The sequence below is a fragment of the Ignatzschineria sp. 22MB058224 genome, assembly GCF_058188435.1.
The window spans coordinates 1,867,672-1,983,014 of the sequence record NZ_CP187366.1; the positions used below are offsets into that span (position 1 = coordinate 1,867,672).

Consider the following 115,343-nt stretch of genomic DNA (forward strand, 5'->3'; position numbering starts at 1 on the left):
TGGCAGGATCATTATAAGCCGATTAAATTTGGTGAAAACTTATGGATCTGTCCAACACATTTACCTTCTCCTGAGCCGGAAATTGCCACTGTGCGTTTAGATCCAGGTTTAGCATTTGGTACAGGAACTCATCCGACTACGGCGCTTTGTCTTGAGTGGCTTTCAGAACATTATGCTCAATTCTTTGATCAAACAATTGTTGATTACGGTTGTGGATCAGGAATTTTAGGTGTTGCTGGAATGTTATTAGGGGCGAAAGAGTGCTTTAGTACTGATATTGATCCCCAGGCAATTTATGCGACTGAGCAAAATGCGGCACGTAATAATGTGTCGATCAATGTTTCTTTACCGGAAAACTTCAAACCAACTTGCAAAGCACGTGTTGTGCTTTCGAATATTCTTTCAGGCCCATTAGTCGAATTAGCACCTATCCTCTCAAATCTTGTAGAACCCGGTGGTCATCTTGTCTTAGCTGGGTTACTAGATCATGATTCGGAATTTGTAAAAGCTGCTTATCGAGAACAGTTTGATTTTCAAGCAGATAAGAGTTTGGATGGTTGGACACGGCTTTACGGGATAAAAAAACAGTAAGTAATGAAAATCGGAGAATATCAACTATCATCGCCCTACGTGCTTGCACCGATGGCGGGGGTAACAGACCTTCCTTTCCGTAAGATTTGTCGGGATATGGGCGCTGGCCTCGCTGTTTGTGAGATGATTAATGCCAATTCAGATCTTTGGGAAACCGAAAAATCACAACTTCGTTTAACCTACGAAGGTGAGGTTGCGCCAGTTAGCGCTCAAATTGTAGGATATGATCCACAAATGATGGCAGAAGCGGCGCAGTTTAGTGTCGCATCGGGTGCGGAAATAGTTGATATTAATATGGGTTGTCCTGCTAAAAAGGTTTGTAAGAAGGCCGCAGGTTCTGCATTATTGCAAGATCTTCCATTAGTTATTGATATTTTGGAAACGGTTGTTAATGCAGTAGATGTGCCTGTGACGCTTAAAATTCGAACGGGTTGGAATCGTGAGAATAAAAATGCGGTAACCGTAGCAAAATATGCCCAGGCTATTGGTATTAAAGCGCTTGCGATTCACGGGCGTACTCGTGAAGATCGATTTTTAGGTGAGGCAGAATATGAGACGATCGCCGCAGTCAAAGAAGCAGTATCTATTCCTGTTTTAGCAAATGGAGATATTGATACGATTGAAAAAGCAGAAAAAGTCTTAAAACAGACTCGGGCAGATGCAATTATGATTGGTCGTGGTGCACTTGGGAATCCTTGGTTATTTCGCTCTTTAGTGGAAAAAAAAGAGTATATCCCAACAGCAGAAGAGCGTATTAGCGTGATTTTACAACATGTAGTTGCACTGCATGATTTTTATGGAATTGAAAAAGGTGTTCGGGTCGCCCGTAAACATCTTTTATGGTATTTGGGAGAGCAGACGATTGATCCTCAATGGCGTAGTGCTATGTTAAGGGAGAAGATTCCTGAAAAACAGATTGAGTGGATTAAACGAATTTTCGCACCTAAATAGAATATTCAATAAGGCAATAGCTTTAAATTAATACATTATTTATCGCTTTATATATTAATAATTAGAACTAGGAGTACAACATATGATTTCTCGTGAGCGTCTTAAAGATCACATCCCACTGCGTGAGTCGGTGAAGGAAGCATTAGATGAAATTTCCAATATGCTCGATGGTAAATACCCACCAAATCTTTATCGCTTAGTGATTAATGAAGTGGAGCGCCCGCTTTTTGAGAAAGTTTTAGAATATACTGATGGTAATCAATCAAAAGCCTCTGAAATTTTAGGAATTACTCGTTCAACATTAAAGAAACGTTTAGATTACTTTGATATTGATCCGCGTGAGCATAAGTCATAATATTGGTTAATGATTAACCTCTAATCGTATTGGGATATTTAGGAGAACAAGATGAAAAAAGCAAATGAAGTGAAACGTGGTGATGTAATTCATTACAATAATCTCTATTACTTAGTTCGAGAAGTAGAGAAATCAGCACCGACTGCGCGTGGTGGAAATACCACTTTTAGAATTCAGATGTTCTCCATTCCCGATAGTCATAAAATTGATCTTTCACTTCGGGCAGATGATGAGCTTGAAGATGTTCAATTAAGTAAGCGCGAAGCAACATTCTCCTATAAAGATGGTGATAACTTCGTGTTTATGGATAGCGAAGATTATAGCCAATATTATTTGAGTGAGAAAATTGTCGGTGATGATGCAGGGTTTATTATTGAAGGTATTGAAGGTTACTATGTATCTTTGATTGATGATGCTCCTGTTGCGCTTGGATTACCACAGACGGTTGTTTTAGAGGTTGTGGACACAGCACCTGAATTAAAAGGTGCAAGCGCGACAAAACGGAATAAACCGGCGACACTCTCAACAGGAATTGTAGTGTCTGTGCCAGAATATATTGTTAATGGTACAAAAATTATTGTGAATACGGATACTCGTGAATATACAAGCCGTGCATAGATAAAATCAATGATATATTCATTAGAATACGAAAGGTGGAATGATCCACCTTTTTTATTTTCTATGAAACATTGAAATTACTTTTGTAAAGCACCATATTTTATCTATCGGCATTATTTAGATGATGTAATAGATTAAAATTGCACTAGATAATGATAAGCCCTACAAATTATTTTTAGGAGATAAGATGAAAAAATTGATGTTAGCAAGTGTTTTAACAGCAGGAATGTTTTCAGGATTAAGTTTAGCTCAAGAAGTACCTCTTTATGTAGAGATGGATACAACGGAAGGAAATATCGTTTTAGAGCTGAATGAAGAGAAAGCGCCGATCACTGTCGATAACTTTAAAAACTATGTTGATGATGGTTTTTTCGATGGTCTTATTTTCCACAGAGTAATTGATGGATTTATGATTCAAGGGGGTGGATTTGATGTGGATATGCAGCAGAAGAAAACAAATCCACCGATTAAAATTGAATCAGATAATGGTTTGAAAAATGAGCGTGGAACGATTGCCATGGCACGTACTATGGATCCAAACTCTGCAACAAGTCAGTTTTTTATCAATACACAAAACAACACCTTTTTAGATTACCCTGGGCAAGATGGCTATGGCTATACTGTTTTTGGTAAAGTGATTGAAGGGATGGATGTTGTTGATAAAATTGAGAAAGCTAAAACGGGTGCGAAATCAGGACATCAAGATGTGCCAGTTAAGCCAATCGTTATTGAACGCGTAAAATTTATTGAAAAACCCACTAAATAGATTTCACTAATTTATTAAGTATATTTATGCTTTTGAAGGACATTTAAAATGAAAAAATTATGGATTGTGTTAGGCACAGCACTACTTCTTACCGCATGTAATGATAAAGAAGTAACTCCAGCTGTTATTGATGAGAGTACAACAGTACAATTTGATAAAGAGCATTCAGCACAAAATGTTCTTGATTATGCTGGTGTTTATAAAGGTCAATATCCATGTGCAGATTGTAGTGGTATCGATATTGAGCTTACACTCGATTACAATGGTAATTATGATTTAAAACAGACCTATATCGATGTTAAAGGTAAAAATGAAACCTTTAATGAAGCAGGACGTTTCACGTGGAACAAAGCGGGACAAGTTATCACATTAGAAGGAACTTCTGGTGGTCCGGATGGTGAAGATCGTTATTTTGTAGGTGAAAATATTCTTTTCCCTGCGGATAAAGATGGCAAACCTATAGAGAATGATGGCCCATTTGATTATACCCTTCATAAAGTTTTACCTGAATAACAAACGACAGTATTAACAACGTGGGAGGAAATTGATTCCTCCTACATTATTTTAGAGAAAGAAGGATTTAGAATTATGCTTAAGTTTCACACAACAATGGGTGATGTAACGATTAAATTGAATCATGAAAAGGCGCCAATTACAGCGGCAAACTTTTTACAGTATGCAAAAGATGGATATTACAATGGTACACTTTTTCACCGTATTATTCCGGGATTCATGGTTCAGGGTGGTGGTTTAGAAGCAGGGATGGTTGATAAAGGTGAAGGACATCGTGAACCAATCCAAAATGAGGCTGATAATGGTTTGAAAAATGTCCGTGGTTCCGTGGCAATGGCGAGAACAATGGATCCGCATTCTGCAACATCACAATTTTTCGTCAATCTTGTGGATAATAGTTTCTTGGATCATAAATCACAAACCCCTCAAGGATGGGGATATGCTGTGTTTGGTGAGGTAACCGAAGGTATGGATGTGATTGATAAGATGGCTCAAGTTCAAACAACTTCACGCCGTGGTCATGGTGATGTCCCAGTGGAAGATATTGTTATTGAAAGTGTCGAAGTGATTGGTGAGTAATCACTAATGGCAGAAAAAATGCCAATATCACTTTTTGTGAGTGATATTCATCTCAGCGAAAGCCGGAACGATCTCGTGACGGCTTTTACCACTTTTATCGATAAGATCGCATCAAAAGCGGATAATCTCTATATCTTAGGGGATCTTTTTGATTTTTGGGCAGGCGATGATATTCAAACGCCGTTAACACTTAAAATATCGTCATATCTCTATAAACTCCATCAACAAGGAGTAAATATCTACTTTGTGCCGGGGAATCGAGATTTTGCACTTGGAAAACGGTATGCTCAAGCTTCGGGAATGACGCTTGCCGGTGAAGAGGTCTTAATCGATGGACATATTTTATTAATTCACGGTGATGAGCTCTGCATTGATGATAAAACATATCAGCGTTATAAAAAATGGATTCGTCATCCATTAATTTTAACCATTTTAAAATATCTCCCTAAATCGTATCGCCTGCGATTAGCCAATAAAATTCGTGAAAAGAGTAAAAATGCTGGTAAAAAAAGAATTATTGATGTAACAGAAAGTTTTGTTGAAAAATTTTTCCAAGAAAAAAATATTAAAACCATTATTCATGGACATACCCATAGACCCAACCAACACAATTACCCACAAGGATATACTCGCTATGTGTTGAGTGATTGGGATCAGCAGGGTGATTATTTAAAACTTGAAAATGGGCTGATCAGTCGACATTCATTTTCCATTGAAGCGATGAATACGGGAAACGTTGAGTAATCACTGTTCTGTATCATTTTTTTTTAAAATAGCGTAAGATAACCGATGGTTGTGTGGTAGGAGATGCCACTTCGATAAGTCAGAAATAATAAGAAATAAGAGTAACGATATGAATTCAATTATGCCTTTTATCCAGCAAAACTGGATGTTTGTGGCAGCGTTTGTCGTTGTTGTCATCCTTTTGATTGCAAATGAGATTAACTCAGCGCGTGGTAAAAAATATCGCATTAGTATTACCGATGCGCTAAGAGCTTATAACGATGATGAAGCTGTTTTTATTGATTTACGATCTAAAAAAGATTTTAAGAAATTACATATTCCAAATGCGATAAATGTTCCGACAGCGGAGCTTGAGAAGAAGCTTGAAAATGTCGCGCAGTTTGGTGCAAAGCAGATTATTGTTTATAGCGATACGGATCCTAGAGCTAACGAAGCTTGTATTAAATTGCGAAAAATGCACCCAAGTGCACCGCTTCATGTTCTCGTTGGTGGTATTGTTGGTTGGCAAGAGGCCAATTTACCTCTTTCTAAAGACTAAAGGAGTAAGAGATGAAAAAAGTCGAAGTTTATTTTAAAACAACATGTGGTTATTGTCGCCGTGCGTTTGAAATTTTAGCACGCCATGGTGTTGAACCTGTGAAGATCGATGTTGATAGTGATCCTAAACTTTGGGAAGAGTGTCAAAGTCGTTCAGGAAGAAACACTGTTCCACAAATTTTTATCGGTGATTATCATGTTGGTGGTTGTGATGACCTTATGATGCTTGATAAAAAAGGCGAATTAGATGATTACCTCGAAGGTAAACGTCCGTAGTTTCCATATTATTTAGTTTTAAAAGGTCAAAAGATGAGTGAAGAAAACCAAGCAGTATTTAACATTTTACGTATCTATACTAAGAATGTCTCCTTAGAATCCCCGAATACACCAGAAGTATTCAAGGCTCAAACAGCACCTGAAATTAATGTGCAGTTGAGTAATGAAGAGCGAAAAGTGGAAGATGGGATTTATGAAGTTGCGTTAAAAGTTACAGTGACTGCAACGCTTGAAGAGAAACCAATGTTTATTGCTGAAGTTGAGCAAGCGGGTCTTTTCCAATTAGAAAACTTCCCAGAAGCACAATTAAACGCAATTCGTGGTGGTTATTGCCCAAATATTCTTTACCCCTATATTCGTCAAACGATTGATAATTTAGTATCGGGTGCGGGATTCCCTCCAGTGATTTTATCACCGATCAACTTTGAAGCGGTATATGCAGAGCGTCAAGCACAAGCAGAAGCAGCAAATGAAGCGGATGCATAATAATTGATGCCTTTACTACGAATAACTTCTAGAATATTTGTGGTCTGATGCGATTATTAAAAAGGTTACAGTTTTTGACTGTAACCTTTTTTGTGGAGATTTATCTGAACTAAGCGTGTTTTTTAATCTCTTTAGAATGTGGAGTAACCTTAGATTAAGGTTTATAGGTTTGGATACGATTGCGCCAACCTGCTAGCCAACGAGACTCATCTTTCCCTTTTGGTGCATTGGTAACTCTACGTGTAAGAACCATATCTGCAGCATTACGAAAGCTCGCTAATGTGGCAGTATCACGCTCTCTTTTGTTATTCCCCGCATGTGTTAGATCCATATTTTCTAGTACTTGCATTAATCCCCATCCTTCGCCCTTATAGCGCTCATTGGGATTTACTCCCTCTCCTTTGAAGTTCACGTAATCAATTAAGGCATAGAGCCCATTTTGGGCATTTGCAACTTCATAGAACTTCATTTCGATAAAGTCTGGAAACTCAGAGACAGCCTTCATTTTTTGTAGGGCATCTTGAAGGCGATAGAAGATAAATAGTGTTTGCTCTGGTTTTGTATTATTCAGAAAATGAATAAGTTCGCTCAGTTGGCCATTAGCTTTCGCTTGATTAAATTGCTCTCTTGTTTTCCACGGCGCAGTTTGGTTCTGCTTTAAAATGGTTGGTAGCGTTTTCCCTTGGGTTTGTAGGAATTGTACTAATGCTGGGAATGTTTCTTCATATTGAGCAGACTCTCCAGCTTTATACCAGATGAAGTGGCCTATCCCTAAAGATGGAAAGTTTTCGCCTTGATTCCAAGAAGCAAGATTTTCTAATTTACCGCCAGTTTCATTTTTATAAATTTGTTCCCCAACGCGAGTCAGCTCTGCTTGTGATAAGGCTATTTGTGGAGCGGCATCTGCCAAGAATGGTAAAGTCATAATACTCACCACTAATGAGATTATTAAACTTTTCGATATATTCCGATAGTAATATGACTTTGTACTTCTCAGTATGTTTTTTAACATTGTAGCCCCTTGAATTTGAATTTTCCTCATTGTCCTTTTTTTACTTTAAAAGTTCAAGAAGTCTGCAAATTTCATGTTTTCGTTATTCTATTTTGATAAATATATTAAACGATAAGGGTGTTTTTATCTTTAATTGTTTTACATACTAAACTTTATATGGAAGAATAGATAGAAATGTTTAGTTAAGGAAATATTTTATGAATGTAGAGCATATCCGAAAAGTGATGAAAGATCGTGGTTTAACATTACAAGTTGTTGCAGATAACTGTGATATGACTAAAGGTTATTTGAGTCAATTACTGAATCAAAAAATTCAAAACCCAAGTGCTGCAAAACTGAATGCGCTTTATGAGTTTCTTAATATCAATCCTACAAAAGATGTTCGCAGGAAAGTTGGGTTAATTTTTGGAGCTTTCTACCCACTTCATACAGGACATATCTATTTGATTCAACGAGCAATTAGTCAGTTGGATGAACTTCATATTATTTTACGTTATAACGCAGAGCGGGATTTGCAAACATTTAAAGATAGTGCAATGAGCCGGCAACCAACTTTGAAAGATCGTTTACGTTGGTTATTGCAGACATTTAAATATCAAGAAAATATCCATATTCACTATATTGATGAAGAGAATCTAACAAATAGCCAAAAAGATCAGGAAGAGTGGGCGAAGAAGGTGGATTTTTTCTTAAAGTCACATGATATTCAACCTACGATTATTTATAGTAGTGAAATTAGTGATGCAGAATTTTATAAAAAGCATCTCAACTTACCAACAAAAATTATCGATCCTGAACGTACATTTATGGACATTCATGGCGAAGATATTCGCCGAGCACCGCTGGCGCATTGGGAATATATTCCTACCGAAGTCCGACCTTTTTTTGTAAAAACAATTGCGATCCTTGGTGGTGAATCGAGTGGTAAAAGTACAATGGTTAATAAACTTGCCAATATGTTTAATACAACAAGTGCTTGGGAGTATGGTCGGGAATATGTCTTTGAAAAGCTCGGTGGTGATGAGCGTGCATTGCAATATTCCGATTATGATCAAATTGCACTTGGGCATGCAAAATACATCGACTTTGCAGTGAAGCATGCTAATAAAATCGCCTTTATCGATACCGATTTTCTGACCACGCAAGCTTTTTGTATAAAGTATGAAGGTAAACCTCATCCATTTGTGCAAGCAATGATTGATAGCTACCGCTTTGACCTTGTGATTTTACTTGATAATAATACGCCTTGGGTAGCTGATGGCTTACGTCATTTAGGATCCAATCAAGTTCGTAAAGAGTTCCAAAGCTTATTGAAAAAGTTACTCGATGATAATGGTATCGATTATGTCGAGATTAATTCAGACCAATATGATGAACGTTATCTTCAATGTATAACGCTTGTTGAAGATTTACTTAAAAATGCGCGTTAAGGAGTATATATGAATCAGTTTGTATTATCAGTTGGCCGTCACAGACTCTACCCTTATATCTGTTTTATATTAGTGATTGCGGCGTATCTCTATACCGATCCATTATCAAATTTTGATCTTCGTTATGGGATCTCTTTTTTTGGAGCAATTACGGGACTGATCTGCGTTATTTTGATGACACGTCGTAGTCAAATTGCGAACTATTTTGGGCTTCTTTCAACCTTCGGTGAGAGCATCGGTAATTTTCTCGGTGGCAATATTGGTGCTGGAATGCCGCATATTTACAATTTTAGTACCCATGTTTATGGGATTTTTAATTGGCGTAAAAACCATGATGATGAAGATAAAGTCATTACACGATCCTTAACAGTGAAGCAATATATTGTGGTGATTATCTCGATTATAGCGTTATTTGGATTAAATGTTTTAGTGACCCATCTTTTAGGGGTGGAAAATGTTATGTGGCAATTGGTACTCAATGGTCTTATTTTTGGGCTTGCGATTCCGGCGCAAACCTTATTGATGATGCGTTACTATTACAGTTGGTATCTTTGGATTGTGATGAATGTCTTTATGGTTATTCTAAACTTTTTGGGCCCTGAGCCTAATCCCGTGATTGGGGCACAATATTGTGTTTATCTTTTTAACTCATTGTATGGATTGTGTGAATGGCGAACCTTTGCAAATACGCAAAAAACGCGTTCTCTCAAAATGGTTAATGAGTGCTAATCTTCATATTAAAGATTGATATATAAAAGACACTAAAATAAAAAATCCCGCTTGAGCGTCGATTCAATCGCTAAGCGGGATTTTTGTAATTGATCATTGATGATTACAGTCGCAATCCTCGTTTTTTCCAATAGAGAATCAAGAGAAAGCCTGCTGCTGCACCACCTAAATGAGCAAAGTGTGCAATCGGATTCCAGGATAAATTGAGTAAGCCTAATACGACCTCAAGGACAATAATCCCTGGGATAAAGTATTTTGCCTTAATAGGGTAAGGAATAAAGAAGAGTACAAGCTGTGCATTAGGAAAGAAGAAGCCAAAGGCAATTAATACGCCGTAAATAGCTCCAGAAGCGCCCATCATTGGTCGTAAATATTCACCAATTAAGGCTGATAATTGTGGGACGCGGTTGATGATCTCACTGCCGGTAGCATTACCAAATTTATCCATCTGAATACTATCAATTACTTGCTGGAAGATAGGCTGCGGGAAGCCTAAATTGAGAACTTGATTTTTAAGGTCAGCGATCGAAAAGTAACTTTGGAAGTTAAAAAGTAGGAAGGATCCCATGCCGGCTGCGAAATAGAGGATTAAGAAACGCTTTGTACCGAGGATATTTTCAATTGCACCACCAAACATAAAGAGAGCGAGCATATTGAAAATCAGGTGGGCAACACCGGCATGCACAAAGAGATGAGTAAATGGTTGCCAAAATCGAAATGCTGGTGACTCAGGATAATAGCTCCCAAGAATATACTGTAAATCTGCGACTTCTAGCATTGATAAAATCAATGTTAGAAGAAAAACTGCCACATTGATAATAATGAGCGATCGTGTTGCGATAGGAAGCTCTTTAAGCATTGTTATGAATCCTGTAGAGAGAAAACTGCGGATTATTTTATCATAAGTTGCGCATTTCAAGCTGTAAGTTCGAGTTGATTGCAGACTTAAATCGGGTATTACTATTTTTCCGTGGTCGTTATTTGTTACACTGTTTATTTCGTAATTGGTCTAAAAGTAGATATCTTTTAGAATCATAGGTATGGCTTTTTGTCTTTAAGGGTTTATAAAAATGGTTGATACTACAAAATCAGAAATAGAGGCACTTCCTTGGATTCGTTATGATCAAAATCCTTATCGTATTCCACTACTCGATCTACGCCCGATTACATTTCAATTAGGAAGCGATTTAGATGATATCGCCCTTAAAAACCTTGATAGTTATAGTCTTGAAGATGGCGCATCTTTTTCTGGCTTATCACCAGATCCTTTGACAGACTCAGCAAGGATTATCGAGTGTGAGTTAAATTATAAAACTGATGGAAAACTCTATCCTGGTTCGCTGTTTGTACCCCAGGCACCGGAAGATCGTTGGGCAATATTTTTTGATGGCGAATACCTTTATTTTGTACGAAGCTGGTCGAAAAAATTAGTAGCCAAAGCAACGGTTTTTCAACACGATAATGTTTTGACTATCAATCAGATAGAAGGGAATTTACTCGATGACGTGATTGAGACTGACAACCAAACAATTGCTCTGGCAAACTTTTTAATGCTGAGCCATGTCTTAAATGAAACCGCGCCAGTTCCGCTCCTTAATGAGTTGGAATTTGATCCTAGCCGCGCAGCTGTATGGGCTTTTTCGCTCTTTGGGCACCGTGCCAAAGTGGGGGTTTTTGATGAAAATGCATTATTTCCTACAAATAGAATTATACGTTCGATAACTGCATATCATATTGCCATTGCGAATAATGATTTAGAAACCGTTCGATTGATTCTTGCACAGCAATTGGTTGATAAGAATTTACTTGCACAAGATGGCTTCACTCCAATTCATTGGGCACTTTATACTGATCATTTTGAGATGCTAGAATTATTGGTTGAGAAAGAAGTTGATATCAATGCTTTGTCTCTTTCAGGAACAACACCATTAATGGATGCGGTAGAACTTAAGACAGAAAAAGGGGTTGCAGCGCTTTTAGCGTTTGGTGCAGATCTCAATATTGTCGATTTTTCAGGTTATACAGCACTTCATCGAGCGGCTTTAATAGGTGATTTTACGATCGCTAAAACGTTATTGATGAATGGTGCTGATTCAGAAATACAAAGTCATCGAGGAGAGTTGCCACTTGATTTAGCCAAATTGAAAGGTCATCAATCGATCGTGAATCTTCTTACTACAAAAGCTTGATAATAAATTATTTTTTTAAAATAGTGAATTAACTAAAAATATAGTGGTTTACTAGCATGTTTTATGTATTTTTTTGTAAAAAAATCTTGAATTCAATAAAGTCATCCCCATTTTATAAGACATAAGGGAGATGATTTAATATCTAAGAAAGTTAGTAGAATAATAAAAGAGAGTTAAATCCTTTGATCCCAGCTACGATTCATACATTTAGGGAGATTTTGGGATGAACCAAGATAAATTTACACAAGCATTTTTAAATGCATTAAGTGGCGCACAAACCTTAGCGCTCACTAACGATAATCAATATATTGAACCAGAGCATATATTAAGCACAATGCTTAATCAGCGTGAAGGCTCGATATTACCGCTATTTCGCCAATGCCGGGCGAATATTGCCCTCATTAATCAAAAGGTCAATGAAGCGATAGAAAAATTTCCGAAAGTTGCCGGTAGCAATGATATTCACATTAGTCAGAACTTACAGCGCGTATTAGTTGCGTCTGAAAAAGAGATGCATAAACGTGGTGATGGTTATCTATCTTCAGAAGCCTTTATTTTAGGAATTTTAGATGAGAATAAAAATCTTGCACAAATTCTTAAAGATTCGGGTGTAACAAAAGAAGCACTGAATCGTGCGATTGATTCAATTCGTGGAGGTGAAAGCGTGCAAGATCCAAATGCAGAAGAGAAACGTGAAGCATTGAATAAATATACCGTTGATTTAACCGAGAGAGCGGAACTTGGTAAGCTTGATCCGGTGATCGGTCGTGATGATGAAATTCGACGTGCAATTCAGGTCTTATCGCGCCGTACCAAAAATAACCCGGTATTAATCGGGGAACCTGGTGTGGGTAAAACGGCGATTGTTGAGGGGCTCGCGCAGCGTATTGTCAATGGTGAAGTACCAGAAGGATTGAAAGGTAAACGCGTTTTATCCTTAGATCTTGGTGCATTAATTGCCGGTGCTAAGTTCCGTGGTGAATTTGAAGAGCGTCTCAAAGCAGTTTTAGGCGAGCTTGAGAAAGCAGAAGGTCAAGTGATTCTCTTTATCGATGAGATTCATATGATGGTGGGTGCCGGAAAAACAGATGGTGCGATGGATGCTGGTAACTTGCTTAAGCCTGCACTTTCTCGTGGAGAACTTCACTGTATTGGGGCAACAACGCTCGATGAATATCGCGAATATATTGAGAAAGATGCGGCTCTTGAACGTCGTTTCCAACAGGTATTAGTGGAAGAGCCAACGGTAGAAGATACGATTGCGATTTTGCGTGGATTAAAAGAGCGTTATGAGATCCATCACGGGGTGGAAATTACTGACCCAGCGATTGTTGCTGCGGCAACCTTATCGCACCGTTATATTACTGATCGACAATTGCCTGATAAAGCAATCGACCTGATTGATGAAGCGGGAAGCCAAATTCGGATGGAGATCGACTCAAAACCGGAAGCGATGGATAAACTTGATCGCCGTATTATTCAATTAAAAATTGAACGAGAAGCGATTAAAAAAGAGACCGATGATGCATCGAAAAAGCGTCTAGAGACATTGGAGGCTGAGCTCTCAAAACTTGAGAAAGAGTATGCTGATCTTGAAGAAGTATGGAAAATTGAAAAAAGCCTTATGCAGGGAGCAACCTCTTTGAAGGAAGATCTTGATCAGACGCGTATTGAGCTTGAAGCTGCGAAACGTAGTGGCGATTTAGCAAAGATGAGTGAACTCCAATATGGTAAAATTCCAGAGCTTGAACGTCAATTGAAAGAGTCTCAAGAAGCTGAAAACCATGAAGAGCGGGAGCATAAACTTGTCCGTACAAAAGTAACAGCGAATGAGATTGCGGATGTGGTTTCAAAGTGGACGGGAATTCCTGTTAATCGCATGATGGAGGGAGAGCGCGAAAAACTTCTTCGTATGGAAGAAGTGCTGGGTGAGAATGTGATTGGTCAAAAAGAAGCCATTAAAGCAGTCTCTGATGCGGTTCGTCGTTCTCGTGCGGGATTGTCAGATCCAAATCGTCCAATTGGTTCCTTCCTCTTCTTAGGTCCAACGGGTGTTGGTAAAACAGAATTGACGAAAACATTGGCAACATTCCTCTTTGATGATGAAAATGCAATGCTTCGTTTAGATATGTCTGAATTTATGGAGAAACATTCTGTTGCACGCCTTATTGGAGCGCCTCCAGGATATGTAGGGTATGAAGAGGGCGGTTACTTAACGGAAGCTGTTCGCCGCCGCCCCTATTCAGTGATTTTGCTCGATGAGGTAGAGAAAGCCCATCCTGATGTCTTTAATATCTTATTACAAGTATTAGATGATGGACGCTTAACCGATGGTCAAGGCCGTACAGTAGACTTCAAAAATACGGTCATTATTATGACTTCAAACTTAGGTTCACACTTGATTCAAGAACAGGCAGCTCGATTGAGTGATTTAAGTGAGAAGGATCAATATTTGGCTATGCGTGAATCAGTGATGGAGGTCGTTGGTCAACATTTCCGCCCAGAGTTTATCAATCGTATTGATGATATTGTTGTCTTCCATCCACTTGGTAAAGAGCACATTCGTCAAATTGCGAAATTACAGGTACAACGTGTTGTTAAGCGCCTTCTTGAGCATGATGTAATGCTCACTGTAACCGCGGAAGGGCTCGATAAGTTGGGTGAAATTGGCTACGATCCTGTGTTTGGCGCAAGACCTTTGAAACGGGCAATTCAAACACACCTTGAAAATCCATTAGCGAAAGCCTTCTTAAAAGGAGACTTTACAGCAGGAGACACCGTGATTATTGATGGTGAACTCAATATGGACATTATCAAGGGTGATGAAACAAAATAATAGATCGCTCATCTTCTACAAGTAGTGCTATAACTTCGCAAAGATCCTCAATATTTAACGATATTGAGGATTTTTTATAGATATTAGAGGTTGCGGATGGGATTTATCTTGTATTCAAGATAATAATCCCTTTTTTAAAATGATATTAATATTCAATATGTTATTGTATTTAATAAACATTTAAATTAAAATTTATAGATATAGATATTTTTTTATTTATGGCAATTATTATTAAAGTTATTCATAATAATGTTCCAAGATGTTACGGATTTAGGAGTATTTATGATAAAGCGTCGGAGTCAGGTTACACATCGTGCCAAATCAATCATTAAAGAAGGTTGTCAAGTTGAGGTAATGGCACGTCATCACAAATTATTAATTGATGAACCTGCTCCCCTAGGTCAAGATACTGGTATGATGCCTGTGGAACTTCTACTTGGGGCATTAGCAAGCTGTAAGAGTATTGTTTTTGAGATGACTGCAAAAAACTTAGAAATTCCTTATACCTATTTTGAGATAGAAGTTGAAGGAGATTTCGACTCTGCTGGTTTTATGGGAGATCCGACAGTTCCTATTGGTTTTAGTGCACTGAGAACATTCTATTATATTGATACGCTCGCACCAAAGGAAGATATTGAAACATTGATTACCTATGTGGAAAGCCACTGTCCTGTCGCTGCAACAATAGAAAATAAGCCATCGTCAGAAACGATCTTAAATTACAATGTAGCAAAAATTGCTAGGAATGAATGATTGTTGCTTTAATAGAAGTTACAAAACCTCAAATCTCATTTGATTTGAGGTTTTTTGTTTTAGTAGCTGAATAGAAAGTGGTAATTGAAATGGATTTACAATTATTTATTTACTATTAAAGAGATTATCGATATCGACTAGTAAATATTGATGATGAGAACAATGATATTGATATTAAAGAAGGTGAAAAACTTTATTTTAGTTGGCCGAATAAAGAATATATTTATAGGAAAACTAACTTGAAAAAGGACTAATTTATGAAAAAACTATATTTAGTAATGGCAGTATCTTTGTTTATCACTGCTTGCAGTGAAACAGATGAATATAAAGATCTAAGAAAATTAACAGTACAGGATTACTTAAATAATAAAGAATTAATGGGAGAAGTCCTGGACAAGTGCGGTAATGCTGAAATTAAAGATAAAGAAATTTGTGATGTTGCTAAAAAAGCAGTTCATCGAAATTTTGATTGGAAATAAATTATTTGGGAATCTCACGTTATATCATAGGGATAAGGATAGAACTATGAATGTTTTCTCAGCTTTTTTAGACGGAATAAATGATTTGTTATGGTCTTATCTGTTAGTGGGAGCCTTTGTTATTTTAGGCGGCTATTTCAGTATTAAGACAGGTTTTTTACAAGTCCGATTTTTGAGAGAGGTGGTGAGGCTCCTTCTAGAGCGACCGAAAAATGGGATTGGCATCTCTGCATTTCGTTCATTTAATTTAAGTCTTGCAAGTCGAGTCGGCGCAAGTAATATTTTAGGAACGGCGACAGCTATTGGTATTGGTGGTCCAGGAGCTGTTTTTTGGATGTGGCTGATTGCCTTTTTGGGTATTGGTATATCTTTTGTAGAAAACACGTTGGGTCAGGTTTATAAAGAACAAGATGAGGATCTTTACCGCGGTGGGCCTGCGCACTATTTGAAGAAAGGATTAGGCGCTCCTAAATTCGCTATGACTTACGTACTAGTTTTTTTATTCAGCTTTGGAATTATCTTCAACCTCGTCCAGGGAAATATTGTTTCGGAATCAATTCGTTCAGTCTACTCAATTAATGCGCATTGGGCGGAATTTTTATTAATTATTCCCGTAGCTTTTGTGATATTTGGAGGCTTACGTAGAATTGTTTATACTGCTGATATTATGGTTCCTGTGATGATTGTGACTTATCTTGGTGCTTGTTTCTACATTATAGGCTCTAATCTTGATAAGATTCCTGAGATTTTACTATTAATTTGTAACAAAGCTTTTGGCGTCGATGAAGTAATTGGTGCTGGCATAGGCGTGGCTCTAGTTCAGGGGACAAGTCGAAGTTTTTTCTCGAATGAAACAGGCCTAGGTTCTGTTGCAATCGCTGCTGCGACTGTTAATACATCACATCCTGCTAAGCAGGGAATTGTACAATCATTTGGTATCTTGGTTGATACGATGCTTATCTGTACATCTACTGCCATAGTGATTCTTTTAGCTGGCCTTTATGGACATGGAGAAGTCACAAATGGCATTCTTTTAACGCAAGCATCAATGAGCATGCATATTGGTGAATTGGCACCATATTTTGTCTCATTTACCTTAATCTTTTTTGCATTTACATCAATTATTAGTAATTACTATTATGGTGAAGTAAATATCCGTTATCTTTCGAAAAAACGCGTTACTCTACAATCATATCGTTTTTTTGTATTGTTAATGCTTATGATTGGTCCCTTTTTGAATATCACGAATTTATGGCGATGGGCAAATTTAGGGATCGGCTTATTAACGATTCTTAACCTTATTGGTTTATTCTTTTTAGGAAAAATTGCGTTGAAGGTTTATGAAAACTATTTGATTCAGCGAAGAGCTGGTAAAAATCCTATTTTCTATGCCGAAGATATTCCGGAAATTGGGGATGTAGCGTGTTGGAAAAAACCTGAACATCTTCGTGAAAATCATATTAATGATGCGTATTTTAAAGCAATGCCAAAAGAATAAAATATGAAAAGGCTTATACTTTGATATATCAGCACATTAATTAAAAAACTGATCATTATCAGGGTTAAATGTACTTAATTTTAATCGAAGTCTTCGACCTATCAACATATTTAATTTTTTAGCAAGGTGCCTAATATTTAAATATTTTTAATGATTCGTTTTTCTTGAATAATGATTTTATGGGCTTTATAGAGTCCACCAATTGCTCGTTTAAATGCGGATTTACTCACGCCGAGGATTTTAAAAATTTCATCTGGAGAACTCTTGTCACCAATTGGCAGTGTACCTCCATATTCACTGATTTTGCGTAGAATTTTATCTTCAAGAGAATCACGAGCTTCGGGAGTATTGATAATTGGGCGTTCAATAATATCAAGTTTTCCATCTTCACGGACATGCTTTATAAATCCTGGAATCTCATCACCAATGGCAAGATCACTGTGGACATCGTTGTGATAAATCAGTCCCCAATATGCGTTATCCACGATCACTTTTAATCCAAGATCTGTCTCTTCAACAACGAGTAATTCTACTTCATCACCATCGTTATAGTGATGGATGCCTTTATCAAGAAATTGTTCAAGCTTCATACTTGCAGTGATACGCCCTGATTTTTCATCAATATAGGTATAAACAATCGCAAAATCACCGGCCTGTAATTCACCGACTTCTTCACTAAAAGGGAGTAAAAGATCTTTTGATAATCCCCAATCGAGGAAAATCCCAAAATCATTGATTTCAGCAACTTGTAGATCGGCAAAGCGCCCAACTTGAGTATAAGGTTGCTTCGTTGTTGCAATGAGTTGATGGTGTTGACCTTCATAGATAAAAACATCGATCCAGTCACCGACTTTGAAGGATTTCTTAGGAGAAAGTTCTGAATGGGGAAGAAGAATATCACCGTCGAGGATGAATCCCATTTTATTTGCTTGAGTAATCGTAAGCCGATTGATTTTTCCGAGTTTTGACTCGTTATAATTGTTGTAAGACATAAGTCCTTTGAAGATAGAAACGCTAAAATAAAATCGCTAAGTGAATTTTTTAATTCATCTATTGACTCTATTATAAGCATTCGCTTAAAAATCGATAGTAAATAAAATGAATTGTTCTGTATTGATACACGGGGTTACTGGGTTTCTTTTTCAAGGATCGCTCGTGCTGCACATTGTGCCGATGACCAAGCCCACTGAAAATTATATCCACCCAGCCATCCAACGACATCTACCACCTCACCGATAAAATAGAGATTTTCAGTCAGCAAACTTTCCATTGAACGAGGATTTATTTCTTTCGTATTTACACCACCACGTGTTGCTTCAGCAGTTTTATGTCCATCGGTACCACTTGGGATAATTGTCCATTCTGTAAGGAGTTGGCTTATTTTTTCGAAAATTTTATGGGGAATCTCTGGAAGTGGCATTGAGAGATAAGGATGAAATTCAGGCTCATGATTGAGCCAAAATTGAATAAGTCGGCGCGGCATTTCTGGCACAAGCTCATGTAAAGCATTTTCTAATGTGATTTTTCGCTGAGATTTGAGTGCAATTAGAGCCTCAAAGAGATTTAGATCGGGTGCAAAATTAATCGTAATTGTTTGCCCAGCTTTCCAATAGCTCGAAATTTGTAGAATTGCCGGACCCGATAGACCTTTATGGCGAAAGAGCAGATCTTCCTGAAAACTTACGCGATCTTTCGGTTTTTTACCGGGATTGGTCGTGACTTCAACGGGGAGAGAAACGCCGGCGAGCGACGGAAAATTATTTTGTTCCCAAAAATCAAAATGAAGGGGGACTAATGCGGGACGTGGATCGATAATTGAGTGCCCAAACTGCTTTGCAATTCGATACCCAAAATCTGTTGCGCCAATTTTCGGGATTGCTAAACCGCCCGTTGCGATGATTAATCGTGTTGCTTGGAAATGATTTTTTGATGTTGTTAAGTGAAATCCTTCAGTCGTCTGTTCGATTGTTTCAACATTGATACCCGTTTGAAGGTCTACGTTACCTTTTCGACATTCTGAAAGAAGTAACTCAATAATATTTTTAGAAGAGGCACCTTGTTCTCGATCACAGAAGAGTTGACCGCGATGTTTTTCGGTATAAGGGATCCGGTAGCGTTCAACAAGCGCGATAAAATCCTGGGCGGTAAAGTTAGAGAGAGCATAGCGCACAAACTTAGGATTTTCAGAAACATAATAAGGTGCGGCATCAAATCCATCGATATGGGTATTGGTAAAGTTACAAAAACCGCCGCCAGCAATACGAATTTTCTCCCCAATTTTCGTTGCATGATCGAGTAGAACTACCGGTTTCCCTTGTTGTCCAAGGACACTAGCAGCCATTAATCCCGCAGCTCCGGCACCGATAATTGCTACATCAAATATTTGTTGATTTTTATGCATATTACGAACGATCTCTATTTAGAATTTATGGCTAATTATAAAGATTTTTAGTGAGTATGCGAACGATTCTACCTATTGGGTTAAGAAATAAAGTCACACGGAGTGATGTTTTGCTAAACTGCACAAAAAGGGTAATAAATTCACCAAAGAAAAAGGAATCGAAGTGTCAGGAGAGATTATAGCTATATTAGTGGGAGTTGCAGTCGTTGCTGGATTTATTGATGCCATCGCTGGCGGCGGCGGTCTCATTACATTGCCTGCATTGCTGCTCGCTGGATTAACACCGGTGCAAGCTCTTGCAACAAATAAACTGCAATCTTCTGCAGGTTCTTTTTCTGCAACGGTGGCATTTTTCCGTAAGGGTTTGATTCATTGGAAGAGATCAAAATGGATCTTTTTTATGGCTCTGACCGGAGGCATGATTGGGGCGCTTTTAGCCACGAAATTGCCGGCAACCTTTTTGCAGATAATTGTCCCAATTCTGCTTTTATGTGTTGCAATATACTTCATGTTTTCTCCCTCATTAGATGGTAAGGAGCGTAGAGCGAAGATCTCTCGAACGCTTTTTCTCTTAACATTTGTTCCATTAATTGGGTTTTATGATGGGATATTCGGTCCCGGCACGGGCTCATTCTTTATGGTCGCATTTGTGTTAATGCTCGGAAGTACGTTAGTAAATGCAATTGCAGAGACAAAACTAGCCAATTTTGCATCGAATATTGGTTCCCTAGTAATCTTTGCTTTTTCTGGGGAAATGCAGGTATTAATCGGAGTATTAATGGCACTTGGCGCATTTTTAGGTGCGCAGTTAGGGGCTATTTTCGCTGTTAAATATGGTGGAAAAGTTATTCGCCCATTGCTGATTGCGATGAGTGTTGCGATGGCGATTAAACTTTTGTTAGAGCCGTCAAATCCGCTTTCACATTGGTTTATGAAATTATTGGGTTAAAATAATCTTTTAGCAAAAAAAGAGAGTAGCCCAGTGATGGGGAGCTACTCTGTAAAATATATCAATCCTGTATATTTGGAGACATGAATTGATAGTATAAATAGATAAATTTTCTATTCTTGTCGACATTATAAGCAAATTTTCTTTTAAAATGTAAAAAAACTTCCATATTTTTGCGCTATTTATTCCCATAATTCAAATGGATTGTGTAAAAGTAGCATGGAAGTGCTATTTCTCAGAACTATTGGTAAAATCATCGGTGTCGATCCATAAAATACTCAAAGAGATACATAATGAAGAAAGAACTGATCGTTTTAGGTAGTAGTAATGTTGATTATATTCTAAAAGTTCCGCGCTTTTTAATGCCGGGAGAAACATTATCTGGTGAGCAGTATCAAGTTGCACTCGGTGGAAAAGGCGCAAATCAAGCCGTAGCGGCAGGTCGAGCGGGTGCTAATATCCATTTTATCTCTGCTGTCGGTGATGATGATATTGGACAGCGTGCTATTGACCAGTTTTTAAAAGATGGGATCAATACAGATTTAATGAAAATTATTCCGGATGAAAAAACAGGTGTCGCACTTATTTTTGTCAATCAAGATGCAGAAAATATGATCGGCATTTATGCCGGTGCAAATGCGCATGTAGATACAAATTTCATTAAACCATATCTTGATAAAATCACTCAAGCTGATGCGCTTTTAATGCAACTTGAAACGCCGATTGATGGATTAGAGCTTGCTGCGCATCACGCTAAAAAAGCTGGTGTAAAAGTAGTGTTAAATCCCGCACCGGCGAAGCCTCTTTCTGATCACTTTTTGGCAAATATAGATCTTATTACTCCCAATGAAACGGAAGCAAAAATTCTAACAGGTATTGATGTTGAAACAGAGGAAGATGCCCAAAAGGCTTCTCATGTTTTACATGAAAAAGGGATTGAAACTGTCATTATTACACTTGGAAAACGTGGTGCTTGGGTAAGTACAAAAGGCAACGGTGAACTTATTTCAGGGTTTGGTGTGAAAGCAGTTGATACCATTGGTGCAGGTGATACCTTTAATGGTGTATTAGTGACAGCACTTTTAGAAGGAAAGTCCTTAAAAGATGCCGTTTTAATGGGACATGCCGCTGGAGCTTTAGCTGTGACAAAAGAGGGGGCTCAGCCAGCAATTCCATGGCGTAACGCGATTGATCAGTTTTTAGAAAAGGTAAAATAATTCTTTTTTTGCAAAAATAGTTTGCTTTTAATAATGAGCTATGGCTATTATAAAAAACGCTGTTAAAGGCGAATATTTATCAAGAGTGGTGGAGGGATAGGCCCTGTGAAACCCGGCAACCTGGATACGAAAAAGGTATTTAAGGTGCTAACTCCTACAGCGATACAGAGATATTGAGGAATACAAATCCCCAATGAGTATCGACTGAGAGATAAAAGCGATTGGATTCTAGCCAACACTGCTTGATAAGAAAAAGAGTGTTGGTTTTTTTATGCCCGCTCAGAAATGACCATAAAAAATTAAAATTTACAGGAGATAATCGATGGCTGTTGCACATATTTTAGGATTCCCTCGCGTTGGCGCAAAACGTGAATTAAAGTTTGCACTAGAGAAGTATTGGCAGAAAAAGATTTCACAACGAGCATTACTTGATATTGCTCAACAAGTGGAAGAAGCAGGGTGGCAGTCGCAAGCGGATTTAGACCTTTTAACTGTTGGTGACTTTACCCTTTATGACCATATTTTGGATACTTCAGTATTACTTGGGGTGGTTCCTGCTCGTTTTAATCATCCGGAAAAGGATGCTGTGTCTCTTGATACTTATTTCCGTATCGCACGTGGCCGTGCGCCCACAGGGGAAGATGCTCCGGCATCAGAGATGACAAAATGGTTTGATACTAATTATCATTACATCGTTCCTGAGATCACAAAAGGACAACAATTCCGCCTTTCGAGTTCACAGTTGTTCGATACAGTAGAGAGAGCAAAATCGTTTACCGATAAAAAAGTAAAAGCGGTATTGGTAGGACCATTAACATGGCTACGTTTAGCGGCGATTAAAGGGGAAGACTTCTCAAAGCTTGAGCTTCTCCCAGCGCTTTTATCTGCTTATGATGAAATTATTACGAAACTAATTGAGAGCGGGGCCGATTGGATTCAGATTGATGAGCCAATTTTGGCTTTAGATCTGTGTCATAAATGGCGAACGGCTTTCAAAACGACATACGATATTTTAAGTCAAGTGAGTAACCGTTTGATTCTTACAACCTACTTTGATGAAATTGCCGATAACCTTGAAACAGTTGCCTCATTACCTGTTGCTGGGGTTCATATTGATGCGGTTCGAGGGGATCTTCTTGAAGTTGCAAAAGTGTGGTCTAAAGATAAAATTCTCTCTGTTGGGATTGTAGATGGGCGTAATGTTTGGGTGAACAATCTTTCTAAAAGTTTAGCAACGCTAGAGCCTTTAGCGAAAGAGCGGGGCGAAAAACTATGGATAGGCTCATCATGTTCTCTGCTTCATTCGCCTGTGGATCTTCGTTCAGAAGAGAAATTAGATAGTGAAATTCGTTCATGGTTAGCGTTTGGTATTCAAAAAATTGAAGAGATTACCATTCTTGCCCGTGGCATTAATAATGGCCGTGAGGCGATATCTCAACAGCTGACACACTCTGATCGTATAAATGATTCACGTGAAACATCAAAGCGAATTCATAATCCAGAAGTCACCGCTCGAGTAGCTAAAATTCGTGATGAAGATGCAAAACGGCCAAAAGAATTCCGAGAGCGTAGTAAAATTCAAGCGGATAAATTTAAGCTCCCGCTTTTCCCAACAACAACGATTGGTTCTTTTCCGCAAACACCGGAGATTCGTCAATTACGATTACAATACCGTCTTGGTGATATTGATGAGAGAGAGTATAAAGAGGGGATTTTTGAGCAGATTCGTTATGCAATTGAGGCTCAAGAACGCTTAGGCTTGGATGTTTTAGTTCATGGTGAAGCAGAGCGTAATGACATGGTTGAATACTTTGGTGAGCATTTTGATGGCTTTACCTTTACTCAATTTGGCTGGGTCCAAAGTTACGGTTCACGTTGTGTGAAACCACCGATAATTTACGGAGACGTCTCAAGACCGAAGGCAATTACAGTTGAGTGGATCAAGTATGCTCAAAGCTTGACTGACAAGCCGGTGAAAGGCATGCTGACAGGTCCTGTTACGATTCTTTCATGGTCATTCCCGCGTGATGATGAATCAGATGAAACGACAGCTTACCAAATTGCTCTAGCGCTTCGTGATGAAGTCACAGATTTGGAAAAAGCAGGTGTGACGATTATCCAGATTGATGAACCCGCAATTCGTGAGTTGTTACCGCTTCGTAAAGATCGACAAGCGGCATATCTTGCATGGGCCGAAAAAGCATTTCGCTTGAGTAGCTCTGGAGTTGCTGATGACACGCAGATTCATACGCACATGTGCTATTCCAACTTTAACGAAATTATCCACTCCATTGCAAACTTAGATGCCGATGTGATTACGATTGAAACATCTCGTTCAGATATGAAGTTACTCGATGTCTTTAGAGAGTTTAAATATCCTAATGATATTGGCCCAGGTGTTTACGATATTCATTCTCCACGGATTCCAACCATTGGTGAGATTGAAGCATTAATTGAAAAAGCAACGGAATATTTACCAAAGGAGCGGATCTGGATTAACCCTGACTGTGGACTCAAAACACGTGGTTGGGATGAAGTTTATGATGCGCTTGAAAACCTTGTTGCGGCAACGCATTCTCTTCGTGCTCGATATCAGGAAGTATAAATTTGAGCTAAAAAGTATTGGGATTTTTAGATCCCAATACTGTAATGATGTTTATATTTTTAAAAAATGTTGTGTGACTTTACCCTATCTTGTTGTGATTACTCACTCGGGATAGGGCTTTTTTATAACGTTGTAAAAATGTTATAAAAAAGATTGAATAGAAAAAGATATAAAAATAATGTTATTTTTCTAAGGAGCGCAGCCATGCGATCTCATCTTTCCAAATTTCAGGTTCGATTGTTTCGAGAATTAATGGCATATTGCGGAAACGATCATCTTGCATAATATAACGGAAAGGTGTTTCACCAATCTCGCCTTTTCCTAAACTATGATGGCGATCGACGCGACTATCAAAAGCACCTTTTGAATCATTGAGATGCATTGCACGGAGATAATCAAAGCCTACAATCTTATCAAACTCGGTAAAAGTTTGGTCGCAACCCTCTTCCGTACGAAGTTCATAACCAGCGGCAAAAGCATGGCAAGTGTCGATACAGACCCCGACACGGCTCTTATCTTCAATATCTTCGATAATACGTGCAATATGCTCGAAATCGAAGCCTAGGTTAGAGCCTTGTCCAGCCGTATTTTCAATAACGGCAGTTACCCCTTTTGTTTGTGAGAGGATAATATTAATGGACTCAGCAATGGTTGCTAAGCATTCATTTACTGGCATCTTATTAAGATGACTACCGGGATGGAAGTTAATCAGTTCGATCCCTAATTGTTCGCACCGCTGAAATTCATCGAGCAACGCATCCCGCGATTTTGCTAGTTGCTCTGCATCATGATGGCCAGGATTAATCAAATAACTTGCATGGGGCAAGATATGCTTAGGTGAATAGCTATAAACTTCTAAAAAACGTTTATAGCTCTCAATATCTGCTTGTTTTAATGGTGGTCCTTCCCAGCGACGATTGTTTTTGGTGAAGAGTGCAAATGCATTGGCATCGATCTCTTTCGCATTTTTTACACTATTTTGAACGCCGCCAGCAGCGCTTACATGAGCACCAATATAGTATGTCATTCTATTTCCTCATTGCTATTTTGCTCTATTGTACGCAAAAATCATCTAAAAGTGGCAAGGAGATTGATTTAATTCCGTAATCGAACAGATCTAGTCATTTTATAATGATGATATTTTATTGTTTAGCTTCAACCATTAGTAACTCAGGCTGTCCCGTATGTTTGTCGATCTGTTCTTGTTGAATGATAAAGCCATGGTGTTGATAAAAATCAACCGCCCGCTGATTCGCTTTATAAACAGTTAATGAGAGTGTGTGATTTATGCTTTTGGCATGTTCGAGTAAGATCGAACCAATGCCTTCTCCTTGTTTGTCAGGTGAAACAAAAAGAGCCGCGATACTATTTTTATAGATTGCATAAAATCCAACAACTTGCCCATTGATCACTGCCATATAGATATCAGATGCCGGTAGATAGATATTGCACATATCGGCCACCTTTGATTGCCAATATTCTGCGGCAATAAAATTATGGGCTTTAATCGATGCATTAAGCCAAATATCGATGATTGTTTGAAAATCTTCAGGGCGGCTTAATGGGCGGATAAGAATCTCTTGTTGTTGAATCATCATAAGGCTCCAAATAAGAAAAAGCACCTCTTGCGAAGTGCTTTTATGCAGATCGTAAGAATCGATTATCGTATCTTACGCATTAGTATAAAGATTGCCAAGATGGATCTTATTGGTCAGTCTTTTTATTAAAGTCAGGGTGGTTTACTTGACGATATTGCTGAATAGCTTCGGCAATTCCTTCACCGCCGACTTGTGAGCGTACATATTGTCCTGAGAAGAGCGCCTGCTCTGCTTGAGCTTCTTCTGATTTATCGGTTAATGAGAAAATCATCGTGACGATAAAGGCAATCGGAATTGAGAAGAGTGCAGGGTTGTTATAGGGCAAAATCCCTTCGCCGTTGCCGAGGACTTTCCCCCAAACTTCAGGGCCGAGGATAATCATAATAACTGCAGAAGCAAGACCCGCAGCCCCACCAATCACAGCTCCTCTCGTCGAGAGTTTTTTCCAATACATCGAAAGGAACAGTAACGGGAAGTTTGCTGATGCACCAATAGAGAAGGCTAATCCTACGACAAAGGCAACGTTCTGATTCTCAAATAGCATCCCGAGAAGAATAGCAATAACTCCTAATGCAATTGTGGTGTAGCGCGATATTTTAAGCTCAGTCTTCATGTTTGGTTTCCCTTTCATGATGACATTTGCATAGATATCATGACTAATTGCTGAAGCACCAGAGAGTGTTAATCCTGCGACAACTGCCACTAAGGTTGCAAATGTGACCGCCGACATAAATCCTAAGAAAAGATTTCCACCAACGGCATGCGCAAGATGAATCGCTGCCATATTGGTGCCACCGATTAATGTTTCACCGCTCATATACTCTGGAACGCCCATTACATAAACGATTGCTCCAAATCCGATAATGAACATCAAAAGGTAGAAATAACCGATAAAGGTCGTGGCATAAAGTACTGATTTACGGGCCTCTTTCGCATCCTTAACCGTAAAGAAACGCATTAAGATATGGGGTAATCCTGCCGTTCCAAACATTAAGCCAATACCAAGTGAGATTGCATCAATAGGATTTGGAAATTGAAGACCGGGCTTCATAATATCTAGTCCTTTCGGGCTTTTAGCAACAGCATCAGAGAAGAGTGTTTCTAAGCTAAAGCCTGACCATGCAAGCACAACAACAGACATGACGGTTGCACCAAAAAGGATTAATACTGCCTTGATCATTTGCACCCATGTTGTGGCTAACATCCCACCAAAGAGGACATATAGAACCATCATGACACCAACGATCATAACGGCAAAGCCGTAGTTAATACCAAAGAGAAGCTCGATTAATTTCCCTGCACCAACCATCTGTGCAATTAAGTAGAGCAACACAATCGCCATTGTCGAGAATGCTGCTAAAATGCGAATGGGACGTTGTTTTAAACGGTATGCAGTCACGTCAGCAAAGGTAAAACGACCAAGATTCCGGAAGCGTTCAGCCATTAAAAATAGAATTACGGGCCATCCAATAAAGAAGCCAAATGAGTAGATCAATCCATCGTAACCCGATGTAAAGACCATTGCCGATATTCCTAAGAATGACGCGGAGGAGAGAAAATCTCCAGAGATTGCTAATCCATTTTGAAAGCCTGAAAGACCACCGCCTGCGGTATAGAAATCAGATGCAGATTTGGTCTTATTTGCGGCCCAAAATGTAATATAGATTGTGGCTATAACAAAGACAAAGAACATTGCAATTGCAGTCCAGTTTTTGTCGCCAGTAGCATGTTGCGCAAAGGCAGATGTTAAGAGCGGAGAGAGAGCAAGCATCGCTCCAATAGTGATCTTATTTAAGCGATTCATTAGCGGCCTCCTTCAATAGTGTTTCATTCATCGGATCGTAGACTCTGTTTGTACGGTTGATATAGAACCCCGTTAAAATCGTGGTCCAGATAATCAGAAAAAATCCTGCAGGTATTCCCCAAGTGGTTACAGATCCTTTAGAAATGGGCATTCCTACTAAGTTCGGTGCAAATGCAACGGCTAACATTAATAACACATATAAGCCGAGAGTGAGCGCTAGCAGAATAAGACTAAATCGCTGCTTCTTCTTTACGACTTCATAAAATTTCGGATTTTTAGCAATCGATTCGATCATTTGATCGTAATCGCGATTGTAATGCTCCTTCGTTGATTGGGACATAATATCCTCCTCATATTGATAGTAATGGTTGTTGTTATTCTTATCGTGATTTATTAAATATTTAGTATTTTAGGATGAATAAGCTTGGTCGTTCTCCTCGAGATGATTGGTCTCAAGCTTTTATATCCGATTGTTTTTATTAGTTTGTTCGCACAGAGAACTCTTGTTCTTATAATGGTTAACTCAAAACTAACATAGCTTTTTTTTTATAGCAATAAATGGGTGATCAAAAAAAGAGCCTCAATGGATTTTGATCAATACTAAGATTTGGAATTTACATGATTTTAGGGAGATTGGTTAGCCGATTTAATGAAAAGATAATTAATTGATTTGAATCTTAACGTATCTTTTATGCAGTTTTTCTTTTATAAATTAAGTGAAATATAAATCATGAAAAATAAGTTTTGGATAAATTCATCGCAAAATAAAAAGGATCTTAGATATCCACTAAGATCCTCTGCATCTATATCGAATTTATTGATAGTAAGTATTTTAGGATTAGTTTGATGTTTTAACTAAATCACGCGTGAGAAACGACTATCATTTTTTTGTAAATAGGCATCAAAAACCATGCCAATATTACGAATAAGTAGACGGCCTGCATCCTGTACGTAATATTTGTCATTTTCAATAACGATCAAGCCATCATCTTGCATTGCATCGAGTTCAGGAAGATCATTCTTAAAATATTCTCGAGCATCGATATTAAAATCTTTGCTCACTTGGTCGAGATCAAGTTTCAGGTTACACATGATTTCAGTAATAACATGGCGACGGAGTACATCATCTTTCGTTAGTTTAACGCCACGCATAATGGCTAAATTATCACTATCAATCAACGCTTCATATTGTGGCATTGCTTTTGCATTTTGAGAGTAAATATCGCCAATTTGGGAGATCGATGAAATGCCCATTCCTACAACATCGCAATCGGCGTGCGTGCTGTATCCTTGGAAGTTTCGATAAAGGAGTCCTTCTTTTTGCGCGATGGCTAATTGATCCGTCGGTTTTGCAAAATGATCCATTCCAATATAGATATAGCCCGCTGCGGTGAGGCGCTCAATAACAAGTTTAAGAATGAGTAACTTCTCTTCAGGTGATGGCATATCTTCAGCATTCATCTGTCTTTGCGTTTTAAAGAGATGGGGCATATGTGCATAGTTAAATACGGACAAACGATCCGGTGAGAGTTCAATAACTTCATCGAGCGTTCGATCAAACGTTTCAACGGTTTGAAATGGTAAACCATAGATAAGATCAAGTGAAATTGATTTAAAACCTGAGTCTCGAGCTGCATGAAGCGTTTCAAGCGTAATCTCTTTAGGCTGAATTCGATTAACGGCTACTTGAACTTTATCATCAAAATCTTGAACACCCATACTTAAGCGATTAAAACCGATGGAACGAAGAAAACGAACCGTATCGCCATTCGCTTCTCGCGGGTCAACTTCAATAGAGATCTCAGCTTCATCATCAGGTAAAAGATTGAACTGCTCCCGGGTTTTATCCATGAGCGCTCTCATCTCATCTTGCGATAAGAATGTCGGCGTGCCGCCTCCCCAGTGAAGCTGCTTTGCAGGGGCTCGGTTACTAAAGAGTTTACCTTGCATCTCCATTTCGCGAAAGAGTCGCTCAAGATAAGGTTGTGCGCGTTTGCGATTTTTCGTAATAATTTTGTTGCAACCACAATAGAAACAGATTGTGTCACAAAAAGGAATGTGGAAATAGAGTGAAAGAGGATTATTTCGTGCATTCGATGCTTCTGCCGCTTCCGTATACTCTTTGCTACCAAACTCCTCGGTAAATTGTACCGCTGTTGGATAGGAAGTGTAGCGAGGTCCTGCTTTATCATATTTCGCGATGAGTGCTTCATTAAATATTTTATTTGTCATATTACTTAGATACTCTAATGAATAAGCTTCTGCTCGAAGATATTTTTATATTGATGGGGTGTTTTAAACACACAATGTAAGAATCCGTTTTTACATGTTTATAAATTATAACGGAAATAGTCTTATTGTGACTGTTTTATCGCTATTTGTTAAGCTAAGTTTTTAAATTAACGGTATACTTTGAAAAGAAGAACTTTTCGATTTTTGTTTCATTCTTTCGAATAGCAGAGGAGTAAAAAGATGCGTAGAACTAAAATTGTCGCAACATTAGGGCCAGCAACAGATAAACCTGGAGCACTTGAAGGAATTATTAAGGCAGGCGTCAACATCGTACGCTTGAACTTCTCTCATGGGGAACATGCAGAACATAAAGCGCGTGCGGAAGCTGTTCGTGAAATTGCCCAAAAGCTAGGTGTGCGAGTGGGAATTTTATCAGATCTGCAAGGCCCTAAAATTCGAATAGAGAATTTTATCGATGGCAAAGTAGAACTTGAAGAGGGGCAAAGTTTCACGCTCGATAGCGAATTAGATGAAAATGCTGGAACAAAAGAGCGCGTTGGGATTGCTTATAAAGAGTTAGTCAATGATGTTAAAGTGGGCGATACACTCTTGTTAGATGATGGTAATATCGTAGTGGAAGTTACAGGTGTTACTGCAACTGAAATTCAAACAAAAGTAGTAACGGCAGGACCACTATCTAATCGTAAAGGTTTAAATCTCAAAGGGGGAGGGCTGTCAGCAGCAGCATTAACAGAGAAAGATAAAGAAGATCTTATCTGTGCAGCGAGCTTCAATACCGACTTTATCGCGGTCTCATTTCCAAAAACAGCAGCAGATATTGAAGAAGCTCGTGAGCTTCTCGTAAAAGCAGGATCGAATGCCGGCATTGTTGCAAAAATTGAGCGAACAGAAGCGCTGGATAATATTGATGAAATTATTGAAGCATCAGATGCAATCATGATTGCCCGTGGTGACTTGGGTGTTGAAATCGGGGATGCAAAACTTGTTGGGGTGCAAAAACGTTTTATTAAACGTGCCCGCCAATTAGACAAAGCGGTAATTACTGCAACGCAGATGATGGAGTCGATGATTGAGCATCAATCGCCAACTCGTGCAGAAGTAATGGATGTTGCAAACTCGGTACTCGATGGCACTGATGCGGTAATGCTTTCGGCAGAAACAGCCGTCGGTAAATATCCTGTTAAAACAGTACAAGCGATGTCTTCAATTTGCCAAGGTGCTGAGAGTGAAATTGATTATTCATTAAGCTCAAATGGTGGCTATTCACTACGAGAAGAACCTTTTAAGTTTGAACGAACGGATGAAGCAATTGCAATGTCTTCCATTGTCCTTGCAAATCACTTTGATATTAAAGCCGTTGCATGTTTAACAGAAACAGGAACAACCGCATTATTGATGAGTCGTATCACAACAGACCTTCCAATTTACGGAATTACACGTAATGAAGCAACATGTGGGCGGTTAACAGTTTGTCGAGGTGTACAACCAATTTTATTCGATTTTAAACCTGCGCATGATGATGATATTGTGGCGCAAGTTGTGGGTGTATTGAAAGATCATAAAGCGGTTGAGTCGGGTGACCGAATTCTCGTCACTTTTGGTGCATTTAACTTTCAACAAGGTGGTACAAACTGCTTAAGAATCGTGACTATTGACTAAATAGCGATCAAAACGTAAGAATCGTGAAAAAATAGTTGCAGCGCCTAATTTTTTCACTATAATAACACTTCTTACATGGAGGCGTGGCCGAGTGGTTGAAGGCACCGGTCTTGAAAACCGGCAACGGGTTAAACCGTTCGTGAGTTCGAATCCCACCGCCTCCGCCATATTAGAAACCCTTAGCATTTGCTAGGGGTTTTTTTGTTTCAGAACGGATAATAAGACGATTGTGTAAATCGATGCATCGGAATGCAATCAAAAGGTCAAGAAGCCTATTGGTATAACAATATTGAAGGGTTTACTAGCGTTATTCATCATGGCTTTATTAGTAAACTAAAAAGTTCATTTGTTTTATGATTGGTAAAACATAATTATCGAAGGCTTATTGTGAGATATATCTTAGTCATATTATTTTTTGAATGTTGTATTTTCTCATACTGATTTTTTTGGATTAAAGGTTCTAGCTTAAGACAGGTTACATGGATGCCTAAGGGGGTTAGAGAAGACCTTCTATTATGAAGGCGGAGCGGTAGAATATGAAAGTGAGGATAGATTGACTCCAGTTAGCTGCAGAATAATGTCGTAGCAATGCTCGATATGCTTCTGCGGGTAGCTATTTAAATGAGATTGGAGTAGAGAAAAGTAAAGGAGAAGGAATTAAGTTGCAGAATTTAGCGGCTGGGGAAAGAGATGTAAGTACTCAATGGCAGTTGGATAACGCCTATTATCATGGGAATGGAGTAGTAAAAGGTAGACTCATAATTACATTAAGGCATCTCCAAAGATTATTTTAAATTCTATTTAAAAACACGCAAATAGCGTTTTAACAACTTTGGCTATGGAATCAGCTAAAGCAGTTAAAACACCTCGTTAGAGAATTTAAAAGGTAGTTAATTAGGAGAGCCCCAAAAATATTATCGAGGCAATGGTTCCTGAGCTTCAATAGCTGCGCGTACTTTAGCAACCTCATTAACTGTAATGCGAGTTCCTTTATTTCCCCAACTATTTCTCAAATATGTGACGATTGCAGCAACTTGTTCATCTGTTAAATTCCAGCTAAAGCCCGGCATTGAAGCACCTGTAAAATTATATTGGGTAATTGGAGATTGGGAACCTTCTAAAATAACGCGAATAATACTTTCGACGTTGTCAGACTGCAGGTGTGTATTATGTGCAAACCCGGGTGTCATTTCTGAAATACCTTCCCCCTCAAGCCCATGGCATGAAGTACAATCTTGATGATATAACGCTTTTCCAAGTAGTATGTCAGGATCAGTAGCAGAAAGTGCAGCGGTGGTGGTTTGATGGTCACTTTCGCGAGTATCATGAAGATATTGATACATCGCTTTCAGATCTTCATCATTAAAATACTGTGTTGAGTGGCTTACCGCCTCTCCCATAGGTCCACTCGCGGCTGCATATTGATTCACACCTGTTTTGAGATACTCAACAAAATCAGCCTCTTCCCAATGCCCTATACCCGTAGATTTATTCGGGGTAATATCGGGAGCAAACCATCCTTGTAAGCTCAATCCCATATAAGCTTGATCACCTTTATCTGCACCAAAGATATTTTTAGGTGTATGGCACGTTCCACAATGCGCTAATCCCTCTACAAGGTAAGCACCTCGATTCCATTGTTCTGATTTCTGTTCATTAGGTGTAAAACCATCTTTATCCAAAAATAATGTATTCCACCCTAAAACTAATGGTCTAAAGCTGAAAGGGAATTTGAGATCATTCGCTGTATTTTTTCGTTTAACAGCAGGAATGGTTTTGAGGTAATCATGAATAAGCTGAATATCTTCATCGCTAGCTTTAGCGTACGCTGGGTAAGGCATTGCAGGATAGAGGAATTGATGATCCTTTCCAATGCCATATTTTACAGCCTGAATAAATTCATCATCGCTCCAATTTCCAATGCCTGTTTCTTTATCGGGCGTGATATTGCTCGCATAGATTGTACCAAAAGGCGTATCGAGTCCGACACCTCCGGCAAACTCAGCTTCACCAGGGATTGTATGACAAGCAACACAATCTCCCACTTGTGCTAAATAACGGCCTCTTTCGAGATTAGATTGAGCGATTTCTCCTAGTGAGGGTGGTGCAATTGCCGGTTTGGCAGGGCGTAAGTTGACGTAGCCTACATAGGCAATTCCTGCTACTACTATGGCAATAAGAGATAATCCAATTTTTTTCTTTCTGCTCATGATATGTCTCCTATTTTGTAACTAATGGGCCAGGATTTTTTAAATATTGTTTGATAATTGCACGTGCAGTCCAAAGTGATAAGGCTGCAACAGTTCCTGTTGGGTTATATCCTGCATTATTCGGAAATGAGGAAGCGCCTGATACAAAGACATTATGAACATCCCAACTCTGTTGATATTTATTTAAAACACTTGTGCGAGGGTCTGTTCCCATCACTGCACCCCCAATGGTATGGTCACTTGCAGTATCGTAGGGTGTAAAATTACCTCGAGCTGAATTTGTACCAATTATATGTTTGACATTCATAGCACGGCCAATTTCTAAACTTTTCTCTTCGATGAACTGAGCCGATTTTCGGTCATTATCATTGTAATTAAAAGTCATACGAAGTAGCGGTAGGCCATAATCATCAGTGTAGGTAGGATCTAAATCGAGGTAGTAATCCTCATGAGAATAGCTTGTACCTTGTCCAAATAGAACCGTACCATTTTGGAAAGCGTGTTTATAAGCTTTTTTCCATTCAGATCCCCAGCGAGGAGTATTTTCTGGAAGAAAATCGGTATTTCCTATGGGGCGTGATCCTCTTGTAACGACTAAAATACCGGCACCTCCAATAAAGTCGAGGTTAGAGTGATCAAAAATATCGCCGTTAAAATCATCAATTTGTGCAGATAGCGCGCCAGCACCGGCAAATTGATTGAGATATTCATCTTCAAAGAAGATACTTGCCCCTGAAACCGTTTGAAAGCTATAGGCGCGACCGACAGTACCTTCTTTCGTAACAGGGTTATAAGGTTGTCCAATTTTAGAAAGTAGTAATAAACGGACATTATGCAATTGGAATGCACTGAGCACCACGATATCAGCTTCTTGAGTAAATTCTTGGCCACTTTGTTTATCTATATAAGTGACGCCTGTGGCGGTTTTACCATCGCTTGCAAGATTGACTTTAGTAACAGTTGAATCTGCGATTACGGTAAAATTTTTCCGTTGCATTAATGCAGGAATAACACAGTTATTGGGTGTGCCTTTAGACCAATTACCACAACCATAATAGAGGCAGTAGCCACAGTAAGTACAAGGTCCCATGTTGATGCCTAAAGGATTTTTATAAGCCTCTGAAGTTTGGGCTGCCGGTACCATAAATGGATGATAATCCAAATCGGTTGTCGCTTCGGTAAATAGATCTGTTAAGCGTGTTGTTTTAAGAGGAGGAAGAGGATAATCTCGAGATCTTGGCTCTTCAAAAGGATTACCTCCAGGAATAATGGAACCGTTGATATTTCCAGCTTTACCTGATACGCCAGCAATATATTCATAGCGATCATAGAAAGGTTCTAATTCATCATAGGTAACCCCCCAATCTTGCAGAATTAAACCGTCGGCTAATTTCTTATCGCCATAGCGTTCTTTAATTGTAGTATAAGGAGCAAGGTCATAAGCGGTAAAACGCCAGGCCATGCCTGCCCAATGTGTGCCTGCACCGCCGACATTATAGCCCATATCGAATGTACTAAATTCTCGAACAGGAAGAGCAACTTGCCCTCTATGGTTACGAGTTGTCAGTGTTTCTACTGAAGGTGGAAGAATTAGATCACGCCGAGCATCCCACCTTAATTCATCAGCATCCACCGCAGGAGGATGATCGATAGATGTTTCTAGCCAAGGGCCTCTTTCGATAGCAACAACATCTAATCCTGCTCTTGTGAGTTCTTCTGCTATGAGTGATCCAGCCCAACCTAAGCCAACGATAACAACATCAGCTTTTGCTCTTTTATTTGCCATGAGGATAATCCTTTATCTACTGTATAAACAATTTTTGTTATTTTTTATAATTCTGAGGGTTAGGTAGGTTAGTTATCGATTTTTAGTCAGAATACTGCGAGGTTCAATATGAAGGTTTTGTCCTTTTAGATCCATAACATCCCGATACTCGTAACGCGCTCCAGGGAATCCGAGCATTTTCCAACTAGCCATACCTCTATTTCCTCCGTAGATTGGATCAGCAAGATAGCCTTCACGAATATTTTTAAGTAATATTTCAAAAAGAACTTTCGGTGGAATTTTACCTTCTAGGGACAGCGAACCTTTTTCCATGGTAGTTAAAATGGCGTTTTGCGTTTGTAAGGGAAGTAGGGGAAATATTTGACCATATTGCTGTTGGCAATAATTATTCAAAGATGCTAAGCCTAATCGATAGATATCTCTTGGGTTATAGGAGTATTGAGGGCCTTGTTCTTCTATGCCTTTAACAAAGGGTCCTCTCTGATAACGGTTTAAACCTTCTCCATATTTTCCTGCTAATTGATGATCGATAAAAACAGCGCACCCGGCTTCTTTTCCACCAATACTGAGTTCATCTGCCGGAATAAAACAATCTGCGATTGCCTCTATGGTTTGCATTTCAGTATCTGTTAGGAAGACATTGACGCCTTCTACGATATTGGGATAAAAGTTAGTTTTTGTCGCATCCTTCGACCATGGCAATCTACTGTTGATAACAGTAGCATAACCTACATTGATCAGAGTACCTGCAACAAGAAATCCTGATGTAATACTTAAAAATTTACGGCGGTCCATATCTACCTCGTTAAGTAAAATCTAGACTCCAATCGAGCCTATAAAAATAAGAAGGGGTTGTATTAATTCGCTATCATTAAATAGATGCAGTTTAATTGTTTGTAGTATAAGAAATTCGATCTTTCTGCATCATTGCCATAGCCATAGCTTCAAGAATTAAGAAAACCGTATCCGATTGTAGTGAAGGTCCATAATGAATCGTATGCCAAACAGACGAAATGCCATCCACAGTAGAATCTTGAGGTATTGGTAGAGGAGTAATGCAATTTTCAAGCTGTAAAGCATTTAATTGATGGGGGAAAGATGGTTGACTCATAATACTGACCGTAAATCACTAGTATCTATCATGGTCGTCTATTGCTTATTTAACTATAAACACGCATTTGCGAGTAGCTGAGGAGATAGATAAAAATCAATAAAGCGGTAATGAATAGATCTATATCAAAAGGTTAATCGTTTCTTCATGCTATCGCTGAGGATGTCAAAATAAGTTGTTTTTTGTAAAGAAATATATTTTTATAGATTGTTGTAATTCTTAATTTTCACTTAAATAAAAGATAGATATAGACACTATATTCAAGTATAGTTTTTATACAAAAAGTCCTATTGAATGAGATGTTTATATGAAATTTCAAACGAAATTAAAAGAAAGAGATGTAACTAGTGAAGAAATCTTCAAAGATCGCCGTAATATTTTAAAAGGGCTTGGATTTGTAGGAGCATCTTTACTACTTTCTCAGGTGCCTGCAAAGGCAAGCTCTCTTGAACTTACACCAGAAAATAAAATTACAGGTTACAATAATTTTTATGAGTTTGGCTGGGATAAGTCAGATCCTGCTAGATATCAAAATCGTTTTAAATCGGATCCTTGGCAAGTTGTGATTGATGGAGACGTTAATCAGCCAATAATACTTGACCTTGACGCTATTAATAAAATCGCGCAAGAAGAACGAATTTATCGTTTTCGTTGCGTCGAAGCATGGTCTATGGTGATTCCTTGGTTAGGTTTTCCGCTGAGTGAGCTATTAAAATTAGCTGACCCTAAAAGTGAGGCACGTTATGTTGCTTTTGAAACACTGTATGATCCAAAGCAGTTTCCCAATCAAGGACGAGGCTCTTTTGGCGGATTTAGTTTCCCGTATGTTGAGGGTCTAACTATCGAAGAGGCAATGCACCCATTGACATTTATTAGTGTGGGGCTTTATGGGAAAAAATTACTTCCTCAAAATGGTGCTCCTATAAGATTAGTTGTACCTTGGAAATATGGATTTAAGAGTATTAAATCTATTGTAAAAATAACTCTTACTAAACATCAACCCCGAACGACCTGGAATATGAGTGCGGCTCATGAATATGGTTTTTATGCGAATGTCAATCCTAACGTAAGTCATCCTAGATGGTCTCAAGCAAGTGAGAGAATTATCGGAACAGAAGGACTGTTTGGTGCAAAACGTAGGGATACAGAATTATTCAATGGATATTCTGAGGTTGCGAGTTTGTATACTGGTCTTGATCTTCAAAAGAATTACTAATGAGTAAGCTTCTTACGTTAAAAATCATATGTTGGGTGGGAGTTATTCTTCCTCTTATTTGGCTGATTTTTAAACTCTTTAATGGTGAGCTAAGCGCAGATCCAGCGAAAGATATCCAACATTTTACGGGACAAATTGCGTTACGAGTTTTATTTATTACCTTAATTTTATCCCCTCTTGTTTATTTGTTTAAGTGGAATCTATTTAATCGAGTAAAACGCTTATTGGGACTTGCTGCGTTCTTTTGGGCAAGCGCACATATGATGAGCTATCTAGTTTTTGAACTCGGATTAGATTTTTCTTTATTTATCAGTGAAATCTTAGAGCGGGGATATTTGCAGATTGGTGCGGCGGCATGGTTTGGGCTGTTTATGCTTGCAATCACTTCTTTCAAAGCTGCAATGAAGTGTCTAAAGAAGCATTGGAAGCGTATTCATAATATGATTTATCTTATTACGGCTTTAGTCATTGTGCATTATTATCTCTCTTTAAAACTCAAGCAGGTAGAACCGCTGATTTATGGTTTTATACTTCTTTTGCTATGGGGTTTTCATATCTATCGAAGAGTCAAAAAACAGCAAAGATAACCGCTGTTTTTTAAGAGTATTTAGCCTTGTGTATCGATCAATAATTGGCGAGAGCAGGAGTAGTGTGATGCAATATTTAAACGCTTTTCTCAATAAACTCAGCATTAATTTATCTTCTCGTTTTTTTAAATACTATGACATCTTCAACAAAATTATTATCAATCCTACGATACTAACGAGTAGAAGGATCATTCGTTAATAAGGATTAAGTTGAGATCGAATATTGTCGTCTTGTATATCTTGAATCTGTTTCATTAATATCTATTTTGATAAATAAAATCAAAAAGTTATATCTGCATTCATAATTGCAATATTTACAAATAAAAATAAAAATTGATAACTATTTTCTGTTCTGATAAATTCACAAACAGGAATGATTCTTATTAAAATTCAGGACAGAGTATGCCACTTCAATATTACAAAATTAGATTTTTTGTCGTTACAAGCCTTGCTATGGGGTTTTCTTATGCACAACCTACGGTCGTTAGTCAGAGTGATAATTCAACCCCGACGATAGATCTATCAACTATCATTGTTAAAGGCAACGTAGAAACAAGTCATCCTTTTAGGTCGCAAAAGTCAGCGAGTGAGCTTCGCAAGAACCTTGTACATGATGAACGGGATCTATTTCGTAATGATTTAAGTATTGGGGTGAATGAGAGTGGTCGTGCGGGGAGTAATGGTTTTGCCATTCGAGGTGTGGATAAAGATCGTGTTGCGGTGATTGTTGATGGGCTACCACAAGCTGAAACCTTTATGCCATCTATCTATAAAGGTTATGGATATTTTAACGGTAGTATTAATAGTACTGAGTACGAAAATATTAGTAGTGTTATGGTCAATAAGGGGGCGAACTCTGTTAGTGATGGGAGCGGTGCTGTCGGGGGATCTGTCTATTTTACGACAAAAACCGTGGATGACTTTGTCAAATCTGGCGAGGTATTTGGGGGCTATTGGAAAACTGGTTACTCTTCTAAAAATCGAGAATGGCGACAAGTAATCGGTGCAGGTTTTAAGACAGAGCAGTTGTTTGGCTTTGCACAATTTACAAAACGCCGAGGACATGAAACCATCAATAGCGGCGATGGTGAAAATATCTATGGGCCGGCGCGAGGATTGCCTGATCCACAGATGAAACAGGGTTCTTCTTGGTTGACTAAATTAGGCATTAATATTACGGATGAACAGACATTGACGGCTTTTTATGAAAATCGCCGACAGAAAAATCGGACTGAAGAGAAGAGTTTTGATAGTTGGGGAACGTATCGTTTTGCAGCAGATACAGCGCCTTATCGTCGTTTTGGATTAGAATATTCATACATCCCGAGTACATCAATGTATCTTGATACGCTCAATATTGTCTACGCGGATCAAAAAATTAATATGCGTTCTGATACCTATAATGTTCAGCAGAAAAATCCCAGTATTGTGAGTCAACAATATTTTAGAGAGTTTGAACAACGCCAGAAGCTTCTACAAACTCAATTATTCTCCTTGCCGATAACTGTGGGGGAACAGGAACATCTGTTGCAAACTAAATTGGAGGCGCGTCGTGGAAGTTTAAAGAATAATAATCGCGATATTCTCTATCTAAGTGATGGTGCTCATCCTTCAAGTTATAGCATTATGACACCTGTAAAATCATCGGTAATCGCTTTTTCCTTACAAGATGAAATGCAATTATCTTCACAATTTAAGATGATACTTGGTGCGCGTTATGATCATTACCAATATTCGCCACAAATGGATGGTTCGAATAAGTTTCCTGTGAGTTTTGATGGGACAAAAAAACGTTTTGCAAAATTATCGTGGCAATTAGGGGTAAACTATCAAGTAACGCCTGAGCACCAGATTGGCTATCGAGTGAGTACAGGATTTCGAGCTCCAAAAATTGAAGAACTCTTCTTTGAATTTGGTAAAGGAGGGATGAATCACTTTATGCCAAATCCGGAATTAAAGCCGGAAACGGCCTTAAATCATGAGATTACTTACCAATTTCAAAATGAATTTGCCAATATCGGTGTGGGGGCTTTTTACAGTAAATATCGTAATTTTATTGATGAGCGTGTCTCTGAAGGCCGAGCGCCGAATCCTTGGTATGATCCAAACAGCTACTGGGGTGGTGAGGCGTTCTTGTCAATTAACCAAATTCAATTTGTGAATGTAGCACATGCTCATATTTCTGGGCTTGAACTCAATGCTGTAATCAATGGTTCGCTCGTAGGATTTTCGGATAATTGGAAATTTCATCTAAAAGGACAATATAGTAAAGGGAAAAATCAAGATGGTGATCCGTTGAAATCGATTCAGCCTTGGAGTGCATTGATGACAATCGAATATCAAGCACCTTCTAAACGCTGGAGTGCAGCACTAACGGGGCGATATAGTGCAGCTAAAAAAAGTCGTGATACTAAAGAGACCCAATACTCATGGCGTGGGCAAGAGGAGAAAGAATGGCCATGGTTAAGTCCTTCATATTTTGTGGTAGATTTAACGAGCCAAATTGAACTTGACCGCGATATTACATTAAATGTGGGAATCTTTAACCTTTTTGATCGCCGTTATTCAACGTGGGATAGCCTCCGAGATCTTCCAACCTTTGGCACTACCAACCGTATTGACCGTGACGGAAAAGGCTTAGAACGTTTTACTGCACCAAGACGAAATTTTGGTATTTCCATTGAGGGACGATTCTAGTCGAGGTACCCATAAATTATCCAAGCCTTTAGCGTTTGTGAAAAAATTTTTATTTATCAGAAAATGCAAAGGGGAGTATTAATTTTCTTTTTATTAAGATTAAAAATGTAAATGGTATTATTAAAGATAATAATCATTATTTTAGAGAGGAAATTTAATGGAGTTAATCAAAGCGGTCTTTTTAGGAACGGTCTTACTACTTCCCTTAGCAAATCCATTGACAGCGGTTGCGATGTTTTTAGGATTAGCCGGCGATATGCCAAAGGCTGAGCGCGATAAAACAGCCTATCAAAGTGCGCTATATACCTTTATTATTTTGATGACGACGTGGTATATCGGTAATTATATTATGCATGCTTTTGGAATCTCGATTGCAGGACTCCGTATTTCTGGCGGCATGATCGTTGCATTTATTGGTTTCACGATGCTGTTCCCAACGCCGAAAGCATCGACACCATCGCCAGATCTTGCTCCAAGGACGAGTTCGAGTATTAGTTTTGTACCATTAGCAATGCCAGCAACAGCAGGGCCAGGAACTATTGCATTGGTGGTGAGTACGGCCTCCACATTACATACAGATCCTCGAGTATCGGAATTAACCTTCTTGTTAGCCCCACCTTTAGTGGCTGTTATTATTGCTGTGGCATTATGGTTAAGTCTCTATTTTTCCAATGGTATTATGCGTTTTCTTGGTCAAAAAGGGATTAACGCAATTTCTCGTTTGATGGGTTTTTTACTCGTTTGTATTGGTGTGCAATTTGTAATTAATGGTATTTTAGAAATTATTCAACAGTATCCTACGGTTTCTTAGATTGTATTGGTGAATTTCATTTATTTTTTTTATAAAAGCAATCTCATTTCATTGCGGGCGTATACTTTTAAGAGTATGAAAATAAAAGATTTTATTCTTTGGAGAGCGCCAAATGTTTAAAGTAAAGATTACAAAAAACGGACCTTATGTTGTAACTGGGCTTAAAAATCTTGTCCAAGAAACGTATACACCAAATGCAGACGGTATACTGACGAATATTACAGTTCAGCGTTTTCCAGAACAAAAAGAGTACCATCTCTGCCGTTGCGGGCAATCGAAAAATACCCCTTTTTGTGATGGTTCTCATGAAAAAGTTGGATTTGATGGCACTGAAACTGCTGATCAAACCCCATATATTGATCGAAGTGAAACGTTTAAAGGCTCGCGAGTTGCAATGCTTGATGATGAACGTTGTGCATTTGCTCGATTTTGTCATAGGGAGCGAGGAGAAGTTTGGACGTTGACAGAGCAATCAGAGGATCCTGAAAATGCTCGTGAGGCAGTAGAAGGTGCTTCAAGCTGCCCTTCAGGCCGTTTAACTTCCGTTATTGATGGTCAATTAGTGGAGGCTGAATACGAAGATACAATCGGCATTGCAGAAGACCCAGCAAATGGTGTTAGTGCGAGTTTAAATGCTCGAGGCGATTTTGAACTAGAAGGAAGTGATGGTGAGATTTATGAGAAACGTAATCGGCTTTCATTATGTCGTTGTGGAAAATCTCGCAATAAACCTTTTTGCGATGCAAGCCATGTAACGATGGGATTTGATGATCATATCTCATAAAATAGAGTAGATAGAGTGAGTTGTTCATTGATAATATAAAGGAAAGGGGCGTGTAGCCTCTTTTTCAATAATTTATGTCATGAAAATTGAGCATCTCGAAGGATTGAATAGCACATTTTTGCCTTATATTTCCGATCATGGAGAGTCATTAGTATAGAAGCAGTCCTATCCCTGAGGTGTTTGTAGGCGATTATACCTGCTGGGTTTATAGAACAAATATTATAATTTTTTTACAAACCTCTCCGCTTTTATTTATTATAAATAAACTAAGGTTTCTAACCTTATGAGCTAAAAGGGAAATTAGTGAATTTTTCTTGCTCAATAAAGCTGTGTTTTAAGGGGAAATTATGCAGAAGAAGAATATTGTGGTTTTAGGGGGAGGCGTTGCCGGTTTAGAATTTATTTATCGATTAGCGAAACAGAATTGCTCAAAACAATTTAATTTAACGTTGATTGATCGAAATGCACTTCATATTTGGAAGCCAATGCTTCATACCTTTGCCGCGGGTAGTCAATCGCCGGATGAGCAGAGTGTTCTATTCCTTGCCCAGGCAAAACGACATGGGTTTATCTATCAGCCAGGAACCGTTTCTTCTATTAATCGGGAAACTCGCGAAATCATCTTAGCACCTTATTTTGACGAGACAAATGAAGAGGTCTTGCCGGAACGGACAATTTCCTATGATTATCTGATTATTGCTATGGGAAGTCAGAGTAATGATTTTGGTATTAAGGGGGTAAAGGAGTACGCAAGCAAAGTGGATGATCTCCAGAGTGCTTTAGAGTTTCGTCGAGTTTTTTCTGATCAATTAATTCGATCCGCTCTTTTGAAACAGAAGTATCATCTTGTTATTGTAGGTGCGGGTGCAACAGGCGTTGAGCTCAGTGGAGAACTGATTGACCAACTTAAAATTAGCTCGAATTATAGTAACGATAACCTTATGCAATATATGGATATTACAGTGATTCAAGCAGATAATCGGGTTTTACCAACATTTAAGCCTACGATCAGCGAATCGGTGCGGAAATCGATGGAAAAAATCGGGGTGAAAGTTCTCTTATCAACGGCAGTTTCAGAGGTTTTTGATGATCATGTAGTGCTCAAAGATGGTGAATCCCTTCCGGCAGATCATGTGGTTTGGACCGCAGGAATTAAAGCACCAGATGTTCTTAAAACAATTGGAGATGTTGAATTAACAAAAATTTCGCAGTTGGTTGTAGATCCTTATTTTAAATTACTGAATGATGATCGTATCTTTGCTATTGGCGATTGTTCTTTTGTAAAAGATTCTCCGCTTGCACCAACGGCACAATCGGCATCCCAGCAAGCGCTCTATCTGAGTAAATATTTCCAAAAGATTATTGCCGGTGATTATTCAATGCCTGTGTTTAAATATGTCGATCGAGGATCATTGGTTAGTATCGGGCAATATGCCTCTTTTGGGATGTTTGGTCGTAATACTGTTTTTAAAGGGCTTGAGTTTCGTGGGGTATCTGCAAAAGTGGCACATATTACCCTTTACCGGCGCCACCAAATGCGAATTTTAGGCATTTGGAGCGGGATTTGTGCGTGGTGTGCCGACCAGTTTCGACGATGGGCTAAAACTCGTTAACGATATTTTGTTTTGAAATAAAAAAGACCCAATTAGCAATTGCTAATTGGGTTAAATTCAAGCGTTTAAAAGGAGGCATAAACGCCATACCTTTAATATGGGGACGATTATTCTTTTTCAAAGAGGGGAGTTGAAAGATATTTCTCACCACTATCAGGGAGAATAACCACAATATTTTTATCTGCATTGCCTGGACGTTTTGCAACTTCAACCGCTGCTTTAATGGCCGCACTTGAGGATATCCCGATTAATAATCCTTCCGTTCCCGCAACAATTGGTGCCATCTCAAAGGCATCGATATCTGAAACAGTGACAACTTCATCATATACACTCGTATCTAAGGTATCAGGAATAAAACCTGCACCAATACCTTGAATTTTATGTGGCCCCGCTGTTCCTTTAGAGAGAACAGGGGACGATTCTGGTTCAATAGCAATAATCTGGATTTTAGGATTTTTGGATTTAAGGAATTCCCCAATACCGGTAATGGTGCCGCCGGTACCAATCCCTGCAAGGACAATATCGACTTGCCCATCGGTATCTTCCCAAATTTCAGGCCCCGTTGTTTCACGGTGTACTTTTGGATTTGCGGGATTGACAAATTGTCCGAGGATAACTGCATTGGGAATCTCTTTTGAGAGTTCATCCGCTCGAGCTATCGCACCTTTCATTCCTTTTGTACCATCTGTTAGTACAAGTTCGGCACCATAAGCCTTAAGAAGATTACGACGCTCAATACTCATTGTTTCTGGCATAGTTAAGATAATTCGATATCCTTTTGCTGCCGCCACAGATGCAAGGCCGATGCCGGTATTACCGCTCGTTGGTTCAATAATGACGGATCCTTTTTTCAGTAAGCCCGCTTTTTCAGCGGTATCAATCATAGCAAAAGCAATACGATCTTTCACGCTACCGGCAGGATTAAGGTATTCAAGCTTTGCAAGTAACGGTTTTTTGAGATTTTGTTCGTTTGAAAAACGGTTGAGTTTTAAGAGAGGGGTGTTGCCAATCAATTCCGTTAAGCTTTCATAAATCTTTGTCATTGTGACGTTCCTTCCTGTTGGGTCGATAAATGCATTGACGATTATTAATCATACATTTATTATATGTTTAATGTTATTTGCATAACATTAGCAGGAGTGGGAAATAGTTGTCAATTAAATATTCAATGAGGTCATTATGAAATTATCAGCAAAATCACGTTATGCATTAGCATCTTTGACAAAAATGGCGTTAGTGTATGAAGCACAACAGACTGTTACTGTTTTGGAAATTGCGGATGACTTAGGGATCTCAAAAATTTATTTAGAACGAATTTTTTCTGAACTTCGTCGTGGTGGCGTTGTGGGCTCAATTAAAGGGGCGCAAGGGGGCTATTATCTTGCTAAAACTCCCGATGAAACGACGCTTTATGAAATTCTATATAGCGTTGAGTCAACGCTTTTTGCAGAAAATGAAGCAACTGTTTTTGAAAATGCTCCGAAAATTGAAAAAGCGCTTATTACAATGGTCTATTCGCCTATTGCGACAGGATTAGAAAAAATCCTTAAAAATATCTCGCTTGCTGACATCGCTCTCAAAGCACAGGGTGAAGAGGGTAACTATATGTATTATCTCTAATAAGAGTCCCCTCTCTTGTAAGCACCTCGAAGATACATTGAGGTGTTTGAGTTGTTTTGTAGGTTGGATATTTATCCAATAATCGCATGGGGATAGAAACGGGACAGATCTTGAGTAATTTTTGAATGATCTTCCCTAACCGAGAGCCCACAAGCAGTATCATTGACGACCCAACTCCCAATGACAACATGGCTGCCGTCAAAAACAGGGAGCGGTATATATTCTTGAATAATAGATCCTTCAATCCCGTAAGGGCCATCGGCACTTTCAAGAATTTCGCCATTTTGCACAATTTCCACATTTGCGCCTTCCCTCGAAAAGAACGGTTTTTTCACATATGACGTTAAATTTTTTGCTTTTGGATCGTTCGAAAAATAGGACGGAAGTAGGTATTTATGATTTGGGAACATCTCCCATAAAAGTGGTAAAAGTGCTTTATTAGAGAGAATTGCCTTCCAACCGGGTTCTAACCAAAGGGTTTTCCCCATATCGAGATAGCTAGCGAAATCCTCGCCGAGCATAAATTCCCATGGATAGAGTTTAAAGATTGCCTGAATAGGCTCATCTTCAAGATTGGTATATTCGAGTTCGCTATTAATACCAATCTCTTCAATGTAGAGAAATTTTGTCTCGAGCCCAGCATCTTGCGCGCAATCTTCAAGATATTGAACTGTTCCACGATCTTCTTCGGAATCTTCACAGCAACTGAAATGAAGTAACTCCACATTGTAAAAAGCACGCAGATCATCAAATCGGGAGATGAGCTTTTCTTGAATACTATTGAACTGATCAGCAATCATTGGGAGATTTTTTGCTTCGATCTGATCTTCAAGCCAGAGCCATTGGAAAAATGCACTTTCATACAAAGATGTCGGGGTATCGGCATTATATTCGAGCATTTTAAGCTCACCTTCACCGTTGTATGCGAAATCAAAACGGCCATAGAGAGAAGGTTCTTCCCGCTCCCATGAGTCGCGAATAAAACGCCAATTTTGTGGCGGAATCTGAAACTTTTCAAGTAAGCGCTCACTCTTAACAACACGATCTACCACTTGAAGAGCCATTTGATGGAGCTCTTCAGTGGCATCTTCAATTAACTCAATCTCTTTAAGTCCAAATTGATAGTAGAAATCTTCACACCAATAACGTTCGCCATACATTGTGTGAAAATTAAAGCCAAACTCCTCTGCGAGCACTTGCCAGTTAGGGCGCTCTTTAATCGCAATACGCTTCATGAATGCTTAACCACCAAATGAACGAACAGGTGTTGATCGACTAGATGAGCGAGTATTAGACGTGGCCGATTTACTTGCCATACTCTGTTTTGAGACCATCTGCCCAAATCCTCCACGACGAAGTGTTTGGCCAGGTTTTCCTGGCTTAAGATCTGATGGATTAACTTTAACTTTACTCCCGGGTGTTACATTCCCAAAACTTTTACCACTTGCATCATACATTGAACCTTTACCGGCTCCCGCTTGTGGGGAATAGAGCGGCTTATGTGCGTTGAACCCATTCATCATGCGTCCAAAAAGAAAACCTGCCATGAGCGGCATCCACATGCTACCGCCAGATTGTTGTGCTGTTGCATGCTCTTGATTAACGGGTGCAATTTGGCAATTTGCTTCCCCAAATTCAGCAACACAATCTTCACGTGAGGTAAAACGTGGAGCAGTCTCCATCGCTTCTTGTTGTGCTTGCGCAAACGTTGTTTCACATAATGCTTTTTCGCTAGGATTGTAGCGAACACATTCTTCAACATTACGGTACATCGAGACTTCTTCTGCTTTATCATTACCGCCGCATGCAGCAAGAATAAACGCTGATGCAACAATCGCCGCTAAAGGCTTTAGTCGGAATGATTTTGGCTTTTTACGAAAGCCTTCGATATTAAATTGTGATGTGCGTTTACGCATTTAAAAAATCTCCATAATTTCAACGAGTAAAAATAGAATTAATAGGCATTATAGTGGAGTTCAAGATGGAGTAAAAGGTAATTTCGTGGCTTTACAAGTACTCGTGATAAAATGTCTTTCAAGCAAAAGTTATCTACAATCTCTTTTAGAACAGACTGATTTTCTTATTTATCACAAAGGAGTGGCAATGCCACACGGTGAACGCTTTAATACCTATTCACATCTTTTCGGTACATTATTAGCCATCGGTGGTATGGCATTTTTAATGGTCTATTCAAGTCTTTATGATGATGCTTGGAAGATCGTTAGTGCAGCGATTTATGGTAGCGCTCTGATTATTCTTTATCTCATCTCTACGATCTATCATCTATTAAGACCAGGAAACGGTAAGAATATTTTTCAGGTACTCGATCATTGCGCAATCTATATTCTTATCGCTGCTAGTTATACGCCTTATACATTGGTCACTCTTCGCGGCCCTTGGGGTTGGTCACTCTTCGGTATTTCGTGGGGGCTCTGTTTAATCGGTATTATTCAAGAGATTTGGATTGGCAGACGGACGCAGATTTTCTCGATGATAATCTACCTTGTTATGGGGTGGTTAATTGTCATTGCAGCAAAACCGCTCTCCATAGCGCTCTCTTCAGAAGGTATTTTTTGGCTTGTGCTCGGTGGAATTGTTTATACCATCGGTGTCATCTTTTTCTTACTTGATGAACGTATGAAGCACGCCCACGGTATTTGGCATCTTTTTGTGCTCGGTGGCAGCATTTGTCAATACTTTAGTATTCTGTTTTATGTGAATTAAAAGGATGTTTAGATGGGAGCCTTTTCAATCTGACAGTGACCAATCTTTATTGGTATTTTTCGCATCGACTTTTATTGTAGCGGGAATATTACTTGACTCCCGCTGATCTTAATGGGAGTAGTTCGAATGAATGGGATGTTAAACATCGCCTTTTGCAGCATTCGTGTCATGAGGAATTCGGTATTTTGTGACAACTGAACGAATGGGGCCTCGTGGAATCCAGTTTGGTTTAGAGTTTTTAAGAATAAAGCGAAGATTTTCACTATCAATTCCTGAAATGTAATCGGCCATGTAATAGCCAAGATAGGTACCTTTTACGACGCCCGAACCATTACAGCCTGCAACGACAAATACATTTTTGCGTGGAGATTCAAATTGTGGATTTTGATTACGAGTGAGAGAAATTAGTCCGCCCCATGTGTATTGAAAATTCATCTCTTTTAGGAAAGGGAATCGAGCTATAAATGATTGATTGTGTATTTTCCACGCAGTTTCTCGATGTGGTCCACTTGCCCGTAATGATGAGCAATAATCGAAGCTGTTACGAATAAAGATGCGCCGGTCATGGGTGAGTCGAACGGTTGTTCCAGCATAATGCGCGGGTGTTGTGCCCCAAGGTTTTATACCATTAAAGTACTCATGATAAATGGTGTCAGAAAGTGGCGCGGTTAAGCTTGCATACGTAAAAACAGGTAATGTTTTATTGCCGGCAATACCAAAGGCATTGAGGTAACCATTTGTTGTTAAGACAACTTTTGAGGTGTGAATTTGTCCGCCAACAAAATGGACTTTTTGAGTTTTTTCGGCGAAATCAATACCAACAACAGGGCTGTTTTCAAAGAGAGTAATTGATTCGGGTAAGGCTTGGCTTACACCGCGGATCAGCGTGGCTGGATTTGCTAAAACATTGCCTTTTGTATAGACAGAAGCCCGGTAGTAATCTGTGCCAAATCGTTGGGTAAGAGCCTCGCCTTCTACCCATTCGTACTCAATATTTGCTTTTTGAAGTGATTGCACGAAATTTTGAAGTTCTTTAACGCTATTTTCTTCTCGTGCAGAGAGGTATTTACCAGCATCATCCCACGTAGGGATATTAAATTGATCTTTGTAAGATCGTAAACGATCAAGTGCAAATAGGCTTAATTGAGTTGATTGCTCGACTTCATCAATAGAAAATTTATTAAAGTCAAAATGGTGAGGAATATCGGAGAGAAAACCTGCATTTCTCCCTGACGTCCCTTGCCCAATTCTTAGAGCATCGACTAATGCTATTGAGAGTGAAGGGTCGATCTCTGCTAAGCGTATAGCAGTTGAGATACCGGTAAACCCAGCTCCGATAATAACAATATCGAATTGATAATTACCTTTGAGTGGCTCGGATAAGATTATGTTACGATTGGTGGAGGTTTCAAACCAACCATTTTCGCCATCCAACGCGGGCGTTTCGTAGATCTTTTTTTTCATAAATATAACGATTAAAGTATATACGTGAGAGAGATTAATACTTGTAGAAGCATTAATCTCTTAGAAAAATGATAAATTATTTGGGGTCTTCTTCCCATGATAAGGGAAGATTGTAGCCAGGGAAACGTTCTGCAGTAAATGTTTTAAATTCAGTAGAGTTAAGAGTCTCTTCGAGAAATTTTGCCCACTTGGTACCTCTATTTTTCTCATTGATTACGACCCAGTTTACAAAATACTTACTGGGTTCAATGAAAAGAGCTTGGGTAAAGGGAATACCCGCTTCGTGTGCAAAATTACCATTAATAATAGCGAAATCAACATCTTGACGAACTCTTGGGATCTGTGCTGCATCCACTTCTTTAATATTAAGATGATAGGGATTTTCAAGAATATCTGTTTTACGGAGCGCAAACCGATCAGCATCTTTACGGAGTTTGATCCAGTCTAAAGCCTCTAATATCCATAAACCACGAGAATAGTTTGTAACATTTGAAGGAATAGCAATGGTCGCGCCGTTATGAATATCTGTCAAGGCTTTTGATTTTCCTGCATAAATACCGTAAGGTGCCGTAGGAATTTGTACCAAGGCGTAAAGTTTGCCGTTATTATTGGCGTTATATTCATCCATATAAGGTTTGTGTTGGAAAATATTAAAGTCTAACGTCCCTTCATCAACACTGATGTTGGGAATCACAATATCGTTGATTTCTGTTAGATCAACATGGTAGCCAATCTCTTTCATTGCTGGAATTAAAAATTCGCGAACAAGATCGCCAAAGTCTCCAGAGGATGTCCCTACTTTTAACCAGGTTTTCTCCTTATCATCTTTGGTGGATGAAGTGGACTGTGCATGTACAGATGTTATAAAAAAAGTGAAAATTGTCATTAGTACAATGAGCAAGTAATAAGCTGTTTTTTTAAAAGTAATCATAATATTAATCCCTTTAACTATATGATGTGCTGATGTATAAATATATATTTATATTGCCAAAATAGGCGCAAAGTTCGGTGGTTGAAATTAATAGGTATTGCTGTTTTAGATTAAGTCTTCAATGCGAATATCTTGATAGAAGTTTTTGGCAACATCAGGGTGAGAGCGCAAACGGCCCTTGAGAAAGTTTTTACCAATTTGCGTAAATAGAGGGTTCTTAGGGTCTTGAGTAACAGAGAAGGATTTCCTTTGTAGCGTTTTAGGAAGCTCTAGAAGCGGTACGGTCGCATCTAGTTGCGATGTTAAAAAGTAAGCAATAGAAAAACGATCATTACCAATAGGTGATGGGGCTACGCGATGCAGCGTTGCTTTGAGATATCCTTGAGATGCGATCTCTAAGAGTTCTCCAATATTGACAACAAAGGTTCCTTCAATTGGCTCAGCAACAACCCATTTATCATCTTTTAGTACCTCTAAGCCGGCAGTATCTTCTTGTTGAACAAAAGTAATATAGCCAGAATCTTTATGAGGACCGACACCTTGCTCCCCGCCGACACCCGGATAGTGAATCACTTTTGAAAGTACAGAGGGTTTATGAGCGTAAGTGTGGGCAAATACATTCTCATCTTGCCCGAGCGCTAAAGCGAAAGCTGTTAGCATCGACTTGGCAAGATCAGTTTGATCTGCTTGAAGTCTTTGAAAAACTTCTCTAAAACGTGGGATTTCTGTGGGCCATTGATTAGGCCCTTGTAGGCGCAACCAAGGTTGGTCTTTAGGGATTTCCTCAAGTGGAATTGCCTCATACTCTGGCATGTAATCAAATTGCTCACGGCTGTCAGGGCGTTCTCGAGTAATTTCATCATGGATATTGGTATATCCTCTAAAATGTGGTGAGTTGGCCATGTGAATCGTTTGTTTAGCTTCTAAAGGAAGTGCAAAGAACTTTTTAGACAGCGTCTGTGCTTCTTTAATTAATTCTTGGGAAACCCCATGGTTTTTGAGATAAAAAAAACCGATTTCATGGGCAGCATACCGAAGATTTTCTAAAAATTCTTCACGCTCATTACCTCCTGCGATAAATTGTGCGTAATCGAGAATGGGTAAGTTAGGGTTGATATCGAGGGCCATTGAATCTCTCCTTTCGCAAAAGCCGTAATAAAATCTGCCGGCTTGCTCTCCAAAAGTGTTGCACCACAGGAAAAAGGAGAATCTCGTATAGAGATGGACGCTTTAGCTGTTATGCCCGCAAGCTGTTATCAAATCGGCATTGCATATATGTATAGCCTGTTTTAAGTATTACGTCAATTTTTAATGCGGGAAAATGAGCGAAAAAGCGGTTGCAATATTAAACTATTTGGTCATTTTTTCATTGTCACCTTCGGTATTCAGCAGTATAGTTAAAATGAATTTAGGTCTGAATGATGAAACTTTTTTTGAATTAATTTCGTATATTCAGTGAGATAAAGTTTGTTTTTTGGTAGAAAAATAATTATGACAACGATTACCAACATTGAAGATTTACGTCTTATCGCAAAACGACGCGTTCCAAAGATGTTTTATGATTATGTTGATTCAGGATCTTGGACCGAGTCGACTTATCATGCAAATGAGTCTGATTTTCAGAAAATTAAGTTTATTCAGAAAGTTGCGCGCAACATGGAAAATCGTAATCTTAAACGCGAAATGTTAGGAATTGAGATGTCGATGCCTCTTTCAATCTCGCCGACAGGTTTAGTCGGTATGGTTCATCCCGATGGTGAGATATTAGCAGCCCGAGCAGCATCTGATTTTGGCATTCGTTATACCCTTTCAACCATGAGTATTGCCTCTTTGGAAGATATAAAAAAGGAGGTTAATAAGCCCTTTTGGTTCCAACTTTATGTGATGCGTGATCGTAATTTTATGCGAAGTTTAATCGAGAGAGCGAAGGAAGCAGGATGTGATGCATTGGTTATTACATTAGATCTTCAAATGATCGGACAGCGGCATAAAGACCTTAAAAATGGTCTTTCCGTCCCACCTAAACCGACTCTACGTAATTGGTTGAATCTTTTGATGAAGCAGCGTTGGTGTTGGAATATGCTCAAAACAAAGCGCCGACAATTTGGCAATATTGTCGGGTATGTTGATGGTATTGATGATCCAAGTTCGCTCTCATCATGGACATCGCAACAGTTTGATCCAACACTTAATTGGAATGATATTGAATGGATCAAAGAGGTTTGGGGAGGAAAGATTATTCTCAAAGGCGTTTTAGATGCAGAAGATGCAAAACTGGCCAATAGTGTTGGTGCTGATGCGATTGTTGTGAGTAATCACGGTGGTCGCCAGCTTGATGGTGCTCTCTCTTCAATTTCAGTTCTTCCCTCGATTGTTGAGGCATTACAAAATACTGATACGGAAGTCTTTATTGATAGCGGTATTCGTTCGGGGCAAGATGTGCTGAAAGCTGTTGCACTAGGGGCCAAAGGAGCTATGATTGGCCGCGCTTATCTCTATGGTCTAGGGGCGTATGGAGAGAAAGGAGTGACAAAAGCATTAGAGATTATTCGCAATGAATTCGATGTGAGTATGGCTTTTTGTGGAGAGACAGATGTGAATAATGTTGGTCGCCATATTATTGTGCCGTCAACAATCCCTAATCCTTTTAAAATTTAATCAAGGGATAATCTTTATTACAAGCATCGATTAAAAAATGGGGCATATGAATAGAAAAGCGTTAATCAGTTACATTCAAAAAGAGTACGATGTTGAACCAGAATATCTATGGGAAAAATATCCTAATTATAGTGTGTTTCGGCATTCTATTGGTGGTAAATGGTTTGCTCTGATTATGGATGTGGCAGGCAATAAACTGCAAGATGATGAAGATGAAACTGTGATAGATGTGATCGACTTAAAAGTTGATCCTGAGGTACTCGGCTCTTTACGCTGTAAAAAAGATATTTTCCCTGCTTATCATATGAATAAAGAGCATTGGATTAGTGTTAAATTAGAGGGAGATGTCAGTGATGCTGAATTGAGATCTCTTATTGAAGAGAGTTATCAATTAACGATTAAATAATTGCAGATTTATTCTAAAATTAAAAGAGATAAGTTCCTGTTATGGCATTATCTCTTTTTTACGCAGCTTATGGTTGTAACCCTTGTGGTCTTAATCCTAATGTATGGCAGATGGCATAAGTGAGTTCTGATCGATTGAGTGTGTAGAAATGAAAATCTTTAACGCCCTCTTTTCGTAATACTCGAACCATATCGATCGCGATACTAGCGCCGACAAGGTTACGAGTTTCTGGGTCTTTTTCTAAGCCTTCATAACGTTTATGTAGCCAAGAAGGAATTTTTACATTAAGCGGATCGGCAAATTTTATTAATGAAGTATAATTTGAAACAGGTAAGATTCCTGGGACAATTTCCGCCTCAATGCCAACAGCAACACAGCGATCCCTGAAGCGAAGAAACGCATCGATATCGAAGAAAAATTGGCTAATTGCAAGGTTTGCTCCCGCATCGACTTTTCGCTTCAGATGTAATAGATCTGCCTGGGCACTCTTTGCCTCGGGATGTACCTCAGGGTAAGCTGCAACAGAGATATCAAAGTTATGAGTTTCTTTCAGAATTTTAATAAGATGATCCGCATAGATTTCAGGGTTCTCAGCGCCTTTAGGGAGATCTCCACGTAGTGCTAATATATGTCGGATACCTAAATCCCAATAATTGTTAGCAATATCGATAAGCTCTTCTTTTGAGGTATCAATACATGTCAGATGAGGGACTGCCGTTAGATCTGTCTTCTCTACAATATCCTGGATGACTTTATGAGTACGATCGCGCGTTGAAGCATTTGCGCCATAGGTCACTGAGACAAATTCGGGTTTTAAACTTTTTAATCGCTCAATAGAGTTCCACAATGTTGTGACCATCTGTTCACTATTGGGTGGAAAGAATTCAAATGATACATTCACATCTGCCGGGAATTCCGCCAAACTTTGATTTAGTAACTCTACATATTGTGCACTCATGCCGTAATCCTTTATCGTTATTTATTATTAAGTATTTGAAAATAATTCTGGCATTAAAAAAGCCAGCACTTTTCTCATCAAGTGTTGGCTTTACACAACTTATCTTTCATAGTTACACAAATTTGTGCAGTGAACTATGAAGGAATTAGCACCTTAATTTTCATCAGGTTGCCGGGCATCATAGGGCCTTTCCCTCCGCCGCTCTTGATAAGAGTATTCTTTAAAAATGTTTAAAGAAGTTACAGTTTTTTCAATATAGATTAGAAAGGAGGTTGATTGCAAGAGAATTTTCAAAAAAAATCTTCATAAAGAGAGATTTCCACATTTGAAAATTTGGAGTAGTATAGTAATTGTAAATTAATATCATTAAGTTGTTGGATTAATTGGTGCTTTATGAACAGGTGAACAATAAATATATCTATTTGATGTGTAATTCAATCTGTTGATAAGCACGCGGCTTATAAATAAGTAGTTCTTTTAATGGAAATATACAAAAGCGAGGGAATTATGAAAAAAACATTATTACTTACAGCAATAACAGCGTTTTTTTTAGCTGGATGTCAAACAACAAGTGCAGTGAATGGCGTTAAATTTTCTCCACAGCTCAACAAAGCCGTTAAAGAATACACGAAGAGCGATGTGAATTTTAAAGCCGCTTATGCGGATTTAAATAAAGATGGTATAGATGATAGCGTTGTATTGCTAGAAGGTGCTGAGTGGTGTGGTTCTGGTGGTTGTACGATGTTAGTTTTTGAAGGTTTACCAAATGGTGACTATAAACTTGCATCAAAATCAACCGTTACAAATGCGCCGATCTATATCTTAGAAGCAACCACAAATGGTTGGTCAGATCTCTCTGTATATAGTGATGGAAAAGGTCAAGTTGTCATGAAATGGGGTGGTTCAGGTTATCCTTCGAATCCTTCACTTCAACCAACATTGATTATCGATAGTAAGTCGGTAAAACCAGCAATTGCTCCGATTAATATCCCGTAAAATGTGGCTAATGCAATCTAGATAAACAATTGCTATTTACTCATTCAAAAAACTAATGGTCAGTTTCATAAAAGAGATTGCCATTAGTTTTTTTATGTAAAAAAATGATAGACATTCATGCAAGCTTGCATAAAGATAACTGTCGGATATTACAAAATAAATAAGATCAATGAGAGTATTTGGGGGAAATAATGGTTGATTTACAAGCGCTTGAGAATTTAGCAAAACAACGTATTTTGATTCTTGATGGTGCCATGGGCACAATGATTCAAAAACTTCATTTAGAAGAGGCTGATTTTCGTGGTGAACGTTTCGCCGATTGGCCCCAAGATCTTAAGGGGAATAATGATCTTTTAGTCTTAACGCAACCCGATATTATTTTGGCGATTCATGAGGCCTATCTTGCGGCGGGCGCTGATCTTATTGAGACCAACACCTTCAATGCTACTCAAATGTCGATGGCCGATTATGGGATGGAGCCTTATGTTTATGAGATCAATTATGAGGCAGCGCAATTAGCTAAGCGTGCGTGTCAGCGTTATAGCACAACGGAAAAGCCTCGATTTGTGGTGGGGGTTTTAGGCCCTACGAGTAAGACGGCCTCGATCTCCCCTGATGTGAATGATCCTGGTTTTAGAAACACCTCTTTTGATCAATTAGTTGAAGGGTATTTGGAAGCCATTTCTGGCTTGGTGGACGGCGGTGCCGATATCTTAATGGTCGAGACTATCTTCGATACGCTCAATGCGAAAGCGGCGATTTTTGCGATCGAGACCTTTTTTGAAGAGAGAGGGATTCGATTGCCGGTGATGATCTCCGGTACTATTACAGATGCTTCAGGGCGGACGCTTTCAGGGCAGACGACCGAAGCTTTCTACAATTCGTTACGCCATGTTCGCCCCTTTTCGATCGGCCTTAATTGTGCGTTAGGACCCGATCTTCTGCGAAATTATGTTGCAGAGCTCTCTCGTATTTCAGAATTTTATCTCTCTGCTCATGCTAATGCGGGCCTTCCCAATGCGTTTGGTGAGTATGATCTTGGCGCTGATGAGATGGCGTTAGAGATGGCCGAATGGGCAGAATCAGGCTTTCTTAATATCGTGGGGGGATGTTGTGGAACAACGCCGGAACATATTGCGAAAATTGCTGAAAAGGTTGCATTGATCGCTCCTCGTATTCCGGAGGAGAAGCCTAAATCCTTGCGCCTTTCAGGCTTAGAGGCGTGTAACTTAACGATTGGTGAATCGCTCTTTGCCAATGTGGGTGAGCGAACCAATATCACCGGCTCTCTCCGTTTTAAGCGCCTGATTAAAGAGAAGAATTATGCCGAAGCCTTGGAAGTCGCGCGTGATCAAGTGGAAAATGGCGCGCAGATTATCGATATTAATATGGATGAGGGGATGCTCGATTCGAAAGCGGAGATGGTCACCTTCCTCAATCTTATTGCTTCAGAGCCCGATATCTCTAAAGTGCCCATTATGATCGACTCCTCAAAGTGGGAGATCTTAGAAGCGGGGCTTAAGTGCATTCAAGGGAAAGGGATTGTTAATTCAATCTCGATGAAAGAGGGGGTTGCGCAATTTATTGCGCAGGCAAAACTGGCGAAAAAATATGGCGCAGCCATTGTGGTGATGGCATTTGATGAGGCAGGGCAGGCGGATAATTTAGAACGCCGGATTGAGATCTGCTCAAAAGCGTATGATATTTTGGTCAATGAGGTCAACTTTCCGGCAGAGGATATTATCTTCGACCCGAATGTCTTTGCGATTGCAACGGGCATTTCAGAACATAATCGTTATGGGCTAGATTTTTTGGAAGCGACGCAATGGATTCGGAAAAATCTCCCCTATGTCCATATCTCAGGGGGGATCTCCAATGTCTCCTTCTCTTTTAGAGGGAACAATCTAGTGCGTGAAGCGATTCATGCGGTCTTTCTCTATCATGCAATCGCGCGGGGATTATCGATGGGGATTGTCAATGCCGGTCAGCTTGCGATCTATGAGGATATCCCCGAAGAGTTACGGGAGGGGATTGAAGATGTGCTATTTGATCGAGATCCTGAAGCGAGCGAACGCCTTTTAGAGCTAGCACAGAAATATCAAGGGGCGGGCGCTACTCGTAAAGAGGAGAATCTCGAATGGCGAGCGCTTCCTGTTGCTGAGCGATTAACCTATGCCTTAGTCAATGGCGTTGATAGCTATATTGAAGAGGATACTGAACTTGCACGACAAAGTTTTTCACGGCCGATTGAGGTGATTGAAGGCCCCTTAATGACCGGTATGAATGTGGTGGGAGATCTTTTTGGTGAAGGGAAGATGTTCCTGCCCCAAGTGGTCAAATCAGCGCGAGTGATGAAGCGTGCGGTAGCTTATTTGATCCCCTTTATTGAGGAGGAGAAGAGAAAGTTTGGCGATATGAGTCAGTCAAATGGCAAGATTTTGATGGCGACAGTAAAGGGTGATGTTCACGATATTGGGAAGAATATTGTCGGTGTTGTATTGCAATGTAATAACTTTGAGGTGATCGATATGGGGGTGATGGTCCCCACGCCGGCAATTATTGAGAAGGCGCTCGAAGAGCAGGTGGATGTGATCGGTCTTTCCGGTTTAATTACGCCATCGCTTGAGGAGATGGTTGGCTTTGCTAAAGAGATGGAGCGCCGAGGTCTCGATATTCCTATTATGATTGGTGGAGCGACAACCTCGCTTGCGCATACTGCTGTTCGTATTGCCCCACAATATCGTCATACAGTGGTTCATGTGCGTGATGCTTCCCGCTCTGTTGGGGTGGCGCAATCTTTGATTAGTCCAGAGCTTCGTGATGAGTTTAAAAAGAACTTGAAGGAAGACTACGAAAAGCGCCGTACAGCGTATCTCGAAAGACAGCGCGATATTAAGCTAATCCCCTTTCAAGAGGCGGTTAATAACCGTTTAAAATTAAGATTTGATCATATTGTAAAACCGGAGAAGATGGGGATTCATGAGTTTGAAGTGCCGCTCGAGGATCTTGTGGCGACGATCGATTGGACCCCCTTTTTCGCTTCCTGGCAATTGCGTGGGAAGTTCCCAAAATTATTAGAAGATGAGATTATTGGGGAAGAAGCGACAAAAGTCTATCAAGACGCAGAGAAGATGTTGGCACAAATTATCGAGGATAAGTGGTTAACCGCAAAGGCGGTCATAGGGCTCTTTCCGGCAACAAATGCAGGTGAAAGTACAGTTTTATTTACAGATGATACTCGTACAGAAGAACTTGCACGTTTGCATCATCTGCGTCAACAGACAGAGCGTCCCAATGAGATGCCAAATCGCTCTCTTGCTGATTTTATTGGTGAAGAGGATTATATCGGCGCATTTGCCTGTACGGCAGGTATCGGCATTGAACCCTATATTGAGGCATTTGAAGCTGATCATGATGATTACAGTGCGATTATGCTCAAAGCGCTTGCCGATCGTCTTGCCGAAAGCTTAGCGGAGTATCTCCATAAACGGGTGCGTAAAGAGTATTGGGGATATGCGAAAGATGAAATGCTTGATAATGAAGCCTTGATTCGAGAAGAGTATCGCGGCATTCGCCCGGCGCCGGGATATCCAGCCTGTCCAGAACATACGGAGAAAGCTACACTCTGGCGCCTTCTCAATCCTGATCAGCGAATTGGTCTAGCAATTACTGATAGTTTTGCGATGTATCCACAAGCGGCAGTTTCCGGCTGGTACTTTGCTCATCCTGAAGCCCACTACTTTGGGGTTGGCAAAATTGGTCGTGATCAGGTTGAAGATTATGCTACGCGTAAAGGTTGGGATCTGAAAGAAGCAGAAAAATGGCTCGCACCGAATTTGGGATATGAGCCTGAAGAGTAAAATAATGAAAAATTGAAGAAGCCTCTCTAAAATGAACTGAACCCCAAAAGTGGGTTCAGTTCATTTATTGCTATTTTCGTTTTTAATGGGAAGCGTAATCGAAAATTTAAATAAAAATTGTTTTAATTTATTCACTACAAGATAAATTGTTTGGGGGGTGGATTGAAGCGAATTTTCCACTAAGAGCGTTAAATTTCTAATAATAAAATCACTATTTTTGTATAAATATTTATCATATCGTGTAGTGACATACTTTTTACAAGCATTTCTCTTCCTTATAAAACACAAATTATCATTTTTTTGATAAAAAATGTTATAGGTTTTGAGAAATATTTCAAATCCCGTCGTAACTCTACTATTGGGGTAATCATTAACCTGATAAATTGAGCTTTTAACATAATTTCCTTTACAATAATCGAGTTTTATATCTAATTAAAAATTTAAATTAAAATTTCTTTCTTTAAAGGAAATATTAATTACAAATAGAAATCGAGCCTCGCTATCCTATTTGTAATCAATTATTTACTAGTTTTAGACAATTTTATTGATGATATCAGGGGCTTTGTTAGGGTTTGCGACTGATATTTCCAGTAGATAGATATTTTAATGGACTTCCCTAATGAGGAAGCAATTCCTTAGAAGCAATTCGAGGGTTCATCGAATTTATCTATCTTGAAAGGAGATTTAATGACAAACACAAAAGAACATCAACCATTGGAGTTGAGTGATATTACGATCGTAAAAGGTGACCAATTCAAAAAAGCAATTACCGCAGCTGCGCTTGGTAATGCCATTGAGTGGTTTGACTTTGGGGTCTATGGATTTTTAGCTTATGTACTTGGGAAAGTGTTTTTTCCAGAGGCATCACCAGGCGTGCAGCTTGTAGCTTCATTAGCCACATTCTCTGTTCCATTTCTTGTAAGACCCATCGGAGGGATCTTTTTTGGAATTTTAGGAGACAAGTTTGGACGGAAAAAAATATTAGCAGTTACCATTGTTATTATGTCTGTTAGTACTTTTGCAATTGGTCTTATTCCATCATATGCATCTATTGGAATTTGGGCGCCAATTTTGCTTCTTGTCGCAAAATTGGCACAAGGTTTCTCTGTTGGTGGAGAATATACTGGAGCTGCAATATTTGTTGCAGAATATGCACCGGATAGTCGTCGCGGGTTTTTAAGTAGTTGGTTGGATTTTGGTTCAATCGCGGGATTTGTACTCGGTGCAGGCGTTGTTGTATTAATTACTGCTCTATTGGGTGATGCACGCTTTGAATCTTGGGGGTGGAGAATTCCATTTTTTATTGCTGGCCCGCTCGGAATTTTAGGGATGTATCTGCGCCATGCACTCGATGAGACGCCAACGTATCAAAAGCATGCTGATACTATCGAAGGACAACCTGCGGAGAAAGAGTCACTGATTACGATTATCCGCAATAATACGAAGAGTGTTTTTCTCTGCATCGGAATCGTTATCTTAACGAATGTTACTTATTATATGCTCTTAACCTATATGCCAAGTTATTTATCGCATAGTCTAGGATATAGCGCGGATCATGGCGTATTAATTATTATTGCTATTATGATTGGTATTTTATTTGTTCAGCCCGTTGTAGGTCTGCTTAGTGACAGATTTGGGCGTAAACTTTTTATTAAGATTGGTAGTATTGGGATGCTTATTGGGGCAATTCCAGCTTTTTATCTCATTAATACCGGTAATGTTGCCTTGATCTTCTTAGGGCTCGTCTTCTTAGCTTTGATGTTAAGTTGCTTTACCGGTGTGATGGCTTCAATCCTACCGGCGATCTTTCCAACGAAGGTGCGTTATAGCGCGATGGCAACAGCATTTAATATTTCAATTTTAATTGCGGGTTTCACGCCAACGGTAACGGCATGGTTGATTGAGTTAACAGGCAACCTCTACGTGCCGGCTTTCTACCTAATGGTAACGGCGGGTGTTGGAATCTTCTTAACTTTTAATATGAAAGAGACAGCGAACAGACCACTTCGAGGTGAAACACCTATTGCGTCTGACCGCAGTGAAGCGAAAGAGATTTTACAAGCTCATTATGACCGCATCGAGAGTCGTATTGAGAATATTGATGAGGAGATTGAGCGTCTACAAAAACGTCGGGAGCAATTGATTGCTCAACATCCTGAGATTGAGGAATAACAAAAATTGATTTTTTTGTAGAATTGACGTATTGAAAAGCCCCAATAGTCGCATACCTATTGGGGCTTTTTTATAAGACTTTAATCAAAACTTCCTAATAAAGATCGGATGAGTCGTAAATTATTTTTATCACTAACGAAGAATGATGCCTTGTTTTAGCCAAATGTTCTAAAACGTTGCTCTGTTGGCATAAAATCCTTGGCTTCTGCAGGTGACTCAATTGATCCAAAAGGCATTTGAGCTCTTATTGACCAGTCAGCAGGAATATTCCAACGTTTTCTGACCTCTTCTTCAATTAACTCATTATAATGCTGCACTGTTGCGCCAATATTTACTTCAGCAAGAGCCATCCAAATGCCATAAAGAGTAATACCATGAGCATGCTCAGACCAACGTGGGAAATTTGCTGCATATGCAGGAAATTGTTCTTGGAGTTTTTTAACGACAGATTCATCTTCGAAGTAGATGACAGAACCGAAACCTGCACGGAATGAATCTATTTTTGTTTTAGTTGGTTCAAAGTTCTCAGCGGGAACAACTTTACGAAGTGCGTTTTCAACAATATCCCAAAGCGCATTATGTTCATCACCAAAGAGAACAACAACACGGGAGCTTTGTGAGTTAAAGGCCGATGGCGCTTGTTTCGAAATTTCACGGATAATTTCAGTAATTTCTTCTTTTGATTGTTTAACATCGTTACCGATATGGTATATAGAGCGACGTTTTGTCGCTAATGATAATAATGAGTTCATAAGAGTTCCTTTTGTTTTTGTTGATAGACTTTTGTAAGTTCAATACGTTGAATCAATGATGTATTGAATAAAAATCTTAATGACGTGTCTTATATTAGTGATTTTTTTTAACTTCTACTATATAGTCTTAGAAAATCTTTAATGCCTTCAAGGCATAAATAAGGGATAAAAGATGCAGATAAATGATGAGATGGATTTAAATGATATACAGATATTTTGCAAAGCGGCAGAAAATCGAAATTTCACGGAAACATCAATATTTCTTGGAGTAACACCATCGGCGGTAAGTAAGGCAATATCGAGGTTAGAAAAAAAATTAAATATAAAATTATTTCATCGTTCTACGCGATCGATGCGCCTTACAGAAGAGGGGAAATGTTATTATTCTGTCTGTAAAGAAGCCGTTGAAAATATCCGTAATATTGAGAGACAAATTAGTAATAATAGTGATCCTCGCGGTGTTTTAAGGATTAGTATGCCTGATAGTTACGGTATTAAACGTTGTTTACCTCTGATTAATGATTTTTTGGAAAAGTATAGTGAGCAAATTCATTTGGAGATATCGTTAAGTAATTCCTACGTGAATTTCAATAAAGATGAATTTGATCTTGCTATTCGAATTGGTGATGTCAAGGATGAGCGACTCGTGGCCAAAAAGTTTGATGCTGTTCAACCAAGATTGGTCGCATCACCAGCTTATTTAAAGAAGTATGGCGCGCCCAAAGAGATAAGTGATTTGCATCATCATAAATGTATTGGTCTTCGTTTTTTAAACGCAGGACAATTAATCCCATGGGAATTCTCGGAGGAAATAGATCCTTTCCATCTTGTGCCATGTATGCTGCATAGCAATTCTCTAGGCGCTCTTGAAACTGTTGTTAATGGTTTTGGAATTATGCAATTTTTTGATTATGCTGTTGATTCTGCAATCGCGAATAATCAGCTCGTTGAGTTATTTCAACAATATCGTCCAGAGAAAAAGCCTGTCTACCTTGTTTATCCAAGTGGGCGTTATATTTCAGCAAAAGTTCGTCTTTTTATGGACTATCTCTTAAGCTGTTTTAGAAATTGATCGTCGTATAAATTTTCAATTTATTAAAATTTCGGTTTTGTTTTGTATATTTAGTAGACAGATACAACGAGGTATAACTACAATTATAGTTTAATTTTGTTATTATCGGTGAATATATGAGTGCTGTAAATATTACCCCAGCAGAGTGGGAAGTTATGAGAGTTTTGTGGGCTAATGGTGAGGTTGGTAGCGCAGATATTGTGAAAATTTTGCAAAAAAAACGAAGTTGGAAACCGACAACAACAAAAACGCTCTTGGCACGTTTAGTTGCAAAATATGCAGTAGAGACACGAGAAGTTGGAAATAAGTATCTGTATCGACCAGGGATTGAAGAAGATAAAGCATGGCGTGACGCCGCAAGAGAACTCTTCGGATTTGTTTGTGCTAAAGATAGAGGTGCGAAGATCGCCCAATTAATTGAGACGCGGGCATTGACAGGTGAAGATATCTTATTGATTCAAGAGAGCCTAGCCCAAGCGACAAAGCGGAGTGTTGCCAAAGTTGATTGTGACTGTTTTAAAGGGCAATGCTCATGTAATGTTATAAAATAAAAGGAAGAAGACATGCACGAAGCAAGAGATTCAGGAACAAATAGCGAACGTCAATTTGCTCGCTTGGCAATTACAGGGATGACTTGTGCAAACTGCTCAGGTCGTATTGAGCGTGTATTGGGTAAAAAATCAGGAATCTATCGTGCAAATGTTAACCTTGCTAGTAAAAAAGGTATTTTTGAATATAATCCTCAAGAAATAGATGTAACAACAATTATCGCCCATATTGAAAAAACAGGATTCGGTGCAATTGTAGATGATGAAGCGCATCAGTCAGAGTTGCTAGAAAGAGAGGAACTGTCCACTCGCAAAATGCGTATTCAGCTTGTAATTAGTGTGTTACTGAGCACTCCTATGCTGCTGGGAATGATAGCAATGATGCTCGGTTTTCATGATGGTTGGGTTGCTTTTGTCCATGAACCTTGGGTCCAGCTATTGCTTACAACGCCAATTCAGTTTGGTATCGGTTATCGCTTTTATAAAGCAGGGTGGGCATCACTGAGAGCAAAAGCACCAAGTATGGATGTGCTTGTTGCATTAGGGACGACAGCTGCTTATTTTTTGAGTATCTATAATGGTTTTTGGGGTGGCGATCGAACACACCTTTATTTTGAAAGTAGCGCTGTGATTATCACCTTGATTCTTTTGGGGAAATATTTCGAAGAACGTGCTAAAAATCGTACGGGTGATGCAATTCGCAGCTTAATGTCATTACAGGCTAAAACAGCTTTTCGTATCGATAATGGTAGCGAGAATAATCAGACTTACCGAGAAGTTCCGATTGATACAGTTTTACCAGGTGATCACTTATTAGTCCATCCTGGTCAGAGTATTCCCGTAGATGGATTTGTTATCTCAGGAAATTCAACGATTGATGAAAGTATGTTGACAGGGGAGAGTATTCCTGTCGATAAATCTGAAAATGATCGTGTATATAGTGGCACAATCAACCAAGCAGGCGCACTCGTTATGGAAGCGACCAAAAGTGAAGATGAGAGTACGTTATCGAAAATTATTCATCTGGTAAACGATGCTCAAGGTAGCAAAGCCCCGATTCAAAAGATTGCAGATAGAGTCTCTGCCATCTTTGTTCCATCTGTGATTGTAATTGCCCTTTTAACGCTTCTTGTTACATGGTTAATTGTCGGCAGCTGGGGAGATGCGATTATGCATAGTGTTGCAGTTCTTGTTATCGCTTGCCCTTGCGCGCTAGGATTAGCAACGCCAACGGCTATTATGGTAGGAACAGGGGTTGGTGCAAGACAGGGGATTTTAATTAAAAATGGCGAATCTTTAGAACGAGTAGCCAAGATTAATACTGTTGTTCTTGATAAAACGGGAACGATCACTGCTGGAAAACCTACTGTGCAACGATTTTTTATTAATGAATTAGAGTTTCTAGGAAAAAGAGAAGAGCTATTAAGTCATTTAGTTGCTCTTGAGTCACATTCTGAACACCCTTTAGCAAAAGCCGTTGTGCAGTATGGTAAAGAGCATTCAATACCATCTGTTGCTGTTACTAATTTTCAAGCCTTAATTGGAGCAGGATTAGAAGGATCCATTGCAGGTCATCAGTATTTCATCGGCTCTCCGCGATTGATGGTTGAAAAAGGGATTCAAATCGATTACTTCAGTACGTTAATTGAAAAGCATGAGTCAATGGGGGAAACCGTTGTTTTGATGGGGAAAGAGACGGTTGCTGTGGCGATGGTAACCATTGCTGATCGTGTGAAAGAGAGTTCTTTGGTAGCAATTCAAACGCTAAAAGCTCGAGGCATTACTGTATTGATGTTAACCGGAGACAATCGGCGTACTGCTCAAAAAATTGGTGAGGAAGTAGAGTTGAGTGAAGAAGAGGTAATTGCAGAGCTTAAACCTGAAGATAAAGCCGCCGTTATCCAAAAATTACAGGTAGAAGGAAAGATTGTGGCAATGGTTGGTGATGGTATGAATGATGCCCCTGCTCTAGCTCTTGCTAATATAGGGATTGCTATGGGAACAGGAACTGATATTGCTATGGAATCGAGTGATGTAACGATTATGAATGGTGATCTTATGAGTTTACCAAAGATGATTACTTTGTCTGAAAAAACGATGCGGAAGATTCGCCAGAATCTATTTTGGGCATTTATCTACAATATTATTGGTATCCCTTTTGCCGCTTTCGGTTTTTTAAGTCCAATTCTTGCGGGTGGTGCAATGGCTTTTAGCTCTGTCAGTGTACTTTTGAATTCATTGAGTCTTAATCGTACAAAGCTTGATTAATGATCTATTGAGGGAATAAAAAAAGGCGCAAGATTAGCGCCTTTTTTATCTCTCTTTTTTTATGTAAAAGAGAATACAAAAATCAGCAGAATTAATGCAGGAATGACAAATTTAATGTGATAGAAGAGGATAGGCGCGAGTTTTTTGTTCACATGTCCATCATTGGTAATTTCTCGAATAGCGACATCTTTTTTTAGAACAAAGCCGATAAAAATTGCAGAGAGTAGGCTTGTGGTAATAAAGAGAATATTGGCGCTGATATAATCAAAAGCATCAAAAATTGTCATACCAAATATATGTATGTTACTCCAAATACTATCCGATAAAATACTGGGGACATTTCCAAAAATAAAAATAGTACCGAGCGTAATGAAAGTTGCAATAGGGCGTTTCATTTTGCATTTCTCAATTAATGTTGTAATGGTTACTTCATAAATTGTGAGTGATGTCGTGAGCGCCGCAAGTAGAAGAAGGATAAAGAAGAGGGCTGCAAAAAAACCACCAAAGGGAATCGTTGAGAAAACCGCGGGTAATACTTGGAATACAAGAGAAGGGCCAGATGACGGAGCGATACCCGCAGAAAAGAGCGCAGGAAAGATAATAAAGCCAATTGCTAGAGGGATTAATGTATTGATAACGCCAGCACTGATACTAATCCCTACAATATTCTCTTTTTTATTGAGATATGAAGAGAGTGTTACCATTACTCCAAAACCGATGCTTAGGGCAAAAAATACTTGTCCAAGGGCTAATAGAATGACTTTTGAATTAATTTTACTAAAATCAGGGATGATATAAAATTTCACGCCTTCCATTGCTCCAGGTAGAAAAAGAGCGCGAATCATCAACGCTAATACGAGAATTAAAAAGAGTGGCATTACCCAGCGGATTACTTTTTCAATACCATCAATAATCCCTTTGACGAGAATGTAGTAGTTAATCGCGACAAAGATAAAGGTATAGAGAATCATCTTCCAAGGATTATGTGTGGAATTATCAAAAAAGTTTTTGGCGATATCAGCTGTGATAGGAGAAGAGAGGTCGATTTCACCAAAGGAAATTCCACCGATATAACTCATCACCCAACCGCCGAGAACCATATAGTAAGCAAGAATACCAAATGCTCCAAGAATGGCAATAATTCCAACGCCTTTCCATAATTTTGAGATTGGATGATTAAGCCCTTTATTACTAAATGAATCGATTACATTGGTGTGGAGTCTGCGTCCAATTAAATGTTCTGCTACAAGCATAGGAATACCTAGAATCAACATCGCAATAAAAAAAACTACTAGGTACGCACCCCCACCATTTTCACCAACTAAGTAGGGAAAACGCCAAGTTGCACCGAAGCCGATGGTAGCACCTGCAACGGTTGAAATATAGATGAGCTTACTACTCCAATTTTCGCGAGCCATAAATTACTCCTTTGATAATCATCTCTTGTCCACATGATACTTATTAACTGTTTGTATTAGTAGAATACATGCTGTTTTTTTAGGCTCAAAACAGTGGTAGAGACTTATGTTAGTATGAATAAACTCTATTAGTATCATAAATTTTTCTTAAAGGAAGAATTAGTTATTTTAGGTAAATAATTTAGGTATTCTTGATACGAAAAAACGCAGACATTTCTGCCCGCGTTTTCGGTTTTATAAAATAATGGTTTTACTTATCGAGTATCATTGTGCCATTTTTTGCAAGATTAATATGCCAAGAGAATGCTTCATCTAAAAGATGGGGAGTATTGCCACCGCGCTCTTTTTTTGCACGTTCGAAGTAATCTTTTGCTTGTGCCTTATATTTTGGATGCATGCAGTTTTCAATGATTTTTTCAGCAGCATCTTTCGGGCATAAGCCACGGATATCCGCATATCCTTGTTCTGTAACAATCACGTCAACCTCGTGATTTGTATGATCTACGTGAGTTACAAAAGGAACAATTGCTGAAACATTGCCATCTTTTGCGGTTGACTGTGTAACAAAAATGGTAATACGGGCATTACGTGCAAAGTCGGCAGATCCGCCTATTCCATTCATTACATGCGTTCCGCTAACATGCGTTGAATTGACGTTACCGTAGATATCGACCTCTAGTGCTGTATTAAAGGCAATAACGCCGAGACGACGGACAACCTCTGGGTGATTGGTGATTTCTTGCGGGCGAAATAGTATCTTATCTTTATATTTTTCAAGGTCTGATGCTAAGTTATCAACCCGTTTTTTGGATAATGAGAATGCTGTTGCCACAGCAAAATCTACAACACCAGCATCAATCAGATCAAAGATACCATCTTGTAAAACCTCTGAGGAGACTGTGAGATTTTTAAAACGATCAGATTTTGCCATACCACTTAGAACCGCATTTGCAACTGATCCAACTCCTGATTGAAGTGGCGCAAGATTAGGACCTAAACGACCATCTTCAACCTCTTTTGCAAGGAAGTCTAAAAGATTATCTGCGATTGCTTGTGTTTCGGCATTAGGTTCAAAGAGTGGCGATGGGATATCTGGACGATCAGAAAGAATAACGCCTTTAACTTTAGCGGGATCAACCTTAATACCAATGGTCCCAATACGCTTACTTAGATCATCATACACTGGAATTGCTTCTCGGTTATCACCTTGATCTTTAGGGATATAAATATCATGAATCCCTTCATAACTATCCGGTGTACTAGTATTCAACTCAATAATTACGTGCTTTGCACGTTCAACAAAAATAGGAGAATTCCCAACAGAACCTGTTGGAATAATAAGCCCATCTTCAGTAATTGCAGCAGCTTCGATAATCGCATAGTCGATCTCTCCAAGATTACCTTGTCGTAATGTTTCTGCTGTGTGAGAGAGATGCTGGTCGATATATTTTATCTCGCCAGCATTAATTTTTTTACGCATTACCGCATTGCTTTGATAGGGAACGCGCAGATTAATGATATCAGCCTCTGCCATTGCTTGATCTGCATCTGGTCCAAGTGAAGCACCGGTATAGAGGTTTACTTTAAAGTTTTCTTTTTTGCCACGTTCTGCCAGGGCTGTTGGAAATACTTTGGGTTCCCCAAAAAGAGTAAAACCACTCATTCCGAGCGTCATACCATCCTCAATCCACGAAACAGCTTCCTCCACCGGTACGATTTTATTACGGAAATCGTTATGGCGAATTTTTTTGCTTAAGTCTGCTTTCATAAGTATCCATCCTTTTTTGCTTAATGGTTAGTAATTTAAAGAAATCATTTGGTTATAATCCCTGATTAACTCAATCTTTAGGCTGTTTATTTTTATATTCAGGATTAAAATAGTTTATCCTTTAATATAGACAGATAATTCTGAATACTTCAAGTTATAAACGTTTTTACTCGAGAAAACGTAGAATGTAAAAAATAAATAATGCGATTCATTTTTGCTATTATTAGACATTTACACAGGTTATTTGGTTGATTTCACTAAATATTTTCTTATAATTTTAGTTTTCTTTTGTTAATATATGTTAATTGAGAACTATTTTTAGTATACTCTTTTTCCTTAACTGAAATTAGATAGTCAATATTGCGAAATGACGGAATAATCATTTGTAATTGTCCATTAATCAGAGTTTATGCAATTGCAAATTCTTTATTTAGAGAGAGTCTATGTCAAAATTTTATGTAACTTGTGCCCAAGGGCTAAATTCTTATGTTAGAGAAGAGCTTCTCGCATTAGGAATTGATGCAACTGAAAAGGGAACAGGTGTGGCGTTTGCCGGTGACTTTAAAGATGCTTATCGTGCATGTTTATGGTCACGTTGCGGTTCACGCGTATTATTGGAATTAAGAGAAGGAAATTTCCGTTCGCTAGATCAAATGTATGAGGAGTTATCGCTGTTTTCATGGTCATCACATATGCGAGAAACAGATACTTTCTCCATAAAGGTGACAGCGCGAAAAGCAGGGAATATTCATACACATTTTGCAGCACTACGCGTCAAGGATGCGATTGTTGATTATTTTACTGAATTAATGGGCACTCGCCCTAACGTAGATATTGAAGACCCAGATCTACGCTTTTATGTACATATTGATGAGAAAAAATATACACTTTACCTTGATTTAACAGGGGAGCCTCTACATAAGCGAGGATTTAGAAGTGAACAAGGTGCTGCACCAATTAAAGAGAATCTAGCAGCGGCGCTTCTTTATCGTTCAAATTGGCCGGCAAAAGCAGCAAATCATGAAAATTTTATTGATCCGCTTTGTGGAGCGGGTACGATATTAATAGAGGCGGCTCTAATGGCGCGAGATATTGCACCAGGTCTATATCGCAATAATTTTGGTTTTATGCGCTGGCGCCATTACAAAGAGGCAGAATGGAATGAGTGTTATCAGGAGGCAAAAAGACGCGCACAAGAGGGTGAAGCGCGATTCCAAGGGCAGCTTGTTGGTATTGAACGTAGTTCAATGATGATCGGCATCACGAAAGCAAATGCTGATAGAGCGCGTGTTTTAAAGAATATGACTTTTAAGCACATGAGTTTTCAAGATTATCAGCATGATTTCTCTATGGATAAAGGTTTAATTGTTACAAATCCCCCTTATGGCGAGCGACTCGGTGAGAAAGATTATCTAATCGATACATACCGTGATTTAGGCGACTTCCTCAGGCAATATGAGGGCTTTGAAGCGGGTGTTATCACTTCTGATTCCGATTTAGGGCGAGTGATGGGGATTCGAGCAAAGAAAATTAATAAATTTTGGAATGGTGCCTTAGATTGTATCTATCTTCAGTTTAAGATTGAACAATCTTTTTTTGTGAATCGGGAAAAAGCTGATAATCATGATCGTCGAATTGCATTAGAAGAGATTATCGCAGATGGTGGCGATGCGTTTCTTAATCGTTTAACAAAAAACTATAAACACCTTTCACGTTGGGCTCAGAAGCAAGAGATAGAAGCTTATCGAGTATATGATGCTGATTTACCAGAATTTAATGTTGCCATTGATCTTTATAAAAATCACATTGTTGTTTATGAATATGAGGCTCCGTCTACAATCAAGCGTGATATTGCTGAGTCTCGCTTTAATAAAGTGATGCAAATTATTCAGCATCTATTTGATGATATTCCTGTTGCGAATATACATGTTAAACAACGCTCGCGTAAGAAAGGAAAATCACAATATGAACGACTTTCACAAGAAGCTGGTGATTTTTTTGAGATACGCGAAGGTAATGCAAAACTTTTGGTGAATTTAACTGATTATCTTGATACAGGTATTTTTTTAGACCATCGAAATGTACGGTTTATGATTGGTGAAAAAGCACAACGTAAGCGCTTTTTGAATCTTTTTTGTTATACAGGAACGGCATCAGTTCATGCAGCAAATGGGAGTGCGACATCGACTTTGTCGGTGGATCTCTCTAGAACATATCTTGCCTGGGCAGATCGAAATCTAGCGCTAAATGGTCATTTCTCGGGTCATGAACTAGTTCAGGCTGATGTGCTTGAATGGCTAAAGTCGGAGGCTGAAAGTTTAAAATCATTACCTCTTTTGAAGCGTAATGATAAAAAATTTGATTTGATTTTTATGGATCCCCCAACATTTTCTAATTCTAAGCGAATGAGTGGTGTTTTAGATATACAGCGGGATCATGAAATGCTTCTTAAAGATGCAATGCGATTATTGATGCATGATGGAGAGTTATTATTTTCAACAAATTTAAGAGGATTTAAAATGAGTTCTGAGTTGTTAGAAATATTTGATATTACGGATATTTCTAGCAAAACATTACCGGAAGATTTCAAACGAAATCCGAAAATAAGACAGTGTTTTTTAATAAAACATAAAATAAACATTTAAGATTATTAATATAATTTATATAATGGGTGTAACCGGAAACGGTTTAGATAATAATAGCAAGTATAAATTATAAAAATAGTCATTTTAGTGAACGGAGACATGTAAGTGATGAAGAATTTAAATTTAGATGGTTTAAGCATTGATAAGATGGAGACGCTTATTAGTGAATTAAGTCAGGAGATTGAGAGCCGTCGAGCTGCGGAAGCTGAACAGGTTCGTAAAGAGATTGAGAAGTTGCTAGATCATTCAGGACTTTCATTTCACGATGTATTTAGAGATAAAGTTGGTCGTAAAGGACGTAAGGTTCCTATGAAATATGGTAATCCTGATAATCCAGAACAACTATGGAGTGGTCGTGGTAAAATGCCGCTGTGGATGAAAGAAAAAGTTGAAGCAGGCGCTAAGAAAGAAGACTTTTTATTGGATTCAGAATAAGTGTATTTGCCCTGTTATATTATATTATTAATAACTATTATTAAAATATAATATAATTGTTCTATGTATTATTAGTCATCTAGTGAAATGATCCAAGAGAGCTCGAATGGCTTTAATGTTATAAAGCCTTCTTGTATAGCCGTTGTTTTTATTAATAGCATATCTTTTAATTGGTTAGGAAGATAGAGAGCGAACGAGTTTTTGATTTCTTCATTTTTCGTAGTGAGCGTTGAGAGACATAACGTACCACCAGAAAGATCACCTGTGATTTTGTTATGAAATGGATGAAGGGTTAATGAGTCAAGGCCTTGTATACCGCGTCCATCGGCCTTTAAATACGCTTCTTTAGCGGACCAAAGGAGAAAAAAGCGGGTCATTTCATCATTTTTTAAAGTCATTATAGTATCAGATGGATATTTGGGGAGCATGGCTGATTTACCCAGTATCCATTTTTTTTCATCATCTTTGAAAACTTTGGTCATTAAACCAGCGAAATTTTTACGAGGTTGAATTTTTTCTACATCTGTACCAAGTTTCAGATCTCCTTTACCAATAATAAGTGCAATAAAATTATCAGAATGAGAGAGGTTAAATGTAATATCCCGGCTCTTAAAATAGGGTTTGTTATGTTTAGTAGTCGTTATTTCTGGGATATTTATAATGCCAAAATAATTTTTCAGGGCGAGCGATAAGAGTGCTCGACTTAGTAGAAAGGATGTTTGTCGCTTTGTTGCTAATTGAGGGTTCCAAAATTGTGGAAAATGTGTTTTTGCCCAATAAATATTGGTCTCTGTAATTTCACAAAGAAGAAGGTATATGGGCTCTAATCGATTTTGGGATTCCAAAATACTTCCTTAGTATCTGTAAGTTTAGCGATCGTTCGCGCGGTCACAAAGAAATAGTCTGAAAGACGGTTGAGAAATTTCAGTGAATCACTATTGACCTTATCGGGTTCCTCGCTATTGAGAGCCCAAAGTGAACGTTCTACTTTGCGACTAATGGCGCGAATATAGTGTGCTTGTGCTACAAGGGCTGAACCTCCGGGTAGGATAAATTCTTCAAGAGGCGGAAGTTGGTCATTATATGTTGTCAGCCAAACTTCTAGGGTTTCCACTAAGTCATTTGTCACGAGTACTGTTCCGGGCATTGAAAGCTCACCACCAAGATTAAATAGCGCATGTTGAATCACATTCCATTCCTCAATAATTTTGAGTAGAGCTCTGCAATTAATAGAATTATCGAGGTCTTCTTTTTCGGTTGTGAGATTCGCAATAGTGATTCCAATTAACGAATTTAATTCATCAATTAAGCCAATTGTTTCGATACGAGGATGATGCTTTGCAAGACGGACATTTCCTGCAATACCAGTTGTACCGGAATCTCCTGTTTTAGTAACAATTTTCGAAAGACGGTTGCCCATGGAATCTTCTCCTAATATGTAATGTGTGTGATCTCTTAGCACCATTTCACTATACTATGGTTTTCATGAAGGGAGATAGTTTAAAAATAATCCAATGAAAAGTATCATGCCTACCCAGTTGTTGTGTAAAAAAGCTGAAAAACAGCTAAGTTTATTATGATCTTTAATGAGTTTAATTTGATAATAAAATAGGCTAATGACAACGAGTAAGCTTAGCAAAAAGTAATTATTTAACGACTCTCTCAGCGCAATTATGAAAAATAATAAAATCATCATGATTTGTAGTACGATGATGATGTAATAATCCTTTTTCCCTAACCATGATTCAAAGAGTAATGCAGAGGATTTTATGTTGAGGGCTTTATCTTCTTCACGATCACTCATTGCATATTCAGTATCATAGATCAGTGTCCAACAGATATTAGCGAAAAAAAGCAGTAAAGCCGTTATTGATAATGATCCTCGAATCTCCATAAATGCCATTAAAATCCCAAAAGCAAATGCAACACCAAGATGAGCTTGTGGCAGAGAGTGAAAGCGTTTCATAAAGGGGTAGGAGAGTGCAATGAGTAGCGCTGGGATTGAGAGAAGAATAGTTTTCCATGATAAAAAGAGCGCTAATATAGCAGCAATGATGACAAGCAGAGCCAAAAGCGACATCGCCTCCTTTAAAAAGATTTTCCCAGCGGTTAGTGGACGATTTTGTGTGCGCTCAACATATTTATCAATATCACGATCAGCAATATCATTAATCACGCATCCTGCAGATCGCATGATAAAAACACCCAGTAGAAAAATGATCAGTACCTTTGCAGAAGGTAAACCCTCACTCGCGATCCAGATGCCCCAAAGTGTTGGCCACATTAATAGATAGCTACCAATCGGCTTTTCAACGCGCATCAGTTGAAGATAGTAGGGAATATTTTGGATTTTTAACATAACTCTGCCTGCGACATGGTTTAAATATCCCTATTATATAAAAACTCCCTCTTTTATGTGGAATTCCCGCTGTTTATTTTCTTCTTAAAGAGTCTTTTATGAAAGAATTTGAACTATGATAGAGTAATAGAATTCCTGTTAGTGAATTTGCGTTGGATTAAATATGATTGAAATTGCCCATCTAAATAGCACCGCCTCTTATGAACCTTTTGTGATTAATAGTGCAACTTTCGCGCGCTTAGCAGAGCATAGTTACTTGTCGTTAGAAGGCGATTTTCTTCTTCTTGGTATTCGGGCGGCTAGATTAGTTGATGGCGAATATGGTCGTTGGTTTGATTCGGTGACGATTGCTGAAAATAGTGTTGATGGTGAACATCTTCGTTGTCTTCTAGGAATTTGGGATCGAAAACATCACAAAGTTGTATTTTTCCCTGCATCAACTATTCCGAATAGGGTATGGCAACAAAAGCAGATTAATGCGCCGGAACAGGCAATTGCCAATGTATTAGGCGTCGGGCTTTATAATTATATTGTTGGAGCGCATGAGCCTGATGGTGAAGGCCGATTACCGGAAGAAGGGGCTTTTCGTCTTAGTCGCTTACAGCCGGTGCTCGCTTGGCGTTTTTATCAATCTAATCATCAATTTTGCGCCCAATTTGCAACGCCTTCGCTCTCGGTTGTTAATGATCATATTCATAGTGCTCAAACGACAGCTAAGCTCGATGGAGCTTCTTTTTCCTCAGCTGGTTGTCAAGTGATTGAAGGGAATCATCAGCCGCCGAATATACCGACAGGTTACTATCAGGTCTTTAGAGTATTAGCAGGTCAATCAGCGCAGCCATCTCCTTTAGAAGTTGGTATTCGATATCAATATCTCCTTAGTCATGTGCGTCATTTAGAGCAAATTGTACATGGCGGAGGTGAGCTGTGTTTGCTGCAAGGTTCGCGGGGAATGCTCGTTCGACAATTGCAAGAAGCTTTGATAGCACAAAAATTTTTAGAAGAAGATAATATTGATAAAGGTGATTTTAATGGATATACCGCTTTGGCTCTTTATCAATACCAAAAAAGGATGGGATTAGTGGCAAATGGAATCGCGACGGCAGCTATTTTAAAGCGTCTAAAAATATCCTTACTTTATTAGCGCTTATGTAAGACTAAGTCTTAAATTTATAGATATCCTCTAAATGTTCTTTGCATCATAAAATATGATTTAGAGGATTTGTCCCTGCGGTAAATTATCTACTAACAGCATGGAGAGCTTCAAGCTCACTATCAATGTATATTTGTCCATCTTCGACTAATACACGGTAGGTTCGAAGTGGTTTTCGGCAGGGTGGAGCAGTTGCTTCGCCGGTGATGATATTGAACTCCCCCCAGTGACGAGGGCAGCTAACCGTATCATCAAAATAGTCACCTTCTGAAAGGGATGCTGTTCCATGAGTGCATTTATCATCGGTGACAAAAAATGCGCCATCTCGATTAAAGATTAAGAGCTCTCCTATATCGGTCTCGATTTTTTTCATCTTGCCCGGTATAACTTCATCGTGGTTACAGATAAATATTTTAGCCATAATTAGAATGATCCTTTTGCAGAGCTTGTTTGTGTTATATTTTGAGAGATTATAAAGGGAATTATATCCGCATATTGCTTATGCAAGATAAATTGAATATAAGAATATATGAGGTGGTATAAACCAAAAAACCTACTGATAGTAAAATCAGTAGGTTTAAATTTGGCGTCCCTACGGGGATTCGAACCCCGGTTGCCGCCGTGAAAGGGCAGTGTCCTAACCACTAGACGATAGGGACGTATCGCTGTTTTCAGAGGTGTTCCTCGTGAACAGGAGGCTATAATAGTATGAAGCTTCATTAGTGTCAAATATAAGATTGTTTTTTTGTGCGCTATTTTTAGGCATTGCTGTTTGGGGTGCAATTTCTTTGGGGAGTTTATTGATTTAGCAGTTAAAATTGGCAGGTAAATAAAAAACGCCATTCCAATGTGAAATGACGTTTTGATTGATAAGGGGAAAGTAATAAGTTACTTACTTACGATTCATCATATGAATTGCGCTTTTATGGATACCGTGTGCCGCTTCCATTACACCTTCTGCAAGTGTCGGATGGGCATGCATCGTACTCGCAATATCTTCTGAGGTACCACCGAATTCAAGAACGATTACGGCTTCATGGATAAGTTCAGATGCATTTGCGCCGACGATATGTACGCCAAGAAGTTTATCAGTTTTAGCATCAGCGATGATTTTGATTAAGCCTTCCGTTGCTCCCATCGCTTTTGCGCGACCTGATGCTGCAAATGGGAATGAGCTCGTAATTATTTCAATCCCTTCAGCTTTGCATTGTTCTTCAGTTTTACCAGCCCATGCAATCTCAGGATGCGTATAGATCACCCAAGGAACAGCATCATAATTAACACGGCCATACTGACCCGCAATCCACTGTGCGACAGCAATGCCTTCAGCAGAACCTTTATGCGCGAGCATAGGTCCACGAACTAAATCACCAATGGCCCAAACGTTAGGGAGATTAGTCTTGCAATGTGTATCAACTTTTACTAAACGTCCATCCATTTCTAAGCCTAAGCTTTCATCAACGATACCTTCACTATATGCTCGGCGACCAACAGCAACTAATAGATAGTCGAATTTTTCTTCATGCTCACCATCTTTATCATGATATTTTACAGTGACATCTGTTGCAGTTGCTTTAGATTCTGATACTTTTGCACCTAGACGGATATCAAGACCTTGTTTTTTGAAATGTTTTGCTGCATCTTTTGCAATTTGCTGATCCGCTGCAGAGAGGAATTTATCCATTGCTTCAAAGATTACCACTTTTGCACCTAAGCGAGCCCAAACGCTAGCCATTTCAAGGCCAATGACCCCAGCGCCAATAACACCTAAACGTTTTGGAACTTCTGTAAGGTCTAATGCTCCTGTTGAGTCGATAATGCGTTTGTTATCAACTTTTGCTGGAGGAATATCGACGGGCACAGAGCCCGTTGCTAACACCACGTTTTTGGTTTTATAGCTCTCTTTCTTGCCGTCATGAGCAGTCACTTCAACAACATTATCTTTTAGGAGTTTGCCTGTGCCCTGAAGCCACTCAACTTTGTTTGCTTGGAATAACATCGCAATACCTGATGTTAATTCAGTCACAATTTTATCTTTACGCGCGATCATTGCTTTAGGGTCCATCTTAACATCTTTAATGGTAATGCCATGTTCAGCTGCATGAACCTTGGTTTCTTCGTAAAGAGCAGAGGATTCCAAAAGTGCTTTTGAAGGAATACAGCCAACATTTAAACATGTTCCACCAAGCGTTGGTTTGCCTTCTTTACCGATCCATTTTTCAACACAAGCAGTTTTTAGGCCTAGTTGGGCTGAACGAATAGCAGAAACATAACCTGCAGGACCGCCGCCGATAACGATAACATCAAATTCTTTTTTACTCATAATTTCTTCCTTCTAAAAGACCCTTTGCAACAAAAAATGCAAAGGATCTTCAATGGATATATTAAATTTTGTAACAAAATGTACTATTACAGATCAAGGAGCATGCTTGCTGGGTCTTCGATTGATTGTTTGATTGATACAAGGAAACCAACAGCTTCAGCGCCATCGATAATTCTATGGTCGTAAGAGTGTGCAATGTACATCATCGGCGCGGCAATAATTTGGCCATCTTTGACAATTGGACGCTCGTAAGTATTGTGCATACCTAAGATTCCACTTTGTGGAGGATTGATAATCGGCGTTGACATCATTGAGCCAAAAACACCGCCATTAGTAATGGTAAATGTACCACCCGTCATCTCTTCGATTGTTAATGTACCTTCTTTTGCTTTTGTTGCGTATTCAATAATTTGTTTTTCAATATCAGCAAGGCTGAGTTGATCCGCATTACGAATAATTGGTACAACAAGACCGCGAGGTGAAGAAACAGCAATACCGATATCAAAATAACCATGATACACAATGTCATTACCATCGATTGATGCGTTAACTGCTGGATATTTTTTTAATGCTTCAACGGCTGCTTTTACGAAGAATGACATAAAGCCAAGCTTCACGCCATGAGTTTTAATGAAGCGATCTTGATATTTTTTACGCATACTCATGACAGGTTCCATGTTGATCTCATTAAATGTGGTCAGCATGGCTGTCGTATTAGTTGCATCAAGAAGGCGCTCTGCAATGCGAGCACGTAAACGTGTCATTGGAACACGTTTTTCAACACGTTCCCCGGTTGGGACTGCTGCAATAGTTGCTGCTTTTGCAGCTGGTACTGCCGCTTTTGCCCCACCATCTTTCATGAAGTTTTCAATATCTTCTTTTAAGTGACGACCATTTTTACCGGTTGCAGGAATTTTTTTGATATCAAGGTTGTTTTCTTCCACTAAACGACGAACCGTTGGAGACATACCAATATCATCACCTGCTTCTTCCGAAGAAGCTTTAGGTGTCTCTTCTTTTGCTGTTTCTGCTGGTACGCTGCCCGCTTTAGGTGCTTCGCCAGCTTCGATAATTGCAAGAAGCGTACCTTCAGTAACGTCAGTACCTTCTTCAACTTTGATCTCTTTAATGATGCCACTTGCAGTTGCAGGCACTTCGAGCATAACTTTGTCTGTTTCTAAGTCAACGAGGTTTTCACCTTCTTCGACGAAATCGCCGACTTTCTTGTGCCAAGAAGAGAGAAGTGCATCTGCTACTGACTCAGGTAAAACAGGAACTTTAATTTCAATACTCATGGGTTTTTCTCCTATGTATAAATAAAATGTTAAATTTTGATTTGTTTGAATTTTATTAAATAAATTTGTTCTTATCGTTAGCACTCTCTCGCATTATTCTGCAAGGGGAAAGATTGCATCTAAAAGGGCTTTCTCTTGTGCCGCGTGCATATTACTGTAACCAACCGCAGGAGCTGCTGCTTCAGGGCGAGTCACAAAGATTAATGTCTGTTTGTCAGTCACAATATTTTCTAAATATGGACGAACAAATGTTGCATAACCTTGGTTTAGAGGTTCATCTTGTAAGAAGATAATCTCTTTCACTTTCGGGTATTTCGCAATCTCATCAAGGAGTGCTTGGGTTGGGAATGGGTAGATCTCTTCTAAGCGAATAATCGCTGTTTTAGTATCTTTAGCGGCTTCTCTTCGATCGCGGATATCGTAGAAGATTTTGCCGACAGAAATAACGAGACGTTCAACATTTTTATCCTCAATAGCATCAATTTCTGGAAGAACTGAGCGGAATGTTCCCATTGCTAAATCATCTAATACATTCACTGCTTGACGATGGCGAAGGAGACTTTTCGGCGTCATGACAATAAGTGGTTTACGATATTCTTGTAACATTTGACGGCGGAACATATGGAATGCTTGAGCAGGTGTTGTTGGGACAACAAAGCTAATATTGTTCTCTGCGCAAAGTTGTAAGAAACGCTCGGGTCTTGCTGATGAATGTTCCGGGCCTTGCCCTTCATATCCGTGTGGAAGCAGCATGACTAAGCCGTTGTAACGACGCCATTTTGTTTCGCCGGCAGCGATAAATTGGTCGATAACCACTTGTGCGCCATTGACGAAGTCTCCAAATTGCGCTTCCCAAATAACTAATGTATTCGGCTCTGTTGATGCATATCCATATTCAAAGCCAAGGACACCAGCTTCAGAGAGGATCGAATCAATAACTGTGAAGTTTGCCTGGTCGCGTGTTAAATGTTGTAAAGGAATGTAGCTGTCGCCATTTTCTTGGTTATGATAGACCGCGTGACGATGGAAGAAGGTTCCACGCCCTGAGTCTTGTCCTGTGATACGAATTGGGTAGCCTTCTTCAAGCAGGGTTGCGTAAGCCATAATTTCCGCAAAGCCCCAATCCATTTCGATTTCGCCTTCGCCCATTTTGAGGCGGTTGTCATGTATGCGTTGTACACGATTGTGGAGTTTAAGCCCTTCTGGAAGCTCATTCATAATGCGTGTTAATTCGGTGATACGAGTCTTCACTACGCTTGTTTCAGGGATCGTTGGGCCTTCTTCATCGAACTTATCATGCGCTTTTGAAATGCGTTCCCATTTTTGCATATATGAGCTATTGATCGAATCAATATTTGGAAAACCAACAGGTGTACCAATCTCCAGTTTATCGCGGTACTCTTTTGTATAAGCTTTAAAGTCTTCCTCGGTAATGATGCCCGCAGCGATTAGGCGATCGGCATAGATACGAGCAGGTGTGTCATGATTGCGTACTTTTTTATACATCATTGGCTGTGTTGCACTAGGCTCATCAGCTTCGTTGTGACCAAGGCGACGATAACAGACAAGATCAATCACTACATCTTTGTGGAATGTATTGCGGAAACCTAGTGCTATTTCAGTCACATGTTTGACTGCTTCAGGATCATCTCCATTTACGTGAAGAACTGGCGCTTGGACAATTTTCGCTGCGTCTGTACAGTATTCTGAAGAACGTGCATCTAAAAGATTTGATGTTGTGAAACCTACACGGTTATTTACAACAACATGAACGGTACCTCCGGTTGTGTAACCGCGGACTTGTGACATTTGAAGTGTTTCAAGAACAATACCTTGTCCAGCAAAAGCAGCATCTCCATGAATTAATACAGGAAGAACGGTGTTAAATGGGAGTTTACCTGTTGGTGTGCCAGGTTCTATACGGCGCTCTAAGCGTGCTCTTACTGAGCCTTCTACGACAGGGTTGACGATCTCTAAGTGCGATGGATTAAATGCAAGTGCAAGATGCACGGGTGGGTTATTAGGTGTTGCTTGGACAGATGAAGAAAAGCCCATGTGATATTTCACATCACCGGAGCCCTTAGTAAAGGTAGGAACACCCTCAAATTCATCGAACAATTGTTTTGGTGCTTTTCCTAAGATATTGACAAGGACATTTAAACGTCCGCGATGTGCCATTCCGATGACAATCTCTTCTGCGCCAAAGTTTGATGCACCAACAACCATCTCATGCATCATAGGGATTAGTGCATCACCACCCTCGAGTGAGAAACGCTTTTGCCCAACGTAACGTGTATGAAGGTAACGTTCTAAACCATCGGCTGCAATCAGTTCCTTTAAGGTTTCCTTGCGTTCTTCATCGCTAAAGCGATAACGATCTTGAACTTCTTCTAAACGTTTGCGAAGCCAAAAACGTTCTTCATCATTGGTAATGTGTTCGATCTCAACACCGATATGACTAGTATAGGTTCGTTTAACAACATCAATAATCTCACGAAGTGTCATTGACTCTTGACCTGCTAAACCACCTGTTTTAAACACAGTTCCCATATCCATTTCATCTAAACCGAAGAAACCAGGATTGAGCTCAGGGACAATTTTTTCATCACGTAAATGAAGAGGGCATAAGTCTGCAACTTGATGCCCTCTTCGACGATATTCACCTATGAGATTTAGCACAGCGACTTGTTTTTGCATGTGAAATTCATCAACACCTCCTCGGGACTGCACATGTTGTTGGTGGCGTAGTTGCTCAAAAGCTCTTTTCACAGGCCCTTGTGCAATGTCCTGACCATCTTCATTTTTGAAGTCTGCAAAATAGTTTTGCCACTCTTTTGAGACGGAATCTGGGTCTTCGAGATACGACTCAAATAGCTCTTCTACATAGGTCTGGTTAGCACCATTTAGTGCCGATGATTTTATAAACTTATCGATTAGTTTCATATATTTATCGCTCACATTTTTATAGTTAGAAATTGATAGGAAATAAAAAGAAAGAAATTGCTTTTAGTATACCCCATATTTCTTGTTTTATCGCAATTTGTAGGAGTATTCAGCGATACTCTTTTCATCTTTCCAGGTATGTCGGAAAAGGAAAAACTTATTTAAAATCACCTTAATGCAAATGTGCTAATATGTAAATTACGTATATAACTAATGTTTATTTTTATGAGGATGACGCATGAAATTAAATGAACTTCGATATTTTATTGCTGTGGCTGAAGAGAGACATTTCGGGCGAGCAGCACAAAAATGCTTTATTTCTCAACCAGCTTTATCGATTGGCATTAAAAATTTAGAGGCTTCAATGGAAGTATCTCTATTTGAGCGCACGACTAACGAGGTTCTTTTAACGCCAGAAGGTGAAAAGGCATTACCGAAGGCACGTCGTATTTTTGAATTAGTGGATGAATTGTTTTCATTGAGTAAGGATTCTGACTCTATTGAGGGGCGATTTAATCTAGGTGTTATCTTTACAATCGCACCTTATTTATTGCCAAGAGTTATCCCAGTCTTACGTAAACATGCTCCAGAAATGCAGTTGAATATTTACGAAAATATGACGGATAGTCTTTTGCCGATGTTAAAAACTGGTGAGATTGATGCTGCGATTTTAGCACTTCCGATTAATGATCCGACATTTGAAGTGATTGAACTATATGAAGAGCCTTTTTATGTCGTAACGCCAAAGGATCATCCCTTGGCGGGTAAGAGAGAAGTTTCACCTGATATGATTCATGAATATGATCCATTGTTGTTAAATATTGGTCATTGTTTTCGAGATCAGGTGCTAGACAGTTGCAAGGAGATTAACGCGACAAACTCTCATCACCATTCTTTAGAGACTATTCGGAATATAGTGGCTGCCGGTCATCAAATTTCAGTCTTGCCGAAGTATGCTTTGATGGATGATCATCTTGTTGATTTGCTAAGTTATATTCCTTTTGCTGAGCCTGTTCCGACTCGTAGAGTTGCATTAGTTTACCGTAAAGAATTTACGCAAATGCGAAAAATAGAGATGATTGCAAAGTGTGTTAAAGAGTTAAATCTCTAATTGATGCACATTTTAGTCCAAGGAGGCACCCGATGTTAATTGACCAGTTTGGCCGCAAAATAGAGTATGTTCGAATTTCAGTCACAGATCGTTGTGACTTACGATGTACATACTGTATTCCAAAGGGCTTTAAGGGATTTGAAGTTAATAAAAACTGGTTAACATTTGACGAAATCATCCGTGTTGCTTCTGCTTTTTCTGAGATGGGGACGCATCATTATCGGATTACCGGAGGAGAACCTTTACTTCGAAAAGATATTGAAGAGTTAGTTTTTCGAATGAAATCTCTTCCGGGCATTCAAGATCTTTCGATGACAACGAATGCAACCCAACTTGTAAAACATGCTGAGGGTTTAAAAAAAGCAGGATTAGATCGGCTTAACATTAGTCTTGATTCCATGAACCCTTTAACAGTCCATCAAATTACAGGTAACGATTGTATTGATAAGGTTAAAGATGGAATATTTGCAGCAAAAGCAGCGGGATTTGAGATTATCAAGATTAATATGGTGCCGATGATCGGTGTGAATGATCGTGATATTGATATGATGATTCGCTTCTGTATGGATAATGGTTTGATTCTTCGGTTGATTGAAGCAATGCCGATGGGTGTGACAGGGCAGCGTACAAAAGGCGATGATCTTACTAAGCTTTTAGAAACATTACGTCAAAAGTACAATTTGATTGATTCAACAAAATCATTAGGTCGTGGGCCGGCTCGCTATTATGAGTCGCAGGATGGCAAATTTACTATGGGTTTAATTACGCCGATGAGTCAACACTTTTGTGATAGCTGTAATCGAGTACGTTTAGCTGTTGATGGGACCCTTTACATGTGTCTAGGACAAGAGGAAGCTTATCCACTTCGTGATATGTTGCGAGATAATTGCAGTGACGATGAATTGAAAGCAGCTATCCGCGAAGCGATTGATTTAAAACCGCAAAAGCATGAATTTAGAACGGATGCCACTAAAATTAAGCGTATTATGTCAATGACGGGTGGTTAAAGGGAAGGTTCTCTTCTAAAATGGAGTGTTTAAAAGATAGAGGTATCTTTGAAATATAATCGATAGAGATGATGGAGTAACAGATGGAGAAAAAATTTGGTGTAAAAATGACTTTACCTAAAGGTGCAACGTTTCGTCGAGATAATCTGTTGGGTGATAGTTTTGAGGCTGAGCGTTGGTTTCATACGGACAAAGAGCGTCAAGAGTTTTTAGATTCTTATCAGAAGGATTTTCGTTATTACCGTGTTGGTGATCGTCCACGTTATCAATACACGCTTATTGAACGTTAATAGACCTTATTGATAGGTTAATCGGGCATTGCCGTAATGGTCATGCTGTACAATAGGATCAGCCCATTTTGAATGAATTTTAAGATGGGTTTTTATTGTGTATTAAAAATTTCGATAAAAAGAAACCCTTGATAATTTCTTTATCAAGGGTTATCTATATGGCGCGCCCAGAAGGAGTCGAACCTCCGACCGCCTGGTTCGTAGCCAGGTACTCTATCCAGCTGAGCTATGGGCGCTTAACTAAGATGTGTAGTATACATCACTACAAATATAGGTCAACAAATTGTTTACTCTTTGTGCAATGTTTTTTACAACATATTGATTTTGCCTATTTAGTAGATATAAGGTCTCATGATCGCCATGTAAATTACACCCATAGCCATTGCATTAGAAATGAGATAGGCGATCAAACGAGTAGATGGTACGTAACGCTGTTTCATCGCAAAGATGGCAAAAACGATGTATAAGATTAGGAAGAGCAGTTTTAATGCTAACCATCCTCCATTTGAAGCAAATGGATTAATTGAAAGAATAATTGCTAGCAATATACCTGTTAATAGTAAAAAGGTATCTACAATATGGGGCACAATACGAATCCACTTTGGTCTGGGCGTTAAAAAATATTTCCAAAAACGGAAATTGAAAAAGATAATGGAAAAGAATGCGAGCATGATATGTGTATGCTTAATTCCCATATAGGCGTGAGCGAGCATTGGTTAGATTCCTCTTAGTTGATAACGTTGACAGGATGGCCTGCAACAAATTGATTAATATTGTTTTGTAACTGATCTATAAGGATATGAAGCGCTTCTTCGCTTGCATAAGCAGTATGTGGCGTGAGGATGAAATTCCCTAAATCTTGTGCGAGCAGAGGATTATCTACTCGCGGAGGTTCAGTAGTAAGAACATCAATCCCCGCGCCACCAAGTTTTTGAGTACGGAGTGCCTCTGCTAAATCAGCCTCATTGATAAGTCCACCACGGCTGACATTTATAAGAATTGCATTTTTTTTCATTCTGGCAATCTCTGGTTGAGCGATAAGATTTTCAGTTTCAGAGGTGAGAGGTGCATGGATTGAGAATACGTCAGAATTTTTTAAAACATCCTCAAAGGCGCAGTAACCTTTACGAATTGTTGTGGCATTTTTACGCTCAGAGAAGTGTACTTTCATTCCAAACGCTTCGGCATATTTTGCAAATTGTGAGCCGATACTGCCTTTTCCATAGATTCCTAAGCTCTTCCCTTTAAGTTCAAAAATGGGCTCAGCAAAGATACTGAAGAAGGATGATTTTTGCCACTGTTCATCTCGAATCCGAGCTTCATACAGTGGTAAACGATGCATGAGAGAGATCATCATCATAAATGCATGCTCTGCCACTGCTGTTTGGCTATATCCTGCGACGTTACAAACAGTAATTCCCAATTCAGTTGCAGCTTTTATATCGATAATATTGTAACCTGTCGCTGCAACAGCAATAAGCTTAAGCTGAGGATTCGCAAGCATCATTTCACGAGTGATTTTTACTTTATTAGTGATGGCAATGCTATGACCTTTCAGTTTTTCAACTGTTTCTTCAGGTGTGCAATTGTCGAGGCTTGTCAGTTCATGTGGAAAATTGAAATTTAGTGGAAAACGCTGAAGTGTTCCGCTATCTAAAAAAATAATTTTTTCCATTTTCTCCATCTCCTCTGGTGTTATATTTATTTAATCGGTGGTTCTACTTACTATCGATTATCGTGACGTAGAATGCGTTGTTTTTCACGATTCCAATCACGTTCTTTAAGTACAGCTCGTTTATCGTGATCTTTTTTTCCTTTTGCAAGCCCGATTTCGACTTTGACCATCCCTTTTTTCCAATATAGACTCAAAGGTACTAATGTATATCCTTTTTGGTCAACAGCACCAATTAAGCGATCGATTTCACGGCGGTGAAGCAGTAATTTTCGTGTTCGGGTATCATCAGCATAAATATGAGTCGAGGCTGATAGAAGTGGTGGAATGCGTGAGCCAATAAGGAATACTTCGCCATCGCGTATATAGACGTAAGCTTCTGATAGTTGCCCACGCCCATCTCGAAGGCTTTTAACCTCCCAACCTTTGAGTTCGATTCCTGCTTCAATTTTTTCTTCAATAAAATAATCATGATATGCACGTTTATTACCGGCGATTTGTGCATTGCCGCTATTTTTCTTCTTAGACATGCTAACTACCTTTCTATAACTCACGAGAAATAGAACTATTACTCGCTAATCCCAAGTATGATGCAAATATGTCATCTAGTTGGTCGAATCACTATTTTAATATAGAAGTGCTATTTCACATAATCAGTAAGTTATTTGTAGCTTTTGCCATTTTTGGATAACGCACTTCTACTTTAAGTAACTCTGTACAAAAAAGGTAAATAGGGTTATATATTAATCACTAAGTAAATATTTAATAAAAATAAATTTATATCAATAAAAGACCTAGTGTTTATCTAAGGTTTAGGCATTAGCCAAGGAGGAGCGATGTTTACTTTTTTAGCAGGAATATTGTTATTAGTTGTTGGGTATTTCACCTATGGAAAACTTGTTGAGCGGATATTTGGCACGAAAGAGCGGCCTACGCCGGCATATACGAGTAGTGATGGTGTCGATTATGTACCAATGCATAGTGCTAAAAACTCTTTAATACAATTACTTAATATTGCAGGTGTTGGACCTATTTTTGGCCCGATTTTGGGAGCCTTATATGGGCCGGTGGCTTTTTTATGGATTGTCTTTGGTTGTATTTTAGCCGGTGGTGTACATGATTATTTAACAGGTATGATCTCGATTCGTAATCGAGGTGCGCATCTTCCTGAACTAGCAGAAAAGTTTTTAGGAAAAGCGATGCGGCATATTGTTAATGCTTTTGCTCTTTTGTTGCTAGTATTGGTTGGAACAGTTTTTATTTCAGCACCAGGTCAGCTTCTTTATGATCTATTTGGCGGTAGTATCGGGATGGCTGCGATTGTTGGCGCGATCTTTATTTACTATATTTTAGCAACATTATTACCCATTGATAAAATTATTGGTCGGTTTTATCCAATTTTTGGGATGTTGTTAGTGATAAGTGCGATAGGTATTGGCGTCGGTTTAGTAGTAACAGGGCAGATTAATAATGTGCCAGAATTGACGCTCGATAATTTACATCCCGGAGGGCTTGCAATATTTCCGTTACTATTTTTAACGATTTCATGCGGTGCATTATCCGGTTTCCATGCCACACAATCCCCAATTATTTCGCGAACGACTCAAAATGAGAAACATGGTCGGCCTATTTTTTACGGCATGATGATTGCCGAAGGCATTATTGCAATGATTTGGGCCGCAGCAGCAATGGCAATGTTTTATGATCCTAATGCTGCATTTGGCGAAGGATTAAATAGTGTTTTAAAAGAAGGTGGTCCTGCGCTTGTTGTTAGTAAAGTTGCCGTAATGATGCTCGGAGGAGTGGGTGGAACGATTGCAATTCTGGGGGTCATTATATTGCCCATCACCTCGGGTGATACCGCTTTTAGAAGTGCACGGATGATTGTGGCGGATTACTTAAAGATAGGTCAGGCAAAAGTAACGAGTCGTCTTTGGATTGCCTTACCTCTTTTTGCAATCGCGATAGTACTTTTACAGTTAGATTTTAATATTCTGTGGCGTTATTTTTCATGGGCAAATCAATCGACTGCGGTAATTGCGTTATTTGTCGGAGCAATGTATCTCTATATTGGTGGGCGCAATTTCTGGATTTCGCTCTTGCCCGGAATTTTTATGTTAATGGCCACAATGACCTACATTTTAGAGCAGCCGATAGGTTTTGGTCTAGATTCCACAGTATCTCAAATTGGAGCAGCAATAATCTCTGTATTGCTTGTGGCGCTCTTTTTCTGGCAAGCAAAGCGTCAAAAATCTCGTAATCTTTCACTTGAAGAAGACCTTGCGGGATGGGATGGTTCTATGAAAGAGGGAGGATATGATTTCACATGTAAAGGGCTTTAAGAAATAAAAAAATTACCAAAGAGGCTTCAATAATTTATTGAAGCCTCTTTGATATTACGACCACATTGAGATGTTTCACGAGAAACATCTTTAAAAAAACAGTAGCTGTTTGAAAATTGGATAAGACTTTTCGATATCGGGAATATATTGGGAAATGAGCTTTTCAATACTTTCCATCTTATTGTATCGATCAGTTGAATTTTCTTTTTTAAAATAGATATTTAGAGTATCAAATGTGTCAAAAATCTTTTCTGCCAAATTTTCATTAGTCATTTTGGGATGAGCTTTTTTTAACATCAAATAGGCAATTGTAGTAATGGGTAAAGGGAGTGACTGGCCTAAAATAGGGGATGTTAAATAGGCGATATTGTGAGTTGGGAATAACTGCTCGAAGACATGATAATTGATATCTTGACATTGTTTGATGATGGTTGGGTCAGGTTTTAGAGATTTTACAACAGCAAATTCGTCAGAATGTACTTTTGCGATAAGCACATGTAATAAATTGCGAAAATTAAACTCTGAGGGGAGAGCTTTTAATAATTCATCAAATGATTTTGCGCGCATGTTATCTGCATAAATTTTATCTGAAACAGCTTTAAATAACTCATCCTTAATCGTCATTGTACTATTAGACACGATTTTATTCTTGAGTGTTTCTCGCGGCACTAATGGGATAAAATGAATCTTTTTTAATCGGTCTAAGAACTCTTTTTCACTTAGGTGGTAGTGACCTTTCATAAAAATATCTTGTCGGAAGGTGTTAAGTGAGATGAGATCGCGCCATTGTTCACGGTCAATGATGTCATAAGAATTCAGAAAATTTAGATTTGTCTTGTCAAAAATATAGTTATTTAAGATATTGTTAAAGTGACAGCTCCCGATATAGTGAAGCTTTGAGTTTTGTAACGTCTTATTCATCTCCATAAAGGACGTTGGTGACCATGATTGGTTGAGATATTCATGAATTAAGTAATTATAATTTTTCTTTTGAATCTGCTTTTTAATCATTGTCCAACTTTGTTTGAGAAGAGAATTTTGTTGGAAGAAAGAAGGAATTTCTTCAAATATTTGATCGAAATATGTAAAGGTTTTGTGGGCTTTTTCTTGTGGCGAGCCTGTCTGTTGTTGGTAGTAATCGTAGAGTTGATTTTTCCAATCTATAAAATGCCCGTGTCCTGCACTGCAGTTATAACTTATATAAAAAATTCCCCCTGGTTTTAGAAATTTTTGAACGATTTGGGTAATATATTCTCTATTTTCTGCGTTAACCCAGCTCCAAACACCATGAATAGAGATCGAGTCGCAAAGTGGAATATCCTCTCGTTGGAGGAACTCTTCAAAACTATCATCTGTAATGTTTATGTTCGCTCCTGAAGCTTTAGCTAGTTTATTAGCAAAGACAACATGACTTGGGTTAAAGTCGTTTCCTATAAACTTTCCCAGATGGCTAGCAGCATGAAAATTGAGCGATAATCCTTGCCCAAAACCTAACTCAATATGATGAGCTTGTTCGTTATCCTCTTCAAGATCAGCATCAGCACCCTGTACTAAAGCGACAAATTTCTGAAATGTGGGGGAAAGATTTTTGTAATACCCATAGGTATATTCAATATCTGTACGGTAGCCATCGTTCCAAAGCATAAAGGTCCTTGTGTATTTGATTTTTTGATATTTTTATCAAAGAGAACATAAATTATAATTTTATATTCTTTTTATAACAAATTACAACAATAATAGTTTTAGTAATAACTATATTTTCGCTATTATGATCTGTTTAACATGAGCTACGAGTGCATAATTATTTAGTAGTCGTGTTACCTTCTATTAGTGGTTCTCCCCACTTTTTCATTTCTTGAAGTACAGGTTCGAGAGTTTTGCCAAGAGCAGTTAGAGAGTATTCGACTTTTGGTGGAACAACAGGATAGATCTTGCGATTGATTAACCCATCTCTTTCCATCTCCCGAAGTTGTTGCGTCAACATTTTAGGGGTTGCACAGGGAACAAAGCGACTTAACTCTGAATAACGTTGAGTTCCCTCAAGTAGTTTCCATAAAATTAAGGCTTTATATTTTCCACCAATAATTTTAAGTGTTGTTGCTACGGGGCAGGAATTTTCAATTGATTGGTAGCTTTTTTTCATTACAATTATTTATCCTAACTATCTTTTTGGATAGTATGTTACTAAAAAGTGCATTCTTGTTTTGTTGTAAGTATTCCATAGAATAAATGGTATCCATTCATTTTGTAAGAGGATTTTCTATGAAATATCAACATATTCGTAATGCCACAGCAATCATTCATTATGCAGACAAACGATTCTTAATCGATCCTTTTTTCTCACCTAAGGGTAGCTTACCTTCAGTCCCTTCCAAATTTAATCAACTTAAAAATCCTATTGTGGATCTTCCTCTCACAATTTCGGAAATTATGAATAATATCGATGCGGTAATTGTAACTCATATGCACCATTTTGATCATTTTGATGAAGTAGCAAACAATACTCTTCCAAAAATGATTCCGATTTTTACGCAGAATGAGAAAGAACAGTCAGATATGAAGGAACTAGGGTTTAGTAACGTCCAAGCATTAAAAAATACTGGCATTTCGTTTGGTTCTATAACAATTTACAGAACAGATGCAGAACATGGTGGAGAGCAGGCGCAAAGATATTATGATGCGTCTAATACACCGAGTGATGCTAGTGGGGTGATCTTGCAAGCAGATGGCGAGGAGACATTATACTTGGCAGGAGATACCTTATGGAACGCTTCAGTTGAAGAAACAATGCAAAAGTTTCAGCCTAAAAATATTGTATTAAATGCCGGAAGAGCTGAATTCGCAGAAGATACGCCAATCTTAATGGGGCTTGAGGGTATTGCAAATAGTAAAGCTCTTCTTCCTACATCAAATGTCATAGTTGTGCATTTAGAGGCTGTCAATCATACACGAGTAACGCGGAAAGCAGCACATCAATTTGTTTTAGAAAATGATTTTTCTGAAACGGTTTATATTCCAGAAGATGGTGAAGTCATTACGCTGTAATTGTTATTCATACAATTTTAGAGGGCTCTATTTTGTAGAGCGCTTTTATCGTCATTATTCTGCGATAAATCTCTATTATACTTGAAACTCGTTATGATAAAGGCAAAGTAACGCGAGACGATTTACATTATCTGCGCTATTTTTAGTGTAAAGTATCTTGAAGCAAAATAGTGATCAGTAGGAACTGAATAATGAGTGTAGAATTAATGGAGTTGTTGAAAGCGTTAATTTTAGGATTGGTGGAGGGCTTAACAGAATTTGCACCTGTTTCCTCAACGGGTCATTTAATCATTGTGGATGATTTATGGTTAAAATCTACAACGTTTTTAGGTCAAAGCTCGGCAAATACTTTTAAAATTGTAGTGCAATTAGGTTCGATTCTAGCAGTGGTTGTGGTGTTTTGGAAACGCCTGTGGAGCCTGTTAGGTTTTTATTGTCAAAATGGCAAGAGGATGAGTCAAAGGTTTAATCTTTTACATGTTATTGTAGGGATGTTACCTGCCGTTGTGATCGGGTTTTCATTGAAAAACCTAATTGACACCTATCTATTTGGTATTGAATCTGTAATTTTTGCACTTGTGGCAGGTGCAATATTAATGATTATTGCCGATCGATGTGCACCTAAGAATCCGAAAGCAGCAACGTTAGATGATATTACTTACAAGCAAGCATTTTCTGTTGGATTAATTCAGTGTTTCTCACTTTGGCCAGGCTTTTCTCGTTCAGGAGCAACAATCTCTGGAGGGGTGCTTTTGGGAATGAGTTATCGAACAGCCGCTGATTTCACTTTTATTATGGCGGTTCCTATCATGTTTGGAGCAAGTCTTGTTTCTATTGTTAGTCACCGAGATGAGCTGTCGAGCTCTCATTTAGGGTTTTATGCTGTTGGTTTTATAAGTGCTTTTATATTTTCATTATTAGCAATTAAGTTCTTTTTGCGTTTGATATCTCGTATAAAATTGTTACCTTTTGCAATCTATCGTCTAATTCTTGCGGCGGTATTGGTATGGATTGTTTGGGGGTGATTTATCTTTTAGTCATTTCACAGAAAAGCCCTAAATATTCGGGCTTTTTCTATTATATGAGACGGTACTGCTTGTGTTTATATTTTTTAAAATTTGCATCTAGAAAGGAAATTTCTTCTCTATTTAACTCAGTTTTCGGAATAACAAAATAACGACCGGCCTGTACTTCAATAAAAAAACCATCTGCTGTTTGAACAATTTCACCGAATGCATCCCAAGGAATCTGGGATTGTTCTTCATGACTATTGCTGATAGTCATCCCCGTTGAGTCAAGTGTTAATGTTTGAGGTAAAAACAACATTTGACTAAGTGGATTACGTAACCATTTTCTTAGATGTGACTGTGGGTATATCCAAACATTCCTAAGCGATACAAAGGCAACGATTAATAGTAGGGCTGGTAAAAAAGTTTGATCGGGATTATCGCGCCAAAATTGCCAGTTCTCTGAGGAGAAAAAGGCAACATTTTTTGCTGATTTTATATAAATTGATAGCAGTGCGAAAATAAACATACAGATCGCTGCTAATAATGACATAGCTATTGCACGTTTTCCTGTTTTTGCAAGTTTTCGAAAAGCAAAGGTCTGTAATTTTAAAAACGATTCTTCTGTTAATTGATATTTAATTTCCATTCGTGAATGATCTCGTGTTAGTTAAAGCGATTTTTTAAAAAATACATTGCAATTATAAGGTAGTTGAAATAATGAACGGGTTTTCTTATAAAAAATAAAGTGGGGGGAATACAAGGAGGTTTATCTCCGCCAAAATTCCCGCCAAACCAAATTCTAGACAGCAAAAAGCCCGCTAAATAGCGGGCTTTAAGATTTTGTAATGGTGCCTAGGGCCGGAATCGAACCGGCACGACCGTATAAGGGTCGGCAGATTTTAAGTCTGCTGCGTCTACCAATTTCGCCACCCAGGCATTAGGTGTTACTTAGTAGATGTCAAATATTACATATGAATCGTTGAAAAAGCAATAGGTGAGCGAAAAAAGTGCAGTCAATAAATTAAAATGATGGGTGTTAAAAGTTCTGAAGAAAAATCATGTTACGATAGAGTAATGATTTCTAACGTTATTAAAGGATTTGATATTTATGAAGTATCCGTTTTCGTTTGAAAAAATTGTGAACTTTCGTAGTTTTGGTGATCTTAAAACTCGCCAAAATGAGCGAATTAAGTCAGATAGGGTTTTTCGTAGTGGTCTACTGGACTTTGCAACAGCAAAAGATTTAGATCTTTTAGTGAGTATTGCGCCTGATACCATTATCGATTTTCGCATGGATGGGGAAAAACATAATGAAAAGATAAAATTGCGCTTTAGTGATTTACGTTATGAAGCTCAACCGATAGAGGTAGGTAACTTTTTTAGCGATGATAAAGTTGTATCACTAGAATCTTTAAAAGTTGCAGATATCGAAAAATTCTTTTTAAAAATGTATCAGCTCTTTCCGGAATGTGCAGCAACACAATTTAAACGTGCTTTTGATGCAATTAGTGAAAATCAGCGAGTCATTTATCATTGTAGCGCAGGTAAAGATCGTACTGGTGTGATGAGTTATCTTCTTTTATCTGCTCTTGATGTCCATTATGACGATATTATGGCTAACTATCTAGAATCAAATCGCTATGCAGAAGATCTTCATCAGCTTTTTTTGGGGAACAAGAAAGATAATCCGCTTGGGTTAGAGAGCACGGGGGAACTAGAAAAGGTGCTTGAAAAAGTCCGATATGTTGATGCTGATTACTTGAATGTACTAGATAAACAGATGAATGATCAATATGGTGGACCTATTGATTACATTGAGAAGGTTCTCAATGTAAATATTGATGCGATTAAAAATGTATTGTTAGATTAATTAGGTCTCAATAGAAAAGGCATTATTGATAAAAAACCACCTTAGTGAATTTAATCGTTCTAAGATGGTTTTATTTAAATGCTAAGAAGGAGTGTCTATTATAATGCCCAGTAACAAAGCAGTGTGAGCGGAATTAATAGTATCATTGCAAATAGTAATCGCTCTTTAGCTGAAGCGAGAAATAGACTGTTCGGTTGTTTCATTACTTATCCTAAAACGGTAAATAATATGTAATAGGTTAAGACTACAACGGCGATTAGCAAGATGATTCCTAAGAGTGAGCGATCATTTTTGAGTGATAGCGCTTCAGGTGTGTGTGCGTCGGTTTTGGCGCGTTTACCAGTAATCATGGTGCGAATAAGATTTTGCTTTTTCACAAAAAGATACGCAAATACCGTAAATATATGAATGCCAATTAGCCATAATAGTACTAATCGGCCGTTACCATGCAGTGAGAGGAAATTGCTGCGTAAGTCTCCCTTAATTAAGTTAGCTAGTGGTGCGTTGGAGAAAAGATAGGTGTTATCCTCAAGGAATAAACCGGTTACAACTTGAATAAGTAAGATAATAATAAGTGCAATAACCATTAAAGCACCGAGTGGATTATGACCTTCGGTTGGAGTTTTTGCCTCTTTAATATAGCGAATAATGTGTTTAGGACCTTTAATAAAGTCACTAAATAACGAAGTCTTTGAGCCAAATAATCCCCAAATAAGGCGGAATATGAGCAGTCCAAGAATCATTGTACCTGCATATTGATGTATAGCCATTGCCGAATAGCTACCTAAAAATCCAAGATTGTAAAAATCGGAGAAATTGTATGAAGTATACACACAGATAATCATTGCTATAACGAGCATCCAATGGAAAACTCGAGTTGGTAAATCCCAAACTTTAATCATATTGAGTTCCTTCTATATTAAAAATTATACCCTTTGTTACGACGGTTAATTGGTTGGTCTAAAGCGAATTTCAAACCCCTCTTTTGCTAGAAACTTTCGAACAACGGGATCATTTGGCATAGGTACTTTTTCAGCAGCCATGATGGCAACAAAAACACTATTATCAAATTCTTCATTTCCACTTGAGCTAGAAATTTGAGGAGTCCCAACAATGGTGCCGTCTTCTTTCACTTTAAATTGAATCGTCGTCGTCAGTCCATAACTGCCTGGGGGTGTAATCCAAAGAGCATAGAGGTAGGCATGTACTTGTGAGAAATATTCGTTGCTAAGTGCTGCGGCAATCCGAGCTTCTTCATCCGCTTTTTTTGCTTCTGCCGCCTTTCGTTCAGCCTCTTTCTTCTCGGCATCTAAGCGAGCCTTTTCTGCCTTCTCTTTTTCAAGTCGTGCTTTTTCGGCTTTCTCTTTCTCAGCTTTTTCTTTAGCCGCTTTTTCCTCTGCTAATCGTTTCTCTTCAGCTTTACGTTCAGCTTCTTTCTTTTCAGCTGCTTTTGTGAGCTCTTCACGTTTTTCAGCTGCCTTTTGGGCTGCGGCAAGCTTTTCTGCTTCTACTCGTTCTTTTTCCACTTTCGCTTCTGCAGCTTTTTGCTCAGCAGCTTTTTTTTCAGCGGCTTTTTGTGCGGCAATTTTTTCGGCTTCGATTCGTTCTTTTTCTGCCTTTTCTTGAGCTGCTTTAGCTTCAGCAGCTTTTTGAGCAGCAAGTTTTTCAGCTGCAATACGTTCTTGTTCAGCTTTCTCTCGGGCGGCTTTCTCAGCAGCTGCCTTTTGAGCGGCACGTTTTTCTGCTGCGATGCGTTCTTGTTCAGCTTTTTCTCGAGCAGCTTTTTCGGCAGCAATTCGCTCTTGTTCTTTACGTTGAGCTTCCGCTATTCGATTAAGCTCGTTTTCGACCTCTTTGGTATCAATCCGCTCTGATTGTGTGATTTTATTTTCATCACTAATTTTTACGGCATTTTCATTGATGGCAGATTGTTCTATTTTTAAGAACGAAGAGTAAGAAAAATAGCCTGCAATAGCAATGATGCCAGCTGTCAATACGCCGCTGATAATATTAATAATTTTATCTTGTAGTTCACGATTCATCATGATTCATTCGCTTTAATTTGGCTATTCTTCAAAAGGCGTTGTCATAAGCTGAACATTTTTTTGTGTTACTTGTTGGAGTAAGCTCATGGCATCAATGATTCGGCCATAAGGTGCTTTTTGATCCCCTTTCACAAGGGCTTGAATGTTCTCGTTCTCATTAAAAAGATTTGTGGCAATAGTGAAAATTTCTTCTTCACTTAGTGCTATATCAGGCGTATCTGACAAATTGAAGAAAAATGTTCCTGAAGCATCAACTGAAATAACCATCATCTCATCGCCTTCTACGGCGATAGCTTGACTGCTATCCATTTGTGGTGGATCAACATCAATCCCCACAGAAATTGTCGTTGCGGTAACCATAAATATAGTTAGAAGTACAAACATCACGTCGACATAAGGGACGATGTTCATGTCTGAGTTAAGTTTATTCGTACGTTTCCTGCGTTTCATTATAGGATTCCTCTCTTCGAATGTTTACTTAACAGACGAATTTTGTGGCATCTTTTGCGTTAATTGCACATATTGACGCGCAAGGATATTGGCAAACTCATCAATGAAGCTATCGTAGCGCGTCATTAACCCGTTAATGTCATTGCTAAATTTATTATATGCCATTACCGCTGGTATTGCTGCAAGTAGACCAATTGCTGTTGCTATCAGTGCTTCAGAAATTCCCGGTGCAACCTGTGCGAGCGTTACTTGCTTTACCGTTCCAAGTGCGCTAAACGAATTCATAACTCCAATGACTGTTCCTAATAGACCGATATAAGGGGCTACTGAACCGATGGTTGCAAGCCATGAAAGGAACTTTTGAATAATTGTTTCTTCTCGTTGTGTCTCTGCAAACATCGCATTTTTAACGCTTGAAACAATAAACTCAGGATCATAGTTTGCATATGAGCGTAAGCGGATAAATTCTTGGAATCCTGAGAGAAAGACCTTTTCCATCCCAGAACAAGCCTTGCCTTTGCGGGTTGCTTCAGCAGCAAGTTGATTAATATCAGCGCCAGACCAAAACATCTTCTCAAATTGTTGGGTTTTAAATTTTGCTAATTTAATGGAGATATATTTTTTCCAAATCAGAAAAATTGTCGTCACTAACATTGCTGCTAGGATAAGCATAATGATTTTTACAGGAAAGCTAGCGCTTGCTATTAGATGCCAAAATTGTAAATCAGAGGACATGTCTCAGAGCTCCAGTTAAAAGAAATGGGGAAGTGGTTTAGGGCGACGAGTTTGTGCATCGAGTGCAACAATTTCAACATGCCCAATGGTTAAGATATCATCATTACGATAGATGATTTGTTCAAATGTACTTCGTGTATGAGTACGTTTGATAACGCGAGAACGAACAATTAGATCATCACACAATCGTGCAGGTTGACGATATTCAATATCAAGTTTTCGAACGACAAACATCTCTTGGTTTTCATACGCATGTGTATTGAGGTTTATGCCTTTCGCCATAAGCCATTCTGTACGAGCGCGTTCCATAAAGTTTAAATACGTTGAATGATAGACGATCCCACCAGCATCGGTATCTTCATAATAAACTCGGATCGGAAGCTCAAAAACTTCAGATTCTTGTTTGTTAATCATATTAATGAGTTTGTATTCCTTCGTTAACCACAATGGCGATATTTTACCTGATCTATGGATAAATTTCGCACTTAATTGTTGATTGAGGCTCTAATTTTAACGATTAATGATCTCAAAATGATGAAGTAGATCTTCTGGTAAAGGCGCTTTAAAATCAAATAGCTGATCTTTATAGGTGAATTTTAATGCGTGAGCATGAAGCGCAAGTCGATCTAGAATTGGCTTATTGCCTTTTTCTTCAACATTGTATCGCCGATCACCTATAATTGGGAAACCATTGTGAGCGCTGTGAACGCGTATCTGGTGTGTTCTTCCGGTCAGCAAATGCGCTTCAATAATTGAGACTTTCGCACCTTTTTGGTACAGAGAAAAAATTGTTTCAGAGGCTTTTCCTTCAGGGGTGATGATGACGTGTCGCTCGCCATCTATACGATGTTCTGTATCAAGCGGATCGGTAACGTGCATGGTTTTGTTATGAAAAATATCACAAATATTATTTTTGGTGAGAAAAAGGTAGCGTTTATCGAAATCTATTTTTTGTAATGCGCGGAGGGATTCACCATTTTTTGCAATTAAAAGGATCCCGCTCGTTTCACGATCTAGCCGTTGAACTAACTCGTAAAAATCATGTCCTCCATGAGTTTTAAGGATCTCAATAATTCCATATGGGATATTGGAGCCTTGGTGTACTGCTATGCCAGAAGGTTTGTTAATAACTAAGAAATCATTATTTTCAAATAGAATTGAACGTTGTAAGTTTGTCCATTCGTTCAAAGGAGCTACGATGGTAGTTTTTACGCTAATTTTGACAGGAGGAAGTCGTACTAGATCTCCTTTTGATAAGCGCGTTGTAGGCTTTGCTCGACCTTTATTAACGCGTACTTCCCCTTTTCGGATCATTTGATAAATACGACTTTTGGGAAATTCACGAAATTGCGCCATTAAGAAATTGTCAAGACGTTGTGAGTCTTGATGCTCATTAATTTCAACGATTCTTGCAGATTGAAAAGCGGTTTCGCGGGATTCATTTGTCATTCATTGCACCTTCGTTATGATTAAGCTGAAATCGAAGAGAGAGAAAATAAAATAGCTCCTCAAAAAAGGAGCTATTGGTCATATATAGAATTAAAGAGAACAGCGCGAATTACTCATCGTTGAGTGAAAGAAGATCATTATCTTCATCTGTCTCATCAGCGCCTGCAAGTGGTGCTGGTGTTGTTATGAAGTGTTCACGAACTTTTTGTTCGATCTCTTTTGCTGTTGCTTCATTTTCACGAAGGTATTGCTTAGAGTTCTCTTTCCCTTGACCTAAACGTGTATCACCATAGCTATACCATGCACCGGCTTTATCCACGATTCCAGCATCAACCCCGAGGTCTAAAACCTCGCCTAAAGTATCGATTCCGAAGCCGTACATAATTTCGAATTTTGCCTCTCTAAATGGTGGCGATACTTTGTTTTTCACTACACGAACGCGAGTATCAGAACCAATAACCTCATCTCCTTTCTTCACAGCGCCGGTACGACGAATGTCAAGACGGACAGAAGAGTAGAATTTAAGAGCGTTACCGCCTGTTGTTGTTTCGGGATTTCCGAACATTACTCCAATCTTCATACGAATTTGATTGATAAAGACAACAAGAGTATTTGACTTTTGAATATTTGCCGTTAATTTACGAAGTGCTTGGCTCATTAAACGTGCTTGCAGCCCCATATGTGAATCACCCATTTCACCTTCGATTTCGGCTTTTGGTGTCAATGCAGCAACGGAGTCTACAACAATAATATCGATTGCACCAGAACGTACGAGCGTATCGGTAATTTCAAGTGCTTGTTCACCATTATCAGGTTGGGCAATATAGAGATTTTCAACATCAACGCCTAGCTTTGCTGCATATGATGGATCAAGTGCGTGTTCTGCATCGATAAATGCCGCGGTACCACCTGCTTTTTGCGCTTCTGCAATTACGTGCAGCGTTAATGTTGTTTTACCAGAAGATTCTGGTCCAAAGATTTCAACAATACGACCACGAGGCAAACCGCCAATGCCAAGCGCGATATCAAGGCCGATTGAACCTGTAGATACAGGAATGATATTGGTCGGTGTTTGTTGGTCGCCAAGGCGCATAACTGAGCCTTTACCAAATTGGCGATCGATCTGTCCAAGAGCTGCTTGGAGGGCTTTGCGTTTATTATCATCCATCTTAAAAGTCCTTCATCTACGGGTACTAAATTATTCATCAGTTCGGAGCTAATTATTGCATATATTTAAATATTTAGCTTTTGTTTAGCAAATTAAAAGAGTTAAACTCACCAAGTACTATTCTGCTGTTGCTTTAATTTTGTTAATCGCATTGGTGGTGGAATATCCATCGATAAAATCGATCAACTCAACACGGCCACCGTTGTTAATAACTGCCTCAGCTCCGGCAATTTCTTCGACTTTGTAATCACTTCCTTTTACTAAGACATCCGGCAGCACTGCTTTGATCAGAGCTTCAGGTGTTTCATCATCAAAAATAGTGACCCATGCGACCGATGAGAGTGATGCTAAGACGGTTGCACGGCTCTTTTCATCCATAATAGGACGAGATTCCCCTTTTATGCGTTTAACAGAATTATCGGAATTCAATGCGACAATCAGGTGATGTCCTAATTTACTCGCTTCTTCGAGATACTTAACGTGCCCTCGATGTAAAATATCGAAGCAACCATTTGTCATTACAATTGTTTCATTATTCATCTTTGCACGTTTTACTTCATGTAATAGTGCTTCTTTGGAGAGTACGAGATTATGTGGACGATCGGTTTGTCCTAGCGCATAGTCAAGTTCTTCTTGTGTAACGTAAGATGCACCCATTTTCCCAACAACAATTGAGGCTGCAATATTAGCAATTTTACAAGCGAGTGGTAAAGAAGTACCTTTTGCCATCTGTGTTGCAATCATTGCGATTACGGTATCTCCAGCGCCCGTGACATCAAATACATCTTGTGCGCGTGCAGAGAATGTTACCGGTGCTTTATCGCGTTCAAAGAGTGTCATGCCTTTTTCACTGCGTGTCACTAATAACGCATCAAGATCGAGTTCAGTTCGGAGTTTTTCAGCTCGTTCGAAAAGTTCTGCTTCATCTTTGCATTTACCAACAACGCCCTCAAATTCACTGGTATTCGGTGTGATTAAAGAAGCCCCACGATATTTACTAAAATCAGAACCTTTAGGGTCGATAATGACAAACTTATTCTGGGATTTGGCATATTGAATCAATGCTTGAGGATCTGCTAAAAATCCTTTGTTGTAATCAGATAATACAATGAGGTCATGCTGATCGATAGTTGCTTTTGCTTCACGTGTTATCTTTTCGATTAGTTCAGGCGTCAGATTCGGTTTTTCTTCGAAATCGCAACGAACAATGTGTTGTTGGCGACTAATTACTCGTAGCTTCATGATGGTTGCGAAGCTATTTTCAGTAACAAAATCGGTAGAGATCTGATTGTTTGTGCAAAGTTCAGTTAGTGCTTTCGCATTTTGATCAAGTCCTACTAATCCCGACAGTGTTACAGGAATTTCCATCTTGCTGATGTTGAGTGCAACGTTCGCCGCACCACCAAGCCGGTTTTCAGTATGATTAATATTTACAACAGGAACCGGTGACTCTGGTGAGATTCGCTCTGTGGAGCCGATCCAATAGCTATCAATCATTACATCGCCAAATACGGCTATTTTTCCGATGGGTTGTGTCATAGTTTTCCTCGAAATTGGGTATCAATCGTTATTACGAATGATTAAATAGTATCTTTAAATAATTGTTTAAAATTGTGCGTTGTTTGCTCAGCAACTTCTTCAAGAGAGATCTGTTTTACTTCAGCAATCGTTTTCGCAACAAATGGTACTAAGCCAGGGTAGTTCGCTTTTCCGCGAAAAGGTACTGGCGTAAGATATGGGGAGTCTGTTTCGATGAGTATGCGATCTAACGGCGTTTTCGCGACAACGTCTCGTAGCTCTTGAGCATTTTTGAAGGTAATAATACCGCTAAATGAGATGTAAAATCCCAAGTCGAGCCCTTTTTTAGCCATCTCCCAATCTTCAGTAAAACAGTGTAAGATGCCCCCAATATCCTGAGCATTTTCAGCTGTTAAAATATCGATAGTATCTTTACGGGCATCACGTGTGTGAATGATTAGAGGTTTCCGGTATTTTTTCGCAATATCAATTTGGGTAATGAAAGATGCTTGTTGCGGGATTTTATGCTCTAAAGAATAATGATAATCCAAACCAGTTTCACCAATGGCAATAACCTTAGGGTTTTGCAGCATTGGCAGAAATGTCTCTTCGTTTGCAGGAATAACGGCTGGAACGGCGCCGGGATGCACGCCAACAGAGAGGTAGATATCGTTAAATGGTGCGACTAAGTTCGCCATATTTTCCCATCGCTCGAGATCCACACTAACACAGAGCATTTTTTCAATATTTTCAGTGCGTATTGTTGTAATTAATTGCTCAAAATTATTGTCGTATGCGGTAAGATCGAGCATATCAAGATGACAATGGGAGTCGATAAATTTAGGAGTTGTCATAAATAACGTTTTTTAGTGAATTGATAATAAGGTAACTATTTTACCGTAAAATTATTATTGCATTGCTTGATGCATTCGAAGAAGTGCATTGATGCGTGATTGTAGGTAGTTCGGTGGGGAAATGAGTGAAACACCAACGCCGCGAGAATCAGTGATAGTTTTTTTCTCTACTTGTTCTTTGGGAATGATGAGTGCTACTTTCCCTTCAATATCAATCGGGGTTGTATCACCATCTGGCAGAGTTAGTGATAAAATAACATCATCATTTAGCACAAAAGGATATTCTGTTGAGAAGAAAAAACCACCGTTATTGAAGAAAGGTAGATAATATTCTGCAACTTGATTTGCACTGTTAAAATTAACCCGAATTTTTTTAATTTTATTCATTTTGATAATATTTTACCGGTTATAAGGAATATGAAGTATTGAGAAGAGCCTTTATTGAATCGCGTTTTCTTAATCAATATGGGGTTATTATCGCATGAAGTTTAAATTCTTTCGAGTAAGAAGGGCTGGCAGGGTATTGAAAAAATGTTAGAAACTCGATTTGCCGCATTAATTTCTCGAAAATTTAGCGTATGATAGAGCGGTTATTACTAAGGCGAGAAAGTATTGACATTATGATGATAGATAGAGAACAAGGGGATACATGTAACGCTATGAATGCATTGGAGATATCAAACTTAACAGTGGCTTATAAGGCATTCCCGGTCGTGCATCATCTCTCTGTCAATTTTTCTAAAGGTGAAAGTACGGCGATTATAGGACCCAATGGAGCCGGAAAGAGCACATTACTACGGGCGATTATGGGATTAACGCCCTTTTCTGAGGGTAAAATTAATTGTCCAAAAACGTCTGCTATTAGCTATCTTTCACAAATTTCTGATATCCGTCGAGATCTACCGTTAACACTCTTCGAGTTAGTGAGTGCAGGAGCATTTTCACAAATGAAAATTATGGGAAAATTGTGTTGTGAAGATCTACAAAAGGTTGAAGATGCGCTTGCCTTTGTCGGGCTTGCAGGTTTCGGTGAGCGGAGTATCGACTCACTTTCGGGGGGGCAATTTCAAAAAGCGCTTTTTGCACGAATTGTTGTGGAAGGTGGTGATTTGATTCTATTGGATGAGCCTTTCAATGCGATGGATGCAAGGACAACCAAAGAGCTCTGTGACTTAATTGCAAAGTGGGAAAAAGAGGGGAAAACGATTATTACTGTGCTGCATGACTTGGCGCTTGCGCAAAAATATTTTACCAATACTCTGATTTTGGCAAGAGAGAAAATAGCTTATGGGCGTAGTGCTGAAGTTTTAACTACCGATAATCTTTTAAAAGCAGAGTCAGTGTCACTCGAATGGTCCGGTGATTCTTGGTGTGAGGTGTAAAATGGTAGATCTCTTATTGTCGGTTTTTGTGGATCCTTTCTTAGCGCTTCCCTTTTTAAAGCGTGCGTTAGCGGCTTCCGTTATGATTGCGGTTTCCTCAGGTATGGTGGGAGTATTTCTTCTATTAAATCGTATGAGTTTAGTCGGTGATGCTTTGAGTCACGGTGTATTGCCGGGGATTGCCATCGCTTTTCTCTTTTTCGGGTTTAATGTTTATGCAATGAGCCTCGGTGGTGTGATTGCCGGTGTGTTGATTGCGATCTTTGCTTCGATTATCGCGCACTGCACAAATTTAAAAGAAGATGCGAGTTTTGCTGCCCTCTACCTTTTTTCTCTTGCAATTGGGGTTGTGTTGATCATGAAGATTGGATCTCAAGCGGATCTATTGCATATTCTGTTTGGATCAGTTCTTGCGGTAGATAGTGCATCATTAAAACTAGTATGGGGTGTATTAGTACTGACACTTCTAATTTTGTCAGTAATTTATAGGCCGCTTCTGCTTTATATTATTGATCCTCTTTACTTAGCGCTTAAGACAAAACAAGGCTTGCTCTTTTACGGGGTTTTTCTTTTTCTTGTGGTCTTAAATTTGGTCGCTTCTTTTCAGGTTTTGGGAACATTGATGACGGTAGGAATGATGATGATACCGGCAATTTGTGCGCGTCTTTGGAGTAATCGAATGGAATATGTTTTATTGATTGCGATAACGCTAGGGGTGTTAGGTGCATATTTAGGATTAGTTGCATCGGTGCAATACGATATTGCTTCAGGGCCGATGATTGTTCTGATTCTTATCTTTTTTTACCTTTTTTCGCTTTTTTGGGGTAAAGAAGGCGGTATTTTACGAAGAAAAGGTAATAAACGTCATCGAAAAGCTTAGTGTGTTTAGTGGTAAAGTATATGAAAGCTTTCTTAGAATATATAGAGGGAATAACAATGATAATAATCACGTACTTTGGGAATTTGAAAGACCGTCTGCAGACAGAGCAAGAAACAATTGATTGGGGCGGTGGTTCTAGCGATGATTTATTAGTATTTTTGAAAAAGCGCGGTGATAAGTGGGCGGATGCATTGTCCGCGGACAATATTTTTCGTGTGGTTGTTAATGAAGAGATTATTTTTTCATCCGTTGAGATTCGTAATGGTGATCGAGTTGCATTTTTGCCACCAGTGACAGGGGGGTAATTATGTTTTTTAAGGTGTCGATTCAAAGCGAGATGTTCGATCTAAAAAAGGAGAGTGATCTACTGATTTCTGAATCTGGCGATGCTGGCGCGCTTGTTCTGTTTCAGGGGATGGTTAGGGAGTTTGATAAAGCTGTTGCTCTTTCGGAAATGGAGTTGGAGCACTTCCCAGGTTTAACAGAAAAAGAGGTTGAGCGTATTATCTTGATTGCGAAAGAGCGTTGGGATATTGCCGGATGTCGAGTTGTCCATCGTGTCGGAACTTTAAAGGCAGATGAGCCGATTGTCCTTTTAATTGTGACGGCAAAACATCGATTAGATGCTTTTTTGGCTGCTGAATTTATTATGGATTATCTTAAAACTGAAGCACCATTTTGGAAGAAAGAGTATCTAAAAAATGGTGAAAGTTACTGGGTCGAGGCTAAAAAATCAGATCAGGATATATTGTCGAGATGGGAAAAGAGCGAGAGTTAACATTGCCGATTGTTGGGTTGGTTCTTGCTGGTGGGGAAGGTCGGCGTATGAACTATGTCAATAAAGGGCTAATGCTGTTGAATGAAAAGCCTTTAGTTGAACATGTTATCGAGCGTTTATCGCTGCAAGTGGATCAAATTTATGTCTCGGCAAATAATCATTTAGAACGTTACCAGGCTTATGGTTTTCCAGTCTTTTCAGATCAAAAAGCGTGGCGAGGCAAAGGGCCTTTAGCGGGTATCGCGAGTTTTTTAGATAATATTGATCAGCAAGTATATGTGCAGATAGTGAGTTGTGATGCGCCACTTATCCCGCCGCTATTGGTATCCTGTTTACATCATGAGTTGCAGTTGAGGCTTGAAAGAAAAGAAGGAAAGGCGGTCTATCCTCAAACACCTGAAAGGGGGCATTATCTGCATTTTCAAGCCTGCTCTGGAGATCTACAAATAGTTCGTGAATTATTGATGAAAGATGATTTACGAATACGCGCTTTGCTTCAAAGATTAAGCGCGAAGCCTGTTAGCTTCTCATGTGAAAAAGAATTTTTAAATTGTAATAGTCCTGAAGATGTTCAGCGATTAAAAGAGGAGTTACTATGAAAAATTACGATGTCGCTTTACGTGAATTGCTTGCGGGAATGGAGTTAGAGCGAAAAAGTCATAAAGTAACCTTAAAGGAAGCTTTTGGGCGAATGTTAGCCGCGGATTGTTATGCAAATTATGATGCACCACAATTTGATAATAGTGCTATGGATGGCTATGCATTATGTGATTACGAAGGAAGTTGTTTAGAATTTCGTATTGTTGATCGCATTTTTGCCGGTGACGATGTGAACCTAAAACTTCAAGAGGGTGAAGCGGCGCGAATTTTTACAGGCGCTAAAGTTCCGGAAAATTGTACTACTGTCGTAATGCAAGAAAATACGCGCACTGCTGATAATCAATTAATTCTGACAGAGCCTGCGACTTTCGGAATGAATATCCGTAAGCAAGCGGAAGAAATTGCAAAGGGTAGCGTTCTTTTTCATCAAGGTCATGTGCTCGATCCTGCTGCGATTGCGTTATTGGCTTCTCAAGGGATTTATGAAGTAGAAGTTTATGAAGATCTGAAAGTCACGGTTTTTTCAACAGGGAACGAGCTAAAAGAGCCGTGGGAGACTATTGAAGAGAGTCAAATATTTGACGCAAATCGTTATCAATTGTTGGCGTGGGTTTCTACACTTACAAGACCTGTCGATGGTGGTATTTTGCAAGATGATTATGAAATGGTTCTTGCAGCATTAAAAAAAGCGACCCAAGACAATGATCTTGTGATCTTGAGCGGTGGTGCATCGGTGGGTGAGGCAGATTTTATTGCGAAAGCGATCACAGAGCTTGGGACTTTGAATATGTGGAAATTAGCAATTAAGCCAGGGAAACCTTTTGGTTGGGGTCGAGTGGGGGATTGTCATATCATTATGTTGCCTGGTAATCCTGTTTCAGCTTATGCGACATTTTATCTTCTTGCGTACCCAGCCATTAAAAAGTTAATGGGATTAACATCACAATTGCCACAATTGTTTGCCACAATTAATTTTGGAAGCGACAAAGTTCAACCTCGCCGTGAATTTTTGCGTGGAAACTATTATCAAGATGAACGAGGGGAGTATGTTGTCGATAATGTTGGATTGCAGGGCTCTGCAATGCTTAGTGGTTTAAGTGCGGCGAATTGTCTTATTGAGATGAAAGAGAATCAGGTAACTAAAAAAGGTAGTCGGGTTCGAGTTTTTATCTTGCCGAAAGAGGTTGCGAAAGCATAAATAAGAATGTCTAGTATGATTTTGAAAGAAGATGTTGCGGCAGCGTTATCACAATTGCCGTATGCTATTGATGATGCGGCTTGTGATAAATTAACAAAATATCTGCAAGGGATGTTGTTATGGAACAAAGCCTACAATTTGACAGCGATTACCAATCCTCAAGAGATGATTGTTAAGCATCTGCTTGACTCGTTAATACTCGTGCCATCATTGCAGTCAATTGATGGATTGTCACGTTTAGTGGATGTCGGAACAGGAGCAGGATTGCCAGGGGTTCCATTATCGATTGTAATGCCGAATGCACACTTTACACTTCTAGATAGTGCCACTAAAAGAACGCGATTTATTACGCAAATGCAGATTGAAATTGGCTTGCCAAATATTGAAATTGTGACGTCGCGTGTTCAAGATTTTCAACCACGAGAATTGTATGATGTTGTGTTATCTCGAGCGTTTGCCAGTGGTGAAGATATGGTGAATTGGTCGCAACATCTTTTAACAAAGAATGGTAGAATGGCGGCGATGAAGGGAAAGGTTATTGATGGGGAATGGCAGTCGGTTAGTGGATTTCCTAAGCGGGAAATTATTGAACTGAACGTGCCAGGCTTAGATGAAGAGCGACATTTGATATTCTTATCAAAATAGATTTTTGGTATACTTTTTATTCTAAATTCAAAAAGGTAGGGACCGCATTGGCAACAGTTATTGCAGTAGCAAATCAGAAAGGTGGCGTCGGGAAAACAACAACCGCAGTCAATCTTGCATCAAGTTTAACTGAGGGCAAGATGCGCCCAAATGTCTTGCTAATTGATCTAGATCCTCAGGGAAATGCAACGACTGGGATAGGCGTTGATAAAAATAGCCTTGAGTTTGGCATCGTCGATCTCCTTCTAGGAGAAGCAACCTTAGCAGATGTCATTATGGATTTAGAAAAGGCTGGGCTGCGTTTAATCGGAGCTAATGGTGATTTAACCGGTTCAGAAGTGCTTTTGACGCAAGATAGTGATAAGGGTGTATATACGCTTAAAAAAGCACTTGAGCCAGTACAGGGGAACTTTGACTATATAATTCTAGATTGTGCTCCATCTCTGAATATGTTGACGCTCAATGCACTTGCTGCCGCTACCGATATCATTATCCCCGTTCAATGTGAATACTATGCGCTGGAGGGAATATCGGCGTTAATGGATACAATTTCCACAGTAAAAGCGAGTGCAAATTCCCATCTTAATATTATGGGAGTTGTTCGAACAATGTATGATGGTCGAAATACTTTGGCTGTGCAGGTTTCAGAAAACTTAGAAGCACATTTTGGCGATAAAATGTTTGAAACAATTATTCCAAGAAATGTTCGTTTGGCAGAGGCACCAAGTTATGGTGTTCCAATTACAGTTTATGATGGTAAATCGAAGGGAGCTGAAGCATATATTGAATTGGCTCGTGAGGTGGTTTCTCGTAGCAAAAAGAGGTAGTTGTGAAGAAAAGAGGATTAGGTCGTGGCTTAGAGATGCTCTTAAGTCAAACAGGTGCGGACGTTGCAAATGATGCGGTAAAGCTAGAGAAAGAGAGTGTAAAAGAGATTTCGATTGAGAAATTGGCACCGGGAAAATATCAGCCACGTCGTTTTTTTGATCAGTCAGCGCTCGAAACATTAGCAACTTCAATTAAGTCGCAAGGTGTTATTCAGCCGATTATCGTTCGAGAAGTCGCGGGGCAAAAAGAGTTTGAGATTCTTGCCGGTGAACGTCGTTGGAGGGCTTCTCAGCTTGCAGGTCTTAAAAAAGTGCCAGTGATCTTTAAAGTTATGAGTGATCAGGAAGCACTTGCAGTTGCGTTGATTGAGAATATTCAACGAGAAAATCTCAATCCTGTTGAAACGGCAGTCGCTTTAAAACGATTGATTGAGGAGTTCGAATTAACGCACCAGGAAGCGGGTGATGTGATTGGTCGTTCGCGTTCTTCGATTACAAATACTTTACGTCTTTTGGAACTTGACACAGTTGTGCAAGATTTTCTAGTGGAAGGTAAGCTAGATATGGGGCATGCAAGAGCATTGCTGACGCTGAGTAAATCGAATCAAGTAAAGGCGGCGCATATCGTTGTTGAAAAGTCGTTTACTGTTCGTGAAACTGAAGAGCTGGTGAAAGCATTATCATCGAAAAATGTGGTAGAAAAAAAGCAAGTTTCAAAAAAAGATCAAGATACGCTCTCATTAGAACGAGAGCTTAGTGAGTTTTTAGGTGCGGCTACGGAAATCAAAGCTAAAAAAAGAGGGAAAGGTGAGGTCATCATTCGTTACAATTCTTTAGATGAATTAGACGGTATTTTATTGAAGTTGAAAAAGTCGTAGGAGAATCCTACAAAATGGCTACGAATAGAAGTTGACCTGAAGAGTGATGGCGACTATAATCTTGGCATGAATTTAAAGGCAATGATCGAATGATTCCTAGAATTGTAGTTGCACAGTTCACTATTTTATTAATAATCAGTGTGTTGGCGTGGTTTTGGTATGATGGTACGACAGCTATATCGCTATTTGCTGCCGGTGTGTCAATTTTGATACCAAACCTGTTTATGGCGGCGAATATGGCATTTGTTCGGCTACATAAGGTTTTCTTTTGGATCGGTGTTTTTTTGAATAAATTTATTATTTTGATGCTCTTTTTGGTCAGTATCATGATAATTAAAGAACCGAATTTGTTCGCGTTCTTAATTGGGATTATAGTCGTATCACAAGTTCCCCTTGGATATGTGTTAATATCTTCGCTTCGAAGAGATAAAGAAATTAATAGAGAGAACTATGGCTAGTGAATTAACAAATGCAGCGTATATTGGGCACCATCTCGTTAACTTAAATCAGAGGGGCACACCACAAGAAGCCCATGAGTTTGTTAACTTTGGTCTTATTAATCTTGATACGGTATTTTGGTCAGTTCTCTGTGGGATAATCGTTGTCCTCTTCTTGTTTGCAGCGTCGCGCAAAGCGACGTCAGGTGTTCCTGGTCGATTTCAAGCGTTTGTTGAAATTTTGGTGGAGTTTGCAGAGAAACAATCACGCACACTTGTTAATGGTCCTCAAGGCTTCATAGCTCCGCTAGGTTTGACTGTATTTCTTTGGATTGTGGTCATGAACTCCCTCGATTTCCTTCCAATCGACTTAGCTGACAAAATTTTAGATGTGTTTGGGCTTAAAGAGTCTATCCCTTATCATAAAATTCTTCCAACTGCTGATGTGAGTGCAACATTAGGTATGTCTTGTGCGGTTCTTGCAGTTGTGATTTTTTACTCAATTAAAGCAAAAGGAATGGGCTTCGTAAAAGAACTCTTTTGCGCTCCATTTGGTATTTGGTTAGCACCGGCTAACTTTGTTTTAAATCTTGTTGAATTTATTTCGAAAGCTTTCTCATTAGGTATGCGACTTTTCGGTAATATGTTTGCCGGTGAGCTTATCTTTATGTTGATTGCGCTTTTGGGTGCAACAGGCACGCTTTGGGGAATGGGGCTACATATATTTGCTGGTGCAGCATGGGCAATTTTCCATATCCTTATTGTTGTATTACAAGCTTATATTTTCATGACGCTGACACTTGTTTATCTTGGCCAAGCGCATGAATCTCATTAAAGAATCAATCGAAAGATTGTGTTTTGTTATTATTTTATTGTTAACGTTAGTATTTTCTTATAGTTAAGGAGTTATATTATGGGTTTAGTTGCAATTGCTTGCGGTATTATCGTTGGTCTTGGTGCAATTGGTGCGGCAATCGGAATCTCTATGTTGGGTTCTAAATACATTGAAGCATCTGCAAGACAACCAGAGATCATGGATTCTCTTTTACCAAAAGTATTCATTCTTGTAGGTCTTATTGATGCGGCTTTCTTAATCGGTGTTGGTATCGCAGTATTCTTCGGTATGACTGTATTCGCAGGTGCGTAATTACATTACACTTAAGCTTAAGTGGTAAAGACATTTGTTATACAGGCATATAAAGGATAGGTAGTAAAATGAATATTAACGCAACCTTGATTGCCCAGTTTATCGTCTTTTTCATTTTGGTTTTGGTGGTTATGAAGTTTATCTGGCCACCTTTAATCAAAGCTATTGAAGAGAGACGTGCGAAAATTGCTGAAGGTTTAGCAGCTGCTGAAGAGAGCGTAGCCGCTCAAGCAACAGCTGAAGCGGAAGTCGATGAGTTACTTAAAAAAGCTCATGTAGAAGCCGCAAACCTTGTTGGTAGAGCACAACAACAAGCAGATAGTTTGATTGCAAAGTCAAAAGAAGATAGCAGAGAAGTTGGGCAAAGAGAGATTGAAGCAGCGCACAATAAAATCGAAGCAGAGTTTAATCAAGCTAAAGAAAGTTTGAGACAACAAGTAGTCGCTTTGAGTATCCAAGGTGCGAGCAAAATCATTGAGAAAGAAGTTGACGAGAAAACTCATGCTAAGATGTTAGAAGAGTTAGCAAATCAGCTCTAGTCGCCTGCTCTTCTATTTGAAGAGCATTTTGATAACTAATAAACGATGTAAAAGTAAATATGTCAGAATTAGCAACAGTAGCAAGACCTTACGCAGAAGCCGTAATGATGATTGCCAAAGAAGATGCGAAAAGCGAAGATCGTTGGGCGCAGTTTCTTTGCTCATTAAAAGACTTGATGAGTGAAACGGTAACACAAGAAGTTATGGACTTACCTGAGTTAGGGGTCGAAAAGAAAAAAGCATTCTTAGGTGACTTATCAGCTAAGATTATGAATCGTGACCTCACCAAAGAAGAGAATGGTTTTTTACTAGCGATTAGTGAAAACAAGCGCTATGAGATTTTGCCTTCTGTTTATGACGAATACAGAGCGCGTTTATTGGCTAAGCGAAACATTCTTGAGGTAGAAATGCAAAGTGCATATCCCTTAACGGATGCGCAAAGAGAGATGTTTGTTAAAGCACTTCAAAAACGTTTTAATAAAGAGATCGAATTAACAGTAACCATTTCGCCTTCCTTATTAGGTGGTGCTATTTTACAAATAGATGATTTAGTCATTGATGGTTCAATTTTAGGCCGTTTAGATGGCATGATCCGATCAATGAATTAAGTTTAATGAATATAAGAGGAAGATTTAAAAGATGCAATTAAATCCATCTGAGATCAGTGATCTCATTAAATCCAAGATTGAAGAATTTGAACTCAAACCTGAAGAGAGAACGGAAGGTACGGTTGTTAGTTTAACTGATGGGATTGCTCGTGTTCACGGAATCGACTCTGTGATGCAAGGTGAAATGGTTGAGCTTCCACACGGTGTACGTGGCCTTGCGCTAAATCTTGAAAGAGATTCAGTAGGGGTTGTGCTTCTTGGTGATTACGAAAAAATTACAGAAGGCGACAAAGTAAGATGTACGGGTCGCATTCTTGAAACCCCAATTGGTCCAGAGTTACTTGGCCGTGTAGTTGATGGTCTTGGTAATCCTATTGATGGCAAAGGGGAGCTAGGTACAAAGCTTACCGCACCGATCGAGCAAATCGCGCCAGGTGTTATTGACCGTCAATCGGTTGATCAACCAATGCAAACAGGTTATATCGCGATTGACTCAATGGTTCCAGTTGGGCGTGGTCAACGTGAGTTAATCATTGGTGACCGTCAAACAGGTAAAACTGCAATTGCAATTGATACAATTATTAACCAAAAAAATAGTGGTATTAAGTGTATTTATGTGGCGATTGGTCAGAAAAACTCAACAATTGCTAATATTGTTGCAAAACTTGAAGAGCATGGTGCGATGGATCATACGATCGTTGTTGCAGCAGGTGCTTCTGATTCAGCGGCAATGCAATATTTATCAGCGTATACAGGTTGTACGATGGGTGAGTATTTCCGTGACCGGGGTGAAGACGCGTTAATCATTTATGATGACTTATCAAAACAAGCAGTGGCATATCGTCAAATTTCACTCCTGCTTCGTCGTCCTCCAGGTCGTGAAGCATATCCTGGGGATGTTTTCTATCTTCATTCACGTCTTCTTGAGCGTGCAGCTCGTGTAAACGCAGATTATGTTGAGAAGTTTACAAATGGTGAAGTGAAAGGTAAGACTGGTTCATTGACAGCATTACCCATTATCGAAACACAAGGTGGAGACGTTTCGGCGTTTGTACCAACTAACGTTATTTCGATTACTGATGGACAGATTTTCTTAGAGTCTGGTCTCTTCAATTCTGGTGTACGTCCTGCAATGAATGCTGGTATTTCAGTATCTCGTGTTGGTGGTGCGGCTCAGACAAAACTAATTAGTAAATTAGGTGGTGGTGTTCGCTTAGCACTTGCTCAATACCGTGAGCTTGCAGCGTTCTCACAATTTGCATCAGACCTTGATGAAGTAACTCGTCGTCAGTTGGCTCGTGGTCAGCGCGTTATGGAGCTTATGAAGCAAGCGCAATATCGTCCATATAGCATTGCAGAGATGGCACTTATCCTCTATGCAATTGAATATAAATATGTAGATGATTTGCCAATCGAAGAAGTTCGACCATTTGCGCATGGTTTAGTT

General features: G+C 39.0%; 109 protein-coding genes, 4 tRNA genes and 2 riboswitches (2 of these 115 only partly in view). Of the genes, 64 read left to right on the plus strand and 49 right to left on the minus strand.

The annotated features are described in order from the left end of the window. From prmA to secB, 11 genes are all read left to right on the plus strand, one after another. Nucleotides 1-591, plus strand: the 3' portion of a protein-coding gene (prmA, locus tag ACPF7B_RS08155) for a 50S ribosomal protein L11 methyltransferase (RefSeq protein WP_490505313.1). 300 nt of this gene lie to the left of the window's left edge; only the last 591 of its 891 coding nucleotides appear in the window; its start codon lies beyond the left edge, outside the window; its stop codon occupies nucleotides 589-591. 3 nt (nucleotides 592-594) lie between these two features. Further along, a complete protein-coding gene (dusB, locus tag ACPF7B_RS08160; RefSeq protein ID WP_490505314.1) occupies nucleotides 595-1,542 on the plus strand; it encodes a tRNA dihydrouridine synthase DusB in 948 nt (315 codons plus the stop codon). An 82-nt stretch (nucleotides 1,543-1,624) separates the two neighbouring features. Further along, entirely contained in the window at nucleotides 1,625-1,897 is a 273-nt protein-coding gene (locus tag ACPF7B_RS08165; RefSeq protein WP_490505315.1) for a helix-turn-helix domain-containing protein, read from the plus strand. Between the two features lie 51 nt (nucleotides 1,898-1,948). Continuing rightward, the gene (gene efpL, locus ACPF7B_RS08170; protein ID WP_490505316.1) at nucleotides 1,949-2,515 is read left to right on the plus strand and encodes an elongation factor P-like protein EfpL; all 567 of its coding nucleotides are present in this window, start codon (nucleotides 1,949-1,951) and stop codon (nucleotides 2,513-2,515) included. A gap of 187 nt (nucleotides 2,516-2,702) precedes the next feature. Beyond that, nucleotides 2,703-3,281: a peptidylprolyl isomerase gene (locus ACPF7B_RS08175; RefSeq protein ID WP_490505317.1), complete on the plus strand. Its 579-nt coding sequence runs from the start codon at nucleotides 2,703-2,705 to the stop codon at nucleotides 3,279-3,281. Nucleotides 3,282-3,329: 48 nt separating this feature from the next. Then, on the plus strand, nucleotides 3,330-3,794 hold the full coding sequence (locus tag ACPF7B_RS08180) for a copper resistance protein NlpE (protein WP_490505318.1): 465 nt from the start codon (nucleotides 3,330-3,332) through the stop codon (nucleotides 3,792-3,794). A 75-nt stretch (nucleotides 3,795-3,869) separates the two neighbouring features. Next, nucleotides 3,870-4,373, plus strand: coding sequence for a peptidylprolyl isomerase (locus ACPF7B_RS08185; RefSeq protein ID WP_490505319.1), 504 nt, complete (start codon nucleotides 3,870-3,872; stop codon nucleotides 4,371-4,373). 6 nt (nucleotides 4,374-4,379) lie between these two features. Further along, nucleotides 4,380-5,117, plus strand: a complete 738-nt coding sequence (locus tag ACPF7B_RS08190; protein WP_490505320.1) for a UDP-2,3-diacylglucosamine diphosphatase — start codon at nucleotides 4,380-4,382, stop codon at nucleotides 5,115-5,117. Between the two features lie 109 nt (nucleotides 5,118-5,226). Next, the gene (locus ACPF7B_RS08195) at nucleotides 5,227-5,655 is read left to right on the plus strand and encodes a rhodanese-like domain-containing protein (protein WP_490505321.1); all 429 of its coding nucleotides are present in this window, start codon (nucleotides 5,227-5,229) and stop codon (nucleotides 5,653-5,655) included. Nucleotides 5,656-5,666: 11 nt separating this feature from the next. Next, on the plus strand, nucleotides 5,667-5,930 hold the full coding sequence (grxC, locus tag ACPF7B_RS08200) for a glutaredoxin 3 (protein ID WP_490505322.1): 264 nt from the start codon (nucleotides 5,667-5,669) through the stop codon (nucleotides 5,928-5,930). 33 nt (nucleotides 5,931-5,963) lie between these two features. Further along, nucleotides 5,964-6,416 carry a protein-export chaperone SecB gene (secB, locus tag ACPF7B_RS08205; RefSeq protein ID WP_490505323.1) on the plus strand — a complete coding sequence of 151 codons (453 nt, stop codon included), beginning with the start codon at nucleotides 5,964-5,966 and terminating at the stop codon, nucleotides 6,414-6,416. 154 nt (nucleotides 6,417-6,570) lie between these two features. On the opposite strand, the gene ACPF7B_RS08210 is transcribed toward secB, so the two are convergent. Next, entirely contained in the window at nucleotides 6,571-7,341 is a 771-nt protein-coding gene (locus tag ACPF7B_RS08210; protein ID WP_490505324.1) for a hypothetical protein, read from the minus strand. Nucleotides 7,342-7,625: 284 nt separating this feature from the next. Between ACPF7B_RS08210 and nadR the strand changes: the two genes are divergently transcribed. Together nadR and pnuC are read left to right on the plus strand one after the other, a co-directional pair. Further along, the gene (nadR, locus tag ACPF7B_RS08215; RefSeq protein ID WP_490505325.1) at nucleotides 7,626-8,858 is read left to right on the plus strand and encodes a multifunctional transcriptional regulator/nicotinamide-nucleotide adenylyltransferase/ribosylnicotinamide kinase NadR; all 1,233 of its coding nucleotides are present in this window, start codon (nucleotides 7,626-7,628) and stop codon (nucleotides 8,856-8,858) included. Between the two features lie 9 nt (nucleotides 8,859-8,867). Beyond that, nucleotides 8,868-9,587: a nicotinamide riboside transporter PnuC gene (pnuC, locus tag ACPF7B_RS08220; RefSeq protein WP_490505326.1), complete on the plus strand. Its 720-nt coding sequence runs from the start codon at nucleotides 8,868-8,870 to the stop codon at nucleotides 9,585-9,587. Between the two features lie 103 nt (nucleotides 9,588-9,690). Here the strand turns inward: pnuC and ACPF7B_RS08225 are convergent, their stop codons facing one another. Then, nucleotides 9,691-10,446: a rhomboid family intramembrane serine protease gene (locus ACPF7B_RS08225; RefSeq protein ID WP_490505327.1), complete on the minus strand. Its 756-nt coding sequence runs from the start codon at nucleotides 10,444-10,446 to the stop codon at nucleotides 9,691-9,693. 211 nt (nucleotides 10,447-10,657) lie between these two features. Between ACPF7B_RS08225 and ACPF7B_RS08230 the strand changes: the two genes are divergently transcribed. The 5 genes from ACPF7B_RS08230 to ACPF7B_RS08250 all read left to right on the plus strand — a co-directional run bounded on the left by ACPF7B_RS08230 (nucleotide 10,658) and on the right by ACPF7B_RS08250 (nucleotide 17,342). Beyond that, a complete protein-coding gene (locus ACPF7B_RS08230) occupies nucleotides 10,658-11,776 on the plus strand; it encodes an ankyrin repeat domain-containing protein (protein ID WP_490505328.1) in 1,119 nt (372 codons plus the stop codon). Between the two features lie 223 nt (nucleotides 11,777-11,999). Beyond that, a complete protein-coding gene (gene clpB / locus ACPF7B_RS08235; RefSeq protein WP_490505329.1) occupies nucleotides 12,000-14,612 on the plus strand; it encodes an ATP-dependent chaperone ClpB in 2,613 nt (870 codons plus the stop codon). A gap of 282 nt (nucleotides 14,613-14,894) precedes the next feature. Further along, entirely contained in the window at nucleotides 14,895-15,365 is a 471-nt protein-coding gene (locus ACPF7B_RS08240) for an OsmC family protein (protein WP_490505330.1), read from the plus strand. A 257-nt stretch (nucleotides 15,366-15,622) separates the two neighbouring features. After that, a complete protein-coding gene (locus ACPF7B_RS08245; protein ID WP_490505331.1) occupies nucleotides 15,623-15,844 on the plus strand; it encodes an EexN family lipoprotein in 222 nt (73 codons plus the stop codon). 46 nt (nucleotides 15,845-15,890) lie between these two features. Beyond that, complete coding sequence (locus ACPF7B_RS08250; RefSeq protein ID WP_490505332.1) at nucleotides 15,891-17,342, plus strand: alanine/glycine:cation symporter family protein; 1,452 nt, start codon at nucleotides 15,891-15,893, stop codon at nucleotides 17,340-17,342. Nucleotides 17,343-17,479: 137 nt separating this feature from the next. Here ACPF7B_RS08250 and ACPF7B_RS08255 read toward each other — a convergent pair whose 3' ends face one another. Both ACPF7B_RS08255 and ACPF7B_RS08260 read right to left on the minus strand, forming a co-directional pair. Next, the gene (locus ACPF7B_RS08255) at nucleotides 17,480-18,334 is read right to left on the minus strand and encodes a CvfB family protein (RefSeq protein ID WP_490505333.1); all 855 of its coding nucleotides are present in this window, start codon (nucleotides 18,332-18,334) and stop codon (nucleotides 17,480-17,482) included. 134 nt (nucleotides 18,335-18,468) lie between these two features. After that, a complete protein-coding gene (locus ACPF7B_RS08260; protein WP_490505334.1) occupies nucleotides 18,469-19,743 on the minus strand; it encodes a BaiN/RdsA family NAD(P)/FAD-dependent oxidoreductase in 1,275 nt (424 codons plus the stop codon). A 163-nt stretch (nucleotides 19,744-19,906) separates the two neighbouring features. Between ACPF7B_RS08260 and ACPF7B_RS08265 the strand changes: the two genes are divergently transcribed. From ACPF7B_RS08265 to metE, 3 genes are all read left to right on the plus strand, one after another. Continuing rightward, nucleotides 19,907-20,692, plus strand: coding sequence for a TSUP family transporter (locus tag ACPF7B_RS08265; protein ID WP_490505335.1), 786 nt, complete (start codon nucleotides 19,907-19,909; stop codon nucleotides 20,690-20,692). Nucleotides 20,693-20,985: 293 nt separating this feature from the next. After that, nucleotides 20,986-21,909, plus strand: a complete 924-nt coding sequence (gene rbsK / locus ACPF7B_RS08270) for a ribokinase (protein WP_490505336.1) — start codon at nucleotides 20,986-20,988, stop codon at nucleotides 21,907-21,909. Nucleotides 21,910-21,982: 73 nt separating this feature from the next. Next, nucleotides 21,983-22,086: riboswitch (SAM riboswitch) on the plus strand. Between the two features lie 145 nt (nucleotides 22,087-22,231). Then, a complete protein-coding gene (metE, locus tag ACPF7B_RS08275; RefSeq protein ID WP_490505337.1) occupies nucleotides 22,232-24,514 on the plus strand; it encodes a 5-methyltetrahydropteroyltriglutamate--homocysteine S-methyltransferase in 2,283 nt (760 codons plus the stop codon). A 181-nt stretch (nucleotides 24,515-24,695) separates the two neighbouring features. On the opposite strand, the gene nfo is transcribed toward metE, so the two are convergent. From nfo to hemN, 5 genes are all read right to left on the minus strand, one after another. After that, a complete protein-coding gene (gene nfo, locus ACPF7B_RS08280; RefSeq protein ID WP_490505338.1) occupies nucleotides 24,696-25,541 on the minus strand; it encodes a deoxyribonuclease IV in 846 nt (281 codons plus the stop codon). Between the two features lie 115 nt (nucleotides 25,542-25,656). After that, a complete protein-coding gene (locus tag ACPF7B_RS08285; RefSeq protein ID WP_490505339.1) occupies nucleotides 25,657-26,112 on the minus strand; it encodes a GNAT family N-acetyltransferase in 456 nt (151 codons plus the stop codon). A 106-nt stretch (nucleotides 26,113-26,218) separates the two neighbouring features. After that, a complete protein-coding gene (locus ACPF7B_RS08290; protein ID WP_490506519.1) occupies nucleotides 26,219-27,883 on the minus strand; it encodes a cation acetate symporter in 1,665 nt (554 codons plus the stop codon). Between the two features lie 16 nt (nucleotides 27,884-27,899). Continuing rightward, nucleotides 27,900-28,256 carry a DUF485 domain-containing protein gene (locus tag ACPF7B_RS08295; protein ID WP_490505340.1) on the minus strand — a complete coding sequence of 119 codons (357 nt, stop codon included), beginning with the start codon at nucleotides 28,254-28,256 and terminating at the stop codon, nucleotides 27,900-27,902. Nucleotides 28,257-28,771: 515 nt separating this feature from the next. Continuing rightward, on the minus strand, nucleotides 28,772-30,148 hold the full coding sequence (hemN, locus tag ACPF7B_RS08300) for an oxygen-independent coproporphyrinogen III oxidase (protein WP_490505341.1): 1,377 nt from the start codon (nucleotides 30,146-30,148) through the stop codon (nucleotides 28,772-28,774). Nucleotides 30,149-30,388: 240 nt separating this feature from the next. On the opposite strand from hemN, the gene pyk reads away from it, so the two are divergent. Both pyk and ACPF7B_RS08310 read left to right on the plus strand, forming a co-directional pair. Beyond that, nucleotides 30,389-31,828, plus strand: coding sequence for a pyruvate kinase (gene pyk, locus ACPF7B_RS08305; protein WP_490505342.1), 1,440 nt, complete (start codon nucleotides 30,389-30,391; stop codon nucleotides 31,826-31,828). A 77-nt stretch (nucleotides 31,829-31,905) separates the two neighbouring features. Continuing rightward, nucleotides 31,906-31,995 (plus strand) — tRNA-Ser (locus tag ACPF7B_RS08310). Nucleotides 31,996-32,742: 747 nt separating this feature from the next. Here the strand turns inward: ACPF7B_RS08310 and ACPF7B_RS08315 are convergent. The 4 genes from ACPF7B_RS08315 to ACPF7B_RS08330 form a co-directional block, all read right to left on the minus strand. Beyond that, entirely contained in the window at nucleotides 32,743-34,038 is a 1,296-nt protein-coding gene (locus ACPF7B_RS08315; RefSeq protein WP_490505343.1) for a c-type cytochrome, read from the minus strand. 10 nt (nucleotides 34,039-34,048) lie between these two features. Further along, nucleotides 34,049-35,824 carry a GMC family oxidoreductase gene (locus tag ACPF7B_RS08320; protein ID WP_490505344.1) on the minus strand — a complete coding sequence of 592 codons (1,776 nt, stop codon included), beginning with the start codon at nucleotides 35,822-35,824 and terminating at the stop codon, nucleotides 34,049-34,051. A 72-nt stretch (nucleotides 35,825-35,896) separates the two neighbouring features. Next, a complete protein-coding gene (locus tag ACPF7B_RS08325; RefSeq protein WP_490505345.1) occupies nucleotides 35,897-36,619 on the minus strand; it encodes a gluconate 2-dehydrogenase subunit 3 family protein in 723 nt (240 codons plus the stop codon). A 91-nt stretch (nucleotides 36,620-36,710) separates the two neighbouring features. Continuing rightward, a complete protein-coding gene (locus tag ACPF7B_RS08330; RefSeq protein ID WP_490505346.1) occupies nucleotides 36,711-36,935 on the minus strand; it encodes a hypothetical protein in 225 nt (74 codons plus the stop codon). Nucleotides 36,936-37,242: 307 nt separating this feature from the next. Here ACPF7B_RS08330 and msrP point away from each other — a divergent pair, with 307 nt between their 5' ends. The 6 genes from msrP to ACPF7B_RS08360 all read left to right on the plus strand — a co-directional run bounded on the left by msrP (nucleotide 37,243) and on the right by ACPF7B_RS08360 (nucleotide 44,643). After that, the gene (gene msrP, locus ACPF7B_RS08335) at nucleotides 37,243-38,151 is read left to right on the plus strand and encodes a protein-methionine-sulfoxide reductase catalytic subunit MsrP (protein WP_490505347.1); all 909 of its coding nucleotides are present in this window, start codon (nucleotides 37,243-37,245) and stop codon (nucleotides 38,149-38,151) included. Continuing rightward, on the plus strand, nucleotides 38,151-38,738 hold the full coding sequence (msrQ, locus tag ACPF7B_RS08340; protein ID WP_490505348.1) for a protein-methionine-sulfoxide reductase heme-binding subunit MsrQ: 588 nt from the start codon (nucleotides 38,151-38,153) through the stop codon (nucleotides 38,736-38,738). The genes msrP and msrQ overlap by 1 nt, the downstream gene beginning before the upstream one ends. 402 nt (nucleotides 38,739-39,140) lie before the next feature. Continuing rightward, nucleotides 39,141-41,435: a TonB-dependent hemoglobin/transferrin/lactoferrin family receptor gene (locus tag ACPF7B_RS08345; RefSeq protein WP_490505349.1), complete on the plus strand. Its 2,295-nt coding sequence runs from the start codon at nucleotides 39,141-39,143 to the stop codon at nucleotides 41,433-41,435. 157 nt (nucleotides 41,436-41,592) lie between these two features. After that, the gene (locus ACPF7B_RS08350; RefSeq protein WP_490505350.1) at nucleotides 41,593-42,246 is read left to right on the plus strand and encodes a MarC family NAAT transporter; all 654 of its coding nucleotides are present in this window, start codon (nucleotides 41,593-41,595) and stop codon (nucleotides 42,244-42,246) included. Between the two features lie 112 nt (nucleotides 42,247-42,358). Next, nucleotides 42,359-43,030 carry a CDGSH iron-sulfur domain-containing protein gene (locus ACPF7B_RS08355; RefSeq protein WP_490505351.1) on the plus strand — a complete coding sequence of 224 codons (672 nt, stop codon included), beginning with the start codon at nucleotides 42,359-42,361 and terminating at the stop codon, nucleotides 43,028-43,030. Nucleotides 43,031-43,377: 347 nt separating this feature from the next. Further along, nucleotides 43,378-44,643 (plus strand): NAD(P)/FAD-dependent oxidoreductase, encoded by a 1,266-nt coding sequence (locus ACPF7B_RS08360; RefSeq protein WP_490505352.1) that lies wholly within the window; start codon nucleotides 43,378-43,380, stop codon nucleotides 44,641-44,643. A gap of 107 nt (nucleotides 44,644-44,750) precedes the next feature. Here ACPF7B_RS08360 and cysK read toward each other — a convergent pair whose 3' ends face one another. Further along, complete coding sequence (cysK, locus tag ACPF7B_RS08365) at nucleotides 44,751-45,686, minus strand: cysteine synthase A (protein ID WP_490505353.1); 936 nt, start codon at nucleotides 45,684-45,686, stop codon at nucleotides 44,751-44,753. Nucleotides 45,687-45,822: 136 nt separating this feature from the next. Between cysK and ACPF7B_RS08370 the strand changes: the two genes are divergently transcribed. Next, nucleotides 45,823-46,263 carry an RrF2 family transcriptional regulator gene (locus ACPF7B_RS08370; RefSeq protein WP_490505354.1) on the plus strand — a complete coding sequence of 147 codons (441 nt, stop codon included), beginning with the start codon at nucleotides 45,823-45,825 and terminating at the stop codon, nucleotides 46,261-46,263. 71 nt (nucleotides 46,264-46,334) lie between these two features. Here the strand turns inward: ACPF7B_RS08370 and ACPF7B_RS08375 are convergent, their stop codons facing one another. Beyond that, complete coding sequence (locus ACPF7B_RS08375) at nucleotides 46,335-47,498, minus strand: glutathionylspermidine synthase family protein (RefSeq protein WP_490505355.1); 1,164 nt, start codon at nucleotides 47,496-47,498, stop codon at nucleotides 46,335-46,337. Between the two features lie 6 nt (nucleotides 47,499-47,504). Beyond that, a complete protein-coding gene (locus tag ACPF7B_RS08380) occupies nucleotides 47,505-48,179 on the minus strand; it encodes a DUF1190 domain-containing protein (RefSeq protein ID WP_490505356.1) in 675 nt (224 codons plus the stop codon). 187 nt (nucleotides 48,180-48,366) lie between these two features. On the opposite strand from ACPF7B_RS08380, the gene trhA reads away from it, so the two are divergent. After that, the gene (trhA, locus tag ACPF7B_RS08385; RefSeq protein WP_490505357.1) at nucleotides 48,367-48,987 is read left to right on the plus strand and encodes a PAQR family membrane homeostasis protein TrhA; all 621 of its coding nucleotides are present in this window, start codon (nucleotides 48,367-48,369) and stop codon (nucleotides 48,985-48,987) included. Nucleotides 48,988-49,125: 138 nt separating this feature from the next. On the opposite strand, the gene ACPF7B_RS08390 is transcribed toward trhA, so the two are convergent. The 3 genes from ACPF7B_RS08390 to ACPF7B_RS08400 form a co-directional block, all read right to left on the minus strand. Further along, the gene (locus ACPF7B_RS08390) at nucleotides 49,126-50,451 is read right to left on the minus strand and encodes an NAD(P)/FAD-dependent oxidoreductase (RefSeq protein WP_490505358.1); all 1,326 of its coding nucleotides are present in this window, start codon (nucleotides 50,449-50,451) and stop codon (nucleotides 49,126-49,128) included. A gap of 76 nt (nucleotides 50,452-50,527) precedes the next feature. Further along, nucleotides 50,528-51,382 (minus strand): MetQ/NlpA family ABC transporter substrate-binding protein, encoded by an 855-nt coding sequence (locus ACPF7B_RS08395; protein ID WP_490505359.1) that lies wholly within the window; start codon nucleotides 51,380-51,382, stop codon nucleotides 50,528-50,530. 105 nt (nucleotides 51,383-51,487) lie between these two features. Continuing rightward, complete coding sequence (locus ACPF7B_RS08400) at nucleotides 51,488-52,510, minus strand: isopenicillin N synthase family dioxygenase (protein WP_490505360.1); 1,023 nt, start codon at nucleotides 52,508-52,510, stop codon at nucleotides 51,488-51,490. 363 nt (nucleotides 52,511-52,873) lie between these two features. Here ACPF7B_RS08400 and ACPF7B_RS08405 point away from each other — a divergent pair, with 363 nt between their 5' ends. Both ACPF7B_RS08405 and ACPF7B_RS08410 read left to right on the plus strand, forming a co-directional pair. Next, complete coding sequence (locus tag ACPF7B_RS08405; protein WP_490505361.1) at nucleotides 52,874-54,040, plus strand: alpha-hydroxy acid oxidase; 1,167 nt, start codon at nucleotides 52,874-52,876, stop codon at nucleotides 54,038-54,040. Nucleotides 54,041-54,086: 46 nt separating this feature from the next. Then, nucleotides 54,087-54,446, plus strand: coding sequence for an MmcQ/YjbR family DNA-binding protein (locus ACPF7B_RS08410; RefSeq protein ID WP_490505362.1), 360 nt, complete (start codon nucleotides 54,087-54,089; stop codon nucleotides 54,444-54,446). A gap of 67 nt (nucleotides 54,447-54,513) precedes the next feature. On the opposite strand, the gene metF is transcribed toward ACPF7B_RS08410, so the two are convergent. Next, a complete protein-coding gene (gene metF / locus ACPF7B_RS08415; RefSeq protein ID WP_490505363.1) occupies nucleotides 54,514-55,404 on the minus strand; it encodes a methylenetetrahydrofolate reductase in 891 nt (296 codons plus the stop codon). A gap of 96 nt (nucleotides 55,405-55,500) precedes the next feature. Next, nucleotides 55,501-55,618: riboswitch (SAM riboswitch) on the minus strand. A gap of 293 nt (nucleotides 55,619-55,911) precedes the next feature. Here metF and ACPF7B_RS08420 point away from each other — a divergent pair. From ACPF7B_RS08420 to proP, 3 genes are all read left to right on the plus strand, one after another. Further along, nucleotides 55,912-56,400, plus strand: coding sequence for a COG3650 family protein (locus ACPF7B_RS08420; RefSeq protein ID WP_490505364.1), 489 nt, complete (start codon nucleotides 55,912-55,914; stop codon nucleotides 56,398-56,400). 191 nt (nucleotides 56,401-56,591) lie between these two features. After that, nucleotides 56,592-60,260 (plus strand): methionine synthase, encoded by a 3,669-nt coding sequence (gene metH, locus ACPF7B_RS08425; protein ID WP_490505365.1) that lies wholly within the window; start codon nucleotides 56,592-56,594, stop codon nucleotides 60,258-60,260. Between the two features lie 687 nt (nucleotides 60,261-60,947). Then, the gene (gene proP / locus ACPF7B_RS08430; protein ID WP_490505366.1) at nucleotides 60,948-62,432 is read left to right on the plus strand and encodes a glycine betaine/L-proline transporter ProP; all 1,485 of its coding nucleotides are present in this window, start codon (nucleotides 60,948-60,950) and stop codon (nucleotides 62,430-62,432) included. A gap of 155 nt (nucleotides 62,433-62,587) precedes the next feature. On the opposite strand, the gene ACPF7B_RS08435 is transcribed toward proP, so the two are convergent. Beyond that, the gene (locus ACPF7B_RS08435) at nucleotides 62,588-63,184 is read right to left on the minus strand and encodes a nitroreductase family protein (protein WP_490505367.1); all 597 of its coding nucleotides are present in this window, start codon (nucleotides 63,182-63,184) and stop codon (nucleotides 62,588-62,590) included. A gap of 172 nt (nucleotides 63,185-63,356) precedes the next feature. Here ACPF7B_RS08435 and ACPF7B_RS08440 point away from each other — a divergent pair, with 172 nt between their 5' ends. The 3 genes from ACPF7B_RS08440 (at nucleotide 63,357) to ACPF7B_RS08450 (ending at nucleotide 67,072) form a co-directional block, all read left to right on the plus strand. Continuing rightward, nucleotides 63,357-64,256, plus strand: a complete 900-nt coding sequence (locus tag ACPF7B_RS08440) for a LysR family transcriptional regulator (protein ID WP_490505368.1) — start codon at nucleotides 63,357-63,359, stop codon at nucleotides 64,254-64,256. A 116-nt stretch (nucleotides 64,257-64,372) separates the two neighbouring features. Continuing rightward, a complete protein-coding gene (locus tag ACPF7B_RS08445; protein WP_490505369.1) occupies nucleotides 64,373-64,807 on the plus strand; it encodes a CopY/TcrY family copper transport repressor in 435 nt (144 codons plus the stop codon). A gap of 12 nt (nucleotides 64,808-64,819) precedes the next feature. Beyond that, nucleotides 64,820-67,072: a heavy metal translocating P-type ATPase gene (locus ACPF7B_RS08450; protein WP_490505370.1), complete on the plus strand. Its 2,253-nt coding sequence runs from the start codon at nucleotides 64,820-64,822 to the stop codon at nucleotides 67,070-67,072. Between the two features lie 59 nt (nucleotides 67,073-67,131). Here the strand turns inward: ACPF7B_RS08450 and ACPF7B_RS08455 are convergent, their stop codons facing one another. Then, the gene (locus ACPF7B_RS08455) at nucleotides 67,132-68,490 is read right to left on the minus strand and encodes a sodium-dependent transporter (RefSeq protein WP_490505371.1); all 1,359 of its coding nucleotides are present in this window, start codon (nucleotides 68,488-68,490) and stop codon (nucleotides 67,132-67,134) included. 250 nt (nucleotides 68,491-68,740) lie between these two features. Continuing rightward, nucleotides 68,741-70,258 (minus strand): succinyl-CoA:acetate CoA-transferase ScpC, encoded by a 1,518-nt coding sequence (scpC, locus tag ACPF7B_RS08460; RefSeq protein ID WP_490505372.1) that lies wholly within the window; start codon nucleotides 70,256-70,258, stop codon nucleotides 68,741-68,743. Nucleotides 70,259-70,701: 443 nt separating this feature from the next. Here scpC and rlmKL point away from each other — a divergent pair, with 443 nt between their 5' ends. Together rlmKL and ACPF7B_RS08470 are read left to right on the plus strand one after the other, a co-directional pair. Then, on the plus strand, nucleotides 70,702-72,903 hold the full coding sequence (gene rlmKL, locus ACPF7B_RS08465) for a bifunctional 23S rRNA (guanine(2069)-N(7))-methyltransferase RlmK/23S rRNA (guanine(2445)-N(2))-methyltransferase RlmL (RefSeq protein ID WP_490505373.1): 2,202 nt from the start codon (nucleotides 70,702-70,704) through the stop codon (nucleotides 72,901-72,903). Nucleotides 72,904-73,011: 108 nt separating this feature from the next. Further along, nucleotides 73,012-73,338 carry an H-NS histone family protein gene (locus ACPF7B_RS08470; RefSeq protein WP_490505374.1) on the plus strand — a complete coding sequence of 109 codons (327 nt, stop codon included), beginning with the start codon at nucleotides 73,012-73,014 and terminating at the stop codon, nucleotides 73,336-73,338. Between the two features lie 71 nt (nucleotides 73,339-73,409). Here ACPF7B_RS08470 and ACPF7B_RS08475 read toward each other — a convergent pair whose 3' ends face one another. The 3 genes from ACPF7B_RS08475 to ubiA all read right to left on the minus strand — a co-directional run bounded on the left by ACPF7B_RS08475 (nucleotide 73,410) and on the right by ubiA (nucleotide 75,697). After that, nucleotides 73,410-74,183 carry a 4'-phosphopantetheinyl transferase family protein gene (locus tag ACPF7B_RS08475; protein ID WP_490505375.1) on the minus strand — a complete coding sequence of 258 codons (774 nt, stop codon included), beginning with the start codon at nucleotides 74,181-74,183 and terminating at the stop codon, nucleotides 73,410-73,412. After that, nucleotides 74,162-74,758 carry a cob(I)yrinic acid a,c-diamide adenosyltransferase gene (locus ACPF7B_RS08480; protein ID WP_490505376.1) on the minus strand — a complete coding sequence of 199 codons (597 nt, stop codon included), beginning with the start codon at nucleotides 74,756-74,758 and terminating at the stop codon, nucleotides 74,162-74,164. The genes ACPF7B_RS08475 and ACPF7B_RS08480 overlap by 22 nt, the downstream gene beginning before the upstream one ends. Nucleotides 74,759-74,821: 63 nt before the next feature. Then, entirely contained in the window at nucleotides 74,822-75,697 is an 876-nt protein-coding gene (gene ubiA / locus ACPF7B_RS08485) for a 4-hydroxybenzoate octaprenyltransferase (RefSeq protein ID WP_490505377.1), read from the minus strand. A 163-nt stretch (nucleotides 75,698-75,860) separates the two neighbouring features. Here ubiA and ACPF7B_RS08490 point away from each other — a divergent pair, with 163 nt between their 5' ends. Next, complete coding sequence (locus ACPF7B_RS08490) at nucleotides 75,861-76,841, plus strand: peptidoglycan-binding domain-containing protein (protein WP_490505378.1); 981 nt, start codon at nucleotides 75,861-75,863, stop codon at nucleotides 76,839-76,841. Nucleotides 76,842-76,935: 94 nt separating this feature from the next. Here the strand turns inward: ACPF7B_RS08490 and ACPF7B_RS08495 are convergent, their stop codons facing one another. The 5 genes from ACPF7B_RS08495 to ACPF7B_RS08515 all read right to left on the minus strand — a co-directional run bounded on the left by ACPF7B_RS08495 (nucleotide 76,936) and on the right by ACPF7B_RS08515 (nucleotide 83,411). Then, complete coding sequence (locus tag ACPF7B_RS08495; protein ID WP_490505379.1) at nucleotides 76,936-77,271, minus strand: non-heme iron oxygenase ferredoxin subunit; 336 nt, start codon at nucleotides 77,269-77,271, stop codon at nucleotides 76,936-76,938. Nucleotides 77,272-77,434: 163 nt separating this feature from the next. Beyond that, nucleotides 77,435-77,509 (minus strand) — tRNA-Glu (locus ACPF7B_RS08500). 233 nt (nucleotides 77,510-77,742) lie between these two features. Beyond that, nucleotides 77,743-79,173 carry a dihydrolipoyl dehydrogenase gene (gene lpdA, locus ACPF7B_RS08505; RefSeq protein WP_490505380.1) on the minus strand — a complete coding sequence of 477 codons (1,431 nt, stop codon included), beginning with the start codon at nucleotides 79,171-79,173 and terminating at the stop codon, nucleotides 77,743-77,745. Between the two features lie 86 nt (nucleotides 79,174-79,259). Continuing rightward, on the minus strand, nucleotides 79,260-80,468 hold the full coding sequence (gene odhB / locus ACPF7B_RS08510) for a 2-oxoglutarate dehydrogenase complex dihydrolipoyllysine-residue succinyltransferase (RefSeq protein ID WP_490505381.1): 1,209 nt from the start codon (nucleotides 80,466-80,468) through the stop codon (nucleotides 79,260-79,262). 93 nt (nucleotides 80,469-80,561) lie between these two features. Further along, on the minus strand, nucleotides 80,562-83,411 hold the full coding sequence (locus ACPF7B_RS08515) for a 2-oxoglutarate dehydrogenase E1 component (RefSeq protein ID WP_490505382.1): 2,850 nt from the start codon (nucleotides 83,409-83,411) through the stop codon (nucleotides 80,562-80,564). Between the two features lie 238 nt (nucleotides 83,412-83,649). On the opposite strand from ACPF7B_RS08515, the gene ACPF7B_RS08520 reads away from it, so the two are divergent. The 3 genes from ACPF7B_RS08520 to ACPF7B_RS08530 all read left to right on the plus strand — a co-directional run bounded on the left by ACPF7B_RS08520 (nucleotide 83,650) and on the right by ACPF7B_RS08530 (nucleotide 85,819). Continuing rightward, entirely contained in the window at nucleotides 83,650-84,522 is an 873-nt protein-coding gene (locus tag ACPF7B_RS08520; protein ID WP_490505383.1) for a hydrogen peroxide-inducible genes activator, read from the plus strand. 32 nt (nucleotides 84,523-84,554) lie between these two features. After that, the gene (gene moaA / locus ACPF7B_RS08525; RefSeq protein ID WP_490505384.1) at nucleotides 84,555-85,529 is read left to right on the plus strand and encodes a GTP 3',8-cyclase MoaA; all 975 of its coding nucleotides are present in this window, start codon (nucleotides 84,555-84,557) and stop codon (nucleotides 85,527-85,529) included. 83 nt (nucleotides 85,530-85,612) lie between these two features. Then, on the plus strand, nucleotides 85,613-85,819 hold the full coding sequence (locus ACPF7B_RS08530; protein WP_490505385.1) for a hypothetical protein: 207 nt from the start codon (nucleotides 85,613-85,615) through the stop codon (nucleotides 85,817-85,819). 159 nt (nucleotides 85,820-85,978) lie between these two features. On the opposite strand, the gene ACPF7B_RS08535 is transcribed toward ACPF7B_RS08530, so the two are convergent. The 4 genes from ACPF7B_RS08535 to smpB form a co-directional block, all read right to left on the minus strand. Continuing rightward, a tRNA-Arg gene (locus ACPF7B_RS08535) sits at nucleotides 85,979-86,055 on the minus strand. Between the two features lie 96 nt (nucleotides 86,056-86,151). Further along, on the minus strand, nucleotides 86,152-86,532 hold the full coding sequence (locus ACPF7B_RS08540) for a SirB2 family protein (protein ID WP_490505386.1): 381 nt from the start codon (nucleotides 86,530-86,532) through the stop codon (nucleotides 86,152-86,154). Nucleotides 86,533-86,546: 14 nt separating this feature from the next. Continuing rightward, the gene (locus ACPF7B_RS08545) at nucleotides 86,547-87,494 is read right to left on the minus strand and encodes a D-2-hydroxyacid dehydrogenase (protein WP_490505387.1); all 948 of its coding nucleotides are present in this window, start codon (nucleotides 87,492-87,494) and stop codon (nucleotides 86,547-86,549) included. A gap of 50 nt (nucleotides 87,495-87,544) precedes the next feature. After that, nucleotides 87,545-88,021 carry an SsrA-binding protein SmpB gene (gene smpB, locus ACPF7B_RS08550; RefSeq protein WP_490505388.1) on the minus strand — a complete coding sequence of 159 codons (477 nt, stop codon included), beginning with the start codon at nucleotides 88,019-88,021 and terminating at the stop codon, nucleotides 87,545-87,547. A gap of 306 nt (nucleotides 88,022-88,327) precedes the next feature. On the opposite strand from smpB, the gene ACPF7B_RS08555 reads away from it, so the two are divergent. Beyond that, a complete protein-coding gene (locus ACPF7B_RS08555) occupies nucleotides 88,328-89,833 on the plus strand; it encodes a carbon starvation CstA family protein (RefSeq protein ID WP_490505389.1) in 1,506 nt (501 codons plus the stop codon). 90 nt (nucleotides 89,834-89,923) lie between these two features. Here ACPF7B_RS08555 and ACPF7B_RS08560 read toward each other — a convergent pair whose 3' ends face one another. Both ACPF7B_RS08560 and ACPF7B_RS08565 read right to left on the minus strand, forming a co-directional pair. Further along, nucleotides 89,924-91,477, minus strand: a complete 1,554-nt coding sequence (locus ACPF7B_RS08560) for a methyltransferase regulatory domain-containing protein (RefSeq protein WP_490505390.1) — start codon at nucleotides 91,475-91,477, stop codon at nucleotides 89,924-89,926. Between the two features lie 157 nt (nucleotides 91,478-91,634). Continuing rightward, nucleotides 91,635-91,976, minus strand: a complete 342-nt coding sequence (locus ACPF7B_RS08565) for a winged helix-turn-helix transcriptional regulator (RefSeq protein ID WP_490505391.1) — start codon at nucleotides 91,974-91,976, stop codon at nucleotides 91,635-91,637. Between the two features lie 119 nt (nucleotides 91,977-92,095). On the opposite strand from ACPF7B_RS08565, the gene ACPF7B_RS08570 reads away from it, so the two are divergent. Continuing rightward, complete coding sequence (locus ACPF7B_RS08570; protein ID WP_490505392.1) at nucleotides 92,096-92,878, plus strand: MBL fold metallo-hydrolase; 783 nt, start codon at nucleotides 92,096-92,098, stop codon at nucleotides 92,876-92,878. Between the two features lie 191 nt (nucleotides 92,879-93,069). Continuing rightward, nucleotides 93,070-93,903, plus strand: a complete 834-nt coding sequence (locus tag ACPF7B_RS08575) for an undecaprenyl-diphosphate phosphatase (protein WP_490505393.1) — start codon at nucleotides 93,070-93,072, stop codon at nucleotides 93,901-93,903. A 52-nt stretch (nucleotides 93,904-93,955) separates the two neighbouring features. On the opposite strand, the gene ACPF7B_RS08580 is transcribed toward ACPF7B_RS08575, so the two are convergent. Together ACPF7B_RS08580 and ACPF7B_RS08585 are read right to left on the minus strand one after the other, a co-directional pair. After that, nucleotides 93,956-94,534 (minus strand): YcxB family protein, encoded by a 579-nt coding sequence (locus ACPF7B_RS08580; RefSeq protein ID WP_490505394.1) that lies wholly within the window; start codon nucleotides 94,532-94,534, stop codon nucleotides 93,956-93,958. 200 nt (nucleotides 94,535-94,734) lie between these two features. Next, nucleotides 94,735-94,824 (minus strand) — tRNA-Leu (locus ACPF7B_RS08585). 172 nt (nucleotides 94,825-94,996) lie between these two features. Here ACPF7B_RS08585 and ACPF7B_RS08590 point away from each other — a divergent pair. Continuing rightward, a complete protein-coding gene (locus ACPF7B_RS08590; RefSeq protein WP_490505395.1) occupies nucleotides 94,997-95,758 on the plus strand; it encodes a tyrosine-protein phosphatase in 762 nt (253 codons plus the stop codon). A gap of 206 nt (nucleotides 95,759-95,964) precedes the next feature. On the opposite strand, the gene ACPF7B_RS08595 is transcribed toward ACPF7B_RS08590, so the two are convergent. The 10 genes from ACPF7B_RS08595 to ACPF7B_RS08640 all read right to left on the minus strand — a co-directional run bounded on the left by ACPF7B_RS08595 (nucleotide 95,965) and on the right by ACPF7B_RS08640 (nucleotide 104,364). Next, complete coding sequence (locus ACPF7B_RS08595; protein ID WP_490505396.1) at nucleotides 95,965-96,660, minus strand: cytochrome b/b6 domain-containing protein; 696 nt, start codon at nucleotides 96,658-96,660, stop codon at nucleotides 95,965-95,967. A 45-nt stretch (nucleotides 96,661-96,705) separates the two neighbouring features. Then, nucleotides 96,706-97,803 carry a cell envelope integrity protein TolA gene (tolA, locus tag ACPF7B_RS08600; RefSeq protein WP_490505397.1) on the minus strand — a complete coding sequence of 366 codons (1,098 nt, stop codon included), beginning with the start codon at nucleotides 97,801-97,803 and terminating at the stop codon, nucleotides 96,706-96,708. Nucleotides 97,804-97,824: 21 nt separating this feature from the next. Further along, nucleotides 97,825-98,253, minus strand: coding sequence for a biopolymer transporter ExbD (locus tag ACPF7B_RS08605; protein WP_490505398.1), 429 nt, complete (start codon nucleotides 98,251-98,253; stop codon nucleotides 97,825-97,827). A 24-nt stretch (nucleotides 98,254-98,277) separates the two neighbouring features. After that, nucleotides 98,278-98,988 carry a protein TolQ gene (gene tolQ / locus ACPF7B_RS08610; protein ID WP_490505399.1) on the minus strand — a complete coding sequence of 237 codons (711 nt, stop codon included), beginning with the start codon at nucleotides 98,986-98,988 and terminating at the stop codon, nucleotides 98,278-98,280. Between the two features lie 15 nt (nucleotides 98,989-99,003). After that, complete coding sequence (gene ybgC, locus ACPF7B_RS08615) at nucleotides 99,004-99,402, minus strand: tol-pal system-associated acyl-CoA thioesterase (RefSeq protein ID WP_490505400.1); 399 nt, start codon at nucleotides 99,400-99,402, stop codon at nucleotides 99,004-99,006. A gap of 96 nt (nucleotides 99,403-99,498) precedes the next feature. Then, nucleotides 99,499-100,437 (minus strand): RluA family pseudouridine synthase, encoded by a 939-nt coding sequence (locus ACPF7B_RS08620; protein WP_490505401.1) that lies wholly within the window; start codon nucleotides 100,435-100,437, stop codon nucleotides 99,499-99,501. A gap of 109 nt (nucleotides 100,438-100,546) precedes the next feature. After that, entirely contained in the window at nucleotides 100,547-101,605 is a 1,059-nt protein-coding gene (gene recA, locus ACPF7B_RS08625) for a recombinase RecA (protein WP_490505402.1), read from the minus strand. Between the two features lie 117 nt (nucleotides 101,606-101,722). Then, a complete protein-coding gene (gene hldE / locus ACPF7B_RS08630) occupies nucleotides 101,723-103,144 on the minus strand; it encodes a bifunctional D-glycero-beta-D-manno-heptose-7-phosphate kinase/D-glycero-beta-D-manno-heptose 1-phosphate adenylyltransferase HldE (RefSeq protein WP_490505403.1) in 1,422 nt (473 codons plus the stop codon). A 41-nt stretch (nucleotides 103,145-103,185) separates the two neighbouring features. Continuing rightward, on the minus strand, nucleotides 103,186-103,977 hold the full coding sequence (locus ACPF7B_RS08635; RefSeq protein WP_490505404.1) for a TatD family hydrolase: 792 nt from the start codon (nucleotides 103,975-103,977) through the stop codon (nucleotides 103,186-103,188). Between the two features lie 54 nt (nucleotides 103,978-104,031). Beyond that, nucleotides 104,032-104,364 carry a PilZ domain-containing protein gene (locus tag ACPF7B_RS08640; protein WP_490505405.1) on the minus strand — a complete coding sequence of 111 codons (333 nt, stop codon included), beginning with the start codon at nucleotides 104,362-104,364 and terminating at the stop codon, nucleotides 104,032-104,034. Between the two features lie 233 nt (nucleotides 104,365-104,597). Here ACPF7B_RS08640 and ACPF7B_RS08645 point away from each other — a divergent pair, with 233 nt between their 5' ends. From ACPF7B_RS08645 to atpA, 15 genes are all read left to right on the plus strand, one after another. Beyond that, a complete protein-coding gene (locus ACPF7B_RS08645; RefSeq protein ID WP_490505406.1) occupies nucleotides 104,598-105,359 on the plus strand; it encodes a metal ABC transporter ATP-binding protein in 762 nt (253 codons plus the stop codon). A gap of 1 nt (nucleotide 105,360) precedes the next feature. Continuing rightward, nucleotides 105,361-106,239, plus strand: coding sequence for a metal ABC transporter permease (locus ACPF7B_RS08650; protein WP_490505407.1), 879 nt, complete (start codon nucleotides 105,361-105,363; stop codon nucleotides 106,237-106,239). 56 nt (nucleotides 106,240-106,295) lie between these two features. Beyond that, nucleotides 106,296-106,544, plus strand: coding sequence for a MoaD/ThiS family protein (locus ACPF7B_RS08655; protein ID WP_490505408.1), 249 nt, complete (start codon nucleotides 106,296-106,298; stop codon nucleotides 106,542-106,544). Between the two features lie 2 nt (nucleotides 106,545-106,546). Next, a complete protein-coding gene (locus tag ACPF7B_RS08660; protein ID WP_490505409.1) occupies nucleotides 106,547-107,017 on the plus strand; it encodes a molybdenum cofactor biosynthesis protein MoaE in 471 nt (156 codons plus the stop codon). Then, nucleotides 106,996-107,616, plus strand: a complete 621-nt coding sequence (gene mobA, locus ACPF7B_RS08665; protein WP_490505410.1) for a molybdenum cofactor guanylyltransferase — start codon at nucleotides 106,996-106,998, stop codon at nucleotides 107,614-107,616. The genes ACPF7B_RS08660 and mobA overlap by 22 nt, the downstream gene beginning before the upstream one ends. Then, nucleotides 107,613-108,815 (plus strand): molybdopterin molybdotransferase MoeA, encoded by a 1,203-nt coding sequence (locus ACPF7B_RS08670; protein ID WP_490505411.1) that lies wholly within the window; start codon nucleotides 107,613-107,615, stop codon nucleotides 108,813-108,815. Before mobA ends, ACPF7B_RS08670 begins: the two co-directional genes overlap by 4 nt. A gap of 15 nt (nucleotides 108,816-108,830) precedes the next feature. Beyond that, entirely contained in the window at nucleotides 108,831-109,460 is a 630-nt protein-coding gene (rsmG, locus tag ACPF7B_RS08675; RefSeq protein WP_490505412.1) for a 16S rRNA (guanine(527)-N(7))-methyltransferase RsmG, read from the plus strand. A 47-nt stretch (nucleotides 109,461-109,507) separates the two neighbouring features. Next, complete coding sequence (locus tag ACPF7B_RS08680) at nucleotides 109,508-110,287, plus strand: ParA family protein (RefSeq protein ID WP_490505413.1); 780 nt, start codon at nucleotides 109,508-109,510, stop codon at nucleotides 110,285-110,287. Between the two features lie 35 nt (nucleotides 110,288-110,322). After that, a complete protein-coding gene (locus tag ACPF7B_RS08685) occupies nucleotides 110,323-111,165 on the plus strand; it encodes a ParB/RepB/Spo0J family partition protein (RefSeq protein ID WP_490506520.1) in 843 nt (280 codons plus the stop codon). 89 nt (nucleotides 111,166-111,254) lie between these two features. Further along, entirely contained in the window at nucleotides 111,255-111,623 is a 369-nt protein-coding gene (locus ACPF7B_RS08690; protein WP_490505414.1) for an ATP synthase subunit I, read from the plus strand. Further along, nucleotides 111,616-112,437, plus strand: coding sequence for a F0F1 ATP synthase subunit A (atpB, locus tag ACPF7B_RS08695; protein WP_490505415.1), 822 nt, complete (start codon nucleotides 111,616-111,618; stop codon nucleotides 112,435-112,437). Before ACPF7B_RS08690 ends, atpB begins: the two co-directional genes overlap by 8 nt. A gap of 78 nt (nucleotides 112,438-112,515) precedes the next feature. Further along, nucleotides 112,516-112,749: a F0F1 ATP synthase subunit C gene (gene atpE, locus ACPF7B_RS08700; protein ID WP_026878830.1), complete on the plus strand. Its 234-nt coding sequence runs from the start codon at nucleotides 112,516-112,518 to the stop codon at nucleotides 112,747-112,749. A 68-nt stretch (nucleotides 112,750-112,817) separates the two neighbouring features. Further along, nucleotides 112,818-113,288, plus strand: coding sequence for a F0F1 ATP synthase subunit B (locus ACPF7B_RS08705; RefSeq protein WP_490505416.1), 471 nt, complete (start codon nucleotides 112,818-112,820; stop codon nucleotides 113,286-113,288). A gap of 59 nt (nucleotides 113,289-113,347) precedes the next feature. Then, nucleotides 113,348-113,896: a F0F1 ATP synthase subunit delta gene (locus ACPF7B_RS08710; RefSeq protein ID WP_490505417.1), complete on the plus strand. Its 549-nt coding sequence runs from the start codon at nucleotides 113,348-113,350 to the stop codon at nucleotides 113,894-113,896. Nucleotides 113,897-113,927: 31 nt separating this feature from the next. Beyond that, nucleotides 113,928-115,343 carry the 5' portion of a F0F1 ATP synthase subunit alpha gene (gene atpA / locus ACPF7B_RS08715; RefSeq protein WP_490505418.1) on the plus strand. Its footprint extends 135 nt past the window's final position, so 1,416 of the gene's 1,551 nt are visible here — the first part of the coding sequence; the start codon lies at nucleotides 113,928-113,930; the stop codon falls past the right edge of the window.

Coding starts and splice junctions, on each gene's coding strand:
- hemN (WP_490505341.1), bottom strand. CDS start 30,148: ATGACAAATAAAATATTTAATGAAGCACTCATCGCGAAATATGATAAA.
- metE (WP_490505337.1), top strand. CDS start 22,232: ATGGCTGTTGCACATATTTTAGGATTCCCTCGCGTTGGCGCAAAACGT.
- ACPF7B_RS08545 (WP_490505387.1), bottom strand. CDS start 87,494: ATGGAAAAAATTATTTTTTTAGATAGCGGAACACTTCAGCGTTTTCCA.
- ACPF7B_RS08650 (WP_490505407.1), top strand. CDS start 105,361: ATGGTAGATCTCTTATTGTCGGTTTTTGTGGATCCTTTCTTAGCGCTT.
- ACPF7B_RS08180 (WP_490505318.1), top strand. CDS start 3,330: ATGAAAAAATTATGGATTGTGTTAGGCACAGCACTACTTCTTACCGCA.
- ACPF7B_RS08250 (WP_490505332.1), top strand. CDS start 15,891: ATGAATGTTTTCTCAGCTTTTTTAGACGGAATAAATGATTTGTTATGG.
- ACPF7B_RS08380 (WP_490505356.1), bottom strand. CDS start 48,179: ATGCGTAAACGCACATCACAATTTAATATCGAAGGCTTTCGTAAAAAG.
- smpB (WP_490505388.1), bottom strand. CDS start 88,021: ATGTCTAAGAAGAAAAATAGCGGCAATGCACAAATCGCCGGTAATAAA.
- recA (WP_490505402.1), bottom strand. CDS start 101,605: ATGGATGATAATAAACGCAAAGCCCTCCAAGCAGCTCTTGGACAGATC.
- metH (WP_490505365.1), top strand. CDS start 56,592: ATGGTTGATTTACAAGCGCTTGAGAATTTAGCAAAACAACGTATTTTG.
- pyk (WP_490505342.1), top strand. CDS start 30,389: ATGCGTAGAACTAAAATTGTCGCAACATTAGGGCCAGCAACAGATAAA.
- ACPF7B_RS08360 (WP_490505352.1), top strand. CDS start 43,378: ATGCAGAAGAAGAATATTGTGGTTTTAGGGGGAGGCGTTGCCGGTTTA.
- ACPF7B_RS08660 (WP_490505409.1), top strand. CDS start 106,547: ATGTTTTTTAAGGTGTCGATTCAAAGCGAGATGTTCGATCTAAAAAAG.
- scpC (WP_490505372.1), bottom strand. CDS start 70,258: ATGAAAGCAGACTTAAGCAAAAAAATTCGCCATAACGATTTCCGTAAT.
- ACPF7B_RS08395 (WP_490505359.1), bottom strand. CDS start 51,382: ATGATTACTTTTAAAAAAACAGCTTATTACTTGCTCATTGTACTAATG.
- tolA (WP_490505397.1), bottom strand. CDS start 97,803: ATGATGAATCGTGAACTACAAGATAAAATTATTAATATTATCAGCGGC.
- ACPF7B_RS08330 (WP_490505346.1), bottom strand. CDS start 36,935: ATGAGTCAACCATCTTTCCCCCATCAATTAAATGCTTTACAGCTTGAA.
- ACPF7B_RS08345 (WP_490505349.1), top strand. CDS start 39,141: ATGCCACTTCAATATTACAAAATTAGATTTTTTGTCGTTACAAGCCTT.
- ACPF7B_RS08595 (WP_490505396.1), bottom strand. CDS start 96,660: ATGATTAAAGTTTGGGATTTACCAACTCGAGTTTTCCATTGGATGCTC.
- ACPF7B_RS08225 (WP_490505327.1), bottom strand. CDS start 10,446: ATGCTTAAAGAGCTTCCTATCGCAACACGATCGCTCATTATTATCAAT.
- ACPF7B_RS08470 (WP_490505374.1), top strand. CDS start 73,012: ATGAAGAATTTAAATTTAGATGGTTTAAGCATTGATAAGATGGAGACG.
- ACPF7B_RS08285 (WP_490505339.1), bottom strand. CDS start 26,112: ATGATGATTCAACAACAAGAGATTCTTATCCGCCCATTAAGCCGCCCT.
- ACPF7B_RS08370 (WP_490505354.1), top strand. CDS start 45,823: ATGAAATTATCAGCAAAATCACGTTATGCATTAGCATCTTTGACAAAA.
- rlmKL (WP_490505373.1), top strand. CDS start 70,702: ATGTCAAAATTTTATGTAACTTGTGCCCAAGGGCTAAATTCTTATGTT.
- ACPF7B_RS08350 (WP_490505350.1), top strand. CDS start 41,593: ATGGAGTTAATCAAAGCGGTCTTTTTAGGAACGGTCTTACTACTTCCC.
- metF (WP_490505363.1), bottom strand. CDS start 55,404: ATGAGTGCACAATATGTAGAGTTACTAAATCAAAGTTTGGCGGAATTC.
- ACPF7B_RS08705 (WP_490505416.1), top strand. CDS start 112,818: ATGAATATTAACGCAACCTTGATTGCCCAGTTTATCGTCTTTTTCATT.
- ACPF7B_RS08530 (WP_490505385.1), top strand. CDS start 85,613: ATGGAGAAAAAATTTGGTGTAAAAATGACTTTACCTAAAGGTGCAACG.
- ACPF7B_RS08375 (WP_490505355.1), bottom strand. CDS start 47,498: ATGAAGCGTATTGCGATTAAAGAGCGCCCTAACTGGCAAGTGCTCGCA.
- ACPF7B_RS08295 (WP_490505340.1), bottom strand. CDS start 28,256: ATGTCCCAATCAACGAAGGAGCATTACAATCGCGATTACGATCAAATG.
- ACPF7B_RS08490 (WP_490505378.1), top strand. CDS start 75,861: ATGATTGAAATTGCCCATCTAAATAGCACCGCCTCTTATGAACCTTTT.
- ACPF7B_RS08520 (WP_490505383.1), top strand. CDS start 83,650: ATGAAATTAAATGAACTTCGATATTTTATTGCTGTGGCTGAAGAGAGA.
- ACPF7B_RS08245 (WP_490505331.1), top strand. CDS start 15,623: ATGAAAAAACTATATTTAGTAATGGCAGTATCTTTGTTTATCACTGCT.
- ACPF7B_RS08400 (WP_490505360.1), bottom strand. CDS start 52,510: ATGGCCCTCGATATCAACCCTAACTTACCCATTCTCGATTACGCACAA.
- atpE (WP_026878830.1), top strand. CDS start 112,516: ATGGGTTTAGTTGCAATTGCTTGCGGTATTATCGTTGGTCTTGGTGCA.
- ACPF7B_RS08390 (WP_490505358.1), bottom strand. CDS start 50,451: ATGAAAAAAAAGATCTACGAAACGCCCGCGTTGGATGGCGAAAATGGT.
- ACPF7B_RS08185 (WP_490505319.1), top strand. CDS start 3,870: ATGCTTAAGTTTCACACAACAATGGGTGATGTAACGATTAAATTGAAT.
- odhB (WP_490505381.1), bottom strand. CDS start 80,468: ATGAGTATTGAAATTAAAGTTCCTGTTTTACCTGAGTCAGTAGCAGAT.
- ACPF7B_RS08685 (WP_490506520.1), top strand. CDS start 110,323: ATGCTCTTAAGTCAAACAGGTGCGGACGTTGCAAATGATGCGGTAAAG.
- ACPF7B_RS08290 (WP_490506519.1), bottom strand. CDS start 27,883: ATGCTTGCTCTCTCTCCGCTCTTAACATCTGCCTTTGCGCAACATGCT.
- ACPF7B_RS08645 (WP_490505406.1), top strand. CDS start 104,598: ATGATGATAGATAGAGAACAAGGGGATACATGTAACGCTATGAATGCA.
- ACPF7B_RS08565 (WP_490505391.1), bottom strand. CDS start 91,976: ATGAAAAAAAGCTACCAATCAATTGAAAATTCCTGCCCCGTAGCAACA.
- ACPF7B_RS08445 (WP_490505369.1), top strand. CDS start 64,373: ATGAGTGCTGTAAATATTACCCCAGCAGAGTGGGAAGTTATGAGAGTT.
- msrP (WP_490505347.1), top strand. CDS start 37,243: ATGAAATTTCAAACGAAATTAAAAGAAAGAGATGTAACTAGTGAAGAA.
- ACPF7B_RS08590 (WP_490505395.1), top strand. CDS start 94,997: ATGAAGTATCCGTTTTCGTTTGAAAAAATTGTGAACTTTCGTAGTTTT.
- ACPF7B_RS08315 (WP_490505343.1), bottom strand. CDS start 34,038: ATGAGCAGAAAGAAAAAAATTGGATTATCTCTTATTGCCATAGTAGTA.
- dusB (WP_490505314.1), top strand. CDS start 595: ATGAAAATCGGAGAATATCAACTATCATCGCCCTACGTGCTTGCACCG.
- ACPF7B_RS08710 (WP_490505417.1), top strand. CDS start 113,348: ATGTCAGAATTAGCAACAGTAGCAAGACCTTACGCAGAAGCCGTAATG.
- ACPF7B_RS08260 (WP_490505334.1), bottom strand. CDS start 19,743: ATGCATAAAAATCAACAAATATTTGATGTAGCAATTATCGGTGCCGGA.
- ACPF7B_RS08420 (WP_490505364.1), top strand. CDS start 55,912: ATGAAAAAAACATTATTACTTACAGCAATAACAGCGTTTTTTTTAGCT.
- cysK (WP_490505353.1), bottom strand. CDS start 45,686: ATGACAAAGATTTATGAAAGCTTAACGGAATTGATTGGCAACACCCCT.
- ACPF7B_RS08405 (WP_490505361.1), top strand. CDS start 52,874: ATGACAACGATTACCAACATTGAAGATTTACGTCTTATCGCAAAACGA.
- rsmG (WP_490505412.1), top strand. CDS start 108,831: ATGATTTTGAAAGAAGATGTTGCGGCAGCGTTATCACAATTGCCGTAT.
- proP (WP_490505366.1), top strand. CDS start 60,948: ATGACAAACACAAAAGAACATCAACCATTGGAGTTGAGTGATATTACG.
- ACPF7B_RS08540 (WP_490505386.1), bottom strand. CDS start 86,532: ATGCTCGCTCACGCCTATATGGGAATTAAGCATACACATATCATGCTC.
- lpdA (WP_490505380.1), bottom strand. CDS start 79,173: ATGAGTAAAAAAGAATTTGATGTTATCGTTATCGGCGGCGGTCCTGCA.
- nfo (WP_490505338.1), bottom strand. CDS start 25,541: ATGACATACTATATTGGTGCTCATGTAAGCGCTGCTGGCGGCGTTCAA.
- ACPF7B_RS08480 (WP_490505376.1), bottom strand. CDS start 74,758: ATGGGCAACCGTCTTTCGAAAATTGTTACTAAAACAGGAGATTCCGGT.
- ACPF7B_RS08640 (WP_490505405.1), bottom strand. CDS start 104,364: ATGAATAAAATTAAAAAAATTCGGGTTAATTTTAACAGTGCAAATCAA.
- clpB (WP_490505329.1), top strand. CDS start 12,000: ATGAACCAAGATAAATTTACACAAGCATTTTTAAATGCATTAAGTGGC.
- secB (WP_490505323.1), top strand. CDS start 5,964: ATGAGTGAAGAAAACCAAGCAGTATTTAACATTTTACGTATCTATACT.
- ACPF7B_RS08210 (WP_490505324.1), bottom strand. CDS start 7,341: ATGACTTTACCATTCTTGGCAGATGCCGCTCCACAAATAGCCTTATCA.
- ACPF7B_RS08325 (WP_490505345.1), bottom strand. CDS start 36,619: ATGGACCGCCGTAAATTTTTAAGTATTACATCAGGATTTCTTGTTGCA.
- ACPF7B_RS08580 (WP_490505394.1), bottom strand. CDS start 94,534: ATGGAAATTAAATATCAATTAACAGAAGAATCGTTTTTAAAATTACAG.
- ACPF7B_RS08435 (WP_490505367.1), bottom strand. CDS start 63,184: ATGAACTCATTATTATCATTAGCGACAAAACGTCGCTCTATATACCAT.
- ACPF7B_RS08240 (WP_490505330.1), top strand. CDS start 14,895: ATGATAAAGCGTCGGAGTCAGGTTACACATCGTGCCAAATCAATCATT.
- ACPF7B_RS08560 (WP_490505390.1), bottom strand. CDS start 91,477: ATGCTTTGGAACGATGGCTACCGTACAGATATTGAATATACCTATGGG.
- ACPF7B_RS08605 (WP_490505398.1), bottom strand. CDS start 98,253: ATGAAACGCAGGAAACGTACGAATAAACTTAACTCAGACATGAACATC.
- ACPF7B_RS08230 (WP_490505328.1), top strand. CDS start 10,658: ATGGTTGATACTACAAAATCAGAAATAGAGGCACTTCCTTGGATTCGT.
- ACPF7B_RS08175 (WP_490505317.1), top strand. CDS start 2,703: ATGAAAAAATTGATGTTAGCAAGTGTTTTAACAGCAGGAATGTTTTCA.
- moaA (WP_490505384.1), top strand. CDS start 84,555: ATGTTAATTGACCAGTTTGGCCGCAAAATAGAGTATGTTCGAATTTCA.
- ACPF7B_RS08355 (WP_490505351.1), top strand. CDS start 42,359: ATGTTTAAAGTAAAGATTACAAAAAACGGACCTTATGTTGTAACTGGG.
- ACPF7B_RS08620 (WP_490505401.1), bottom strand. CDS start 100,437: ATGACAAATGAATCCCGCGAAACCGCTTTTCAATCTGCAAGAATCGTT.
- tolQ (WP_490505399.1), bottom strand. CDS start 98,988: ATGTCCTCTGATTTACAATTTTGGCATCTAATAGCAAGCGCTAGCTTT.
- ACPF7B_RS08495 (WP_490505379.1), bottom strand. CDS start 77,271: ATGGCTAAAATATTTATCTGTAACCACGATGAAGTTATACCGGGCAAG.
- ACPF7B_RS08190 (WP_490505320.1), top strand. CDS start 4,380: ATGGCAGAAAAAATGCCAATATCACTTTTTGTGAGTGATATTCATCTC.
- nadR (WP_490505325.1), top strand. CDS start 7,626: ATGAATGTAGAGCATATCCGAAAAGTGATGAAAGATCGTGGTTTAACA.
- ACPF7B_RS08450 (WP_490505370.1), top strand. CDS start 64,820: ATGCACGAAGCAAGAGATTCAGGAACAAATAGCGAACGTCAATTTGCT.
- ACPF7B_RS08455 (WP_490505371.1), bottom strand. CDS start 68,490: ATGGCTCGCGAAAATTGGAGTAGTAAGCTCATCTATATTTCAACCGTT.
- ACPF7B_RS08555 (WP_490505389.1), top strand. CDS start 88,328: ATGTTTACTTTTTTAGCAGGAATATTGTTATTAGTTGTTGGGTATTTC.
- ACPF7B_RS08575 (WP_490505393.1), top strand. CDS start 93,070: ATGAGTGTAGAATTAATGGAGTTGTTGAAAGCGTTAATTTTAGGATTG.
- ACPF7B_RS08655 (WP_490505408.1), top strand. CDS start 106,296: ATGATAATAATCACGTACTTTGGGAATTTGAAAGACCGTCTGCAGACA.
- ybgC (WP_490505400.1), bottom strand. CDS start 99,402: ATGATTAACAAACAAGAATCTGAAGTTTTTGAGCTTCCGATCCGAGTT.
- pnuC (WP_490505326.1), top strand. CDS start 8,868: ATGAATCAGTTTGTATTATCAGTTGGCCGTCACAGACTCTACCCTTAT.
- ACPF7B_RS08570 (WP_490505392.1), top strand. CDS start 92,096: ATGAAATATCAACATATTCGTAATGCCACAGCAATCATTCATTATGCA.
- ACPF7B_RS08255 (WP_490505333.1), bottom strand. CDS start 18,334: ATGTCTTACAACAATTATAACGAGTCAAAACTCGGAAAAATCAATCGG.
- ACPF7B_RS08320 (WP_490505344.1), bottom strand. CDS start 35,824: ATGGCAAATAAAAGAGCAAAAGCTGATGTTGTTATCGTTGGCTTAGGT.
- trhA (WP_490505357.1), top strand. CDS start 48,367: ATGCCACACGGTGAACGCTTTAATACCTATTCACATCTTTTCGGTACA.
- ACPF7B_RS08690 (WP_490505414.1), top strand. CDS start 111,255: ATGATTCCTAGAATTGTAGTTGCACAGTTCACTATTTTATTAATAATC.
- hldE (WP_490505403.1), bottom strand. CDS start 103,144: ATGACACAACCCATCGGAAAAATAGCCGTATTTGGCGATGTAATGATT.
- efpL (WP_490505316.1), top strand. CDS start 1,949: ATGAAAAAAGCAAATGAAGTGAAACGTGGTGATGTAATTCATTACAAT.
- ubiA (WP_490505377.1), bottom strand. CDS start 75,697: ATGTTAAAAATCCAAAATATTCCCTACTATCTTCAACTGATGCGCGTT.
- ACPF7B_RS08635 (WP_490505404.1), bottom strand. CDS start 103,977: ATGACAACTCCTAAATTTATCGACTCCCATTGTCATCTTGATATGCTC.
- ACPF7B_RS08670 (WP_490505411.1), top strand. CDS start 107,613: ATGAAAAATTACGATGTCGCTTTACGTGAATTGCTTGCGGGAATGGAG.
- ACPF7B_RS08195 (WP_490505321.1), top strand. CDS start 5,227: ATGAATTCAATTATGCCTTTTATCCAGCAAAACTGGATGTTTGTGGCA.
- msrQ (WP_490505348.1), top strand. CDS start 38,151: ATGAGTAAGCTTCTTACGTTAAAAATCATATGTTGGGTGGGAGTTATT.
- atpB (WP_490505415.1), top strand. CDS start 111,616: ATGGCTAGTGAATTAACAAATGCAGCGTATATTGGGCACCATCTCGTT.
- ACPF7B_RS08165 (WP_490505315.1), top strand. CDS start 1,625: ATGATTTCTCGTGAGCGTCTTAAAGATCACATCCCACTGCGTGAGTCG.
- ACPF7B_RS08515 (WP_490505382.1), bottom strand. CDS start 83,411: ATGAAACTAATCGATAAGTTTATAAAATCATCGGCACTAAATGGTGCT.
- ACPF7B_RS08440 (WP_490505368.1), top strand. CDS start 63,357: ATGCAGATAAATGATGAGATGGATTTAAATGATATACAGATATTTTGC.
- ACPF7B_RS08410 (WP_490505362.1), top strand. CDS start 54,087: ATGAATAGAAAAGCGTTAATCAGTTACATTCAAAAAGAGTACGATGTT.
- mobA (WP_490505410.1), top strand. CDS start 106,996: ATGGGAAAAGAGCGAGAGTTAACATTGCCGATTGTTGGGTTGGTTCTT.
- rbsK (WP_490505336.1), top strand. CDS start 20,986: ATGAAGAAAGAACTGATCGTTTTAGGTAGTAGTAATGTTGATTATATT.
- grxC (WP_490505322.1), top strand. CDS start 5,667: ATGAAAAAAGTCGAAGTTTATTTTAAAACAACATGTGGTTATTGTCGC.